The 113,381-nt window shown below is 73.7% G+C and carries 106 protein-coding genes (2 of these 106 running past the window's edge); 42 read left to right on the forward strand and 64 right to left on the reverse strand.

Going from position 1 to position 113,381, the window contains the following annotated elements; translation table 11 throughout:
- The 6 genes from adhE to ACZ5HG_RS14255 all read left to right on the forward strand — a co-directional run.
- Positions 1-1,926, forward strand: partial view of a bifunctional acetaldehyde-CoA/alcohol dehydrogenase gene (gene adhE / locus ACZ5HG_RS14230; RefSeq protein WP_464182168.1) — the 3' portion only. Its footprint begins 798 nt before the window's first position; 1,926 of the gene's 2,724 nt are visible here — the last part of the coding sequence; its start codon lies off the left edge, out of view; the stop codon is at positions 1,924-1,926.
- Between the two features lie 170 nt (positions 1,927-2,096).
- Complete coding sequence (locus ACZ5HG_RS14235) at positions 2,097-2,612, forward strand: hypothetical protein (protein WP_464177396.1); 516 nt, start codon at positions 2,097-2,099, stop codon at positions 2,610-2,612.
- 170 nt (positions 2,613-2,782) lie between these two features.
- The gene (locus tag ACZ5HG_RS14240) at positions 2,783-2,905 is read left to right on the forward strand and encodes a molybdopterin oxidoreductase (protein ID WP_464177398.1); all 123 of its coding nucleotides are present in this window, start codon (positions 2,783-2,785) and stop codon (positions 2,903-2,905) included.
- A gap of 45 nt (positions 2,906-2,950) precedes the next feature.
- Positions 2,951-3,202, forward strand: coding sequence for a type II toxin-antitoxin system Phd/YefM family antitoxin (locus ACZ5HG_RS14245; protein ID WP_464177401.1), 252 nt, complete (start codon positions 2,951-2,953; stop codon positions 3,200-3,202).
- Positions 3,187-3,585, forward strand: a complete 399-nt coding sequence (locus tag ACZ5HG_RS14250; protein WP_464177403.1) for a PIN domain-containing protein — start codon at positions 3,187-3,189, stop codon at positions 3,583-3,585. The genes ACZ5HG_RS14245 and ACZ5HG_RS14250 overlap by 16 nt, the downstream gene beginning before the upstream one ends.
- Positions 3,586-3,700: 115 nt before the next feature.
- Complete coding sequence (locus ACZ5HG_RS14255) at positions 3,701-5,008, forward strand: aminotransferase class I/II-fold pyridoxal phosphate-dependent enzyme (protein WP_464177405.1); 1,308 nt, start codon at positions 3,701-3,703, stop codon at positions 5,006-5,008.
- Positions 5,009-5,026: 18 nt separating this feature from the next.
- Here ACZ5HG_RS14255 and ACZ5HG_RS14260 read toward each other — a convergent pair whose 3' ends face one another.
- From ACZ5HG_RS14260 to ACZ5HG_RS14270, 3 genes are read right to left on the reverse strand one after another with little or no spacing between them, the layout of a single operon-like run.
- Positions 5,027-6,364, reverse strand: a complete 1,338-nt coding sequence (locus ACZ5HG_RS14260) for a multidrug effflux MFS transporter (protein ID WP_464177407.1) — start codon at positions 6,362-6,364, stop codon at positions 5,027-5,029.
- Between the two features lie 55 nt (positions 6,365-6,419).
- Positions 6,420-7,478 (reverse strand): adenylate/guanylate cyclase domain-containing protein, encoded by a 1,059-nt coding sequence (locus ACZ5HG_RS14265; protein WP_464177409.1) that lies wholly within the window; start codon positions 7,476-7,478, stop codon positions 6,420-6,422.
- Positions 7,475-8,398 (reverse strand): biotin--[acetyl-CoA-carboxylase] ligase, encoded by a 924-nt coding sequence (locus ACZ5HG_RS14270; protein ID WP_464177411.1) that lies wholly within the window; start codon positions 8,396-8,398, stop codon positions 7,475-7,477. The genes ACZ5HG_RS14265 and ACZ5HG_RS14270 overlap by 4 nt, the downstream gene beginning before the upstream one ends.
- Before the next feature lie 112 nt (positions 8,399-8,510).
- Here ACZ5HG_RS14270 and ACZ5HG_RS14275 point away from each other — a divergent pair, with 112 nt between their 5' ends.
- From ACZ5HG_RS14275 to ACZ5HG_RS14295, 5 genes are all read left to right on the forward strand, one after another.
- On the forward strand, positions 8,511-10,127 hold the full coding sequence (locus ACZ5HG_RS14275) for an acyl-CoA carboxylase subunit beta (protein WP_464177413.1): 1,617 nt from the start codon (positions 8,511-8,513) through the stop codon (positions 10,125-10,127).
- On the forward strand, positions 10,124-10,720 hold the full coding sequence (locus tag ACZ5HG_RS14280) for a hypothetical protein (RefSeq protein WP_464177415.1): 597 nt from the start codon (positions 10,124-10,126) through the stop codon (positions 10,718-10,720). The genes ACZ5HG_RS14275 and ACZ5HG_RS14280 overlap by 4 nt, the downstream gene beginning before the upstream one ends.
- A gap of 30 nt (positions 10,721-10,750) precedes the next feature.
- Entirely contained in the window at positions 10,751-10,993 is a 243-nt protein-coding gene (locus tag ACZ5HG_RS14285) for an acyl-CoA carboxylase subunit epsilon (protein WP_464177417.1), read from the forward strand.
- Between the two features lie 87 nt (positions 10,994-11,080).
- Positions 11,081-12,799, forward strand: a complete 1,719-nt coding sequence (locus ACZ5HG_RS14290) for a DUF885 domain-containing protein (RefSeq protein WP_464177420.1) — start codon at positions 11,081-11,083, stop codon at positions 12,797-12,799.
- 69 nt (positions 12,800-12,868) lie between these two features.
- Entirely contained in the window at positions 12,869-13,822 is a 954-nt protein-coding gene (locus tag ACZ5HG_RS14295; RefSeq protein WP_464177422.1) for a DUF1214 domain-containing protein, read from the forward strand.
- Between the two features lie 3 nt (positions 13,823-13,825).
- On the opposite strand, the gene ACZ5HG_RS14300 is transcribed toward ACZ5HG_RS14295, so the two are convergent.
- On the reverse strand, positions 13,826-14,602 hold the full coding sequence (locus tag ACZ5HG_RS14300) for an IclR family transcriptional regulator (protein WP_464177425.1): 777 nt from the start codon (positions 14,600-14,602) through the stop codon (positions 13,826-13,828).
- Between the two features lie 49 nt (positions 14,603-14,651).
- Positions 14,652-16,952: an FAD-dependent oxidoreductase gene (locus ACZ5HG_RS14305; protein WP_464177427.1), complete on the reverse strand. Its 2,301-nt coding sequence runs from the start codon at positions 16,950-16,952 to the stop codon at positions 14,652-14,654.
- A gap of 120 nt (positions 16,953-17,072) precedes the next feature.
- Here ACZ5HG_RS14305 and ACZ5HG_RS14310 point away from each other — a divergent pair, with 120 nt between their 5' ends.
- On the forward strand, positions 17,073-18,434 hold the full coding sequence (locus tag ACZ5HG_RS14310; RefSeq protein WP_464177429.1) for an MFS transporter: 1,362 nt from the start codon (positions 17,073-17,075) through the stop codon (positions 18,432-18,434).
- 87 nt (positions 18,435-18,521) lie between these two features.
- On the opposite strand, the gene ACZ5HG_RS14315 is transcribed toward ACZ5HG_RS14310, so the two are convergent.
- Positions 18,522-19,205: a vitamin K epoxide reductase family protein gene (locus ACZ5HG_RS14315; protein ID WP_464177432.1), complete on the reverse strand. Its 684-nt coding sequence runs from the start codon at positions 19,203-19,205 to the stop codon at positions 18,522-18,524.
- Between the two features lie 97 nt (positions 19,206-19,302).
- Here ACZ5HG_RS14315 and ACZ5HG_RS14320 point away from each other — a divergent pair, with 97 nt between their 5' ends.
- The 5 genes from ACZ5HG_RS14320 (at position 19,303) to ACZ5HG_RS14340 (ending at position 26,077) form a co-directional block, all read left to right on the forward strand.
- Entirely contained in the window at positions 19,303-19,929 is a 627-nt protein-coding gene (locus ACZ5HG_RS14320; protein WP_464177435.1) for a Maf family protein, read from the forward strand.
- A gap of 171 nt (positions 19,930-20,100) precedes the next feature.
- On the forward strand, positions 20,101-21,906 hold the full coding sequence (locus ACZ5HG_RS14325; RefSeq protein WP_464177437.1) for an ATP-binding protein: 1,806 nt from the start codon (positions 20,101-20,103) through the stop codon (positions 21,904-21,906).
- 4 nt (positions 21,907-21,910) lie between these two features.
- Positions 21,911-22,567, forward strand: a complete 657-nt coding sequence (locus ACZ5HG_RS14330) for an NUDIX hydrolase (RefSeq protein ID WP_464177439.1) — start codon at positions 21,911-21,913, stop codon at positions 22,565-22,567.
- A gap of 210 nt (positions 22,568-22,777) precedes the next feature.
- Complete coding sequence (gene efeB / locus ACZ5HG_RS14335) at positions 22,778-24,094, forward strand: iron uptake transporter deferrochelatase/peroxidase subunit (protein WP_464182169.1); 1,317 nt, start codon at positions 22,778-22,780, stop codon at positions 24,092-24,094.
- Positions 24,095-24,145: 51 nt separating this feature from the next.
- Complete coding sequence (locus ACZ5HG_RS14340; RefSeq protein ID WP_464177441.1) at positions 24,146-26,077, forward strand: endonuclease/exonuclease/phosphatase family protein; 1,932 nt, start codon at positions 24,146-24,148, stop codon at positions 26,075-26,077.
- Positions 26,078-26,098: 21 nt separating this feature from the next.
- Here the strand turns inward: ACZ5HG_RS14340 and ACZ5HG_RS14345 are convergent, their stop codons facing one another.
- A complete protein-coding gene (locus tag ACZ5HG_RS14345; protein ID WP_464182170.1) occupies positions 26,099-27,499 on the reverse strand; it encodes an NAD(P)H-quinone dehydrogenase in 1,401 nt (466 codons plus the stop codon).
- 378 nt (positions 27,500-27,877) lie between these two features.
- On the opposite strand from ACZ5HG_RS14345, the gene ACZ5HG_RS14350 reads away from it, so the two are divergent.
- Positions 27,878-28,708: a purine-nucleoside phosphorylase gene (locus ACZ5HG_RS14350; protein ID WP_464177443.1), complete on the forward strand. Its 831-nt coding sequence runs from the start codon at positions 27,878-27,880 to the stop codon at positions 28,706-28,708.
- Between the two features lie 96 nt (positions 28,709-28,804).
- Positions 28,805-30,670, forward strand: a complete 1,866-nt coding sequence (locus ACZ5HG_RS14355) for a phospho-sugar mutase (protein ID WP_464177445.1) — start codon at positions 28,805-28,807, stop codon at positions 30,668-30,670.
- 121 nt (positions 30,671-30,791) lie between these two features.
- Here ACZ5HG_RS14355 and deoC read toward each other — a convergent pair whose 3' ends face one another.
- The 13 genes from deoC to ACZ5HG_RS14420 all read right to left on the reverse strand — a co-directional run bounded on the left by deoC (position 30,792) and on the right by ACZ5HG_RS14420 (position 46,651).
- Positions 30,792-31,466: a deoxyribose-phosphate aldolase gene (deoC, locus tag ACZ5HG_RS14360; protein ID WP_464177447.1), complete on the reverse strand. Its 675-nt coding sequence runs from the start codon at positions 31,464-31,466 to the stop codon at positions 30,792-30,794.
- Between the two features lie 17 nt (positions 31,467-31,483).
- Complete coding sequence (locus ACZ5HG_RS14365; RefSeq protein ID WP_464177449.1) at positions 31,484-32,554, reverse strand: adenosine deaminase; 1,071 nt, start codon at positions 32,552-32,554, stop codon at positions 31,484-31,486.
- 266 nt (positions 32,555-32,820) lie between these two features.
- Positions 32,821-33,042, reverse strand: coding sequence for a hypothetical protein (locus ACZ5HG_RS14370; protein WP_464177451.1), 222 nt, complete (start codon positions 33,040-33,042; stop codon positions 32,821-32,823).
- 274 nt (positions 33,043-33,316) lie between these two features.
- Entirely contained in the window at positions 33,317-35,452 is a 2,136-nt protein-coding gene (locus tag ACZ5HG_RS14375) for an HNH endonuclease signature motif containing protein (RefSeq protein WP_464177453.1), read from the reverse strand.
- Between the two features lie 223 nt (positions 35,453-35,675).
- Entirely contained in the window at positions 35,676-36,710 is a 1,035-nt protein-coding gene (locus ACZ5HG_RS14380) for a hypothetical protein (RefSeq protein ID WP_464177456.1), read from the reverse strand.
- 91 nt (positions 36,711-36,801) lie between these two features.
- Positions 36,802-38,103: a thymidine phosphorylase gene (locus ACZ5HG_RS14385; protein ID WP_464177458.1), complete on the reverse strand. Its 1,302-nt coding sequence runs from the start codon at positions 38,101-38,103 to the stop codon at positions 36,802-36,804.
- Positions 38,100-38,507 (reverse strand): cytidine deaminase, encoded by a 408-nt coding sequence (locus ACZ5HG_RS14390; protein ID WP_464177460.1) that lies wholly within the window; start codon positions 38,505-38,507, stop codon positions 38,100-38,102. Before ACZ5HG_RS14390 ends, ACZ5HG_RS14385 begins: the two co-directional genes overlap by 4 nt.
- Before the next feature lie 71 nt (positions 38,508-38,578).
- The gene (locus ACZ5HG_RS14395) at positions 38,579-39,871 is read right to left on the reverse strand and encodes an ABC transporter permease (protein ID WP_464177462.1); all 1,293 of its coding nucleotides are present in this window, start codon (positions 39,869-39,871) and stop codon (positions 38,579-38,581) included.
- On the reverse strand, positions 39,868-41,130 hold the full coding sequence (locus ACZ5HG_RS14400; protein ID WP_464177464.1) for an ABC transporter permease: 1,263 nt from the start codon (positions 41,128-41,130) through the stop codon (positions 39,868-39,870). Before ACZ5HG_RS14400 ends, ACZ5HG_RS14395 begins: the two co-directional genes overlap by 4 nt.
- Positions 41,127-42,707, reverse strand: a complete 1,581-nt coding sequence (locus tag ACZ5HG_RS14405; RefSeq protein ID WP_464177466.1) for an ABC transporter ATP-binding protein — start codon at positions 42,705-42,707, stop codon at positions 41,127-41,129. Before ACZ5HG_RS14405 ends, ACZ5HG_RS14400 begins: the two co-directional genes overlap by 4 nt.
- A gap of 165 nt (positions 42,708-42,872) precedes the next feature.
- Positions 42,873-43,952 (reverse strand): BMP family lipoprotein, encoded by a 1,080-nt coding sequence (locus tag ACZ5HG_RS14410; protein ID WP_464177468.1) that lies wholly within the window; start codon positions 43,950-43,952, stop codon positions 42,873-42,875.
- A gap of 236 nt (positions 43,953-44,188) precedes the next feature.
- Complete coding sequence (locus ACZ5HG_RS14415) at positions 44,189-45,412, reverse strand: amidohydrolase (protein ID WP_464177470.1); 1,224 nt, start codon at positions 45,410-45,412, stop codon at positions 44,189-44,191.
- A gap of 102 nt (positions 45,413-45,514) precedes the next feature.
- Positions 45,515-46,651 carry a mannose-1-phosphate guanylyltransferase gene (locus ACZ5HG_RS14420; RefSeq protein ID WP_464177472.1) on the reverse strand — a complete coding sequence of 379 codons (1,137 nt, stop codon included), beginning with the start codon at positions 46,649-46,651 and terminating at the stop codon, positions 45,515-45,517.
- A 212-nt stretch (positions 46,652-46,863) separates the two neighbouring features.
- On the opposite strand from ACZ5HG_RS14420, the gene sdhC reads away from it, so the two are divergent.
- The 4 genes from sdhC (at position 46,864) to ACZ5HG_RS14440 (ending at position 50,486) form a co-directional block, all read left to right on the forward strand.
- Complete coding sequence (gene sdhC / locus ACZ5HG_RS14425; protein WP_464177474.1) at positions 46,864-47,286, forward strand: succinate dehydrogenase, cytochrome b556 subunit; 423 nt, start codon at positions 46,864-46,866, stop codon at positions 47,284-47,286.
- Positions 47,287-47,341: 55 nt separating this feature from the next.
- The gene (locus ACZ5HG_RS14430; RefSeq protein ID WP_464177476.1) at positions 47,342-47,797 is read left to right on the forward strand and encodes a succinate dehydrogenase hydrophobic membrane anchor subunit; all 456 of its coding nucleotides are present in this window, start codon (positions 47,342-47,344) and stop codon (positions 47,795-47,797) included.
- Positions 47,798-47,859: 62 nt separating this feature from the next.
- Complete coding sequence (gene sdhA / locus ACZ5HG_RS14435) at positions 47,860-49,698, forward strand: succinate dehydrogenase flavoprotein subunit (RefSeq protein ID WP_464177478.1); 1,839 nt, start codon at positions 47,860-47,862, stop codon at positions 49,696-49,698.
- Positions 49,698-50,486, forward strand: a complete 789-nt coding sequence (locus tag ACZ5HG_RS14440; protein ID WP_464177481.1) for a succinate dehydrogenase iron-sulfur subunit — start codon at positions 49,698-49,700, stop codon at positions 50,484-50,486. The genes sdhA and ACZ5HG_RS14440 overlap by 1 nt, the downstream gene beginning before the upstream one ends.
- An 18-nt stretch (positions 50,487-50,504) precedes the next feature.
- On the opposite strand, the gene ACZ5HG_RS14445 is transcribed toward ACZ5HG_RS14440, so the two are convergent.
- The 8 genes from ACZ5HG_RS14445 to sigE form a co-directional block, all read right to left on the reverse strand.
- A complete protein-coding gene (locus tag ACZ5HG_RS14445) occupies positions 50,505-50,750 on the reverse strand; it encodes a hypothetical protein (protein WP_464177483.1) in 246 nt (81 codons plus the stop codon).
- Between the two features lie 45 nt (positions 50,751-50,795).
- Positions 50,796-51,818, reverse strand: coding sequence for a YihY/virulence factor BrkB family protein (locus tag ACZ5HG_RS14450; RefSeq protein WP_464177485.1), 1,023 nt, complete (start codon positions 51,816-51,818; stop codon positions 50,796-50,798).
- A gap of 47 nt (positions 51,819-51,865) precedes the next feature.
- A complete protein-coding gene (locus ACZ5HG_RS14455; RefSeq protein WP_464177487.1) occupies positions 51,866-52,405 on the reverse strand; it encodes a 2'-5' RNA ligase family protein in 540 nt (179 codons plus the stop codon).
- Positions 52,402-53,424, reverse strand: coding sequence for a tryptophan--tRNA ligase (trpS, locus tag ACZ5HG_RS14460; RefSeq protein WP_464177489.1), 1,023 nt, complete (start codon positions 53,422-53,424; stop codon positions 52,402-52,404). Before trpS ends, ACZ5HG_RS14455 begins: the two co-directional genes overlap by 4 nt.
- Positions 53,425-53,498: 74 nt before the next feature.
- Positions 53,499-53,936, reverse strand: coding sequence for a twin-arginine translocase TatA/TatE family subunit (locus tag ACZ5HG_RS14465; protein WP_464177491.1), 438 nt, complete (start codon positions 53,934-53,936; stop codon positions 53,499-53,501).
- Positions 53,937-53,968: 32 nt separating this feature from the next.
- Positions 53,969-55,576: a S1C family serine protease gene (locus ACZ5HG_RS14470; protein WP_464177493.1), complete on the reverse strand. Its 1,608-nt coding sequence runs from the start codon at positions 55,574-55,576 to the stop codon at positions 53,969-53,971.
- Positions 55,573-56,649 carry a zf-HC2 domain-containing protein gene (locus tag ACZ5HG_RS14475; RefSeq protein WP_464177496.1) on the reverse strand — a complete coding sequence of 359 codons (1,077 nt, stop codon included), beginning with the start codon at positions 56,647-56,649 and terminating at the stop codon, positions 55,573-55,575. Before ACZ5HG_RS14475 ends, ACZ5HG_RS14470 begins: the two co-directional genes overlap by 4 nt.
- A complete protein-coding gene (gene sigE / locus ACZ5HG_RS14480) occupies positions 56,646-57,254 on the reverse strand; it encodes an RNA polymerase sigma factor SigE (protein ID WP_464177498.1) in 609 nt (202 codons plus the stop codon). The genes ACZ5HG_RS14475 and sigE overlap by 4 nt, the downstream gene beginning before the upstream one ends.
- A gap of 266 nt (positions 57,255-57,520) precedes the next feature.
- On the opposite strand from sigE, the gene ACZ5HG_RS14485 reads away from it, so the two are divergent.
- Entirely contained in the window at positions 57,521-58,153 is a 633-nt protein-coding gene (locus ACZ5HG_RS14485) for an O-methyltransferase (RefSeq protein ID WP_464182171.1), read from the forward strand.
- Between the two features lie 205 nt (positions 58,154-58,358).
- Here the strand turns inward: ACZ5HG_RS14485 and ACZ5HG_RS14490 are convergent, their stop codons facing one another.
- The 6 genes from ACZ5HG_RS14490 to dapE form a co-directional block, all read right to left on the reverse strand.
- On the reverse strand, positions 58,359-59,972 hold the full coding sequence (locus tag ACZ5HG_RS14490) for a leucyl aminopeptidase family protein (RefSeq protein ID WP_464177501.1): 1,614 nt from the start codon (positions 59,970-59,972) through the stop codon (positions 58,359-58,361).
- 6 nt (positions 59,973-59,978) lie between these two features.
- Positions 59,979-60,146 carry a DUF3117 domain-containing protein gene (locus tag ACZ5HG_RS14495; protein WP_464177503.1) on the reverse strand — a complete coding sequence of 56 codons (168 nt, stop codon included), beginning with the start codon at positions 60,144-60,146 and terminating at the stop codon, positions 59,979-59,981.
- A gap of 218 nt (positions 60,147-60,364) precedes the next feature.
- Positions 60,365-61,687, reverse strand: a complete 1,323-nt coding sequence (locus ACZ5HG_RS14500; RefSeq protein ID WP_464177505.1) for a hypothetical protein — start codon at positions 61,685-61,687, stop codon at positions 60,365-60,367.
- Positions 61,684-62,634 (reverse strand): dihydropteroate synthase, encoded by a 951-nt coding sequence (gene folP / locus ACZ5HG_RS14505; protein WP_464177507.1) that lies wholly within the window; start codon positions 62,632-62,634, stop codon positions 61,684-61,686. Before folP ends, ACZ5HG_RS14500 begins: the two co-directional genes overlap by 4 nt.
- A complete protein-coding gene (locus ACZ5HG_RS14510; protein WP_464177509.1) occupies positions 62,631-63,500 on the reverse strand; it encodes an LOG family protein in 870 nt (289 codons plus the stop codon). The genes folP and ACZ5HG_RS14510 overlap by 4 nt, the downstream gene beginning before the upstream one ends.
- 77 nt (positions 63,501-63,577) lie before the next feature.
- Positions 63,578-64,663, reverse strand: coding sequence for a succinyl-diaminopimelate desuccinylase (gene dapE / locus ACZ5HG_RS14515; protein WP_464177512.1), 1,086 nt, complete (start codon positions 64,661-64,663; stop codon positions 63,578-63,580).
- Positions 64,664-64,759: 96 nt separating this feature from the next.
- Here dapE and dapD point away from each other — a divergent pair, with 96 nt between their 5' ends.
- Together dapD and ACZ5HG_RS14525 are read left to right on the forward strand one after the other, a co-directional pair.
- The gene (dapD, locus tag ACZ5HG_RS14520) at positions 64,760-65,713 is read left to right on the forward strand and encodes a 2,3,4,5-tetrahydropyridine-2,6-dicarboxylate N-succinyltransferase (protein ID WP_464177514.1); all 954 of its coding nucleotides are present in this window, start codon (positions 64,760-64,762) and stop codon (positions 65,711-65,713) included.
- An 8-nt stretch (positions 65,714-65,721) separates the two neighbouring features.
- Positions 65,722-66,657: a hypothetical protein gene (locus tag ACZ5HG_RS14525; protein WP_464177517.1), complete on the forward strand. Its 936-nt coding sequence runs from the start codon at positions 65,722-65,724 to the stop codon at positions 66,655-66,657.
- Between the two features lie 21 nt (positions 66,658-66,678).
- On the opposite strand, the gene ACZ5HG_RS14530 is transcribed toward ACZ5HG_RS14525, so the two are convergent.
- The 5 genes from ACZ5HG_RS14530 to fdxA all read right to left on the reverse strand — a co-directional run bounded on the left by ACZ5HG_RS14530 (position 66,679) and on the right by fdxA (position 71,313).
- The gene (locus ACZ5HG_RS14530) at positions 66,679-67,593 is read right to left on the reverse strand and encodes a methyl-accepting chemotaxis protein (protein ID WP_464177519.1); all 915 of its coding nucleotides are present in this window, start codon (positions 67,591-67,593) and stop codon (positions 66,679-66,681) included.
- Positions 67,590-68,213, reverse strand: a complete 624-nt coding sequence (locus ACZ5HG_RS14535) for a PAS domain-containing protein (RefSeq protein ID WP_464177521.1) — start codon at positions 68,211-68,213, stop codon at positions 67,590-67,592. Before ACZ5HG_RS14535 ends, ACZ5HG_RS14530 begins: the two co-directional genes overlap by 4 nt.
- Before the next feature lie 87 nt (positions 68,214-68,300).
- Positions 68,301-69,599 carry a citrate synthase gene (locus tag ACZ5HG_RS14540; RefSeq protein WP_464177523.1) on the reverse strand — a complete coding sequence of 433 codons (1,299 nt, stop codon included), beginning with the start codon at positions 69,597-69,599 and terminating at the stop codon, positions 68,301-68,303.
- 215 nt (positions 69,600-69,814) lie between these two features.
- Positions 69,815-70,984 carry a succinyldiaminopimelate transaminase gene (gene dapC, locus ACZ5HG_RS14545; RefSeq protein WP_464177525.1) on the reverse strand — a complete coding sequence of 390 codons (1,170 nt, stop codon included), beginning with the start codon at positions 70,982-70,984 and terminating at the stop codon, positions 69,815-69,817.
- Positions 70,985-70,986: 2 nt separating this feature from the next.
- Positions 70,987-71,313, reverse strand: coding sequence for a ferredoxin (gene fdxA, locus ACZ5HG_RS14550; protein ID WP_464177527.1), 327 nt, complete (start codon positions 71,311-71,313; stop codon positions 70,987-70,989).
- 101 nt (positions 71,314-71,414) lie between these two features.
- Between fdxA and ACZ5HG_RS14555 the strand changes: the two genes are divergently transcribed.
- The gene (locus ACZ5HG_RS14555; protein ID WP_464177529.1) at positions 71,415-71,672 is read left to right on the forward strand and encodes a putative acetyltransferase; all 258 of its coding nucleotides are present in this window, start codon (positions 71,415-71,417) and stop codon (positions 71,670-71,672) included.
- A gap of 9 nt (positions 71,673-71,681) precedes the next feature.
- On the opposite strand, the gene ACZ5HG_RS14560 is transcribed toward ACZ5HG_RS14555, so the two are convergent.
- On the reverse strand, positions 71,682-72,173 hold the full coding sequence (locus ACZ5HG_RS14560; protein WP_464177531.1) for a MarR family winged helix-turn-helix transcriptional regulator: 492 nt from the start codon (positions 72,171-72,173) through the stop codon (positions 71,682-71,684).
- Positions 72,174-72,212: 39 nt separating this feature from the next.
- On the opposite strand from ACZ5HG_RS14560, the gene ACZ5HG_RS14565 reads away from it, so the two are divergent.
- The gene (locus tag ACZ5HG_RS14565) at positions 72,213-73,154 is read left to right on the forward strand and encodes a DMT family transporter (protein WP_464177533.1); all 942 of its coding nucleotides are present in this window, start codon (positions 72,213-72,215) and stop codon (positions 73,152-73,154) included.
- Here the strand turns inward: ACZ5HG_RS14565 and ACZ5HG_RS14570 are convergent.
- The 6 genes from ACZ5HG_RS14570 to ACZ5HG_RS14595 form a co-directional block, all read right to left on the reverse strand.
- Positions 73,111-74,904 carry a VanW family protein gene (locus ACZ5HG_RS14570; protein ID WP_464177535.1) on the reverse strand — a complete coding sequence of 598 codons (1,794 nt, stop codon included), beginning with the start codon at positions 74,902-74,904 and terminating at the stop codon, positions 73,111-73,113. The two genes, ACZ5HG_RS14565 and ACZ5HG_RS14570, sit on opposite strands and share 44 nt — an antisense overlap.
- A 129-nt stretch (positions 74,905-75,033) precedes the next feature.
- Positions 75,034-75,588 carry a flavin reductase family protein gene (locus tag ACZ5HG_RS14575; RefSeq protein ID WP_464177538.1) on the reverse strand — a complete coding sequence of 185 codons (555 nt, stop codon included), beginning with the start codon at positions 75,586-75,588 and terminating at the stop codon, positions 75,034-75,036.
- A 13-nt stretch (positions 75,589-75,601) separates the two neighbouring features.
- The gene (locus tag ACZ5HG_RS14580; RefSeq protein WP_464177540.1) at positions 75,602-76,006 is read right to left on the reverse strand and encodes a hypothetical protein; all 405 of its coding nucleotides are present in this window, start codon (positions 76,004-76,006) and stop codon (positions 75,602-75,604) included.
- 10 nt (positions 76,007-76,016) lie between these two features.
- On the reverse strand, positions 76,017-77,174 hold the full coding sequence (locus tag ACZ5HG_RS14585; protein WP_464177543.1) for a PIG-L family deacetylase: 1,158 nt from the start codon (positions 77,172-77,174) through the stop codon (positions 76,017-76,019).
- A gap of 10 nt (positions 77,175-77,184) precedes the next feature.
- Complete coding sequence (typA, locus tag ACZ5HG_RS14590) at positions 77,185-79,122, reverse strand: translational GTPase TypA (protein ID WP_464177545.1); 1,938 nt, start codon at positions 79,120-79,122, stop codon at positions 77,185-77,187.
- A gap of 149 nt (positions 79,123-79,271) precedes the next feature.
- Positions 79,272-81,185, reverse strand: a complete 1,914-nt coding sequence (locus ACZ5HG_RS14595) for an ABC transporter ATP-binding protein (protein WP_464177547.1) — start codon at positions 81,183-81,185, stop codon at positions 79,272-79,274.
- 102 nt (positions 81,186-81,287) lie between these two features.
- Here ACZ5HG_RS14595 and ACZ5HG_RS14600 point away from each other — a divergent pair, with 102 nt between their 5' ends.
- Positions 81,288-81,902 carry a PH domain-containing protein gene (locus ACZ5HG_RS14600; RefSeq protein WP_464177549.1) on the forward strand — a complete coding sequence of 205 codons (615 nt, stop codon included), beginning with the start codon at positions 81,288-81,290 and terminating at the stop codon, positions 81,900-81,902.
- A gap of 8 nt (positions 81,903-81,910) precedes the next feature.
- Here the strand turns inward: ACZ5HG_RS14600 and ACZ5HG_RS14605 are convergent, their stop codons facing one another.
- From ACZ5HG_RS14605 to ACZ5HG_RS14620, 4 genes are all read right to left on the reverse strand, one after another.
- Positions 81,911-82,969, reverse strand: a complete 1,059-nt coding sequence (locus ACZ5HG_RS14605) for an ABC transporter permease (RefSeq protein ID WP_464177551.1) — start codon at positions 82,967-82,969, stop codon at positions 81,911-81,913.
- Positions 82,966-84,597 (reverse strand): ABC transporter permease, encoded by a 1,632-nt coding sequence (locus ACZ5HG_RS14610; protein ID WP_464177553.1) that lies wholly within the window; start codon positions 84,595-84,597, stop codon positions 82,966-82,968. Before ACZ5HG_RS14610 ends, ACZ5HG_RS14605 begins: the two co-directional genes overlap by 4 nt.
- A gap of 196 nt (positions 84,598-84,793) precedes the next feature.
- Complete coding sequence (locus tag ACZ5HG_RS14615; RefSeq protein WP_464177555.1) at positions 84,794-86,590, reverse strand: ABC transporter family substrate-binding protein; 1,797 nt, start codon at positions 86,588-86,590, stop codon at positions 84,794-84,796.
- 289 nt (positions 86,591-86,879) lie between these two features.
- A complete protein-coding gene (locus ACZ5HG_RS14620) occupies positions 86,880-87,428 on the reverse strand; it encodes a GNAT family N-acetyltransferase (protein ID WP_464177557.1) in 549 nt (182 codons plus the stop codon).
- 144 nt (positions 87,429-87,572) lie between these two features.
- Here ACZ5HG_RS14620 and ACZ5HG_RS14625 point away from each other — a divergent pair, with 144 nt between their 5' ends.
- From ACZ5HG_RS14625 to ACZ5HG_RS14650, 6 genes are all read left to right on the forward strand, one after another.
- A complete protein-coding gene (locus tag ACZ5HG_RS14625) occupies positions 87,573-88,025 on the forward strand; it encodes an iron chaperone (protein WP_464177559.1) in 453 nt (150 codons plus the stop codon).
- Positions 88,026-88,126: 101 nt separating this feature from the next.
- Complete coding sequence (locus ACZ5HG_RS14630) at positions 88,127-89,302, forward strand: ROK family transcriptional regulator (RefSeq protein WP_464177561.1); 1,176 nt, start codon at positions 88,127-88,129, stop codon at positions 89,300-89,302.
- A 55-nt stretch (positions 89,303-89,357) separates the two neighbouring features.
- Positions 89,358-90,146 (forward strand): ATP-binding cassette domain-containing protein, encoded by a 789-nt coding sequence (locus ACZ5HG_RS14635; RefSeq protein ID WP_464182172.1) that lies wholly within the window; start codon positions 89,358-89,360, stop codon positions 90,144-90,146.
- A gap of 228 nt (positions 90,147-90,374) precedes the next feature.
- Positions 90,375-91,925, forward strand: a complete 1,551-nt coding sequence (mmsA, locus tag ACZ5HG_RS14640; protein WP_464177563.1) for a multiple monosaccharide ABC transporter ATP-binding protein — start codon at positions 90,375-90,377, stop codon at positions 91,923-91,925.
- A gap of 24 nt (positions 91,926-91,949) precedes the next feature.
- Positions 91,950-93,239 carry a multiple monosaccharide ABC transporter permease gene (mmsB, locus tag ACZ5HG_RS14645; RefSeq protein WP_464177565.1) on the forward strand — a complete coding sequence of 430 codons (1,290 nt, stop codon included), beginning with the start codon at positions 91,950-91,952 and terminating at the stop codon, positions 93,237-93,239.
- Positions 93,240-93,331: 92 nt separating this feature from the next.
- Entirely contained in the window at positions 93,332-94,444 is a 1,113-nt protein-coding gene (locus tag ACZ5HG_RS14650; protein WP_464177567.1) for a substrate-binding domain-containing protein, read from the forward strand.
- 53 nt (positions 94,445-94,497) lie between these two features.
- Here the strand turns inward: ACZ5HG_RS14650 and ACZ5HG_RS14655 are convergent, their stop codons facing one another.
- The 4 genes from ACZ5HG_RS14655 to ACZ5HG_RS14670 are packed head-to-tail and all read right to left on the reverse strand — an operon-like array spanning position 94,498 to position 96,662.
- Positions 94,498-94,884, reverse strand: coding sequence for a hypothetical protein (locus tag ACZ5HG_RS14655; protein WP_464177569.1), 387 nt, complete (start codon positions 94,882-94,884; stop codon positions 94,498-94,500).
- A gap of 4 nt (positions 94,885-94,888) precedes the next feature.
- Positions 94,889-96,016 (reverse strand): class I SAM-dependent methyltransferase, encoded by a 1,128-nt coding sequence (locus ACZ5HG_RS14660; RefSeq protein WP_464177572.1) that lies wholly within the window; start codon positions 96,014-96,016, stop codon positions 94,889-94,891.
- Entirely contained in the window at positions 96,013-96,432 is a 420-nt protein-coding gene (locus tag ACZ5HG_RS14665) for a PIN domain-containing protein (RefSeq protein ID WP_464177574.1), read from the reverse strand. The genes ACZ5HG_RS14660 and ACZ5HG_RS14665 overlap by 4 nt, the downstream gene beginning before the upstream one ends.
- On the reverse strand, positions 96,429-96,662 hold the full coding sequence (locus ACZ5HG_RS14670) for a FitA-like ribbon-helix-helix domain-containing protein (protein WP_464177576.1): 234 nt from the start codon (positions 96,660-96,662) through the stop codon (positions 96,429-96,431). Before ACZ5HG_RS14670 ends, ACZ5HG_RS14665 begins: the two co-directional genes overlap by 4 nt.
- A gap of 131 nt (positions 96,663-96,793) precedes the next feature.
- On the opposite strand from ACZ5HG_RS14670, the gene ACZ5HG_RS14675 reads away from it, so the two are divergent.
- From ACZ5HG_RS14675 to ACZ5HG_RS14685, 3 genes are all read left to right on the forward strand, one after another.
- Complete coding sequence (locus ACZ5HG_RS14675; RefSeq protein ID WP_464177578.1) at positions 96,794-97,219, forward strand: type IV toxin-antitoxin system AbiEi family antitoxin domain-containing protein; 426 nt, start codon at positions 96,794-96,796, stop codon at positions 97,217-97,219.
- Between the two features lie 179 nt (positions 97,220-97,398).
- A complete protein-coding gene (locus ACZ5HG_RS14680; RefSeq protein WP_464177580.1) occupies positions 97,399-98,067 on the forward strand; it encodes a hypothetical protein in 669 nt (222 codons plus the stop codon).
- 181 nt (positions 98,068-98,248) lie between these two features.
- Positions 98,249-98,380, forward strand: a complete 132-nt coding sequence (locus ACZ5HG_RS14685; protein WP_464177582.1) for a hypothetical protein — start codon at positions 98,249-98,251, stop codon at positions 98,378-98,380.
- A gap of 482 nt (positions 98,381-98,862) precedes the next feature.
- Here the strand turns inward: ACZ5HG_RS14685 and ACZ5HG_RS14690 are convergent, their stop codons facing one another.
- The 5 genes from ACZ5HG_RS14690 to ACZ5HG_RS14710 all read right to left on the reverse strand — a co-directional run bounded on the left by ACZ5HG_RS14690 (position 98,863) and on the right by ACZ5HG_RS14710 (position 103,555).
- Positions 98,863-99,816 carry an SDH family Clp fold serine proteinase gene (locus ACZ5HG_RS14690; RefSeq protein WP_464177584.1) on the reverse strand — a complete coding sequence of 318 codons (954 nt, stop codon included), beginning with the start codon at positions 99,814-99,816 and terminating at the stop codon, positions 98,863-98,865.
- 6 nt (positions 99,817-99,822) lie between these two features.
- The gene (locus tag ACZ5HG_RS14695; protein WP_464177587.1) at positions 99,823-99,981 is read right to left on the reverse strand and encodes a hypothetical protein; all 159 of its coding nucleotides are present in this window, start codon (positions 99,979-99,981) and stop codon (positions 99,823-99,825) included.
- A 121-nt stretch (positions 99,982-100,102) separates the two neighbouring features.
- Entirely contained in the window at positions 100,103-101,185 is a 1,083-nt protein-coding gene (ychF, locus tag ACZ5HG_RS14700; RefSeq protein ID WP_464177589.1) for a redox-regulated ATPase YchF, read from the reverse strand.
- Positions 101,186-101,222: 37 nt separating this feature from the next.
- Positions 101,223-102,785, reverse strand: a complete 1,563-nt coding sequence (locus tag ACZ5HG_RS14705) for a hypothetical protein (protein ID WP_464177592.1) — start codon at positions 102,783-102,785, stop codon at positions 101,223-101,225.
- Entirely contained in the window at positions 102,761-103,555 is a 795-nt protein-coding gene (locus tag ACZ5HG_RS14710; protein WP_464177594.1) for an ABC transporter ATP-binding protein, read from the reverse strand. Before ACZ5HG_RS14710 ends, ACZ5HG_RS14705 begins: the two co-directional genes overlap by 25 nt.
- Positions 103,556-103,618: 63 nt before the next feature.
- On the opposite strand from ACZ5HG_RS14710, the gene ACZ5HG_RS14715 reads away from it, so the two are divergent.
- The gene (locus ACZ5HG_RS14715; RefSeq protein ID WP_464177597.1) at positions 103,619-104,902 is read left to right on the forward strand and encodes a DNA recombination protein RmuC; all 1,284 of its coding nucleotides are present in this window, start codon (positions 103,619-103,621) and stop codon (positions 104,900-104,902) included.
- Between the two features lie 105 nt (positions 104,903-105,007).
- Here the strand turns inward: ACZ5HG_RS14715 and ACZ5HG_RS14720 are convergent, their stop codons facing one another.
- On the reverse strand, positions 105,008-106,030 hold the full coding sequence (locus ACZ5HG_RS14720) for a 4-hydroxy-3-methylbut-2-enyl diphosphate reductase (protein ID WP_464177599.1): 1,023 nt from the start codon (positions 106,028-106,030) through the stop codon (positions 105,008-105,010).
- A 51-nt stretch (positions 106,031-106,081) separates the two neighbouring features.
- Between ACZ5HG_RS14720 and xseA the strand changes: the two genes are divergently transcribed.
- The 3 genes from xseA (at position 106,082) to ACZ5HG_RS14735 (ending at position 108,799) form a co-directional block, all read left to right on the forward strand.
- A complete protein-coding gene (gene xseA, locus ACZ5HG_RS14725; RefSeq protein ID WP_464177602.1) occupies positions 106,082-107,458 on the forward strand; it encodes an exodeoxyribonuclease VII large subunit in 1,377 nt (458 codons plus the stop codon).
- Positions 107,459-107,716: an exodeoxyribonuclease VII small subunit gene (locus ACZ5HG_RS14730; protein WP_464177604.1), complete on the forward strand. Its 258-nt coding sequence runs from the start codon at positions 107,459-107,461 to the stop codon at positions 107,714-107,716.
- Positions 107,717-107,863: 147 nt separating this feature from the next.
- A complete protein-coding gene (locus ACZ5HG_RS14735) occupies positions 107,864-108,799 on the forward strand; it encodes a carbohydrate kinase family protein (protein WP_464177606.1) in 936 nt (311 codons plus the stop codon).
- A 149-nt stretch (positions 108,800-108,948) separates the two neighbouring features.
- Here the strand turns inward: ACZ5HG_RS14735 and ACZ5HG_RS14740 are convergent, their stop codons facing one another.
- The 4 genes in view from ACZ5HG_RS14740 to ACZ5HG_RS14755 are tightly spaced (at most 52 nt apart) and all read right to left on the reverse strand, a layout consistent with a single transcriptional unit that may run on beyond the window.
- Complete coding sequence (locus ACZ5HG_RS14740) at positions 108,949-110,202, reverse strand: ABC transporter ATP-binding protein (RefSeq protein WP_464177608.1); 1,254 nt, start codon at positions 110,200-110,202, stop codon at positions 108,949-108,951.
- A gap of 52 nt (positions 110,203-110,254) precedes the next feature.
- Positions 110,255-111,112, reverse strand: coding sequence for a carbohydrate ABC transporter permease (locus ACZ5HG_RS14745; protein ID WP_464177610.1), 858 nt, complete (start codon positions 111,110-111,112; stop codon positions 110,255-110,257).
- Positions 111,112-112,065 carry a carbohydrate ABC transporter permease gene (locus tag ACZ5HG_RS14750; protein ID WP_464182174.1) on the reverse strand — a complete coding sequence of 318 codons (954 nt, stop codon included), beginning with the start codon at positions 112,063-112,065 and terminating at the stop codon, positions 111,112-111,114. The genes ACZ5HG_RS14745 and ACZ5HG_RS14750 overlap by 1 nt, the downstream gene beginning before the upstream one ends.
- 14 nt (positions 112,066-112,079) lie before the next feature.
- Positions 112,080-113,381, reverse strand: partial view of a sugar ABC transporter substrate-binding protein gene (locus tag ACZ5HG_RS14755; protein WP_464177612.1) — the 3' portion only. 6 nt of this gene lie beyond the right edge of the window; only the last 1,302 of its 1,308 coding nucleotides appear in the window; its start codon lies beyond the right edge, outside the window — the gene reads right to left on this strand; the stop codon is at positions 112,080-112,082.

Genomic DNA, 113,381 nt, shown 5'->3' on the forward strand with positions numbered 1-113,381 from the left:
GCCGAGTTCGCCGTGCTGCACGCCTACAAGGTCACCAAGAAGGAGAAGGCGCTCCTCGAGAAGTTCATCTTCGGTGTCGAGGCCAAGGGCAAGAACTGCGCCGACGCCAAGCTGAACCCGACCGTCGTCGGCAAGTCCCCGCAGTGGATCGCCGAGCAGGCCGGCTTCTCCGTCCCCGCCGACACCTCGATCATCCTGGCCGAGGTCACCGGCGTCGGCCCGAACGAGCCGCTGACCCGCGAGAAGCTCTGCCCGGTCCTCGCCGTGCTGCGCGCCACCTCCACCGAGCAGGGCATCCAGCTCGCCGAGCAGATGGTCGAGTTCGACGGCCTGGGCCACTCCGCCGCGATCCACACCCAGGACGAGGCGCTGACCGAGGCCTACGGCGCCCGGGTCAAGGCCATCCGCGTGATCGCCAACGCCCCCTCCTCGCTCGGCGGCATCGGTGACATCTACAACGCCTTCATCCCGTCGCTCACCCTCGGCTGCGGCTCCTACGGCCACAACTCGGTGTCCAACAACGTGTCGGCGATCAACCTCGTCAACATCAAGCGCGTCGGCCGGAGGAACAACAACTTGCAGTGGTTCAAGGTCCCGGCCAAGACGTACTTCGAGCCGAACGCCATCCGCTACCTGTCCGACATGGCCGACGTCGAGCGCGTCACCATCGTCACCGACTCCACGATGACCACCCTCGGCTTCGTGGACCGCGTCCTCGACGTGCTGAACCGCCGCCCCAACAAGGTGTCGGTCCAGATCATCGACCAGGTCGAGCCGGAGCCCTCCGTCAAGACCGTCCAGGCCGGTGCCGCGCAGATGCGCCACTTCCGCCCCGACACGATCATCGCCCTCGGCGGTGGCTCGCCGATGGACGCCGCCAAGGTCATGTGGCTGCTGTACGAGCACCCGGAGATCGTCTTCTCCGACCTCAAGCAGAAGTTCTTCGACGTCCGCAAGCGCGCCTTCAAGTTCCCGGTGCTCGGCGACCTCGCCAAGCTGGTCTGCATCCCGACCACCTCGGGCACCGGCGCCGAGGTCACCCCCTTCGCGGTGATCTCCGACCCCGACGCCGGCAAGAAGTACCCGCTGGCCGACTACGCGCTGACGCCGACCGTCGCGATCATCGACCCGGTGCTCACCTCGAAGATGCCGCGCTCGCTCGCCGCCGACTCGGGCTTCGACGCCCTCACGCACGCCACCGAGGCGTTCGTGGCCGTCTACGCGAACGACTTCACCGACGGCATGGCCCTCCAGGCCATCCGCCTGATCTTCGACAACCTGGCCCAGTCCGTGAACGGCGACCCGGCCGACCCGGAGACCAAGGCCGCGCGGGAGAAGATGCACAACGCCGGCACCATCGCGGGCATGGCGTTCGGCAACGCCTTCCTCGGGATCGTGCACGCGATGGCGCACGTCATCGGCTCGACGTTCCACCTGGTCCACGGCCGGACGAACGCCACGCTGCTGCCGCACGTCGTCCGCTACAACGGCCAGATCCCGACCAAGCTCACCAGCTGGCCGAAGTACGAGCACTACGTCGCCCCGGAGCGCTTCCAGCAGATCGCCCAGATGCTGGGCCTGCCGGCCGAGACCCCGGAGCAGGGCGTCGAGTCCTACGCCCTGGCGCTCGAGGCCCTGCGTGCCAAGGTCGGCATCCCCGCGTCCTTCCAGGCGCAGGGCGTGGACGAGCAGGACTTCCTGTCCCGTCTCGACGAGGTCGCCATGGGTGCCTACGAGGACCAGTGCGCCCCGGCGAACCCGCGCATGCCGATGCGCGCCGACATGAAGGACATCATGACCGCGGCCTACTACGGCACCTCCGTCACCGAGGTGCGTGGCCGCCGCGAGCAGAAGGGTGCGACGAGTGACGCGCCCGCCGGGGCGGGGGCCCCGGCCGAGGAGAGCACCACGGTCGCCTCCTCCTGACCCTCGAGGTCACTGCTCGCCGGAGCCCCGCCCGCGATCACCCGCGGGCGGGGCTCCGCATCGTCGCCGGTCGGATCGGGGGATCCGGCCGGCGATGTGCGTCTACCGCCGCGTCGGGCCGCCGACAGGTCCGGCTGGCACACTGGGCTCCCGCCGACCTGGAGGACCCCATGACCCGCCGCACCCGCACCCGGCTCGTCCTGCCCCTCGCCGCCGTCACCCTGGCCGCCGCGACCGCGCTCGCCGGCTGCTCCGCCGAGGACATCGACCGCGCCACCTCCCAGGCGCAGTCCGCCGTGGACGGTGCGCGCGACGCCGCCGACCGGCTGAACGAGCTCGCCGACTCCGCCCGTGAGCGCGTCGACGCCGCCCGCACCACCGTGGACGACGTCCGCGAGCGCCTCTCCGAGCTGGACGCCACCAGCCGCGCCTCCGCGCAGGACGCCCTCGACCAGGCCACCGGTGCGCTGGACGAGGCGACCACCGCGCTGGACTCCGCCTCCGCCGACGGCTCCGCCGCCGCGCAGGACGCCCTGGACTCCGCCCGCACCCGCCTGGACGACGCCCGCAGCGCGCTCGACTCCGCCGCCGGCTCGGTGGACTCCGCCACCGCCGACGCCCTGTCGACGCTCGCCCAGCAGGTCGAGGACCTCAGCCGGCAGGTGGACGAGGCCGGCCAGGGCTGACGCCGCGGGCCGGAGGCACGGCGCAGCAGGCTCGACGCGACAGGTTCGGCGCGGCGATCTGCCCCGCTCCGTCCGGTCCGTCACCCGCCGACAGGGTGACCGGCGGGTGATCTGCCCCAGGATCACGCGGAAGTTCTCGCGTCCCCCGGTGTGCGGCCGATCACACAGGCATGAGCGGCCAGCAGACGCACCTGAGACGACGGCACCACGTGTCGTGGTGGGTGGCGTGCGCGTGGGGCTCGCTGGCCCTGCTGGTCCTCGGTGGCCTCGCCGCCGCCTCCGGCCTGCTCTGAGCCGCCCCCTATCTGATTCTCAGATCGCCGCGTAGTCTGAGTGGCATGCGCACCGTCACCGCCACGCACGCCTCGCGCGGATTCTCCGACCTGCTCGACGCGGTCGAGCGCGGCGAGATCGTCTCGATCACCCGTGCCGGCCGTGTCGTCGCCGAGATCCGCCCGGCCTCGCCCTCGACCGGTCGCCGGCTGTCCGCCGCACTCGACGCGCTGCCGCCGCTGGACGACGACCTCGAGGCGGACATCATGTCGGCCACCGCGCTGCTCACCGACGAGGACCCGTGGCACGCCGCCTGATCCTCGACACGGGCGCCCTGATCGCCTTCGAACGGAGCACGATCGACCGCGCGGACTTCGACGAGGACGACCTCGCCGTCGCCGCGGTCACGGTGGCCGAGTTCCGGACCGGGGTCGAGCTGGCCGACACCGTCGAGCGTGCCGCAGCCCGCGCCCGGGCGCTCGCGACGATCCTCGACGTCGTCACCGTCCTGGACTACACCGCCCGCACCGCCGTCGAGCACGCGCGGCTGCTCGCGCACGTGCGCCGTGCCGGCCGCCCGCGCGGCGCCCACGACCTGATCATCGCCGCGCACGCGGCCGAGCACGAAAGGGCCGTGGTCTCTCTCGCCGCACGCGCCCGGTTCGGCGACCTGCCGGGCGTCTCCGCAGTCGCCGTCTGACCCGCCCGCCGGCCCGCCCGCGCCGACACCCGCGCCCGCACCGTGGGCAGCGCCGCCGCGTGCCGTGCCCGCCGGTCTACCCTCCTGGCGTCCCCCCGGCGCGAAGGACCCCGCGATGAGCACTGACCCCACCCCGTCCACCGGCCCGGCCGTCGGCGGCCGCTGGCGCGACGTGGCCCGCGCGACCGGGCTGCTCGGCGCGGACGGCACCGCGCGCCCGACGATCTTCACCGAGATGTCCGCCCTCGCCGTGAGCACCGGGGCGCTCAACCTCGGGCAGGGCTTCCCGGACGTCGACGGCCCCGAGTCGGTCAAGCAGGCCGCCGCGGAGGCCATCGCCGCCGGGCACAACCAGTACCCGCCGGGCCCGGGGATCGCCGCGCTGCGCGAGGCCGTGGCGGCGCACCAGCACCGGCACTACGGGCTGGAGGTCGACCCGGGCAGCCAGGTGCTCGTCACCACCGGTGCCACCGAGGCGCTGGCGGCGACCGTCCTCGCGCTGACCGAGCCCGGCGACGAGGTGCTGACCCTGGAGCCGTTCTACGACTCCTACGCCGCGGTGATCGCCCTGGCCGGCGCCCGGCACACCACCGCCCCGCTGGTCCCGACGCCCGAGGGCTTCCGCCTCGACGTCGAGGCGCTGCGTGCGGCGGTCACCGACCGCACCCGGATCATCCTGCTCAACACCCCGCACAACCCGACCGGCGCCGTGCTCACCCGCGAGGAGCTGCTGGCGGTGGCGGAGGTCGCCGAGCGGCACGACGCGATCGTGGTGACCGACGAGGTCTACGAGCACCTGACCTACGACGGCGTGCGGCACGTGCCCTTCGCGACCCTGCCCGGGGTGGCGCACCGTGCGCTGACGATCTCCTCGGCGGGCAAGACGTTCTCCTTCACCGGCTGGAAGATCGGCTGGCTCACCGGCCCGGCGGCCCTGGTCGACGCGGTGCGCGCGGTCAAGCAGTTCCTCACCTTCACCACCGGGGCGCCGTTCCAGCCCGCGGTGGCGCACGCGCTGGCGCTGGAGACCCTGACCGGGCCGGACAGCGGCTGGATCGAGCACCTCGCCGGGTCGCTGGCGGCGCGCCGTGACCTGCTGCTGGACGGGCTGACCGCCGCCGGCTTCGCCGTGGTGCGCCCGCAGGGCACCTACTTCGTGGTGGCCGACGCCGCGCCGCTGCTGGCGGGGCCGCTGGCCGGGCTGGGGCTGGCCGACGGGGCGGACCTGTGCCGGCGGCTGCCGGAGATCGCGGGCGTGGTGGGCGTGCCGGTGAGCGCCTTCACCCACGACGGCTCGGCCGCCGATCGCGCGCTGCGCACCGCGGTGCGCTTCACCTTCGTCAAGCAGGAGGACGTGCTGCGCGAGGCCGTGACCCGGCTCGCCGCGCTGGGCCCGGGAACGCCGGGCACGCCCCCGCGCTGACCGCCCGGTCCGGCGCCGTCAGTGCGCGTCGGCGGCCGTCCACCCGCCGCGGCGGTACGCCGGTGTGGCCAGCGCGAGCACCAGCAGCGCCGCCCCCGCGGCGGAGCACATCACCGTCGCCATCGCCCCGGCGTCCTCGCCGAGCACGCCGACCAGCGGGCTGACCACGCCGGCCACCCCGGCCTGGAGGCAGCCGATGAACGCCGCCGCCGTGCCCGCGCGCTCCCCGTGCCGGGACAGCGCGATCGCGGAGGCGTTGGGCGGCGTGAAGTTCACCAGCGACAGGATGAGGAACAGCGCCACCAGCAGCGCCGGCAGCCCGCCGGCCTCGGTCAGCGCGAGCACCAGCAGCACCACGGTCAGCGCGAAGGACACCGGCAGGGCGGTGCGGATGATCTGGATCGGCGCGAACCGGCGGACCAGCGCCGCGTTGATCTGCGCCCCGACCACCAGGCCGACGCCGTTCACCGCGAACACCAGCGCGAACTGGTTCGCCGACAGCCCGAAGCCCTCGCGCAGCACGAACGGCGAGCCGACCACGTAGGACATCAGCACCGCCTGGCCCAGACCGGGCAGCACCGCGAGCGCGACGAAGTGCCGGTCGCGCAGCAGCACCAGGTACCCGCGCCAGGCACCGGCGGTGGAGCCGATCCGGCGCTCGACGGGCAGCGTCTCGGGCAGACGGCGCAGCACGACCACCCACAGCACCGCCCCGTACAGGGCGAGGGCCACGAACACCCCGCGCCAGCCGAAGTCCCCGGCGATCAGCCCGCCGACGCTCGGCGCGAACAGCGGGGCCACCCCGATCACCAGCATCAGCCGGGACAGCAGCCGGGAGGCGTCCGGGCCGACGAACCGGTCCCGGATCACCGCCATGGCGACCACCGAGGCGGAGGCGTTGAAGAAGCCCTGCACCGTGCGCAGCGCGATCAGCGGCACGATCGCCGGGGCCACCGCGCAGAGCAGCGAGGTCAGCACGTGCAGCGCGACGCCGATCAGCACCGGGCGGCGACGGCCGAACCGGTCGGACAGCGGGCCGATCACCAGCTGGCCGACGGCACCGCCGATCAGCATGGCGGTCATCGTCAGCTGGGCGGCGGCCGCGCTGGTGTGCAGGTCACGGGCGACGTCCGGCAGCGACGGCAGGTACATGTCGGTGGTGACCGCGGGCAGCGCCGTCATCACGCCGAGCAGCAGCACGTACTTCGCGTTCGGGCGGAACACGGGGGCTGCGGAGGCGGGGGCGACCGCGGCGGGCGTCGGCGCCGGGGTCGGCGGAGGCGTCACGGCACCGGCCGTGGGGTCGGCGCCGGCGGGGTTCAGGGGTGCGGGGCCGTTGCTCATCTCGTGCCCCATGGTCGCACGCGACCGGGGGTGCCGCGAAACGATTCGATCCCGGTGGACCCGGGGCTCAGGCGGTGCGCACCCGCACCGGGGCCATCGCCCCGATCCCCTCGAGCTCGCGCTCGGGCAGCGTCTCCAGCACCAGGCCCTCCTCGCGGGCGAGCAGCCGGGCGGTCGCGGGGTCGGTGAGCACCGTGCTCGGGTCGGCGATGTCGGTCAGCCGCGCGGCGACGTTCACCGAGGGGCCGAACACGTCGCCGAACCGGGACAGCACCCGCCCCCACACCACGCTCACCCGCACCGGCGTCACCCCGCGCGCGCCCTCGGCGATCCCGCCCGCGGCGTGCGCGCGCTCCACGTCGAGGTCGCCGCCGAGCACCCGCGCCAGGTCCAGCGCCACCCGCGCGCCGGTGCGCACGTCGTCGGCGACGAACAGCACCGCGTCGCCGATCGTCTTGACCACCCGCCCGCCGGCCTGGGTGACCACGTCGCGGGCCACCGTCTCGAAGCGCTGCACGAAGTCCGACAGGTCCGTCGAGCCGAGCCCGGCGGTGCGGCGGGTGAAGGAGACCATGTCCGCGAAGCCCACCGCGCGGGCCAGCGGCAGCGCCGCCGGGTCGTCGCCGGGAGCGCGGTCGCCGCCGAACTCCACCGCGTACCGGCCGGCGATGGCCGCGAGCTGCCGGCGGTAGGAGTGCAGCAGCTGCGCCTCCAGCACCGGCGCCAGGTCGGCCAGCTCGTCCAGCACCGCGCGCCGCGCCGCCGGGTCGTCCAGGTCGTGCCGGGTGGCCATGTCCTCGACCAGCGCCTCCACCTGCCACAGGGCCAGGCGGTCGCTGGTGTGCCCGAGGGCGCGGGTCAGCGAGATCATCGTGTGCCGGTCCACCCGGCCGTCGCGCAGCAGCGCCATGGTGCGCTCCACCGCCTCAGCGTCCCGGCAGGTGAAGGCCACGTCGTCGGCGTCCGGGTGCGGCAGGCCGAGCGTCCGCCAGTACAGCCGGACCAGGTCGAGGTCCACGCCGGAGCGGGTGGCGAGGTCGCGCAGGGTCAGCGTGCGCGGACCGCCGAGCAGCGCGGCGTCCAGGGCCGCGGCCCCTACGGGGTGGTCCTGCGTCGCGTCGGTCACTTCGACGACCCTAGTTCACCGACCGGGCGCACGTGGCGCACGTCACCCGCCAGCACCGTCCGCTCCTCGCCGGTCACGGTGCGCACCACCAGCCCGCCGTCCGGCGCGATCCGCACCGCCGTCCCGCGCAGCTCCTCGCCGCCGGGCAGCTCCGCGCGCACCGGCGTGCCGAGCGTCCGGCACACCTCCGCCACCGCACGGTCCAGGCCCGCGGCAGCGGGGTCGCCCTCCGCCGCCCGCCAGGAGCCCAGCAGACCGGCCAGCGCCCGGACCACCGCGACCAGCAGAGCGGCGCGGTCCACCGGCGCGCCCCGGGCCACCCGCAGCGACGTCGCGCTCGGCACCGGCAGGTCCGCCGGCCCCTGCGCGACGTTGATCCCGATCCCCAGCACCACCGTGCGGCCGTCGGCGGTCGGCGCGACCTCCGCGAGGATCCCCGCGACCTTGCGGTGCCGGCCCCAGCCGTCCACCGGCTCCCCGTCCGGCGCGGGCACCAGCACGTCGTTCGGCCACTTCACCTCGGCGGCCAGCCCGGTCGTCGCCCGCACCCCGCGCACCACCGCGAGCCCGGTCAGCAGCGGCAGCCAGCCCCAGAACCGCTCCGGCACCCCGGGCCGCACCGCCAGCGAGAAGGTCAGCGCCGTCCCCGGCGGGGTCTGCCAGGTGTGCCCGGCGCGGCCGCGTCCCGCGTCCTGGTGGTCGGCGGCGAGCAGCCCGCCCGCGCCCCAGCCGTCGGGGTCGGTGCGCAGCAGGTCCACCAGGTCGGTGCTGGTCGACCCGGTGCGCGCCCGCACCTCCAGCCGGCTCAGCGGCCCGGCCGGGACGACCAGCTGGGCGCGCAGCGCGTCGGCGTCCAGCGGGTCGGGCACCACCGCCCCCGGCCCCGTCGCCGTCTCGATCCCGCTGGTCTGGTCCACCACGCCCCCATCCTGGCCCGTGCGCGCCGGTTGTCGCATTCGCACGAGACTCGCCGTCGAAGCACGTGCGCTCGCCCTGATGAGCCGCGGCCCCGCGCGCACTAGCCTTCTGCGGGTGAACGAGAGCCCCGCCAGCCCGACCCCCGACACCGCGGTCGCCGGCCCGAGCACCGCCGCCAAGGTCGCCGACCTCGCCGACCGGTACCGCACCGCGGTCACCGACGCCGAGGCCGCCGCCGCCGCCAAGCAGCACAAGAGGGGCAAGCGCACCGCTCGCGAGCGGGTCGAGGCCCTGCTGGACGAGGGCTCCTTCACCGAGATCGACGCCTTCGTGCGGCACCGGTCGGCGAACTTCGGCCTGGACCGCAAGCGCGTCCCCGGCGACGGCGTGGTGGTCGGCCACGGCACCGTCGACGGCCGCCCGGTGGCGGTCTACTCGCAGGACTTCACCGTCTTCGGCGGCAGCCTGGGCGAGGTGCACGGAGAGAAGATCACCAAGGTGATGGACCTCGCGCTGCGCACCGGCGTCCCGCTGATCGGCATCAGCGACGGCGGCGGCGCGCGCATCCAGGAGGGCGTCGCCGGCCTGACCCAGTTCGCCGAGATCTTCCGGCGCAACGTCGCGGCCTCCGGCGTGATCCCGCAGATCAGCCTGATCCTCGGCCCCTCGGCCGGCGGCGCGGTGTACTCCCCCGCGCTGACCGACTTCATCGTGATGGCGGACGGCACCTCGCACATGTTCATCACCGGGCCGGACGTGATCCGCGCGGTGACCGGCGAGGACGTCGGCTTCGAGGAGCTCGGCGGCGCCACCACGCACAACACCCGCTCCGGCGTCGCGCACTACCTGGCCTCCGACGAGGACGACGCGCTGGACTACGTGCGCTCGCTGCTGTCGTACCTGCCGCAGAACAACCTCAGCGACGCACCGGCGTTCCCGCACGACGCCGACCTGGAGATCACCGACGAGGACGTCGAGCTCGACGCCCTCGTGCCGGACTCGGACAACCAGCCCTACGACATGCGCACCGTGGTCGAGCACGTGCTGGACGACGGCGAGCTGCTCGAGGTGCAGCCGCTGTTCGCCCGCAACGTGCTGATCGGCTTCGGCCGCGTCGAGGGCCACCCGGTCGGGATCGTGGCGAACCAGCCGCTCACCATGGCCGGCACGCTGGACATCGACGCCGCCGAGAAGGCCGCGCGCTTCGTGCGGACCTGCGACGCCTTCAACATCCCCGTGCTGACCTTCGTGGACGTGCCCGGCTTCCTGCCCGGCACCGACCAGGAGTGGAACGGCATCATCCGGCGCGGCGCCAAGCTGATCTACGCCTACGCCGAGGCGACCGTGCCGCTGGTCACCGTGATCACCCGCAAGGCGTACGGTGGCGCCTACATCGTCATGGGGTCCAAGCAGCTCGGCGCGGACGTGAACCTCGCGTGGCCGACGGCGCAGATCGCGGTGATGGGTGCCTCGGGAGCGGTCAACATCCTGCAGCGCGGCGCCCTGGCCGCGGTGGCCGAGGCCGGCGGGGACGTCGACGCCGAGCGGGCCCGCCTGACGCGCGAGTACGAGGAGGCCATCGTGAACCCGTGGGACGCCGCCGACCGGGGCTACGTGGACGCGGTGATCGCGCCCGCGCAGACCCGCACCGAGATCGTCAAGGCGCTGCGGCTGCTGCGCACCAAGCGCGCCTCGCTGCCCCCCAAGAAGCACGGGAACATCCCGCTGTGACCGGCGACCAGCACGCCGGCACCGGCGACGGCCCGCACGACGAGCACGGCACGCACGCCCACGGCGGCGGTGCGCACGGCCCCGAGCCGCTGCCCGGGGTGCCGACCGACGCCATGCACGCCAGCGTGGACCAGCTCGCGGCAGCCCTGCACGAGTACGTGGACACCGCCGCCGGCGTGCGCGCGGAGTTCGGCTCCTCCGAGGCCGACGAGGACCCGCGCGTGCTCGCGCTGGAGGCGAAGGTCTCCGGCCTGAACGCCCGGCTGTACGACCTGCTGCACGACTCCCTCGGCATGCACTCCGAGCTGACCGGCATGGTGTGGGAGGACGCCGAGGACGCCCCCGCCGAGCCCGGCGAGGACGAGGACACCGACGAGTTCCACCTCGGCTTCGTGGTGAGCCTGCCCGCCGGCCCGACCGACCAGTCGATCGACGCCGTGCTCGGGATCGTGGACGACGGCGGCGCGCAGATCGTGGAGAAGCTGCTCGACCAGGGCTTCGCCGTCGAGGGCTGGGGCGCCTCGCGCGGCGCACCGGTCGGCTTCGACGACGAGGATGACGAGGACGGGCACGACCACGGGGACCACGCGTGAGCGGGGCCGTTCGATGAGCGGGGCCGTTCGATGAGCGAGAGCGCTCCGCTCGCGCACGTGCAGGTGGTCCGCGGCACCCCGGACGAGGTCGAGCTCGCGGCCCTGGTCGCCGGGATCGTCGCGGCGGTCAGCGACGGGGTCGCCGAGGACGAGGACGCGGGTGCCGTCGGCGCCGCACGTCCGGCCTGGGCCGACCCCGCGCGCGACCGTGCCCGCACCGCCGGCACCTGGCGCACCGGCCAGGACGCCTGGCGCTGGTCGCTGCGCGGCTGAGGGGCTGCGCGGCCGAGGCGCTGCGCTCGGCTGAACCCTGCGCTCGGCCGGGCCCGACCCACGCGGCGCCCCCGGTAGGGTCGAACGGTGACCACTGCCCAGAACGGGACGCCGACCCGTCCCTCCTCCCCGATCGACGCGATCGCCGACGCCTACGTCGAGACGATCGCCACCCTCGACCCGCTGACCGCCACGTCCCTCGGCATCACCGGGCACGACCACGAGATGACCGACCTGTCCCCCGCGGGCCACGACGCCCGCGCGGAGGCCGCCCGCAGCACGCTGGCCGCCCTGGACGGGCACGCCCCGACCGACGCGGTGGACGAGGTCACCCTCGCCGCCATGCGCGAGCGGCTCGGCCTGGACGTCGAGCTGCACGAGGCCGGCGAGACCCTGGCCGACCTGAACAACATCGCCTCGCCCGTGCAGGGCCTGCGCGACGTCTTCGACGTGATGGCCACCGACGGCCCGGACGCGTGGGCGACGATCGCCGCCCGCCTGAACGCCCTGCCCGGCGCCGAGGCCGGCTACGTCGAGTCGCTGCGCGAGGCCGCGTCGCACGGTCGCGTGCCGGCGATCCGCCAGGTGCGCGAGGCGCTGGCCCAGGCCGCCGAGCTGGCCGACCCGGACGCGTCGTTCTTCACGTCCTTCGTGAACGGCCCCGAGGCGCAGGCCGCCATCGCCGCCGCGTCCGACGGTGCCGCGCTGCGCCGCGACCTGGAGAAGGGTGCCGAGGTCGCCCGCCGCGCCTACGGCGAGCTGGCCGTCTTCCTGCAGGACGAGCTCGCCCCGCAGGCCCCCGAGGCCGACGCCGCGGGCCGCGAGCGCTACGCCCTGTGGTCCCGGTACTTCCTCGGCGCCACCGTCGACCTCGACGAGACCTACCAGTGGGGCCTGGAGGAGCTGGCCCGCGTGGTCGCCGAGCAGGAGGCCGTCGCCGCCGAGATCGCCGGCCCGGGCGCCACGGTCGAGCAGGCCGTCGCAGCCCTCGACGCCGACCCGTCCCGACGGCTGGAGGGCACCGAGGCGCTGCGCGCCTGGATGCAGGAGACCTCCGACGCCGCGGTCGCCGCCCTGGACGGCACCCACTTCACGATCCCCGGTCCGGTGCGCACCCTGGAGTGCCGGATCGCGCCGACGCAGAACGGCGGGATCTACTACACCGGCCCCAGCGACGACTTCAGCCGTCCCGGCCGCATGTGGTGGTCGGTGCCGCCGGAGGTCACCACCTTCAACACCTGGCGCGAGAAGACCACCGTCTTCCACGAGGGCGTCCCGGGCCACCACCTCCAGATCGGGCAGGCCGTCTACCAGCGCGCCACGCTCAACTCCTGGCGCCGGCTGGCCTGCTGGGTGTCCGGCCACGGCGAGGGCTGGGCCCTGTACGCCGAGCGCCTGATGGCCGACCTCGGCTTCCTGGACGACCCGGGCGACCGCCTCGGCATGCTGGACGGCCAGCGGATGCGCGCCGCCCGCGTCGTGCTCGACCTGGGCGTGCACCTGGGCCTGCCCGCCCCGGAGCAGTGGGGCGGCGGGATCTGGGACGCCGACAAGGCGTGGGAGTTCCTCAAGGCCAACGTCAACATGCCCGAGGGCTTCATCCGGTTCGAGCTGAACCGCTACCTCGGCTGGCCGGGCCAGGCGCCGTCCTACAAGATCGGCCAGCGCATCTGGGAGCAGACCCGCGACGCCTCCGCCGAGGCCGCCCGCGCCCGCGGCGAGGCCTTCGACCTGCGCGAGTTCCACGCCCGCGCGCTCGGCATGGGCGCCCTGCCGCTCGACGTGCTGCGCACCGCGCTCGCCTGACGCGTCCCGCGCAGACCCGACCCGGTCACCCCCTCCCCGGGGGCGGCCGGGTCGGTCTACTCTCGGGCCATGGGGGCGACCACGGTCGATGCAGACAGCTTCGTGCGTGCCGAGACGGACCGGATGTTCGCGGACATCCAGCGGGACGCCGGCGGGATCAACCGGTTCCGGCACAACCGCGCACCGGCGCCGATCGACCAGCAGACCGTCATCCGGCTCAACCGGGACACGCTCTACAGCTTCGCCGTCGTCGACATCTCCTCCGGCGCGACGCTCACGATCCCCGATGCGGGCGGGCGCTACCTGTCGGTGATGGTGGTCGACCAGGACCACTACATCACTGCCGTCCTGCACGATCCCGGCGCCTACCCGCTGACGGTCGCCGAGCACGGCACCGAGCACGTCGTCGTCGCCGCGCGCACGCTGGTCGACCCGCGCGACCCGGACGACCTGGCGGTGGTCGCCGCGATCCAGGACGGCCTCGCCCTGACGGCCGGCTCGGACCGCCCCTTCGTCATGCCCGACTACGACACGGCGAGCCTGGACCGGACCCGCTCCGCGCTGCTGACGCTCGCCGCCGGCCTGGGGTCGTTCGCGGGCAGCTTCGGACGGCGGGAGGACGTCGACCCGGTGCACCACCTGGTGAGCACCGCGGCGGGCTGGGGCGGCCTGCCCGACGCCGAGGCCACCTACCTCGGGGTCGCACCCGGGCTGCCGGTCGGCGAGTACGAGCTGCGGGTCCCGCGCGACGTCCCGGTCGACGGGTTCTGGTCGATCTCGGTGTACGACGCGCAGGGGTTCTTCGTCCCGAACCCCGCCGGTGCCTACAGCGTCAACAGCATCACCGCCGCACGGGACGCCGACGGCGGGGTGACCGTGCGGTTCGGCGGGGACGGGGATCCCGCCCGGAACTCGATCCCGCTGCCCGAGGGCTGGAACTACCTCGTGCGGCTGTACCGCCCACGGCCGGAGGTGCTCGACGGGACCTGGCGGTTCCCCGGGATCACCGGCACCCCGGCCTGACCGTCAGCGCTCGACGGCGCCGAGCAGGCCGAGGCCGACGCTGATCCGGTCGCCCACCTCGATCAGGTCCTCGGCGAGCGCGTCCAGGTCGCGGGTGCGCAGCACGCTGAGCGCTCCGGAGATCGAGAGGGCGGCGGCGATCTGACCCGAGGCCGAGCGCACCGGCACCGCCAGGCACAGGCGGCCCAGCGCGAGCTCCTGGTCCTCCGTGCACCAGCCGCGCGTCCGGCCGGCCTCCAGGTCGGCGGTGAGCGCGTCGTGGTCGACGATCGTGTGCTCGGTGTACCGGGGCAGCGCGCCGAGCAGCGCCTCGCGCTCGTCCTGCGTCAGGTCGAGCAGCAGGCACTTGCCCAGCGCCGAGGCGTGCAGCGGCTGGCTCATGCCGACCATGGTGTGCGACTTGCGGGCCAGCGCCCCCTCGAAGTGGCACAGGTAGACCGCGTGATCGTCCTCGCGCACCGCGACGTTCGCGGTCAGGCCGGTGCGCTGCGCCAGGTCCTGCGCCGCGGCGCGGGCCTCCCGGTGCACCGGGTGGTGGTTGAGGCCCTGGCTGGCCAGCCGCATCACGGCGGTGCCGATCACCCAGCCCTGCCCGCGCGGCTCGCGCCGCACGAAGCCGAGCTGCTCCAGCGTCGCCAGCAGCCGCCCGGTGGTCGAGGTGCCGAGGCCGATCGCCCGGGCGATGTCGGAGGCGCGCGCGGCCCCGTGCTCGGCGGACCCGATCGCGTGCAGCACCGCCGCCGCCCGCTCGACGCTCTGGTTGGACGGCGTGGTGGTCATGTCCGCATTCTGCTGCACGTCGCGGCCCGGTCGTGCGGCGCGGCCCACCTCAGAACACCTTCACCGCGCAGACCGTCACGGCGGGCGACCCGTTCGTCGCGGTGACCCGCAGCCGCAGCGCGTCCGTGCGCACCGGTGCGTCCAGCGGGTGCACCCGGTGCCGGTGCCGGTTGCCCTCGACCCGGGCCAGCACCCGCCAGCCGTCGCCGTCCGGCACCTCCAGCGTGTAGTCGCGCACCAGGTCGGGCACCGCGTCCCAGTGCGTGCGGTGGTGGTGCAGGTTGATCAGGTCGGCGTCCACGTCGTCGTTCAGCACCAGCCGCACCTCGCGCACCTCGACCGGCGCGTCCCAGGTCAGCGTGAGGTCCACCGGTCCGTCCGCGAGCGCTCCCGGCTCGCTCGACCACAGGTGCGGCCCGCCGAACGGCCGCTGGTAGCCGTCCACCACCCGGGCGGCGCGCCAGGCGTCCGAGGCCGGCGTGGCGGTGAGCGCCAGCGACCGTCCGCGCAGCGGCCGCACCTCCCAGTCCGTCACCGCCTGGTCGTCCTCGTCCGGGATGTGCGCGTCGAAGGCCGCGTCGCCGGCCACCTTGGCCCGCATGAGCTGCACGCCGTACGGGTGCCCCGCGGTGAGCGGCAGCACCACCCCCGGCGTCGCGCGCAGCACCAGCACGACGTTCCCCGGCTCCGGCGGCTGCCACCCGAGCGTGAGGACGATCTCCCCCCCGCCGGCGGGCACCTCGGCGGTGACCGTGCGCTCGTGCCGCAGCGGCACGTAGTTCTGCGGCTTGCCGGTGGTCCACAGCTCGGCGGTCAGCGTGGCGGCACCCTCGGCACGGGTGCGCAGCCGCACCTCGTCCAGCCGCGGGTCCACCGGCAGCAAGATCGCGACGTCCCGGTCGAGCACCAGCACCTCGGGCTCCGTGCCGGGGTCGGGCCGGGCGCCCGGGTCGTGCTCCGCGCCCAGGTACGGCAGCGTGCTGAGCGTGCGCGCCTCGCTGCTCGCCGTCACGGTCGCCCGGGGCGCCAGGTCCGCGTCGTCCTCCGCGCGCACTCCGATCAGCGGGGCGTCCTGGCGCAGCAGCGTCTGCTGGAGCAGCCGCGTGTGCTCGGGCACGGTGCCGAGCTGCCGCGGCGTCAGCCCCCGGGCCGCGACCAGGTGGGCGGCGGTGCCGGCGGCCTGCCCCTGGGTGGCGCAGGTCGCCATCACGCGGGTGGATCCGAAGGCGACGTGGGAGGCGGAGATGTCCCGCCCGGCCATCAGCAGGTTGCCGACGTTGCGCGAGTAGAGCGAGCGGAACGGGATCTCGTACGTCCCGTCGGTGTACCGCTGCTGGGCTCCGGCCCGCTCCGCGTACACGCCCTCCACCGGGTGCAGGTCGATCGACCACCCGCCGAAGGCGACCGTGTCCGGGAAGGAGCGCTGCTCCAGCAGGTCGTGCTGCGTCAGGGTGTGGTCGCCGACGAACCGCCGGTACTCGCGCTTGCCGGGGATCGCGCCGACCCAGTCCAGCGTGAGGGTGTCCGCGTCGAACTGCCCGGAGTTCTTGATGTGGTCCCAGATCCCGTAGACCACGCTCCACAGCTCGTCGCGGATCCGCTCGTTGTCGGTGACGGTGTCCAGCTCGCCGCCCCACTCGATCCACCAGTACGCGCAGCCCCGGTCGCCGGTGCGGATCGACCGGTTCGCCAGGATCGGCGTGCGGGAGATGTCCCGTGCGATGCTCGGCGGGACGAAGCGCTCCGGCTTCCCGGTGTCGTGCGTCGAGAAGAAGATCGAGGAGCCGAGCAGCTCGTCGTCCGGCTCGTCCGGCGCCCAGGGCTCGCCGTGCTCGGCGCGTCCCTCACGACCGATCCGGTGCTCGGCACCGGCGAGCGCGCCGATCAGCCCGTCGCCGGTGCAGTCGAGGAACACCGGGGCCGAGAACACCGTCTCGATCTCCGACCCCATCGTCCAGCCGGTGACCGAGGCGATCCGCGCCGGGTCCGCCTGGTCCATGGCGATCGTGCGCACGTCGGTGCTCAGGTGCAGCGAGACGTTCGGCTCGGCCCGGACCAGGTCGAGCACCACCTGGTCCCAGTAGATCGCGTTGCCCTGCGGGTTGCGGAACTGGTTCTCCAGGAACAGCTCGCCCATGATCCCGGTCTCGCGCGCGAACCGCTGGGTGCCGTGCGCGGTGGCGCCGACCACCCACACCCGGATCTCGCTGGACGAGTTGCCGCCGAGCACCGGACGGTTCGTGATCAGCGCGACCCGCGACCCCAGGCGGGCGGCGGCCACCGCGGCGGTCGTGCCGGCCAGACCTCCTCCGACGACGACGACATCGAACGCTGCGTTGCGAGATTCCATGTGCGGGAACGTACCACTCTGTGCATATTGCGTCCCATCTAGTGGCATGCTGCTCCCATCAGTTGCTCAGAACGAGTCACTGCACCCCGAACGCTCGACGACGAAGTGCGAGGATCTGCCATGACCGACCCGACCCCCTCCCGGCCGGAGGGCGCTGCCGTCACCACGGCCGAGCCGCCGACCAGCAGCCCCGTGGCGAGCGACGACGCCCGCCGCCGGCAGATGCGCAAGGTGATCCTCACCGCGGGCGCCGGTCACTTCGTCGAGTGGTTCGACTTCGGCCTCTACGGCACGCTCGCGACCGTCATCTCCCTGCACTTCTTCCGGCAGGGCGACTCGCAGGCGGCCCTGCTGTCCGCCTTCGCCGTCTTCGGCGCCGGCTTCGTGGTCCGCCCGCTCGGCGGCCTGTTCTGGGGGTCGATGGGCGACCGGATCGGGCGCAAGACCACGCTGGCCGCCGTCATCCTGGTCACCAGCGGCGCCACCGCCGTGATGGGCGTGCTGCCCACCTACTCGCAGGTCGGCCTGCTCGCCCCCGCGCTGCTCGTGGTCGTCCGCCTGGTGCAGGGCTTCGCCGCCGGCGGCGAGAGCTCCGGCGCCACCACCCTGCTCGCCGAGTACGCCCCGTCCAACCGGCGCGGCTTCGTCACCAGCTTCATCGACGTCTTCGGCTTCGCGGCCTTCGTGGTCGGCGGCGGCCTGGTCTTCCTGTTCACGGCGCTCGCCGGGGAGGACGCGCTGAACTCCTGGGGCTGGCGGGTGCTGTTCCTGGTCGCCGTGCCGCTCGGACTGGTCGGCCTCTACCTGCGGCGCAAGCTCGAGGACACCCCCGAGTTCCAGGCGGTCCAGGCCAGCGGCGAGGTGGCGCACAACCCGCTGCGCCGCTCGCTGACCACCTCCGGCAAGGCGCTGCTGTTCTGCGTCGGCTTCGTGGTCATCAAGGCCGTCGGGCACTGGAGCCTCCAGGCGTTCATGCCCTCGTACCTCAAGTCCGAGCTCGGCTACAGCGCGCAGGTCGCCTACGGCGTCACCGTGGTCGGCTTCCTGGTGATCGCCGCGCTGGTGCCCGTGTTCGGCCTGCTCAGCGACCACGTCGGCCGCAAGCCGGTGATGATCGCCGGCTGCGCGGGCTTCGTCGTCCTCACCTACCCCGCGTTCCTGGTGATGGACACCGGCAACATGTGGGCCGCCGGCGGCGCGCTCGTGCTGCTCGGCGTGTTCATGGCCGCCTTCGACGGGGCGATGAACGCCGCGATGGCCGAGCTGTTCCCGACCAACATCCGCTACGGCGCCATGTCGATCGCGTACAACCTCGCCGTCGCGGTCTTCGGCGGCATCACGCCCTACTTCGCGACCTTCCTGATCACCCGGACCGGCAACACCTTCGCCCCGGCGTTCTACATCATGGCCGCCGCCGTGATCACCCTGGTCACCGTCCTGCGCTCCCGCGAGACCTTCCGCGACGCGCTCCGCAAGGGCTGACCGCGGCGTCCGCCCGTGGCACGACGACGGCCCCGGACCCCCGCCTGGTGCGGGTGGGTCCGGGGCCGTCGGTGCGTCTGCGCCGGTTCAGCCCAGCAGCGCGTTGCCGTACTTCAGCAGGATCATCGCGCCGAGCACGACGATCACCGCGATCGTGATGAACCAGTCGTTCCCGGAGGACACGAACTCGCGCGCCCAGCGCTTCACCCCGGCGGGCAGCGGCAGGTACCCCTCGCGGACGTTCAGCCGGGTCAGCCCCGCCCACACCAGCGTCGTGGTCACCGTGATCAGCAGGCACCACGGGCACAGCGCACCGATCACGAAGTACGACTGCGAGAAGAGCCACCACGCGAACACCAGGGCGATCGTGTAGAGCGCCTCGGTGCCGAGCATGAACCAGCGCGGGAACCGCACCCCGCCGATCACCGCCACCGACAGCGTGATCACCACGACCTCGAAGGCGATGCCGAGGAAGGCGTTCGGGAACCCCAGCAGCTGCGCCTGGGACGACTCGGCCACCGTCTTGCAGGACAGCACCGCGCTGATGTCGCAGCCCAGGTCGACGTTCGGGTTCTTGGCGATCTGCCACGCCTCGATCGACAGCACGAACGAGGTGAACAGGCCGATCACGCCGGAGACGACCATCTCGATCGCGGTGCGGCGGCGCCAGGCGGTGGTGGCCGGCGCGGCGGGGTCGTGGCGGTCGACTGCGAACTCGTCGTCGGGCAGCTCGTCCGCGGGGGCGAAGTCGTCGTCGGTCACGGTCGTCATCGTCGCATCCTCACCTGGGAGTTCTCCGGACATCGTGGCGGAACCACCCCTGCGGCTCCCAGGGACGTACGTCCTCGGCGCACGTAGGCTCGCCGGCGTGACCTCGCTCGTGCTCGCCTCCGCCTCCCCCGCCCGTCTGACCACCCTGCGTTCCGCCGGTGTCGAGCCGACCGTCGCGGTCTCCGCCGTCGACGAGCCCGCGGTGCTGGCCCAGGCCGGCGAGGTGCGCCCGGAGGACGCGGTGCTCCTGCTCGCCCGCGCCAAGGCCCGCGACGTCGCCCCGGCGCACCCGGGCGCGCTGGTGCTCGGCTGCGACTCCATGCTCGAGCTCGACGGCGCGGTGCTCGGCAAGCCCACCGACGCCGCCGACGCCGCCGCCCGGTGGCGGGCCATGCGCGGGCGCTCCGGCCGGCTGCACAGCGGGCACTGGCTGGTGGACGGCCGCACCCGCTCCGGCGGCGGGGCCGTGGAGGTCGGCGCGACCTCGACCACGGTGGTGCACTTCGCCGAGGTGACCGACGCCGAGATCGCCGCCTACGTCGGCACCGGCGAGCCGCTGCACGTGGCGGGGGCCTTCACGATCGACGGGCTGGGCGGACCGTTCGTCACCGGGATCGAGGGCGACCACCACGGCGTCGTCGGGCTCAGCCTGCCGCTGCTGCGCACGCTGCTCGCCGACCTCGGCGTGACGTTCCCCGACCTCTGGGGCCCCGCGGCGCGCTGAGCACCGTTTGTCCCCACCGGACAACGCCCGCCCCGCCACCCGGCGGCATCCGCGGCTCGCCGTTGTCGATTCCTCCAAGAGCGCTCCGGGAGCCGTTGGCCGGTTCCACGATCTTCCCCGGCAGGCCCGTCCGGGGCGTGTCCGACGGGCGGCCCCGCGTTACGGTGAGCCGTGCCCCGCATCTCCAAGGTCCTCGTCGCCAACCGCGGTGAGATCGCCGTCCGTGTCGCCCGTGCCTGCCGTGACGCCGGGATCGGCTCCGTCGCCGTCTACGCCGACCCCGACCGGGAGGCCCTGCACGTCCGGACCGCCGACGAGGCGTTCGCCCTGGACGGCAGCCGCGCGGCCGAGACCTACCTCGACATCGCCAAGCTGCTCGACGTCGCCCGGCGCTCCGGCGCGGACGCCGTGCACCCCGGCTACGGCTTCCTGTCCGAGAACGCCGAGTTCGCCCAGGCGGTGATCGACGCCGGCCTGGTGTGGATCGGCCCGCCGCCCTCGGCGATCGAGTCCCTCGGCGACAAGGTCAGCGCGCGCCACCTCGCGCAGCGCGCCGGTGCGCCGCTGGTCGCCGGCACCCCCGACCCGGTCTCCGGCGCGGCCGAGGTGCACGCCTTCGTCGCCGAGCACGGCCTGCCGGTCGCGATCAAGGCGGCCTTCGGCGGCGGCGGGCGCGGGCTCAAGGTCGCGCGCACCGAGGACGAGATCGACGAGCTGTACGAGTCCGCCGTCCGTGAGGCCACCGCCGCCTTCGGCCGCGGCGAGTGCTTCGTCGAGCGCTACCTCGACCGCCCCCGGCACGTCGAGACCCAGTGCCTCGCCGACGAGCACGGCGGCGTGGTCGTCGTCTCCACCCGCGACTGCTCCCTGCAGCGCCGGCACCAGAAGCTCGTGGAGGAGGCGCCCGCGCCCTTCCTCACCGACGAGCAGCGCCGCCTGCTGGTCGACTCCTCGATCGCGATCCTGCGCGAGGCCGGCTACGTCGGCGCCGGCACCTGCGAGTTCCTGGTCGCCGCCGACGGCACCGTGTCCTTCCTCGAGGTGAACACCCGCCTGCAGGTCGAGCACCCGGTCTCCGAGGAGATCAGCGGCATCGACCTGGTCCGCGAGCAGCTGCGGATCGCCGCCGGCGAGCCCCTCGGCTACGACCACGTCGAGACCCGTGGGCACTCGCTGGAGTTCCGGATCAACGGCGAGGACCCCGCCGCGGGCTTCCTGCCGGCGCCCGGCAAGATCACCACCCTGCGCCTGCCCGCCGGCCCCGGCGTGCGCGTCGACTCCGGCGTCGTCGAGGGCGACTCGGTCTCCGGCATGTTCGACTCGATGATCGCCAAGCTCGTCGTCACCGGTGCCACCCGCACCCAGGCGATCGAGCGGGCCCGGCGCGCGCTGACCGAGATGGAGGTCGTCGGCATCCCCACCGTCGTGCCGTTCCACCGCGCCGTGCTCCAGGAGGAGGCCTTCGCCCCCGCCGACCCCGCCCAGCCGTTCTCGGTGCACACCCGCTGGATCGAGACCGAGTTCGCCGAGCGCCTGCCCGCCCTCGTCGGCGGCACCCCCGCCGCCACCACGCCCGCCGCCCCCGCCGAGGAGGCGCCCGCCACCGAGCGCGTCGTGGTCGAGGTCGACGGCAAGCGCCTGGAGGTCGTGCTGCCCGCCGCGCTCGCGCTGCGCGTCGGCGGTCGCGTCCGGGCCGCCGCCGGTCCGCGCCGCGCACCCCGCCGCTCCGGCGGTGCCCGTGCCGGTCAGCCCGCCTCCTCGGGGAACAGCCTGACCTCGCCGATGCAGGGCACCATCGTCAAGGTCGCCGTCGAGGAGGGCGCGCAGGTGGCCGAGGGCGACCTGGTCGTCGTGCTCGAGGCGATGAAGATGGAGCAGCCGCTGGTCGCGCACCGCGCCGGCACCGTCGCCTCGCTCACCGCCGGCGTCGGCGCCACGGTCGGGGCCGGTGCGGTGATCTGCGAGATCGTCGACTGACCGCATGACGCATGACGCGGCTGCCGCGCCCACGCCCGGGCCCGACGCGGCTGCGCCCGACGCGCCCCCGGTCGAGGCCGCGCGCGCCCCGCACCGGCCGCGCCACCCCGGCGACGGCTGGGTCGACTGCCGCTGCGGCCACCGGCACTGGGGGCTGTGCGGCGCCGCCGGCCTGCTGCTCGCCCGCCCCGCCGCGGACGGCCGGCCCGTGACCGTGCTGCTCCAGCACCGCGTGCCGTGGAGCCACCACGGCGGCACCTGGGGTGTGCCCGGCGGCGCCCGGCACCCCGACGAGACCGCCGTGCAGGCCGCCCTGCGCGAGACCGCCGAGGAGGCCGGCGTCGACCCCGCCGCCGTGCGGGTGGTCGGGGAGCACGTGCTCGACCACGTCGACTGGTCGTACACCACCGTGCTCGCCGTGGCCGTGCGCGACGAGGGCACCCTGGACGCCCGCCCCACCGACGACGAGAGCCTGGCGATCGTCTGGGTGCCGCTGGACGAGGTGCCGGACCGCCCGCTGCTGCCCGCCTTCGCCGACGCCTGGCCGGGTCTGCGCGAGACGCTGCTCGCGGCGCTGGCCGAGGCAGGCACCGAGCCGGAGCCCGGGCCGCTCCCCGTCGAGGGACGGACGGCCCCCGAGGCACCCCGCGAGCGCGAGTAAGGTTCGCCTCACCTTCATCGTCCGTCCCGCCGTGAACCGCGCCGGGACCCGTCCCGCCGAGGACACATGAGCACGACCCACGACGACTCGACCGACCCCCGCGACCCCGGGACCGGCACCGCCGGGACCGCCGAGACCGAGACCCCCGAGGCCGGTACCGCCGCGGAGGTCAGCACCACCACCGGGACCGAGACCTCCGCCCGGCGCGGCATGACCCGGCGCGGGCTGCTCGGCCTGGCCGGCGGGGGCGCCGCCGCCGTCGCGGTGGCCGCCACCGGCTTCGGCGTGGGCCGCGCCACCGCCCCCGCACCGGCCACCGGCAGCGGCGCCGAGGTCTACGCCTTCACCGGCGAGCACCAGGCGGGGATCGTCACCCCGGCGCAGGACCGGATGTACACCGCCGCCTTCGACGTCACCGCCACCACCCGCGAGGACCTGGTCGCCCTGCTCCAGGCGTGGACCACCATGGCGGCCCGGCTCACGCAGGGGCTGTCCGCCGGTCCGCTCGGCTACGCCTCCGGCCCCTACGACGCACCCCCGGACGACACCGGCGAGGCCGCCGACCTGCCGCCCGCCGGGCTGACGCTGACCTTCGGCCTCGGCCGCAGCCTGTTCGTCGGCGGTGCCACGGATAGCACCGTCGAGGACCGGTTCGGGATCGCCGACCGGCTGCCCGCCGCCCTGGTCGACCTGCCGCACTTCCCCGGCGACGCCCTGGAGGACGCCCGCTGCGGCGGCGACCTGGTCGTGCAGGCCTGCGCCGACGACCCGCAGGTGGCCGTGCACGCGATCCGCAACCTGTCCCGGGTCGCCTTCGGCTCCGCGCGGATCCGGTGGACCCAGCTCGGCTACGGCCGCACGTCCTCCACGTCGACCGCGCAGCAGACCCCGCGCAACCTGTTCGGCTTCAAGGACGGCACCGCCAACATCAAGGCGGAGGAGCCCGAGGCGCTGGACGACCACGTCTGGGTGCAGTCCGGCGACGGCACCGACGCCGAGGCGTGGCTGGCCGGCGGCACCTACCTGGTGGCGCGGCGGATCCGGATGACCATCGAGACCTGGGACCGCTCCGCCCTGCGCGAGCAGGAGGCCGTGATCGGGCGGTCGAAGGCCGAGGGCGCCCCGCTGTCCGGCGGCACCGAGTTCACCGAGCCGGACTTCGCCCGTGCCGGTCGCGACGACGTCCCGCTGATCCCGGTCGACTCGCACGTCCGGATGGCCCACCCCACCCAGAACGACGGCGTGCGGATGCTGCGGCGCGGGTACAACTTCACCGACGGCAACGACGAGCTCGGCCGGCTGGACGCCGGGCTGTTCTTCCTCGCCTTCGTGCGCGACCCCTGCACCCAGTACATCCCGATGCAGACCGCGCTGGCGCGCTCGGACGCCCTGAGCGAGTACCTGCGGCACACCGGCTCCGGGCTGTGGGCGGTGCCCGCGGGCGTGCCCACCGGGGCGCTGGACGCCGCCGGGGCACCGGTCGCCGGGCGGTCGGACACCTACGTCGGGTCGGCGCTGCTCGCGTAGCGCCACCCGCGCACGGGCCCCCGCGCCCTCGCGCGCCGGTAGGTTGGCCGGATGACCGACGCGTCCCCCCAGCCCGGCTCCCCCACGCCGCCGGACGCCGGCACCGCCACCCGCGTCACGCTGGCCGCCCTGGTCACCGTGCTCGCCGTGGACGCCGTGCGTGCCTCCGGCCCGGCGCTCGACCGGGCGTTCACCGCGGGCACCGGCATCGTCGCGGGGACCGCGCTGGCCACCTACGTCGGCGCCGGCCTGCTCGCCGCGCTCCTGCTGCTGGTCACCGGTCGGCGCGAGGGCACCGCCGGCGGGCGGACCGTGCTGGTCGCGGTCGCCGTGCTCGGTGCCGCCCGGCTCGCCGCGCAGGGGCTGCACGACCTGCCGCGCTTCGTGCTCGTGCTGGTCACCGCGTCGCTCGCCGTCGCCGCGCTGGTGCTGGCCACCACCCTGGTCGCCGGCCGGCCCGGCGGCGGGCGGCAGGCCGCGATCGGCACCGTGCTCGGCGCCGGGATCTCCACCGCGCTCCAGCTCACCCTGGGGACCTGGGACCCGCTGTGGCACGGCGGGGTCGTCGGCACCCTGGTCGCCGTCGGCCTGGTCGCCGCCACCCTCGCCGTCGCCGCGGTCGCCGTGCGCCAGCGGCCCACCGGGCGCGCCCGCCGCACCTGGACGCTCGGGCCGACGCTCGCGCTGGTCCTGATGGCGCTCGCCAACCCCGCCTTCGCCGCCTCGCAGTCCGGCCTGCCGCTGCTGGTCGCCGGCACCGTGCTCGTGGTCGCCGCCGCGGGAACCGTCTGGCTGCTGCTGGTGCCCCGGGTGCTCGTGCCGGGGGTGCGGGTGCTCGCCTCCGTCGTGCTGCCGGTCGCCGTCGCCGCCGCGTTCCTGCTGCCCGACGCCGGATCGCTGGTCGCCCTGGCCGTCGCCCTGCCCGCCACCGGCGTCGTGCTGGCCGGCGCGCTCAGCACCCACCGTCCGGCGCCGCCCGGGATCCCCCGCACCGCCGTCGCCACCGCCGGCGTCGGTCTCGGCCTGGTGCTCGTGCTGCTGGTCTACCTGCTCGACTACGACGTGCCGCTCGGGATCGACAACGCCTGGGTCGTCGTCGCCGCGAGCGTGCTGCTCGCCCTCGGCGGCCTGCGCCGGACCACCCCGGACGCCCCGGTCACCACCGAGCCCGCCCCGCCGCTGCGCGCGAACGCCCTGCGCCTGCTGGTGCTGCCCTCGGTGGTGCTGCTCGCGATCGGCTGGTGGGCCGCGCCGCCCGCCCCCGCCGCCACCGACTCGGCCGCCGACAGCCTGGTCGTGCTGGACTGGAACCTGCACTACGGCGTCGCCGCCGACACCGCCGTCGACCTGGAGCAGATCGCCCGCACCATCGAGCAGCAGCGCCCCGACGTGGTGCTGCTGCAGGAGGTGGCGCGCGGCTGGGTGCTCGGCGGCGGCGTCGACATGGCCACCTGGCTCGGCGACCGGCTCGGCATGCACGTCGAGTTCGCCCCGGCGGCCGACCGGCAGTTCGGCAACGTCCTGCTGTCCCGCACCCCGCTGCGCGACGTCGAGATCATCGACCTGCCCTACGGCGACGGCCCGCAGGCGCGCTCCGCGATCACCGCCGTGGTCGACGGCCCCGGCGGGACGCCGGTGCGTGTGACCTCCGTGCACCTCCAGCACCGGGACGACAACACCGCGACCCGGCTGGAGCAGATCGCCGCGCTGACCGCCGCGCTGCCGGACGACGGCCCCGCGGTGCTCACCGGCGACCTCAACGCCGAGCCCGGCTCCCCCGAGGTCGAGGCGCTCACCGCCGCCGGCTGGGTCAGCGCGATCGACACCGCCGGCGACCCCGACGCGCTCACCCACCCCAGCGACGACCCGGACGTGCGGATCGACTGGGTGTTCGGCCGTGGCGTCGACCTGACCGACGCCCGGGTGCTCACCGACGAGTCCTCCGACCACCTCGCGGTGGTCACGACGGTGCGCGTGCCCTGATCGATCCTGGAGCGCCCCGCGCTACTCGTCCAGGTGGTGCAGCACCCGGGCCACCTCGGCGATGCTGCCGGACAGCGACGGGTACACCGTGAACGCCTTCGCCACGTCGTCCACCGTCAGGCCGTGCGACACCGCCAGCGTGATCGGGAAGATCAGCTCGCTCGCCCGCGGCGCCACCACCACCCCGCCGAGCACCGTGCCCGCCGTCGGGTGCGCGAACAGCTTCACGAACCCGTCCCGGACGCCCAGCATCTTCGCGCGCGGGTTGCGGGCCAGCGGCAGCGTGTTCGTCACGAAGTGCGCCCCGCGCTCGCGCAGCGCCGCCTCGCTCGACCCCACCGTGGCGATCTCCGGCGCGGTGAAGATGTTCGCCGCCACCCCGCGCAGCGCCAGCGGGGACACCGCGTCGCCCAGCGCGTGCGCCATCGCGATCCGCCCCTGCATCGCCGCCACCGACGCCAGCGGCAGCACCCCCGTCACGTCGCCCGCCGCGTAGACCCCGCGCACCGACGTCCGCGACACCCGGTCCACCTCGATGTGCCCGGAGGCCGTGGTGCGCACCCCGGACCCCTCCAGGCCCAGCCCCCGCGTGCTCGGCACCGAGCCCACCGCCAGCAGGACGTGCGAACCGGTGATCTCCCGCCCGTCCGCGAGCGTGACCACCACACCGTCGGCGGTCCGCCGAGCGGCGGTCGCCCGGGCTCGCGGCACCACCTGCATCCCGCGCGAGCGGAACACCTCCTCCAGCATCGCCGCGGCGTCCGCGTCCTCCCCCGGCAGCACCCGGTCACGGCTGGAGACCAGCACCACCTGCGATCCCAGCGAGACGTACGCCCCGGCGAACTCCGCACCGGTCACGCCCGAGCCGACCACCACCAGCCGCTCCGGCAGCTGCTCCAGGCGGTACAGCTGCGTCCAGGTGAGGATCCGCTGCCCGTCCGGCTGCGCGTCCGGCAGCGTGCGCGGCGTCGCCCCGGTCGCCAGCAGCACCGCGTCCGCCGCCAGCGTCTCGACCACCTCGCCGCCCGGCGACCGCTCCACCACCACCCGCTCCGGGCCGTCCAGCCGGCCGTGGCCCGCCAGCACCCGCACCCCCTCGCGCTCCATCCGGGTGAGGATGTCGTGCGACTGGGCCAGCGCCAGCTCGCGCACCCGCGCGTTCACCGCCGCCATGTCGATGCTGTGGCGTCGCGCCGGACCCGGGTCGCCCGCCGGCAGGTCCAGCCGGATCCCGAGCTCCCCCGCGCGCTCCGCGATCGTCATCCACTCCGCCGTCGCGATCAGCGTCTTCGACGGCACCACGTCCGTCAGCACCGCCGACCCGCCCAGTCCCGCGCGCTCCACCACCGTCACGTCCGCACCGAGCCGCCGCGCCACCAGCGCCGCCTCGTAGCCACCCGGGCCGCCGCCGACCACCACCACGTGCGGCGCAGTCCGCCCCGGGGCTGCCGGGCGCGCGGGCTGGTCCGCCGACGCGGGCGCGGGCTGGTCCGCCGACTCGGGTGCGGGCGCGGCTGCCGGGACGGGGACGTCTGCCGGCGCGGGCGCAGGCGCGTCTGCGGGCACCGGGGGCGGCGTCGGCGCGGACTCCGGTGCGAGGTTCGGGATCGCGGGGTCGGACGGGGGCTGCGTCACGGCTGCCATCCTGCCGGTTCCCGCCGCACGCGCGAGTGGAACGCAGGCACGATCCCCCGGGCACGTGCCCGGGCCGCCCGCACGCCGGTAGGCTCGACCGTCGCGGCCGACGCCGCACGACCCACCCGCCGGACGCGCTCCGGCCGCCCGGCAGAAGGAGCACCCATGGCCGACGACGCCCGTCTCGACGACCTCACCGCCGACCCGCTGGAGGTCGCCGCCGACGCCGCCGCGTACCTCGCGCAGGCCACCGGCGTGGCGAAGCACGACATCGCCCTGGTTCTCGGCTCGGGCTGGGGCGGCGCCGCCGACCTGCTGGGCGAGACCGTCGCCGAGATCGCTGCCCCCGAGGTCCCCGGCTTCGCCGCCCCCGCGGTCGTCGGCCACGTCGGCACCATCCGCTCGATCCGGATCGCGGGCACCGACAAGCACGCGCTGGTCCTCGGCTCGCGCACCCACCTGTACGAGGGCAAGGGCGTGCGACGCGTCGTGCACGGCGTGCGCACCGCCGCCGCGGCCGGCTGCTCCACCATCGTGCTCACCAACGGCTGCGGCGGCCTCGACCCGTCGTGGAAGCCGGGCACCCCCGTGCTCATCCGCGACCACATCAACCTCACCACGGTCTCCCCGCTCGAGGGCGCGACCTTCGTCGATCTCACCGACCTGTACTCCGGCCGGCTGCGCGACCTCGCCCGGACCGTGGACAGCACCCTCGACGAGGGCGTCTACGTGCAGTTCCGCGGCCCGCACTACGAGACCCCGGCCGAGGTGAAGATGGCCGGCGTGCTCGGCGGCAGCCTGGTCGGCATGTCCACCACCATCGAGGCCATCGCCGCCCGCCACGTCGGCATGGAGGTGCTCGGCATCTCCCTGGTCACCAACCTCGCCGCCGGCATCAGCGACGAGCCGCTGTCGCACGCCGAGGTCATCGAGGCCGGTCAGGCCGCCGGCCCGCGGATCAGCCGCCTGCTCGCGGAGATCGTCGCCGCGATCTGACACCGCGCACCACGCACCACCCCCGCCTGCGGCACCCGCCGCCCGGGGTACAGCACGCAGCGGGGCCGGACGCCCCGAGGGAGAAGGACGACAGGCATGAGCGAGCCGCTCAGCACCGCGACGCACGACGAGACCTGGCAGGCGCTGGCCGCCGAGGTCCGCGAGTGGATCGCCGACGACCCCGACCCCGCCACCGTCGACGAGCTCACCGCCCTGCTCGAGCGGGCGACCGCCGACACCGGCACGGCGTCCGGCACCGAGCGCACCGCCGCCGACCTGGACGTCGAGCGGGCCCGCGCCGACCTCGCCGACAGGTTCACCGGCCTGCTCCAGTTCGGCACCGCCGGCCTGCGCGGCGAGATCGCCGGCGGCCCCGCCCGGATGAACCGCGCCGTCGTCATCCGGGCGGCCTCCGGCCTCGGCGCCTACCTGCTCGGCGAGCTCGACGGCGTCGGGCGTCCGCGCGTCGTCGTCGGCCACGACGCACGGCACCGCTCCGTCGACTTCGCCCACGACACCGCCGCCGTGCTCACCGCCGTCGGGATCGACGTGCTCATGCTGCCGCCGCAGCTGCCCACCCCCGTGCTCGCCTTCGCCGTGCGCCACCTCGGTGCCGACGCCGGCGTCATGGTCACCGCCAGCCACAACCCCCCGCGGGACAACGGCTACAAGGTCTACCTCGGCGGTCGCGTCGTCGGCGGCTCCGGCCAGGGCGCGCAGATCGTCCCCCCGATGGACGGTGCCATCGCCGCCGAGATCGGTCGCGTGCCCTCCGTCGCCTCCGTGCCACGCGCCGCCGACGGCTGGACCACCCTCGGTCCCGAGATCGTCGACGCCTACACCGCCGCCGTCGGGGCGCTGGCCGCCGACGACGCCGAGACCCGGGCCCGTGCCGCCGCCCTGCGCGTCGTGCTCACCCCCATGCACGGCGTCGGCGGGGAGACCGCCCAGCGCGTGCTGCGCGCCGCGGGCTTCACCGACCTGCACGTCGTCGCCGAGCAGGCCGAGCCCGACCCCGACTTCCCCACCGTCGCCTTCCCGAACCCCGAAGAGCCCGGCGCCATCGACCTCGCCGTCGCGCTGGCCGCCGCGGTGGACGCCGACCTGGTGATCGCGCTCGACCCCGACGCCGACCGCTGCGGCGCCGCCATCCGTGACCCGCGCGCCCGTACCCACACCGGCACCGAGAGCGCCGCCGCCGACGGCTGGCGCATGCTGCACGGTGACGAGGTCGGCGCCCTCCTCGGCTCCGTCGCCGCCGGTCGCTTCGGCACCGACGGGGCCGAGGTGGTCGAGGACGCCCCCGTGCTCGCCAACTCCATCGTGTCGTCCCGGCTGCTCTCCCGGATCGCCGGTGCCGCCGGGCTGCGTCACGCCCAGACCCTCACCGGCTTCAAGTGGATCTCCCGCGTCGACGGCCTCGCCTTCGGCTACGAGGAGGCCCTCGGCTACTGCGTCGACCCCGCCGACGTCCGCGACAAGGACGGCATCTCCGCCGCCCTCGTGCTCTGCGGGCTCGCCGCCGGGCTCAAGGCCGCCGGCCGCACGCCGGTCGACGTCCTCGACGATCTCGCCCGCCGGCACGGCCTACACCTCACCGACCAGCTGTCGGCCCGGTTCACCGACCTGTCGAAGATCCCCGCCGCCATGGCCCGCCTGCGCGAGCAGCCGCCGACGCACCTCGGCGGGTCCCCCGTCGTCTCCGTCGTCGACCTCGCCGCCGGCACCGACGCCGAGCGCGGCGGCCTGCCGCCCACCGACGGCATCCGCCTGCTCGCCGCCGACGACACCCGCGTCATCGTGCGCCCCTCCGGCACCGAGCCCAAGGTCAAGTGCTACCTCGAGGTCGTCCTGCCCGTCGAGGCCGAGGCACCCTTCGAGACCGTCGGCCAGGCGCGGGTCGCCGCCCGGCAGCGGCTCGACGCCGTGCGCGCCGACGTCGCGGCCGCGCTGGGGCTCTGACACCGCTCAGCGCTCGCACCACGCACACTCTGCACGACGCCGCGAGCCCGGCCCGAGATCGCTCTCGGACCGGGCTCGCGGTCTGCCTGCCCGCGGGTGCTCCCGCGCGCGATGCGTCGGGTCAGTACCCGCCGTCGGCCTCGAAGCCGGAGATCACTGCCGCCGTGCCCGACAGGCCCAGACGCGTCGCACCCGCCTCGATCATCGCCAGCGCGTCCGCCGCCGTGCGCACCCCGCCCGAGGCCTTCACGCCGAGGCGTCCGCCGACCGTCGCCGCCATGATCTCCACCGCGTGCACCGTCGCCCCGCCCGCCGGGTGGAAGCCCGTCGACGTCTTGACGAAGTCCGCGCCCGCCGCCTCCGCGGCCTTGCAGACCTCCACGATCTCGTGGTCCGTCAGCGCCGCCGACTCGATGATCACCTTGAGCACCGTCGGTGCCGGGGCCGCCGCACGCACCGCCGCGATGTCCGCCTGCACCGCCGCGAAGTCGCCCGACTTCGCCACGCCGACGTCGATCACCATGTCGACCTCGTCCGCGCCGTCCGCGACCGAGCGCGCCGCCTCCGCGGCCTTCACGTCGCTGTGGTGCTTGCCCGAGGGGAAACCGCAGACCGTCGCGATCTTCAGGCCCTTCGCGTCCAGCGGCAGGAACGACGGCGAGACGCAGACCGAGTAGACGCCCAGGCGGACGCCCTCCTCGACCAGCGCCGCCACGTCGGCGGCCGTGGCCTCCGGCTTCAGCAGCGTGTGATCGACGAACTTCGCGAGCCCAGCGGCGTCGAGAGTGGCGCTCATCGGTGGTGCCTTCCTTGTCAGTGCGATGCGTAGCCGGGCAGGATCACCCGGTCGATGAGATCTCGGCGCACGTCCTGGTGGCAGAACGCGTGCCGTGCGGCGGTGACCGTGACGTCCCGCAGGTCGTCGAGCGTCCACCCCGCGTCCGCCACCAGCCGGGACATCTCGCCCGACATGCTCGTGGCCGACTGGAGACGGTTGTCGGTGTTCAGCGTGACCGCGAAGCCGAGGCGCAGCAGCGTCGTCACCGGGTGCTCCGCCACCGAGGGGGCGCCGCCCGTCTGCACGTTCGACGTCGGGCACACCTCCAGCGCGATCCGGCGGTCCCGCACCCAGTGCGCCAACCGACCCAGACGTGGGGCGCCGTCCGGCTCCGTCGCGAGCGTCACGTCCTCCATCAGACGGATCCCATGGCCGATCCGCAGCGCGCCCACGTCCACCGCGTCGTCCACCGACTCGTGGCCGGCAGCCTCGCCCGCGTGCACCGTCACCGGGAAGCGCGCCGCCCGCAGGCTCGCGAACGCCGCGCCCATCGCCTGCGCCGGGTACCCGTGCTCCGGGCCGGCGATGTCGAAGCCCACCACCCCGCGGTCCCGGTTCGCCAGCGCCAGCGCCGCGATCTCGTCCGCGCGGTCCGAGTCCCGCATCGCGCACAGCAGCAGCCCGACCCGGATCTCCCTCCCCTGCGCGGCGGCGGCCTCGATCCCCTCGTCCGCGCCCGCCCGCACCGCGTCGACCACCTGCTGCAACGACAGACCGCCGGCCTGGTGCAGCTCCGGAGCGAACCGCTCCTCGACGTAGACCACGCCGTCCGCCGCCAGATCCAGCACCGCCTCGCGCGCCACCCGGCGCAGCGCGGGGGCCGTCTGCATCACGGCGATCGTGTGCACGAACGTCGCGATGTACACCTCGAGACTGCCTGCATCCGCCTGCGCGAAGAACCAACGCCCCAGCTCGTCGGGATCGGTGGTCGGCAGCTCGTGACCGATCTCCGCGGCCAGCTCCACCACCGTCGCGGGGCGCACACCGCCGTCCAGGTGATCGTGGAGCAGGACCTTCGGCAGGGCGAGGATCTGCTCCGGTGTCATGCGCTCACGGTACTGGCCGGGGTGCCCCCGCGTCGCATCGCCCTCCGGAGTCGGGGGGTGGCCGCCGCGTCACGGATAGTCGCCCCGTCGGGAGCGGTCGCCAGCTCAGCAGTGGCCGCCCCGTCGGGAGCGGTCGCCAGCTCAGCAGTGGCCGCCCCGTCGGGAGCGGTCGCCAGCTCAGCAGTGGCCGCCCCGCTGGGGTACTCGCCCCGCCAGCCGTGGCCGCCCAGCCCGGGGTGCTCGCCCCATCGACCGTCGACGCCCCGTCAGGGGTAGTCGTCGCGCTCATCCTCCGGAACCCGCGCGCGCTGCTCCGCGACGTCCCCCGCATCCGCCTCGTCCACCAGGTCCGGGCGTGCGTCCTCGGGCACGTAGGCACCGTCCTCCGACGAACGTCGGTCGTCGGAGGCGACCTCGGGAAGATCCGTCAGCTCGGGCTCCACCAGACCGGCGTCCTCCCAGGACCGGTCACCGGGCACGGTGCTCATCGCAGCCTCCTCGCGTCGGTCCTTCCATCGTGCCCCCGGAGAGGCACGAGCGCCATGCAAGGGCGCCGGGGACGACGCACGAGCGGCAGCGAGCACAAGGAGCAAGCGAGCAGCGAGGACAAGGAGCAAGCGAGCAGCGAGCACAAGGAGCAAGCGAGCAGCGAGCACAAGGAGCAGGTGGGCAGCGAGCGCGAGGGACGGGCGGGGGACGACGGAGACCCGCGAGCGGCAGCGAGGACGCAGCAGGGCGCGCCCGCAACGCGACCCACGCCGGCTAGAACGGTGGAGGCGGCGGCGGTCCGGCCTCGGCGCCGAGCGCGGCTCCCGGTGGAACGGGGGTGCCGAGGTGGCGGTGGTGCCCGTCCTGGCCGGGCACGACGTGGTGCTGGTGCCCGGCGGGGGTGGTCCACACGTAGGTGCCGGGCGCGGTCTGTCGCAGCCTGAACCCGCCGTCGGTCTTCAGGCGGTGATCGCGTCGGCACAGCGGTCCGAGGTTGTCGTGCGTGGTCGTGCCGGGAGCGTGCCCGTCGGGCGGGTCGTGGAACTCGATGGTGTGGTCGAGGTCGCAGGTCTCCGCCGGCGCGGAGCACCCCGAACGGGCGCAGACCTGGTCGCGAGCGCGCACGTGCCGGGCCAGTCCCTGCGGAGGGCGGTAGGTCGTGCGTCCGACGTCCAGGACGGTGCCGGACAGCGCGTCGGTGACGATCCGGCGCCAGACGCCGCCCTCGGCCATGGCCAGCGACCGGGCGGTCGAGGCGTCGACGGCACCGATGCCGGCGAGGTCGGCGGGGTGCTCGTCCAGGCCGAGCAGGGTGGACAGCGCCACGGTGACGCGGACCTCGGTGCGGTGGTGCGCCGCGGTCCCGCACCCGGTGCGGCCGACGCTCTCGGACCCGTCGGTGGTGCCATCGGTCGTGAACGCGTCGGGGCGGTCGTCGGTCCCGGACCCATCGGCGCGTCTGTCGGTTCCTGACCCATCGGCGCAGCCCTCGATGCCGGACCGATCGGCACGGCCGCCGGTCTCCTCCTCGGCCGAGCGGTCATCGGCTCGGCGCTCATCGACAGGCCGGCGCGCGCCGGTGCGATCGGGCGCCCGCAGGTCGTGCTCGCGGTCGTGGTCGGGCGTCGCTGGTGCTCGCGAGCGGTCCCGTGCCCCGTCCCACGACTCCGTGCGGCGAGAACCGGCGGCGCTGCCCGAGGAGCGAGCATCGGCATCCACCGTGCCACCGGCCGCGGCACCGAATCCCTCGGTGCCGCCCGTCACGGCATCAGCCGTCGCCGCACCCCTGCGCACCGCTCCAGCATCACCCAGCGCAGCACCGCCGAGCGCCGCACCGTCGAACGCTGCACCGCCAGACGCGGGGCCCGTGCAGGTGGTGTGCAGGACCAGGTCGCTCAGGCCGTCGGCGCGGAGCTGGTCGAGGGTGCGAGGGTCGCCCGCGGACCGCGCGGTGCGTGCGGCGGCGTCCAGCGTGGCGTCGATCCGTGCGGCGGTGACCGCGGGAAGCACGGCAGTCACGGAGGCCATGCCGTCGGGCAGCACGCGGGGACGGTGCACGCACCTGCGGGCACGGGCGCGCTCGGCGCGGTGGGCGGCGTCGTGCGGGTCGACGATCAGCAGGGCTTTGCCGAGGTCCCGGTCGATCTGGGTCGGTGTGCGGTTCCCGGCGTCGACCAGCACCCGCTCCTCGGCGTCCAGGGCGACCTGCACGTGCTGGTCGGCGAGGCGGTCGACGATCTTGCCTGCGACGACCGGGCTGATCATCCCCGTGGCGAGCGCGTGCCCGGTCGCGGTCAGGGTGCCGGCGAACGCCTGCCCGTGCCGCACCAGACGCGCCGCCGACCGCCGGGACCACGACAGGCGCATCGCGAGCTCGTCGCCGGCGACGCACTCCTGCGCGGGCGGGCGACCGGCAGCGCGGTTCCACGACGGGTTCATCGACGCCCGACCCGCGAGCTCGGCGGCGGCCCGCGCGCCCTGGGCATGCACCCATGACTGCATGCGCTGCCACGCCGCCACCACCTCGACCAGGTCGCCGTCCCCGACCCGCCCCAGGTCGGTCGAGTCGAGCAGCGCGGCCAGCGCCACACCCGGCCGCACCGGACTCACGTGCTCGACGCCCGGGAGCGTCGACAGCAGCAGCGCGAGCCCCGCGGCGCGGTCCTGCTCGACGTGGATCGCCCGCACCCAGGTCGGGACGCTCTCGGGCTCGTCGTCCGGCACGGGCGTCGAGGGGTCCGCAGGCACCTCCGCGGCTTCGAGCCCGGGCACCTCCGCGAGTCCGAGCCCGAGGACGTCCGTCGAGCCGCTGTCGGACGGCGTGGCGACGCCCACGGAAGCACCGGCACGCACGACGCCGGCACCGGCGAGATCGCCGGTCGCGGGGTGTCTATGCAGGTCAGGTGCCATGCCGTCACACTAGGCTCCACCACCCACACGCCGCCGCACCCGATCGCCCCGCCTGGGGACGACGAACGCCGCTCGCGCCTGTGGACGGCTCGACGCCCGCTCGTGGAGCGGATCAGGCCGTGGAGCGGATCAGGCGATAGAGCGGATCAGGCCGTCGACGGATCCGCGACGAGCCCGCCGCGGAGGCTGCGGCCGCTCAGCGCTCCCCTCTCGCCACGGGCCCTCAACGCCCCAGCGCCGCCACGGGCAGCAGCGCCCAGCACAGGTGCGTCCAGCCGCCGAGCGCCGCCACGGGACCGGTGGGCCGCTCCACCTCGCCACGGGTCAGCGGGAGCAGCCGCCCCGTCCCGGGCTCGTACACCAGGTACCCGTCGTCGGTGCGGGCGGCGGCGAGGACGACGTGCCGGGGCACGGCCGCGGCCACGCCGTCGCCGAGGTCGCCGCCGCTGTAGAGGGGCACGGGCACGCCGTGGTCGAGGGCGGCGTCGATCCGCGCGAGCAGGTCCTGCACCTCGGCGGGCCGCCGGTCGTCGACGGGGACGGCGCGGTAGCGGACGCCGGGGAACCGGGCGAGGCGCTCGGCGCCCCACGGGGGTGTGCCGAGGGCGCGCGGCCAGGGCAGGAGGCCGAGCACCGCACGCCGGGTGGAGGCGCGGTGCAGGGCGTGCTGGAGGGCGCCCCAGCGGGCGGCGGTGGCGGCCTCGGGGGTGGCGTCGGCGTGCACGGTGCGGCCGTCGGGGGTGCGGAACCACGTCGGGGCGTCGGGGTGGTGGCCGACGGCGGTGCGGTGCTCGGCGAGCGGGAGGTCCTCGGCGTCGATCAGCCGCAGCTCGGGCGGCACGGACCCGCCGGCGGGGGTGCGACCGGTGACGAGCCACGCGGCGAGCCGAGGGTCGCCGGCGGCGGCGAGCATGCCGAGCACAGCGGCGCCGCAGGTGGTGCCGTCGACCTGCTGCGCGGCGGCGCTCCCCCACCGCACGACCCGCCCGGGACGACTCGCGCCCGCGGCAGCCGCCACGGCGCCCGCGGCACCACCCCCGCCGAGCGGGGCGAGCACCTGCCGTCGGCGCACGGGGTCGAGGTCGTCGAGGAGGGTGTCGAGGGCGCGGTCGTCGGCGGTGGGCGCGCTGCGCCGGGCCCGCGGGGCCGACGGTCCGCCGATCGGTGCGGGTGGCACCCGGCGGCCCTGCACGGCGCGCAGCAGCGTGCTCAGCTGCCAGCCTCGCCAGTCCATGGTGCCCTCCTGATCGCTCGCCACGGGTCCATCCTCCCCCGTCACGCAGCACGGCCCCGACCAGCACCCCGAGCGGGGCGGCGGCCGGGGCCGTGCGGTGCGTCCGCGCGCAGGCTCAGCGCGTGGCGTCGATCCGGTCGAGGATCAGCGACCCACGTCCCGCGGGGGCGGTGGCGCTGACCTCGATCGCCCCGTCGAGTGCGGCGACGGCGCGCTCGAAGCGCTCGGGGGTGTCGGTGTGCAGGGTGAGGATCGGCTGCCCGGCGCGGACGGTGTCGCCCGGCTTGGCGTGGATCTCGACACCGGCACCGGCCTGCACCGGGTCCTCCTTGCGGGCGCGTCCTGCCCCGAGCCGCCAGGCGGCGATGCCGACGCCGTACGCGTCCAGGGTGGTGAGGACGCCGTCGGCGGGGGCGAGCACCTGCTCGGTGTGCCGCGCGACGGGCAGGGGCGCGTCGGCGTCGCCGCCCTGCGCCTGGATCATCCGGCGCCACACGTCCATGGCACGGCCGTCGGACAGGGCGGCGGCGACGTCGAGGCCGGGGCGGCCGGCGGCGGCGAGCATCTCCTGCGCGAGGGCGACGGTGAGCTCGACGACGTCGGCGGGGCCCCCACCGGCGAGCACCTCGAGGGACTCGCGCACCTCGAGGGCGTTGCCGGCGGTGAGGCCGAGCGGGGTGGACATGTCGGTGAGCAGGGCGACGGTGGTGACGCCCGCGTCGGTGCCGAGGTCGACCATGGTGCGGGCGAGCTCGCGGGCCTTGCCGAGGTCCTTCATGAAGGCGCCGGAGCCGACCTTGACGTCGAGGACGAGCGCCCCGGTGCCCTCGGCGATCTTCTTGCTCATGATCGAGGAGGCGATCAGCGGGATGGCCTCGACGGTGCCGGTGACGTCGCGCAGGGCGTAGAGCTTGCGGTCGGCGGGGGCGAGCCCGGAGCCGGCCTGGCAGATGACGGCGCCGACCTCCTCGAGCTGGGTCATCATCTCCTCGTTGCTCAGCGCGGCGCGCCAGCCGGGGATGGACTCGAGCTTGTCGAGGGTGCCGCCGGTGTGGCCGAGGCCGCGCCCGGACAGCTGCGGCACGGCGACGCCGAACACGGCGACGAGCGGGGCGAGCGGCAGGGTGATCTTGTCGCCGACGCCGCCGGTGGAGTGCTTGTCGGAGGTCGGCCGGGACAGCGCCGAGAAGTCCATCCGCTCGCCGGAGGCGATCATGGCGGCGGTCCAGCGGGCGATCTCGGACCGGTCCATCCCGTTGAGCAGCACCGCCATGTTGAGGGCGGACATCTGCTCCTCGGCGACGACGCCGCGGGTGTACGCGTCGATCACCCAGTCGATCTGGGCGTCGGACAGCCGGTGCCCGTCGCGCTTGGTGATGATGACGTCGACGGCGTCGAACGGCTCGGTGACGCTCATGCGTCGGCCTTCCTCTCCACGAGGTCGCTGGGCCCGAACGCGTCGGGCAGCACCTCGGTCATGGGCTTGATCCCGCTCACCGTGTCGACGAGCAGGTCGGGTCCCCCGTGCTCCCACAGGAGCTGGCGGCAGCGGCCGCACGGCATGAGGGCGTTGCCGTGGGCGTCCACGCAGGCGAAGGCGACGAGGCGCCCGCCGCCGGACACGTGCAGCCCGGACACCAGCGCGCACTCGGCGCACAGGGTCAGGCCGTACGAGGCGTTCTCCACGTTGCAGCCGACGACCACGCGGCCGTCGTCGACGAGGGCGGCGACGCCCACGGGGAACTTCGAGTACGGGACGTAGGCCTTCTTCATGACCTCGGTCGCGGCGGCACGCAGCGCGTCCCAGTCGATCTCCGGCACAGCCGGCTCCTCTCCTCACGCACGCACTGCCGCCACCCGTGCGGGCGACGGCAGTGCGTGACGGACGGTTCTCACTTCACGTACGCGACGCCCTCGGCTGCGGGGGCCCGCACGCGGCCGACCAGGCCGGCGACGGCGAAGATCGTCACGATGTACGGCGTCATGAGCATGATCTGGCTCGGGATCGGCGTCCCGATGATGCCGAGCACCACCTGGAGGTTGTCGGCGAAGCCGAACAGCAGGGCGGCGGCCAGCGCGCCCTTCGGGCTCCACCGGCCGAGGATCATCGCGGCGAGGGCGATGTAGCCCTTGCCACCGGTCATCTCCTTGCCGAAGGCGAGGCCGTTGGCGACGGTGAAGAACGCGCCGCCGAGGCCGGCCACCGCGCCGCCGAGCAGGGTGTTGCGCACGCGGGTGCGGTTGACCTTGATGCCGACGGTGTCGGCGGCCTTGGGGTGCTCGCCGACGGCCCGCAGGCGCAGTCCCCACCTGCTCTTGAACACCAGGATCTGCAGCGCGACCACGACGACGTACATCAGGTAGACCAGGATGGTCTGCTTGAAGAGCACGGGGCCGATCACCGGGATCTGCGACAGGCCCGGGATGCTGATCGTGTCGAGGCGCGGCGGGGTGTTGAGGGTGGCGGCGTCGTTCTTGAGCACCGTGGAGAACAGGTAGCTCGTGACGCCGACGACCAGCACGTTGAGCACGACGCCGACGATGATCTGGTCCACGACGTACCGGATGGCGAAGGCCACCAGCAGGGCGGAGACCAGCGCACCGGCGATCGGCGCGGCGATCAGGCCGAGGTAGGCGTTGTGCGTGATCGAGGCGACCACCGCGGCGAGGAACGCGCCGGCGAGCAGCTGGCCCTCGATCGCGATGTTGATGATGCCGGACCGCTCGCACAGCACGCCGGCCAGCGCACCGAACACCAGCGGCACCGCGAGGAACAGCGAGCCCTGGAGCAGGCTGGTCAGCGGCAGCGACTGGGACTTGCCGGCGACCGCCCAGGTGAGCAGCGCGAGGATCAGCGCGACGGCGTAGACCGCGGGCACCCACAGGCGGATCTTGCGGCGGGTGCGGGTGGCCTGCCAGGCCCAGCCGGAGACGGCCAGGGCGATCAGGCAGAGCACGATCGCGGTGATCTTCGACGGGACGCTGAACGCCTCGATGTGGAAGAAGTCGGTGCTGGTGGAGACGGTGAAACCGGTGCGGCGACCGCTCTGGGGCAGGATCCCGAAGATCAGCAGGGCGACGGCGGCGACCGCGGTGTAGGCGATCGGGGCCCGGTAGCGGATCGGCGGCAGCGGCTTGGCGGCCTCCGGCGCGACCGGTGCGGGGGTGGCGAGGGTGGCGCTCACGCGGCGGCCTCCTTGACGACAGGGGCGGCGAGCGCGGCCGGAGCCTTGTCCCGTCCACCCGGCTTCGGCAGCCGGAACACCGAGCGCACCAGCGGGGGCGCGGCGATGAACAGCACGACGAGGGACTGCACGACGAGCACGATGTCGATCGGCGTGCCGGTGCGGGCCTGCATGAAGACGCCTCCGGCGCGCAGCGCGCCGAACAGCAGACCGGCGAGGAACGTGCCCAGCGGCTTGGACCGGCCGAGCAGCGCCACGGTGATCGCGTCGAAGCCGAAGGACGCGGCGACGCCGGCGGTGAGCACCTTCTCGGTGCCGAGCACCTGCGCGGCACCGGCGAGGCCGGCCAGCGCGCCCGCGACGACCATGACCCACAGGTACACGGAGTTCACGTTGATGCCGGCGGTCTTGGCGGCGCTGGCGTTGGAGCCGACGGCGCGGAACTGGAAGCCGATCGTCGACCGGTTCATCAGCCACCACACGAAGATCGCGGCGAGGATCGCCACGACGAACCCGAGGTGCAGGCGGAACTGCGAGCCCAGCAGCGCCGGGAACAGCGCGGAGTCCTTGATCGGCGGGGAGATCGGGTTGTTGCTGCCCTCGCGCTTGAACGCCGAGGTGGTCAGCAGGTACCCGACCAGGTACACCGCCACGTTGTTGAGCATGATCGTGACGATCACCTCGTTGGCGCCGGTGCGGGCCTTGAGGAAGCCGGCGATCCCGGCCCAGATGCCACCGCCGAGCGCGGCGCCGATCATCGCGAGCAGCAGGTGCAGGCCCGGGGGCAGCGACAGCGCGAAGCCGAGGTACCCGCCGAAGACGCCGCCGAGGATGATCTGGCCCTGCGCACCGATGTTGAACATGCCGGCGCGGAAGCCGACGCCCAGGCCGAGACCGGCCAGGATCAGCGGCACCGACACGGTCATGGTCTCGGTGATCGGGCGGATGGACCGGGCGAAGGTCGCCGCGGTCGGGTCGAAGACGGCGCCCTGGAACAGCGCGAGGTAGGCACCCCACACGGAGTTCCACACGGCGGAGATGAAGTCCATCGGCCGGGCGAAGAAGTACCCGGCGGCGTCCTGGACGTCGGAGTCCGCGGCGGCGATCAGCACGCCGGAGATCACCAGCGCGAGCAGCACGGCGCAGACGGAGACGAGCCAGGAGCTGTCGAGCATGTCGCGCAGCGCGGACTGCAGCCGGCTGGGCTCGCGCGGCGCCTCGTCCTGCGCGGCGGTCGGGGCGGGGTTGGCCGAGCTCACTTGCTGCCCTCCTCGGAGGCGTCGATGTCGGCCTCGCCGAGCACCGTGTGGTGGGTGGCCGCCTGCTGGACGGCCTCCGCCTGCGGGACGCCGGCCATCATCAGGCCGAGCACGTCGCGGTCGGTGCCGCCGGGGACCGTGCCGACGATCCGGCCGCGGTACATGACGACGATCCGGTCGGCCAGCGCGAGCACCTCGTCGAGCTCGGTGGACACGATGATCACGGGGGTGCCGTTGTCGCGCTCGGCGACGACGCGCTTGTGCACGAACTCGATCGAGCCGACGTCGAGGCCGCGGGTGGGCTGCGAGGCGATGAACAGGCGCAGCGGCCGGGACATCTCGCGGGCCAGCACGACCTTCTGCTGGTTGCCGCCGGACAGCTTGCCGGCGGGGTGCTCGACCGAGGGGGTGCGCACGTCGAACTCGACGGTGCGCTGCTCGGCGTTGTCCCGGACCTTCGCCGGGTCCAGGGCGACGCCCTTCGCGAACGGCGCCTGGTCGTACAGGTCGAGGATCAGGTTCTCCGCGACCGAGAAGTCGGCGACGATGCCGTCCTCGGTGCGGTCCTCGGGCACGAAGCCGACGCCGGCGTGCAGCACCTGCTTGACGGTGCGCCCGACCAGCTCGGTGCCGTCGAGCACGACGGAGCCGGCGACCGGCTTCTCCAGGCCGAGGATGACCTCGGTCAGCTCGGTCTGGCCGTTGCCCTGCACACCGGCGATGGCGACGATCTCGCCGCGCGCGACGTCGAAGGACACGTCGTCGAGCTGGCGGACGCCGGCGGCGTCGATGACGGTGAGGTCGCGGACGGTCAGGGCGACCTCGCCGGGCTGCGCGGGTGCGCGGTCCACGCCGAGGGACACCGAGCGGCCGACCATGAGCGAGGCGAGCTCGGTCTCGGCGGCGGCGGGGTCGGCGCTGCCGACGACCTGGCCGCGGCGGATCACGGTGATCCGGTCGGCGACCGCGCGGACCTCGCGCAGCTTGTGCGTGATGAAGACGATCGAGGTGCCCGCGGCCTTGAGCTGCCGCATGATCTCGATCAGCTCGTCGGTCTCCTGCGGGGTCAGCACCGCGGTCGGCTCGTCGAGGATCAGCACCTTGGCCTCGCGGGACAGGGCCTTGATGATCTCGACGCGCTGCTGGGCGCCGACGGGGAGGTCCTCGACCAGGGCGTCGGGATCCACGTCGAACCCGAAGCGGTCGGAGATCTCGCGCACGCGGCGACGCGCCTCGGCGAGGTCGATCAGGCCGCCGCCCTTGACGGGCTCGTAGCCCAGCACGACGTTCTCGGCGACGGTGAACACCGGGACGAGCATGAAGTGCTGGTGCACCATGCCGATGCCGGCGGCCATGGCGTCGCCGGGGCCCACGAAGGTGACCGGGGACCCGTCGACGAGGATCTCGCCCTCGTCCGGGTCGTAGAACCCGTAGAGCACGTTCATCAGGGTGCTCTTGCCTGCGCCGTTCTCGCCGAGGAGGGCGTGGATCTCCCCCGGCTCGACCACCAGGTCGATGTGGTCGTTCGCCACCAGGGCGCCGAAGCGCTTGGTGATGCCCCGCAGTTCCAGCTTCACGTGGGCGTGCTCCTCACAAAAGGTCGTCCGTGCTCACCGTCGAGCGGTCCCGGGCCGTGGCCCAGGGACGATCGTCGGCGATGGAGCACCGGTCGCACAACACCACGACGGTGGCCCGGGCAGGTGCTCTGCCCGGGCCACCGTCGGTGATGTGCTGCTAGCGCGTCAGTTCTGGCTCGGCGACTCGACGGTCAGCGTGCCGTCGATGATCTGCTGCTTGAGCTCCTCGATCTTCGTGGTGAGCTCGGCCGGGACCGTGGACTCGAAGTCGTGGAACGGCGCGATGCCGATGCCGCCGTTGTCCAGCGTGCCGACGTACGGCTCGGCGGAGAAGTTGCCCTCCGAGGCCTCGGACACGGTGTCGAAGACGGCCTGGCCGATCTCCTTCATGACGGAGGTCAGCACGATGCTGGAGTAGTCGGGAGCGGTGAGGTACCAGTCGGCGTCCACACCGATGATCTCGACGTTGCCGGCCTCCTTCGCGGCGGCGGCGGCACCGAGGCCGACCGGGCCGGCGACGGGCATGATGATGTCGGCGCCCTGGTCGATGAAGCCCTTGGCCATGTTCTGGCCGTTGGCCTGGTTCTCGAAGTCACCGGTGAAGGAACCCGTCTGGGCCTCCTTGTCCCAGCCGAGGACCTTGACGTCCGCACCGTTGTCGGTGTTGTACTGCGCGACGCCGTCGGCGAAGCCGTCCATGAAGATCGAGACGGAGGGCAGCTGGATGCCGCCGAAGGTCGCGACGGTGCCGGTCTCGGACGTGCCCGCGGCGGCGTAGCCGGCGAGGAACGCGGCCTCCTGCGTGTTGAACAGCAGGGGCTTGGCGTTGTCGAGCTCGGAGTTGAAGCCGGAGTCGACCAGCGCGAACTCGATGTCCGGGTTCGCCTCGGCGGCGGTGGTCATCGCGTCGGCGAGGAGGAAGCCGACGCCGATGATCATGTTGCAGTTCTGGGAGACCAGCGACTCGACGTTCGGGGTGAAGTCGGTGTCGGCGGTGGACTCGACGGTGATCGTCTTGATCCCGAGCTCGTCCTTGGCGCGCTCCAGGCCCTCGGCGCCGGACTGGTTGAAGGACTTGTCCTCGAAACCACCCGAGTCCGAGACCATGCAGGCCACGAAGTCGGAGGACGCGGCCTCGGTGCCACCGGTCGAGCCCGACTCGGACTCCTCCGGCGCGGAACCACACGCGGCCAGGGCGAGCGCGACGGCCCCGCTGAGGGCGGCCACCCGGATGATCTTCTTCACGCGACACTCCTGCTTCTCGTCGTCGACCGGCTACGAGGTGGCCGCCCGTGCTGCCCGCGTCGTTGCGCGCAGCACCGGCGGACCCGTCCGGTGTTCGACACGCACCCTAGCGACGCTGATGTGACGGCAGTGTTTCAGATGCTGGACTGCGGCCCCTTCGTTACTGACTTGGAACATTCGGGCACGGCGTCACCCACCCGTCCGGAGCAACGCGGGAGCGCCCGACCGGGACCGGTTCAGCGCGAACCGGGCTGCGCGCCCTCGCCGGGCCGCAGGTCAGCGGCCCGCAGCACCGCCCGCGCGAGCAGCGCGGCACCGGCGGTGATCGCCCGCTCGTCCACCACGAGGTCGCCCTGGTGGATGTCGTAGGTGCGGCCGCCCGGGGTGCGGGTGCCGAGCCGGGCCATCGCACCGGGGACCTTGGTGAGGTACCAGGCGAAGTCCTCGCCGCCGAGGGACTGCTCGGTCAGCAGCACCGACTCCTCGCCGAGCACGTCGCGGGCGGCGTTCTCCAGCAGGCCGACGGTGCGCTCCTCGTTCTCGACCGGCGGCACGCCGCGCTGGTGGCGCACCTCGACCTCGACGCCGTAGGGGGCGACGACCTGCTCGACGGCGTCGTGGAACACCTGCGAGGCGCGCTCCCAGGCGCGCACGTCCAGGCAGCGCAGCGTGCCGCGCACGGAGCCGGCGGCCGGGATCGCGTTGTGCGCCTGCCCGGCCTGCACGGCGCCCCAGGTGAGGTTGACGCCGGACCGCGGGTCGAGCCGGCGGCCGAGCACGGCGGGCACCTGGGTGATCACCTGGCCGAGGGCGTAGACGACGTCGCCGGTGAGGTGCGGGCGCGAGGTGTGCCCGCCCGGTCCGGTGAGCACGACGGTGACCTCGTCGGAGGCCGAGGTGATCGGGCCGATCCGGGTGCCGACCCGGCCGACGTCGACCTTGGGGTCGCAGTGCACGGCGAAGATCCGCTCGACCCCGTCCAGCCCGCCGGCGGCGATCACGTCCAGCGCCCCGCCGGGCTGCACCTCCTCGGCGGGCTGGAAGACCAGGCGCACGCCGACCGGCAGCTCGCCGGCCTCGTGCAGCGCGACCAGCGCGAGCCCGGCGCCGAGCACGGCGGTGGTGTGCACGTCGTGGCCGCAGGCGTGCGCGACCCCGTGCACGGTCGAGGCGAAGGGCAGGCCGGTGGTCTCCTGCACCGGGAGCGCGTCGATGTCGGCGCGCAGGGCGACCCGGCGGCGGCCGGTCTCGACGGAGGAGGGCCCGAGGTCGCAGACCAGGCCGGTGCCGGGCAGCAGGCGCGGGTGCAGCCCGGCGGCACGCAGCCGCTCGGCGATCACGCCGGTGGTGCGCTGCTCGGTGCGGCCGAGCTCGGGGTGCGCGTGGATGTCGCGCCGGATCGTCACCAGCTCGGCCTCCAGAGCACCGACCAGCGTTGTCATCCGGGACGCGTCGATCATCACCCGACCGACCCTACCCACCTGCGCAGGGACCGGCCCTCCGGTGTCCACGGCCGCGACGCACCGACCAGAGGGCGCGGCCCCGGGGCACCGCCGCCGACGTCAGAGCAGGTCGTCGCGCCCGCGAGCGCGCCAGCCGTCCACCGCCGCCTTGACCTGCTGGGCGTGCGCGCGGGTGGTGACCAGCAGCGCGTCCGGGGTGTCCACCACGACCGCGTCCGGCAGGCCGAGCACGGTGACGGTGCGCCCGTCGGCGGCGACCACGAGGGAGTCGGGGGCGTCGATCCGCTGCACCAGCGTGTCGTCCCCGAGGGTGCGCCCGCCGCCCCCGGCCGGCGGCAGCAGCTCGCCGAGCGAGGCGAAGTCGCCCACGTCGTCCCAGGTGAAGTCGCCCGGCACCACGGCGACGCCGCCGGCGGCGGCCACCGGCTCGGCGATGGCGTGGTCGATGGCGATCTTGGTCAGGCCGGGCCAGATCTCGGTGAGCGCCCGCTCGCGCGCGGCGGTGTCGGACCAGGCGGCGGCGATCTCGCGCAGCCCGGCGGCGAGCGCCGGCAGCTGGGTCGCGAGGTGGTCGAGCAGCACCCCGGCGGAGACGAGGAACATGCCGGCGTTCCACCGGTAGTCGCCGGTGGCGAGGTAGGCGGCGGCGGTCTCGGCGTCGGGCTTCTCGGTGAAGCCGGCGACGTGGCGCGCGCTGGGGGCGCCGTCCAGGCCGAGGCTGTCGGCGGAGCGGACGTAGCCGAAGGCCGTCGAGGGGCCGGTGGCGGTGATGCCGATGGTGACGACGTAGCCGGCGCGGGCCGCCTCGACGCCCTCACGCACCGCGGACCAGAACGTCGGCAGGTCGTCGATCACCTGGTCGGCGGCGAAGGAGCCGAGCACCACGTCGGGCCCGTGCCGCTCGGCGAGGATCGCGGCGGCCAGGCCGATCGCCGCCATCGAGTCGCGCGGGGACGGCTCGGCGATGACCTGGTCCGGCCCGAGCTCGGGCAGCTGACCGGCGACAGCCTCGGCGTGCCGCGCCCCGGTCACCACGAGCACGCCCTCGGGCCCGGTGAGCGGGAGCAGCCGGTCCACGGTGCCCTGGAGCAGGGTGCGGCCGGTGCCGGTGAGGTCGTGCAGGAACTTCGGCACCCCCTGCCGGGACAGCGGCCACAGCCGGGTGCCGGCACCGCCGGCGGGCACGACGGCGTGGAAGCCGGGGATCGGGGTCGGGGCGGGGGTCGCGCTGGACATGCCGGTCAGGGTATCCGGGACGGGACGGCGTGCGCTGGGGATCGACGCCCCGCGCGGACCTGCGGGACCACCAGGGACGAGGGTCCCACGTGAGGTGTGCGCTTGGTCACACTGGCCCCGTTCGGTCGCCGTCCGGGGGCGGAACGCCGCACCATCACTACAGTGAAATGAACGGACACCGCAGTCCCGTCGAACTCGCCAGGAGGCCATCCGTGCCCACTGCGCCAGCAGCCCCCACCGCTGGACGTCGCCCCGCCCGTCGCAAGCCTGCCGGAACGCTCTACCGCGGACGCGAGGGCATGTGGTCCTGGGTGGCGCACCGCGTGACCGGGGTGCTGATCTTCTTCTTCCTGCTCGTGCACGTGCTCGACACCTCGCTGGTCCGGGTCTCCCCCGAGGCCTACGACGCGGTGATCGGCACGTACAAGAACCCGGTGATGGGCCTCGGCGAGGCCGGGCTGGTCGCCGCGATCGTGTTCCACGCCTTCAACGGCATCCGGATCATGCTGGTCGACTTCTGGGCCAAGGGGCCGAGGTACCAGCGCGTGATGCTCTGGGTGGTGCTCGGCCTGTTCGTCGTGACGATGGCGGGCTTCCTGCCGCGGCACCTGATGCACGTCTTCGGGGGCGAGTGATGTCACCCCACGAAATCGCTCGCTACGCTCCCGATTCCGCGAGGACCCCGAAAAGATGACCACCACGATCCCCGCACCCCGGGCGCGCGGCGCCGGCGGCCCCGGACGACGCACCTCCCGCGGCAACTGGGAGCTGTACGGCTGGGTGTTCATGCGCGCCTCGGGCGTGGTGCTGCTGGTGCTGATCTTCGGGCACCTGTTCGTCAACCTGGTCGCCGGCGACGGCATCTCCGCGATCGACTTCGGCTTCGTGGCCGGCAAGTGGGCCTCGCCGCTGTGGCAGGTCTGGGACCTGCTGATGCTCTGGCTCGCGATGATCCACGGCACCAACGGCGTGCGGACGATCATCAACGACTACGCCGAGCGCGACACCACCCGCCTGGTGCTCAAGCTCGCGCTGTACTCCGCGTTCGTCGTGGTGGTGGTGCTGGGCACGCTGGTGATCTTCACCTTCGACCCGTGCCCGCCGGACGCCGCCGCGCACCTGCTGCCCTCGTTCTGCACCGCCTGAGCACGTCGCCCCCACGACAGCCCGCTCACCCGCTCCACCCTCGTCAGGAGGCATCGACCCCGATGCAGACCCACCAGTACGACGTCGTGATCGTCGGCGCCGGCGGCGCCGGCATGCGGGCCGCCCTCGAAGCGTCCTCCCGCACCCGCACGGCGGTGATCTCCAAGCTCTACCCCACCCGCTCGCACACCGGGGCGGCCCAGGGCGGAATGTGCGCCGCGCTCGGCAACGTCGAGGACGACAACCCCGAGTGGCACACCTTCGACACCGTCAAGGGCGGCGACTACCTGGTCGACCAGGACGCCGCCGAGATCATGGCGCACGAGGCCGTGGACGCCGTGCTCGACCTGGAGCGGATGGGCCTGCCGTTCAACCGCACCCCCGAGGGGCGGATCGACCAGCGCCGGTTCGGCGGGCACACCCGCAACCACGGCGAGGCCCCGGTGCGCCGGGCCTGCTACGCCGCGGACCGCACCGGCCACATGATCCTGCAGACGCTCTACCAGCAGTGCGTGAAGCAGGAGGTGGCGTTCTTCAACGAGTTCTACTGCCTGGACCTGCTGCTCGACCACGACCTGGCCACCGGCGAGGTGCCGGACGGCGAGACGGTGAACGTCGCGGGCGTGGTCGCCTACGAGCTGGCCACCGGCGAGATCCACGTGTTCCGCGCCAAGTCGGTGGTGCTCGCCACCGGCGGCGCCGGGAAGATCTACAAGACCACCTCCAACGCGCACACCCTCACCGGCGACGGCATGGCGCTGGCCTACCGGCGCGGGCTCCCGCTGGAGGACATGGAGTTCTTCCAGTTCCACCCCACCGGCCTGGCCGGGCTGGGGATCCTGCTGTCCGAGGCCGCGCGCGGCGAGGGCGGGATCCTGCGCAACAGCGAGGGCGAGCGCTTCATGGAGCGGTACGCCCCGACGATCAAGGACCTCGCCCCCCGCGACATCGTGGCGCGGTCGATGGCCAACGAGGTGCGCGAGGGCCGCGGCGCGGGGCCGAACAAGGACTACGTGCTGCTCGACCTCACGCACCTGGACCCGGCGCACATCGACGCCAAGCTGCCGGACATCACCGAGTTCGCCCGCACCTACCTCGGCATCGAGCCGTACACCGAGCCCGTGCCGGTCTACCCGACCGCGCACTACGCGATGGGCGGCGTGCCGACGAACGTCCAGGCCGAGGTGCTGCGCAACACCACCGACGTGGTGCGCGGGCTGTACGCCGCCGGCGAGGTCGCCTGCGTCTCCGTGCACGGCTCCAACCGGCTGGGCACCAACTCCCTGCTCGACATCAACGTCTTCGGCAAGCGCGCGGGGATCTCCGCCGCCGAGTACGCCGCCAGTGCGTCCTGGGTCGACCTGCCGGAGGGCGCGCAGGACGCCACCGTCGAGGAGCTGGAGGAGATGCGCTCCCGGCCGGACGGCGAGCGGGTGGCGGACATCCGGCGCGCGCTCCAGCAGACCATGGACACCAACGCCCAGGTGTTCCGCACCGCCGAGTCGCTGCGCACCGCGCTGGACGACGTCCGGGCGCTCCAGGAGCGGTACTCCCGCGCCTCGGTGCAGGACAAGGCCCGCGCCTTCAACACCGACCTGCTGGAGGCGATCGAGCTCGGCTTCCTGCTCGACGTGGCCGAGGTCGTGGTGGTCGGGGCGCTCAACCGGCGCGAGTCGCGCGGCGGGCACTTCCGTGAGGACTACCCGAAGCGCGACGACGCCGGGTTCATGGAGCACACCATGGCCTACCGCCGCCCGCACGGTGCCGCCGTCGACCACCCGGTCGCCGCCGCCCCCGCGGGCGAGGAGGTGCCCGAGCCGGCGGCCGGGCGCCCGGCGGTGGTGCTCGGCACCAAGCCCGTCGTGACCACCGTGTACCAGCCGATGGAGCGGAAGTACTGATGACTGCCACCCTCGACCGCGACGCCGCGCCCGCCCCGACCCCGAAGGCCGGTGAGGTGCCGAGCTTCGACGTCACGCTGCGCATCCGGCGGTTCTCCCCCGAGCAGGCCGCCGACGGCCCGCACGGCGACGAGCCGTACTGGGAGGAGTTCACGGTCACCGCCCACGGCACCGACCGGCTGCTCGACGCGCTGCACACGATCAAGTGGGAGCACGACGGCTCGCTGACCTTCCGCCGCTCCTGCGCCCACGGGGTGTGCGGCTCGGACGCCATGCGGATCAACGGCCGCAACCGGCTGGCGTGCAAGGCCCTGCTCAAGGACCTCAACCCGGACAAGCCGATCACCGTCGAGCCGATCAAGGGCCTGCCGGTGATCAAGGACCTCGTGGTCGACATGGACCCGTTCTTCGCGTCCTACCGCGAGATCATGCCGTTCCTGATCACCTCCGGGCACGAGCCGTCCCGCGAGCGCTTGCAGTCCCCCGAGCAGCGCGCCCGCTTCGACGACACCACCAAGTGCATCCTGTGCGCGGCGTGCACCTCGTCCTGCCCGGTCTTCTGGACCGACGGCCAGTACTTCGGCCCGGCGGCGATCGTCAACGCGCACCGGTTCATCTTCGACAGCCGCGACGAGGGCGGTGCGCAGCGTCTGGAGATCCTCAACGACAAGGAGGGCGTCTGGCGCTGCCGGACCACCTTCAACTGCACCGAGGCCTGCCCGCGCGGCATCGAGGTGACCAAGGCGATCCAGGAGGTCAAGCGGGCGATGATCACCCGCGCGTTCTGACGGCTCAGCCGCGCCGATTCAGCCGCGACGGAGCAGGCGCCGCCGCAGCAGCTCCAACGAGCCGGTGAGCACGGCCACCGTCCAGGCGAGGCCGATCATCACCACCGCGGCCACCACGCCGACGATCGCGCCGGTGGTGCCCCGGATCTCGTGACCGGTCCACCCGGCGGCCAGCACCACGGCGAGCACGAGCACGGTGGCGACCGTGCGCATGGTCCGGTCCACCGCTGCCTCGCGCGCCGCCCGCGCCGTCGTCTCCTGCACGGGAGTCGACCGTACTCCGGGCGTGACCAGGGCGGGAGGTGTTTCTCAGGCGGGATCGCCGCCGTCGGCTGCCGGCTCCGGCTGCGGGTCCGCGGTCCACGCCGCCGCCAGCAGCACGATCCGCGCCACCAGGTTGAGCCAGAGCAGCAGGACCACGATCACCGCGAAGGACGCCAGCACCGGGTTGGACCCCACCGAGCCGGACACCACGGAGGTGCCGAGCACCCGGACGACGCCCAGGCCCACCCCGGCGATCAGCGCGCCCTGCCGCAGGTCGCGCCACGGCGGGCGGATCCCGGCGAGCACCACCACGATCAGCAGGAAGGTCGCCGCGTCCACGACGAAGGCCACCAGGACGCCGACCGCCCGCGCCACCACGGAGGCCAGCGTCGACCCGTCCAGGCCGGTGATCCCGAGCAGCCAGTCGGCGGCGGTGGAGGCGGCGATGCCGAGCACCGCCGACAGCAGCACCGCGAGCGCCATCCCGGCGAAGCCGCCGAGCTCGCGCAGCTTGCCCACCACGGCGTTGCCGCCGGCCCCCTCGGCCTGGAACATCGCGCGGGTGGCGGTGCGCAGGGCGGCCATCGCGGAGATCGCGCTGATCAGCAGCACCACCACGGCCACCGCCCCGGCGATCCCGACGCCACGGCTGAGCGTGAGGTCGTCCGGGTCGATGATGCCCGTGGTGCCGTCCGTGGTCACCAGCCCAGGCAGCGAGGCGTTCACCGAGTCGAGCACGCTGGCGCGCAGGTCGGCGTTCCCGCCCAGCACCGCCATGAAGACCGTGTAGCCGATCGTCAGGCCGGCGAAGAGCGAGAACATCGTCGCGTAGGCGATGCCACCGGTGAGCACCCCGCCCCCGGCGGCGCCGAAGCGCGCGTTCGCCCGCGCGGCACGGGTGCCCTGCCACCACGCCAGCAGCGCCTTCGCCCGCGAGACCACCCCCGCCCAGCCGCCGGGGTGCACGCGCCGGCCGATGTCTCGGCGGTTGCCCGCGGCGACGTCGTCGCGGGTGCTCGCGGCGACGTGCGCACGCCCCGCACCTGGTGGTTCGGCCGGTGCTCCCATGCCCTCGACCCTAGGAGCGCCACGCGCGCTCGGCATCCGCAGACGCGTCAGGCCGCGCCCAGCACGAAGGCCCCGATCGTCCGCCACACGCCGTCGTCGCCGTGCTCGTACAGCTCGATCTCCCCGACCACGAACCGTGCCTCGAAGCCGGCCAGGTCCGCGAACGCCCGGTCCAGGGCGTCGTCGTCGACCTCGTGGGCGATCGTCACGTGCGGGTGGTAGTGGAACCGCAGGTCCTGGTCGAGCACGCCGGTGCGGATCTCCCGCTCCAGCTGCTCGCAGGTGGCGATGCCCTCCACCACCTCGACGAACACCACCGGCGACACCGGCCGGAAGGTCGCGGTCCCGCGCAGGTGCACCGCGAACGGCGTGTGCCGCCCGGCGATCCCGCGCAGGTGCCGCTCGACCTCGTCCAGCACGTCCAGCCCGACCTCGGTCGGCCCGAGCAGGGTGATGTGCGGCTGGATCAGCCCGGCGGCCGGGTCCCCCACCCGCGAGCGGGCCGCCCGGAGCGCGGAGCGGTACGGCTCCGGCACCGTGACGGCCACCCCGATCCGGATCGTCCCGGGCCGGTCCTCGACGGTCATGCCGTCCGGCGGCGCGGCAGCAGGCCGAAGCGGTCGTTCACCCGCTCCAGCGTCCCGCGCGCGATCGTCCGGGCCCGCTCGGCACCGTCCTCGAGCACGGCGTCCAGCGTGTCCGGCTCGGAGAGGTAGCCCTGCACGCGCTCCTGGAACGGGGTGAGGAAGTCCACCACGACCTCGGCCAGGTCGACCTTGAGGTGTCCGTAGCCCTTGCCCGCGTAGTCGGCGACGATCGACTCGACGTCCCGGCCGGTCAGCGCCGAGAAGATCGTCAGCAGGTTCGCGACACCGGGCTGCTGCTCCGGGTCGAAGGCGACCACGCCGAGGTTGTCCGTCATCGCGCTCTTGATCCGCTTGGCGACGGTCTTCGGCGGGTCCAGCAGCTCGATGATCCCGTTCGGGCTCGCCGCCGACTTGCTCATCTTGGCGGTCGGGTCCTGGAGGTCGTAGATCTTCGCCGTGGCCTTGACGATGTGCGCGTCCGGCACCACCGCCGTGCCCTCGCCGAACCGCGAGTTCAGCCGCTGCGCCAGGTCGCGGGTGAGCTCCAGGTGCTGACGCTGGTCCTCGCCGACCGGCACCAGCGCCGTGTCGTACAGCAGGATGTCCGCCGCCATGAGGATCGGGTACGTGAACAGGCCGACCGTGGTGCCCTCGGCGCCGTAGCGGCCGGACTTGTCCTTGAACTGCGTCATCCGGCCCGCCTCGCCGAAGCCGGTGTGGCAGGACAGCAGCCAGGCCAGCTCGGCGTGCTCGGCGACGTGCGACTGCACGAACAGGATCGAGCGCTCCGGGTCCACCCCCGCCGCCAGGTACTGCGCGGCGGTGCGGCGGGTGCGCTCGCGCAGCAGCGCCGGGTCGGGCGCCACCGTGAGCGCGTGCAGGTCCACGACGCAGTACAGCGCGTCGTACGAGTCCTGCAGGGCCACCCACTGCGTCAGCGCGCCGAGGTAGTTGCCGAGGTGGAGGGAGTCGGACGTGGGCTGCATCCCGGAGAAGATGCGCGGCGTCGCAGAAGCCATGGGTCCATTCTGACGGTTCGTGGACGACGCTCGTGCGCCGCCCGGTGCGGAGGGTGGAGGGAGGGGCGGTGCTGCTAGGTGGCCTCGTCGTCGAACGGGGCGGGGGGTGCTGGGGAGTCGGCGGCTGCGGTGGCCGCTGCCGTGCTCCCGGCCGCTGCAGCGGCGGTGCCGGCTGCGGCGGCGCTCGTGCGGTACGTGGACGCACTGACCGCAGGGCCGGTGGCCCGGGACGCGGCGGGGCCGGCCGGGGAACCGGTGGCGGTGTCCATCAGGGCGTCCCGCACGATCCGGCGCGGGTCGTACCGGCGCGGGTCGAGGGCTTCCCAGTCGATGTCCTGGGCGTCCTCGCCGAGCTCCTCCCCGACCCGCTCGCGCGCCTCGGTCAGGTAGCGGCGGGCCTGCCGGGTCAGCCGGCCGAGCTGCTCGGCGTAGTGCGGCAGCCGGGTGGGCCCGACCACGATCACGGCGACGAGCAGGATGACGAGGAACTCGCCGCCGTTGATGTCGAACACCGGCCCAGGCTACCGCCGGTCACCGCGCGCGGTCAGCCCGTGCCCGACTCCTCGAGCACCACCCGCACGTCGCGCTCCACGCCGTCGGTCCGCACCCGCAGCAGCACGGCCTCTCCCGGCGTCCGCGCGCGGATCGCCACCACCAGCTCGTCGGACTCGGTGACCGGCCGGCCGTCGATCGACAGGATCACGTCACCCGCCCGGATCCCGGCCCGGTCGGCGGGCCCACCGGGGGTCACCGGCACGGCGCCGTCCTGGCCCGCGGCCAGCACCTGCACGCCCTCGCCGGTGTACGTGCTGTCCAGCAGCACCCCGATCACCGGGTACGTCGCGCGGCCGGTCTCGATCAGCTGCTCCGCGGTGCGGCGGGCCTGGTTCGACGGGATCGCGAAGCCGAGGCCGATGCTGCCGCCCGCCGAGCTGGTGACGCCCGGCGGCTGCGCGATGGCCGAGTTGATCCCGATCACCTCGCCCGTCGCGTTCACCAGCGGACCGCCGGAGTTGCCCGGGTTGATCGCGGCATCGGTCTGGATCGCGTTGATGAACGCCGGGGTGTCCGTGCCCTCGCCCGCAGCCACCGGCCGGTTGAGCGCGCTGACGATCCCCGAGGTCACCGTGCCGGCCAGCCCGAGCGGGGCGCCGACCGCCACCACCGGGTCACCGACCTGCACCTCGTCCGAGTCGCCCAGCACCAGCGGGGTCAGCCCGGTCACCTCGACCTTGATCACCGCGAGGTCGTAGTCCGCCGTCGACCCGACGATGGTCGCGACCTCCTGCGAGCCGTCGGCGAACAGCGCCGTCACGGTCGCCCCCGGGCCCGCGGCGTCGGCGACGACGTGGTGGTTCGTGAGGATGTAGCCGTCCTGGCGCAGCACCACGCCCGAGCCGGTGGACGACCCCTGCGCCGAGGTGACCTCGATCGACACCACCGAGGGCAGCACCTGCGCGGCGATCCCGGCCACGCTGTCCGGCGCGCGGTCCCCCGCGCCCGTGCCCACCGCGGCGGGCAGGCCGGCGTCGGCGATCCGGTCGTCGCCCAGCAGCCGCTCCCCGAGCACGCCGCCCACGGCACCGGCCACCAGCGCGAGCACCAGGCCGGTCGCGGCCAGCGCGACCGGCACCCGCCGGCGGCGGCGCGGGCGGCGGGTGGTGGGGTCGGTGGGGGCGTCGGCGAAGGGGTCGGCGGCGGGACCCGCGGGGTCGGCGCCGAGGTCGAGGTCGAGGCCGTCCAGGGTGCCGACGAGGTGCTCGGGGGCCGGCTGCGCCGGCGGCGTGGTGGGCGAGGCGAACAGCGGGCTCGTGGGGGCGCGGTCGGCGACCGGCACGGCGAGCACGTCCGCGGGGGTGAGCGCGGGTGCGGGCGCGGTGGCGGGGGCGTGGGCGGTGGCGGGCGGCGCGAAGGAGCCGCGCGGGGCGTCCGCCGGCAGGGGTGCTCCGGCGATCGGCGGCGCGAACGGGCTGCGCGGGGCGTCCTCGACGGGCAGCGCGCGCTCGCGGGCGGGATCCGCGGCGGGCGCGCCCGTGCGCGGGGTCGATTCCTGCGAGGCCGATTCCTGCGGGGGGCGCGCGGCCCACGGCGCGGCGAACAGGCCGTCGTCCTGCGAGCGATCCTGCCCCGGGCCGGCGCCGGGAGCGGTCACGGCAGGTGCACCGCGGCGGAGAGGGTGTCCCAGCCCCGCGTCAGCCGCGCGGAGAACCCGGAGTCGAAGCCGTGCTCGGGGAACTGCGCGACCACGGTGGCGACGTCCGCGGAGACGTCGGAGGACACCAGCTCGACGACGGTGTCCCCGGACTGCCAGGCGACGTGCCACGGGGTCGTGGAGAGCAGGTAGACCGTGCGGTCCGCGACGGTGACCCGGTCGGCGGCGGTGAGCGCGTCGGTGTCCAGGCGACCCTGCTGCTCGGTGACGACGAGGTCGCCGGCCGGGCCGCTGAGCGCGACCTCCAGGGTGCTGCCGCCGTCCCGCAGCCGCACGGAGGACACCGACCACCCCTCGGGCACCTCGCTCGGGCAGGTCCAGCCCTGCGTGCGCATCCAGGACAGGTACTCCTCCGAGGAGGAGGCGACGTCCGGACCGGCGGAGGAGGCGGTGCTCACCACCGGCACGGCGGCGGTGCTCGCGGACCCGAGGGTGGCGAGGGCCTGCGCCGACGCGGCGGCCGGGGCGACGTCGGGGCGGTCGCCGAGCACGAACAGGCCGGCGGCCACCACACCCAGGCCGGTCACCGAGCCCACGACGGCGCGCAGGCCGCGTCGGCCGGGGGTCACCGCGCCGGCGATCACGCCGCCACGGTCCGGTCCTTCGGGGGTGCCCGGCGCGTGCTGCCCGCCGAGCCCGGCGAGCGCCGCCACCGGGAAGCCGCGCCCGCCGAGGAAGGACGTGCGGGGCGTGGCGGTGATCGGGGTGTCGGTGAAGGTCGCGGGGCGGCCGGACGGCGGCGCGAACGGCGTCATCGGGCGCGCGGCGGCCGGCTCGGCGGGACCGGTGCCCGCGCGGGGGACGCCGCCGAGGGCGAGCAGCCGGGCGGTGAGGTCACCGGCGGGCATCACGTCGTCGACGCCGGACAGCACCCGGCGGGCGGCCCGCGCGGAGGCGAGCTCGGCGGCGCACCGGGTGCAGCAGGCCACGTGGGACAGCGCGCGCTCGGTGGCGGCCGGGGTGAGCTGACCGTCGACCAGCGCGCTGACCCGCGAGCCCAGGTGCTGGCTCATCGGGCACCCGCCGGTGCGGTCACCCGCTCGTCGGCGTCCGTCGCCGCGGGCAGCGTCCGCGGGGCGGCGCCGGGCGCCCGGTGCTCCAGGGACTCGCGCAGCCGCGCACGGGCCCGGTGGATCCGGGAGCGGACCGTGCCGAGCTTGATGCCGAGGGTGACCGCGATCTCCTCGTAGGACAGGCCCTCGATGTCGCACAGCACCACGGCGGCGCGGTACTCCGGCGGCAGCGCGTCCAGCGCCGCCTGCACGTCCACGTCGAGGTTGCCGTGCTCGAACGCCCGCTCCGGGGCCTCGCGCCCGTCGGCGGCGGCGTAGCGGTCGCCCTCCTCGCCCATGGCGTCCATCCGGATGCGCTGCTTGCGCCGGGCCTGGTCCAGGAACAGGTTCGTGGTGATGCGGTGCAGCCAGCCCTCGAAGGTGCCGGGGGTGTAGGTCGACAGCGACCGGAACACCCGGACGAACACCTCCTGCGTGAGGTCCTCGGCGTCGTACCGGTTGCCCGTCAGGCGGTAGGCGAGCCGGTACACGCGCGCGGAGTGCTCCCGGACGATCTCCTCCCAGGTGGGAGGCTGCCAGTCCGGGTCGGGCGCCGAGGTGGCCATCCACGTCCTTCACGTCGGGGGCGTCCGCGGTCGGACGCCGTGCTCCAGTGTCCCGGGCGGGACGCCGGTACGCCAATCCCGGCGGCTGCCAGGCGGGCACCGGCGCGCTCGCGCGCGACCTGTCGTGCTGGGGACAACGCACGGGCACCCGTCCGCGTTCCCGGCGCCACCGGGGTCGCCGCGATCTCACCCTCCCGCGCCCCGCCTGCCCGGGCCACTAGGCTGGACCGCGCGGTTCCCGCCGCGACCCCACCGAGGAGGACACCATCGCCAGCGACAAGGCCGCGAGCTGGGTCTACGCCGAGGGCTTCGTGCCCGAGGACGAGACGCTGCTGCGCGCGAGGGACCGCGCCGCCGAGCTGGGCTGCGCCGCCGTGCAGCCCGGGACCGGCGCCGCGCTGCGCGTGCTCGCCGCGGCGACCCAGGCCCGCGCGGTGGTCGAGGTCGGCACCGGCGCCGGCGTCGGCTCGCTCTGCCTGCTGCGCGGCATGCCCGCGGACGGCGTGCTGACCACCATCGACGTCGAGGTCGAGCACCAGCGCGCCGCGAAGGCCGCCTACGCCGAGGAGGGCGTCCGCCCCGCCCGCACCCGCACGATCGCCGGCCGCGCGCTGGACGTGCTGCCCCGGCTGACCGACGGCGCCTACGACCTGGTGTTCGTCGACGCCGACATCGAGAGCTACCCCGCCTACGTCGAGCAGGCCGTGCGCCTGCTGCGCCCCGGCGGCGTGCTGGCCGTCGACGGCGCCCTCTGGCACGACCGTGTGCCGGACCCCGCCCGCCGCGACGAGGCCACCACGATCGTGCGCGAGACCGGCCGTCTGGTCCGCGACGACGAGCGGCTGATGCCCGCGCTGCTCCCCGTCGGCGACGGCCTCCTGGTCGCCGTCCGCCGCTGACGCGCACGAGCCCGCTGCTCACGCACGTCCTGCGCTCCTGCCCCCCCGCCGAGGTTGCACGAAAGCAGGCTTCACGCGCGTCGAAGGCTGCATTCGTGGAACCTCGGCGCCTGCTCCGCCCGCGCACGCAGCTCGCGCCACGCACGACGGCGCCCGCCGGGCGCGCGGGGCGTCGGGCGGGCGTCGTGAGGTGCGGCGCGCGGGGTCAGCGCAGGGCGGCGAGGTAGCGCAGCAGCAGCCGCGCCCCGTAGCCGGTGGCTCCCTCGGTGATCTCGTGCTTGTCGGCGGTGGACCGCGCCGGGCCGGCGATGTCGAGGTGGGCCCAGGTGCGGCTGCCGACGAGCTCGCGCAGGAACAGAGCGGCCGTGATCGACCCGCCGCCGTAGCCGAGGTCCTGCGGGACGTGCCGCAGGTCGGCCACCCGGGAGCGGACGGCGTCGGTGTAGTCCTCGACCAGAGGCATCGGCCAGACGGGCTCGCCGGACTCGACGGCGGCCTCCTGGATCGCCTGCACGAGGCGGGCGTCGGTGCCGTAGAGCGCGGCGTGCTGCTTGCCGAGACCGAGGCTGGCCGCACCGGTGAGGGTGGCGACGTCGATCAGCACGTCCGGGTCGAGCACCGCGTCGGCGTAGGCCAGGGCGTCGCCCAGGACGATCCGCCCCTCGGCGTCGGTGTTGGCGATCTCCACCGAGCGGCCCCCGTAGAGCCGGAGCACGTCGCCCGGCCGGTAGGAGGCGGCGCCGAAGTGGTTCTCGGCGAGCGGCAGCACGGCGGTGACCCGGTGGGCGACCTGCGCGGCGGCGGCACCGAGCACGGTGGCGAGCGCGACGGCCGCACCGGCCATGTCGGTCTTCATCGGGACCATGGCCTCGCGAGGCTTGATCGAGATGCCGCCGGTGTCGTAGGTGATGCCCTTGCCGACGACGACCACGTGCCGGGGACGCCGGGCGGCGTCCGCGGCGGCGGGCTCGTAGCTGACCGTGACCAGGCGCGGCGCGGAGGCCGACCCGGCGCCGACGGCGAGGATGCCGCCGAAGCCCTCGGCGGCCAGCTCCGCGGGGCCACGGACCTCGACGCGCAGCCCGGCCTCACGGGCGAGCTCCGCGGCGCGGTCGGCCATCCAGGCCGGGTCCTTGATGCTGGACGGGGTGTTAGCGAGGTCGCGCACCAGCCAGGTGGCGGTGGCGCCGCGCACGGCCTCGTCGACGGCGGCCTGCGCCCGGACGCCCTCGCGCCCGATGACGACGAGCTCGCGGGCGGGACGCTGCGCGGCGGGGGCCTCGGCACCGATCCGCTGCACCCGGTAGGCCGCGAGCAGGTAGCCCTCGGCGAAGGCGCGCAGCACGCGCGGCGCCTGCCCGGGCTCGGTGGCGACCGTGGTCACCACGCGGTCGAGCCCGCGGGTGGCCCGGGCGAGTGCTGCACCGGAGCGACGCAGGTCGTCCGCGGTGCCCTCGCCGACACCGACCAGCACCAGGCGCCGGGGCAGCCCGGACCAGGGCAGGTCGCCGGCGGCGGAGCCGACCGGACGCGGCAGGAGCAGGGTCCACGCCTCGCCGGCGGCACCGGTCAGGCCGGCCCGCTCGGCGAGCTCGGCGAGGTCGATGCCGTACCGGGCGGCGGCGTCGGCCGTGCCCTGACGGGGCTGGAGCTCGGTCTCCTCGGGGTCACCGGGGACGGCCGGCGCGACGGGCACGGCGACCGCGTCCACGTCCTGCTCGAGGAGCAGGTCCGAGGACGCGAGTGAGCCCGCCACCAGGCCGATCGCGGGGACGGTCCGGCCGATCCGCACGGCCGGGGGCGTCGTAGGACGAGCCACGCGGCGTCAGCCGACGACGGAGGTGAGGGCCTCGCCCAGCTCCTGCGCCTCGGTGGCGTTCAGCTCGACGACCAGGCGGCCACCGCCCTCCAGCGGGACGCGCATGACGATGCCGCGGCCTTCCTTGGTCACCTCGAGCGGACCGTCACCAGTCCTCGGCTTCATCGCGGCCATGCGGGGCTCTCCTTCGCGTCGTAGCTGGGCGATCAGGGGTCCGAACGTGCTGGTCCAGCCGGGGCTGGGACCGACCCGTGCGGGCACCCGGCGCCCGGATGTCCGTCGGTCAGTCTAGTTCACCGGGCCGACAGGGCGGGCCCGGTCGGTTGTGACCTGATCGGGGGAAGCGCTTGCCCGACCCCGTCGCGTCCCCGGTCGACCCCGTGGCGCACGAGTCACGGCGGCCAGCCCGACGGCGGCACCAGCCGCCAGATCCGCCACACCCACACGATCTGGAGCACGATCATGGTCGCGGCCACCAGGCACCACCACGCACGCCGGGCCCCGACCGGGCGGAGCACCACGCCGGCGGTGGCCGCACCCAGCGGGAACGCGAGGATCAGGAACCGCGCCAGGCTGCTGCCCGGCTCCACCGCCGCCGCCAGGTACACCAGGTACGCCGCCGACCAGGCGTGCAGCTCGCGCCCGAGCCGCCAGGTGGCCGGGGCCAGCAGCGCCACCCCGACCACGAGGGCCGCCGCCGCCAGCACCAGCGGCGCCGCGCCGCCGAACCAGAAGGTCGAGATGTAGCCCCAGGCGCCGAAGGGGGCGATCTCCCGCACGCCGCGCCAGGCGCCCTGGGTGAGCAGGTAGCCGTCCGGCACGCCGGTGACCCAGCCGCAGATCAGCGGCCACGCCACGCCGGAGACCGCCGCGGCGACCGCGAGCGCGCCGATGCCGACCGCGTCCCGGCGCGCGAGCAGCCCGGCGGTCCCGGGCTCGGCACCCGGCTCGAGCGCCGCACGCGCGGCGCGGTGCTCCCGCCACCGCACCCACCCGTGCACCAGCACCACCGCCGCCATCGGCAGCGCGACGGCGCGGGTGAAGCCCAGCGCCACCACCGCCACGCAGGCCCAGGCGTAGCGCCGGGTCACGATCAGCAGCAGCGAGGTCGCCACCAGCAGCAGCGCCAGGGACTCGGTGTAGCCGACCTGGAGCACCACCGAGGTCGGGAAGACGGCGACCAGACTGACCGTCGCCAGCGGCAGCCCCGGGCGGGCGGCCACCGCGCGCGGCGCCCCGCGCTCGATCAGCCGGTGGATCACCACCATCGCGGCACCGCCGAGCACCAGGGCGGTGGTGGGGGCGAGCAGCGCCCACGAGCCGCCGGTCAGGGTCATCAACGCGCCGACCAGCATCGGGAACAGGGGGAAGAACGCCCACGCGTTCTGCTGCACCAGCCCGTCGGCGCCGACCGGCAGCGTGGCCGGGTAGCCGTGCTCGGCGATCGACCGGTACCAGGACGCGTCCCACATCAGGCCGGTGTAGTCGACGTAGCCCGGGGAGGCGCCGGTCCACCCGTTCGCGGCCTGCGCGCGGGCGACCACCAGCAGCACGACCGCGGACAGCAGCCGCGCGGCGGCGTAGACGGCCAGGGTCTGCACCCACCACGGCCAGGTGCGCGGATCGAGGTGCACGCTCCCGCGGGCCGCACGGCCGGCGCGGTCCACGTCCGCCACGCCCGCGCCGACCCCGTTCCCGCCGGGCCCGCCGCTCACGCCAGGCCCCGCACCGCGCGCGCCGGCGGGGTGCCGCCACGCAGCACGGCCACCATGTCCACGGTGCGCCGGGTGGCGCGGACGTCGTGCGCCCGGAACACGCGCGCGCCGTGCCACGCCGCCAGGGTGGTGGCGGCGAGGGTGCCCTCCAGCCGCTCCTCGGGCGGCAGGTCCAGCGCCTCGCCGACGAAGTCCTTGCGGGACAGCGCGACCAGCACCGGGTGGCCGAGGGCCGCGAGCGCCGCGGTGCGCCGCACCAGGTGCAGCGAGTGCCAGGTGTTCTTGCCGAAGTCGTGGGTGGGATCGACCAGCACGCTCGCCGGGTGCACGCCGACCTCGACCGCGCGCGCCGCCGCCGTCCGCAGGGTGCGCAGCACGTCGTCGAGCACCCCGTCCAGCGGATCGGCAGCGGGGTCGGCGCCGGGATCGTCCGGCCCCGGGTACGTCACGCGCAGCGGGTCGGTGCGCGGCGGCAGCCCGCCGGTGTGCGAGCAGACCACGCCGAGCCCGCGCTCCCCCGCGACCTCCACGAGCGCAGGGTCGTGCCCGGCCCAGGTGTCGTTGAGCAGGTCGGCACCGGCGTCGGCGGCGGCGCGGGCGACCTCGGCGCGCCAGGTGTCCACGCTGACCAGCAGGTCGGGGTGGCGGTGGCGCACGCGCTCGACCAGGGGCACCACGCGGGCGATCTCCTCGGCGACGTCCACCTGCGGGCCGCGCCCGGCACGCACGCCGCCGAGGTCCACCAGGTCGGCGCCCTCCTCCTCGGCACGCGCGACAGCGGCGTCGGCACCGGCCGCGTCGTACCGGGCCGCGGCGTAGAACGAGTCCGGCGTGCGGTTGACCACGGCCATCACCACCGGGCGCTCCGGTCCGAACCAGCGCCCGCGCAGCAGCAGCGGGGCGCCGGCCGTCGGCACACCGGGCACGGGCGCTGCCTCCTCGGTCACCCCTGCGTGCCGCCCTCGGCCGCGGCACCCTCGGCAGCCGCGTCCTCGACCGCCTCGGTCTCGGCCTCCTGCTGCGCCTGCTCGGTCCCGACGGCGGCCGCACGCTCGGCGGCGCGCAGCTCGGCGCCCCGCTGCTCGACGATCTGCACCGCCTCGTCGGCGTCGTCCACCAGCCGGAGCAGCTCCAGGTCGGCCTCGCGGATCATGCCGCGCTCCAGCACCGGCCCGCGGGCCCAGTCGAGCAGCCCCTGCCAGTACGCGGAGCCGACCAGCACGATCGGGAACTCGGTGACCTTGTGCGTCTGCACCAGGGTCAGCGCCTCGAACAGCTCGTCGAAGGTGCCGAAGCCGCCGGGCAGCACGATGAAGCCCTCGGCGTACTTGACGAACATCGTCTTGCGGGCGAAGAAGTAGCGGAAGTTGACGCCGAGGTCGACCCACGGGTTCATGCCCTGCTCGAAGGGCAGCTCGATCCCCAGGCCGACCGAGACCCCGCCGGCCTCGCTGGCCCCCTTGTTGGCGGCGGACATGATGCCGGGGCCGCCGCCGGTGATCACGGCGTAGCCGGCCTCGACCAGCCGGCGTCCGACGGCCTCGCCGAGCGCGTAGTCGGGGTGGTCCGGCGAGGTGCGGGCGGAGCCGAAGACGCTGACCGCGGGGCCGAGCTCGGCCAGCGCACCGAAGCCCTCGACGAACTCGCTCTGGATCCGCATGACGCGCCACGGGTCGCCGTGCAGCCAGTCGGCGCCGTCGCCGCCGGAGAGCAGGCGCTGGTCGGTGGTGGTCGCCGGGATCTGCGAGCGTCGCAGCAGCACCGGGCCCTTGCGGTACCCCTGGCCGGGGGCGGGAACGCCGTCGTCAGTCATGCCGCCGACTCTACGGTCCGCCCCTGTCCGCGCAGGTCGCCGCGCGCCGGGTCGGCCTGTGAACAGCAGGTGGACGTTCAGGCGGTGAGCCAGGCGCGCAGCGCGTCGTGGCAGAGCGTGAGCTGGGCGACGGGCAGGTGCTCGTCGTCCTTGTGCGCGAGCAGCGGGTCGCCGGGGCCGAAGTTCACCGCGGGGATGCCGAGGGCGGAGAACCGCGCGACGTCGGTCCAGCCGTACTTGGGGGCGGGCGCGCCGCCGGTGACCGCGAGCACGGCGGCGGCGAACTCGGCGGCGGCCGGGTCGTCCAGGCCGGGGCGGGCGCCGGCGGCGGAGTCGGCGACCACGACCTCGTAGCCCGCGAACAGGTCGCGGACGTGCGCGGCGGCCTCCTCCACGCTGCGGGAGGGGGCGAAGCGGTAGTTGACCGTGACCACGCAGGAGTCCGGCACGACGTTGGTGGCGATGCCGCCGTTGATCAGCACGGCGTTCAGCCCCTCGCGGTACACCAGGCCGTCGACCTCCACCGAGGCGGGCTCGTAGGCGGCGAGCCGGGCCAGCACGGGGGCGGTGGCGTGGATCGCGTTGTGCCCGGTCCAGGCGCGGGCGGAGTGCGCCGCGACGCCGGGCACCCGCACCTCGGCGCGCAGGGTGCCGTTGCAGCCGCCCTCCAGGCCGGCGTCGGTCGGCTCGCAGAGCACGGCGAAGTCGGCGGTCAGCCACTCCGGGTGCTCGCGGGCCACCCGGCCGAGACCGTTGAGCGAGGCGTCGACCTCCTCGTGGTCGTAGAACACCCAGGTGATGTCGCGGGTCGGCTCGGCCAGCGAGGCGGCGAGCGCGAGCTGCACCGCGACCCCGCCCTTCATGTCCACGGTGCCGCGCCCCCAGAGCACGGCGTCGGCGCCCTCGCCCTCCAGCCAGGTCGGCAGGTTGTCGGCGACCGGCACGGTGTCGAGGTGACCGGCGACCACCACACGGGTCGGCCGGCCGAGGTGGGTGCGGGCGACCACGGTGTCGCCGTCGCGCAGCACCTCCAGGTGCGGCACCGCGCCGAGCGCCTCGGCCACGGCGTCGGCCAGCGCCCGCTCCTCGCCGCTCACCGAGCGCAGGTCGCAGATCGCGGTGGTCAGGGTGGTCAGGTCGGCGCTCAGGTCCAGGGTGGTCACGGCCCCAACGTACCCACCCGCCGGGCCGGCACCCCCCGCCGTCCGACCCGCAGACCGGCCCGAGGAGCACCCCGCGCGCCGACTACGCTGGCCGCCATGACCGACCGCACCGCCTGGGGCTGGGGCCTCGCCACGATCGCCGCCGACGGCTCGACCCTCGACACCTGGTACCCGCAGCCCGCGCTGGGCTCCCCCGCCGCCGGGGACGAGACCGCACCGGCCACGCTGCTGGCGGCCGAGGGCGAGGACCCGCTGCGCGGCGTGCGTCTGGAGGCCGTGCGCACGGTGGTCGACCTGGACGCCGCCCCGGCGAGCACCGCCGACGCCTACCTGCGGCTGCACCTGCTCTCGCACCGGCTGGTGGCCCCGCACGGGCAGAACCTGGACGGGGTCTTCGGCGTGCTGCCGAACGTGGTGTGGACCGATCGCGGACCGTGCGCCGTCGAGGGCTTCGAGGACGTGCGCGGCCGTCACGTCGCCGCGGGCCTGCGGATCTCGGTCTTCGGCGTGGACAAGTTCCCGCGGATGGTCGACTACGTGCTGCCGACCGGCGTGCGGATCGCCGACGCCGACCGGGTGCGCCTCGGCGCGCACCTGGCCCCCGGCACCACGGTCATGCACGAGGGCTTCGTGAACTTCAACGCCGGCACGCTCGGCACCTCCATGGTCGAGGGGCGGATCTCCGCCGGCGTCGTGGTCGGAGAGGGCTCGGACATCGGCGGCGGCGCCTCGATCATGGGCACGCTGTCCGGCGGCGGCCGCGAGGTGGTGCGGATCGGCGAGCGCTCGCTGCTCGGCGCCAACGCCGGCCTGGGGATCGTGCTCGGCGACGACTGCGTGGTCGAGGCGGGGCTGTACGTGACCGCCGGCACCAAGGTCACCGTGGTCGGCCGCACCGGCGAGGACGGCTCCCCGGTGGTGGTCAAGGCCCGCGAGCTGTCCGGCCAGGACGGCATCCTGTTCCGCCGCAACTCGCTGACCGGCGGTGTCGAGGCGGTCGGCCGCACCGGCACCGGCATCACGCTCAACGCGGCCCTGCACGCGAACTGACACGGGCCGTGGCACAGGGGCGCGACCGGCGCCGACGGCGGGGCCCCGGCACCGCCTCGCGCGTCGGCTGCGCCGCCGTGACCAGCCTGGCGCTGCTGGTCGGGGCGGTGGGCGGCGTGGTGTGGTTCCTCGACTCCCGCGAGCCCGCGGCGGCCTCCCGACGCTGCACGGCCGATCTGGACGGCACCGCCTGGGGGCTGTCCAGCGACCAGGCGGACAACGCGGCGCTGATCACGGCGATGTCGGTGCAGCGCGGGCTCCCGGCGCGGGCCGCGACGATCGGGCTGGCCACCGCGTTGCAGGAGTCGCGGATGATCAACATCGACTACGGCGACCGCGACTCGGTGGGCCTGTTCCAGCAGCGCCCCTCGCAGGGCTGGGGCACCGTCGAGCAGATCATGGACCCGGTGTACTCGACCGGGAAGTTCTACGACGGCCTGGTGCGGGTGCCCGGCTACACCGACCTACCGGTGACCGAGGCAGCGCAGGCGGTGCAGCGCTCGGGGTTCCCGGACGCCTACGCCCAGCACGAGGTGCGCGCGCGGGCCTGGGCCTCGGCGCTCACCGGTTGGACGCCCGCCACGCTCACCTGCGACCTGGACGCGCCGGAGACCGCCGGCACCGTGGAGGAGGTCGTCGCCCGGGTGAACCGGGACTTCGCGGGGAGCGTGCTCGCCGCCGCCGACGCGGGCCGGTCCTCCGAGGAGGTCGTCGCCGTGCGCCTGGAGGCGGACCGGCTGGCGGCCGACGGCGACACCCTGCGAGCGGGCTGGGCGGTGGCGCAGTGGGCGGTGGCCGTCGCCGAGCCGCTGCGCCTGGTCGCGGTGGACGTGGGCGACAGCCGCTGGGAGCGCGCGGACGACGAGGCCGGCTGGAAGGCGGGCGTGCTGGACGACCCGCTGCCCGACGGTGCGGTGGTCGTGCTGCTCGCCCCCGCGCCCTGAGACCTCCCGCCGCGCGATCCCTCAGCGCAGCTCGGCGAAGGCGGTGATCTCCGCGCGCAGCTGCTCGGCCATCTCCGCCAGGCCCGTCCCGTCCCGACCGCCGGCCGCCGAGGCGACCACCTGCACCTGCGCGGTCATGCCGCCGATGATCTCGTCGATCCGCCCGATCGCCCGGCCCGCCTCCTCGGCGGCGGCCTGCGCGGCCACCACCTGCAGGGCGATGTCGTCCGACCGCCCGGAGGAGTCGTCCGCGAGGGTGCGGACCTCGCCGGCGACCACCGCGAACCCGCGACCGGACTCCCCGGCGCGCGCGGCCTCGATCGTCGCGTTGAGGGCCAGCAGGCGGGTACGGCTCGCGATGGCCTTGACCAGGCTCGCGGCCTCGTGGATCTGCCCGGAGGTGTCGGTGAGGCTCTGCACGGTCGCCCGCGAGTCCTGGGCGGCGACGGCGGCGGACTCGGCGGCCGAGGCCAGCGACGCCGCGGACGACGCCAGGCCCTGCGCGGAGTCCGCGACCCGCGCGGCGACCAGCACCATCCGCTCGGCCAGCTCGGCACGCTCGCGCTGGTCCCGCTCGGAGCGCAGCGCGGCCGACTCCAGGGCGGCGCGCGCCCCGTCGATCCGCCTGGCGCCCTCGCGGAACGCCCCCGGCATGCCGCGGCGCAGGAACCGGCGGTGGAACCGGCCCTCGCCGGCGGCCGTCAGGGACGCCTGCGACTCGCGGACGTAGGCGTCCACCAGGTCGGCCAGCCGGTTGAGCGCGGTGCGCGCCCGGACCACGGCGGGATCACCGTCGAGCGGAGCCAGTCGACCCTCCAGGTCGCCCTCGGCGATCCGCTCGCAGAACTCGGCGATGGCGTCCAGCGACCGGCGGGTGGCCTCGTCGGCGTCCACCACCGGGGTCTCGGCGGGGCGGCGCCGCCCCCAGGCGCTCATCGGGCACCCTCGGCGGCCAGCTCGTCGGCGGCCGCGAGGGACCAGACGAACTCGTCGTAGGTGGCGCCGGCGGCGTCCAGGGCGCCCATCAGCGCGGCGGTGCCGGCGGCGATGGCGTCCTTGGTGCGGGTCTGCTTGTTCTCCTCGGCGAGGATCGCCGCGTACAGGTCGCCCACTGTGCGTCGCGTCGCGGGCGGCACCCAGCGCCGGTTCGAGTGGTAGCCGATGATCTGCCCGCCCGGCCCGAACGACGGCGTGACGTGCGCGAGCACCCAGTAGTGCCCGCCGTCCTTCGCCAGGTTCACCACGTACGCGAACAGCTCCTTGCCGGTGGGGATCACGTCCCACATCAGCTGGAACACCGCGCGCGGCATGGCCGGGTGGCGGATCAGGTTGTGCGGCTTGCCGAGGATCTCGTCCTCGGTGTAGCCCGCGACGCGCACGAACACGTCGTTGGCGTAGGTGATGACCCCCTTGGGGTCCGTCTTGGAGACGATGATCTCCTCGGGCCCGAAGGTCCGCTCATGACCGGTCGGGGCCACGGCACGCCCCCCGCGCGCCGCACCACGACCACCCCGGTCGGCACCACGCTGCGGCAGCGCGGTCTCGGTAGGCGACATGCCCAGTCGATCGGCCGTCCCACCAGCGATCTGACCGGTTTGCCCGGACTCTTTCGCCAGCAGATCAGGAAAGCGCGTACCGGTGCGTCAGCGGCGCTCGGCGGGCACGTAGTCCCGCTCCGGCGAGCCGGAGTACACCTGGCGCGGCCGGCCGATCTTGGTCTGCGGGTCGCGCATCATCTCCCGCCACTGCGCGATCCAGCCGGGCATCCGACCCAGGGCGAACAGCGGCGTGAACATCGAGGAGTCGAAGCCCATCGCCTTGTAGATCAGGCCCGTGTAGAAGTCGACGTTCGGGTAGAGCTTGCGCGAGATGAAGTACTCGTCCGACAGCGCGATCTCCTCGAGCGTCCGGGCGATGTCCAGCAGCTCGTCGTTGGCGCCGAGGGCGGTGAGCACCGCGTCGGCGCTCTCCTTGACGATCGCGGCGCGCGGGTCGTAGTTCTTGTACACCCGGTGGCCGAAGCCCATCAGGCGGACGCCCTGCTCCTTGTTCTTGACCCGGCGCATGAAGTCGCTGGCATCGCCGCCGTTGTCCCGGATCTCGCCGAGCATCCGCAGCACGGCCTCGTTGGCGCCGCCGTGCAGGGGGCCGGAGAGCGCGTTGATCCCGGCGGCCACCGAGGCGTAGAGGTTGGCGTGGCTGGACCCGACGATCCGCACGGTCGAGGTGGAGCAGTTCTGCTCGTGGTCGGCGTGCAGGATCAGCAGCTTGTCCAGCGCCTTCACGATCGTGGGGTCCACGTCGTACTGCTGGTACGGCACCGCGAAGGTCATCCGCAGGAAGTCCTCGATGTACCCGCGCGAGTAGTCGGGGTACAGCAGCGGCTCGCCGCGCGAGGTGCGGTGCAGGTAGGAGGTGATCGTGCGGGTCTTCGCCAGGATCAGCACGGTGGCGAGCTCGACGGTCTCCGGGTCGAAGGGGTCGAGCGACTCCGGGTAGAACGTGGCCAGCGCGTTGATCGCCGAGGACATCACCGCCATCGGGTGCGCCCCCGACGGGAAGGTCCCCATGAAGGTGCGGAAGTTCTCGTGCACGAAGGTGTGCCGGTTGACCCGCTCGACGAAGGCGTCGAGCTGCGTCGGGCTGGGCAGCTCGCCGTTGAACAGCAGGTACGCGACCTCCAGGAAGGAGGAGTGCTCGGCGAGCTGGTCGATCGGGTAGCCGCGGTAGCGCAGGATCCCGGCGTCGCCGTCGATGTAGGTGATCTGCGACTCGCAGGACGCGGTGTTCATGAACCCGGGGTCGACGGTGACCAGGCCGGTGTCGCGCAGCAGCGAGGACACCACGACGCCGTCGTTGCCCTGGGTGGCGCGGACCACCGGCAGGTCGTGCGACGAGCCGTTCACCAGGAGCCGGACGGGTTCGGTGGCGACGTCGGTCATGGCGTTCCTCCTCGGACGGGTGCGGTGGGACGGGATCGGGCTCCCCCGCGCCCTGAGATCTGGGGACGGCTGCGGCTCCGGTGCTGCGCGCCGTCCTGCGGCCGGTTGCGGCCTGGACCGACGCTACTTCGGGTCGGAGGGTCCGACCATCCCGACGACGACCCCGGACCGTGTGATGCGGGTCACATCAGGGTCAGGCAGAGTTCAGCAGCAGGTCATGCCCGGGTCAGCGGACGGTCCGCTGCTGCCAGCCGGGCGACCGCCGCCGCGATGCGTTCGTCGGTGGCCGTGAGCGCCACCCGCACGTGCTGCGGGGCACCGTAGAACGCACCCGGCGCGACCAGGATCCCCAGGTCTGCCAGCCAGGACACCGTCGCCCAGCAGTCACCCGCGCCCGCGGCGGGCCGCACCCAGAGGTACAGCCCCGCCTGCGAGCCGTCGACCACCAGGCCGGCCGCCTCCAGCGCCGCGCGCAGCGTGTCGCGCCGGTGCCGGTAGCGCTCACGCTGCTCGGCCACGTGCGCGTCGTCCCCGAGCGCGACGGCCATCGCCGCCTGCACCGGCCCGGGCAGGATCATGCCGACGTGCTTGCGGGTGGCCAGCAGCGCACCGACCAGGGCGGGGTCCCCGGCGACGAAGGCCGCCCGGTAGCCGGCGAGGTTGGACTGCTTGGACAGCGAGTACAGCGCGAGCAGGCCGGAGCGGTCGCCCTCGGTCACCCGCGGGTCCAGCACGCTCGGCACGCCCTCGCTCGCCCACGGCTGCTCCCAGGGCAGCTCGGCGTAGCACTCGTCCGAGGCGATCACGACGGCGCGACCGGTGCGGGCCTGCACGGCGCGGGCGGCCCGGACCACGGCGCGCAGCGCGTCGACGCCCAGCACCCGACCGTCCGGGTTGCCCGGCGAGTTCAGCCAGACCAGACGCACCCGGTCCGCGTCGGGCCCCTCGAGCAACGCCACCGGGTCGTCGGTGGGCACCGGGGTCGCCCCGGCCAGCCGCGCGCCGACGTCGTAGGTCGGGTAGGCCGCCGCGGGGTGCGCCACCAGGTCGCCCTCGCCCAGCCCGAGCAGGGAGGGCAGCAGCGCCACCATCTCCTTGGAGCCGATCGTCGGCAGCACGCCCGCCGGGTCCAGGTCCGGCACGCCACGACGCCGGGCGAACCAGGCGACCACGGCCGCGCGCAGCGCGGGGGTGCCGGCGGTCAGCGGGTAGCCCGGGGAGTCGGCGGCCTCGGCGAGCGCGCGCCGCACGATCTCGGGGGTCGGGTCCACCGGCGTCCCGACGGACAGGTCGACGATGCCGTCGGCGTGCGCCCGGGCACGGTCGCCGTCGGGGACGAGGGTGTCCCAGGGGAAGTCCGGCAGCGCGCCGGTCGCCAGTCCCACGCTCAGTCGCCGTGGACCTGCAGCGGCAGGGTCGCGATCACCGGGTGGTCCTTCTCGATCCGGCCCATCTTGGCGGCGCCGCCCGGGGAGCCGAGGTCGTCGAAGAACTCGACGTTGGCCTTGTAGTACTCGGACCACTGCTCGGGGACGTCGTCCTCGTAGTAGATCGCCTCGACCGGGCACACCGGCTCGCAGGCGCCGCAGTCCACGCACTCGTCGGGGTGGATGTACAGCGTCCTCTTGCCCTCGTAGATGCAGTCGACCGGGCACTCCTCGATGCACGCCTTGTCCTTGACGTCCACGCAGGGCTGGGCGATCACGTAGGTCATGCGGTGCCTCCACGCTCGGTGCTCGGATCTGCTCCTAGTATCTCCCACACCGCCGGTCGCACCGCCCGGACCACCCGCCCAGCGCAGGAGACACCCGCCACATGACCGCGTCGACACCCGCCGCCGAGCCGTGGCGCTCCTGGACGGCCGGTCAGCGCGTGGTGGTGCGGCGACGGCTGCCGGAGGGATCGCCGCAGCCGTACACCGACGTGCTCGGCGACCTGCTGGTGGTGGACGACGGGGGCGTGACGGTGCGGACCCGTCGGCAGGGCGACGTGCGGGTGCCGGGCGAGGAGATCGCGATCGGCAAGGTCGTGCCGCCCGCGCCGGTGCGTCGACGGCCGCGCGCGGAAGACTGAGCGGCGGGCTCAGCCGCGCCCGTCGAACGCCTCCAGCCAGCGCCGCAGCAGCGCCTCCAGCGCGTCGGCCTCCTCGGCGGTGAGCACGCTCATCAGCCGGTGCTCGTTCGCCATGTGCGCGGTGAACGCGCCGTCGACGACCTCCAGCCCGCGCGGGGTCAGCGCGACGACCCGGCCGCGGGCGTCGTCCTCACTGGTCCGGCGGGTGACCAGCCCGGCGGCCTCCAGCCGGTCGAGCCGCTTGGAGATCGCGCCGGTGGTGACCATCGTGTGCGCGGCCAGGGTGCCGGCGGCGCGCTCGTAGGGCTCCCCCGCGCGGCGCAGCGTGGCGAGCACGTCGAACTCGCCCTCAGTCAGGCCGTGCTCGCGGTAGACCGCGACGATCTCCTCGGTGAGCGCCGCACCGAGCCGGTGCAGCCGCCCGATCACTCCCTGCGGGCGGGTGTCGAGGTCCGGGCGCTCCCGCGCCCACTCCTGCCGGATCCGGTCGACGTGGTCCATCTCTCGATCATATCTTCCGCGGAAGGTACTGTGTCTTCCATGGAAGACATCCGCCGCTGGCTGCCGGTCGCCGCCGTCGCGCCGGTGCTCTGGGGCACCACCTACTACGTCACCCGGCACACGCTGCCCGCCGACAGCCCGCTCTGGGGCGGCGTGCTGCGCGCGCTCCCCGCCGGGCTGGTCCTGCTCGCGCTCGCCCGTCAGCGCCCGCACGGCGCCTGGTGGTGGCGCTCGGCGGTGCTCGGCACGCTCACCACCGGGGCGTTCTTCGCGCTGGTCTACGTCGCGGCGCAGCGGCTGCCGACGTCCATCGCCTCCACGGTGATGGCGGTCGGCCCGGTGGTGATGATGCTCGCCGGCTGGCTGCTGCTCGGCCAGCGCCCGCGGCTGCTCGCCGCCCTGGGCGGGGCGCTCGGCGTGCTCGGGGTGGCGGTGATGCTCCTCGGCGGCGGGGACGGTGCCGCGATCGACCCCTGGGGCGTGGCCGCCTCGGTGGCGGCGATGGTGCTGTCCTCGGTCGGCTACGTGCTGGCGACCCGGTGGCGCGACGACGTCGAGGTGCTGCCCTCGACCGCCTGGCAGCTGATCGCGGGCGCACTCGTGCTGCTGCCGTTCGCGGTCGCGGTCGAGGGCGCTCCCCCGGCGCTGGACGGCCGGGCCCTGCTCGGCTTCGCGCACGTCTCGCTGGTCGCCACGGCGGTCGCCTACGTCGCCTGGTACGCGGCGCTGCGCCGGCTCGGCCCGGCCACCGTCGGCCTGGTCGGCCTGCTCAACCCGGTGACCGGCGTGCTGCTCGGCACCCTGGTCGCGGCCGAGCCGCTCACCGCCCGGCAGCTCGTCGGCATCGCCGTGGTGCTCGGCGCGATGGCGCTGGGCTCATCGAGGCGCGGCACCGGCCGACCCGCGCGGAGCGACCGGCCCGCGAACGACGTGCTGGTCAGCCCGCCGGTGCCGCCGTCGCCGGGTCCGGCCCGCAGATGACCTTGTTCTGCGCCTTGTAGCGCCAGGTGAACGGCTCGACCGCGACCACCTCGCCGTTGAGCGAGAGCGTGCGCGTGTTGGTGATCGAGAAGCCCGGGTTGCCGGCCGACTGCGGCGAGCAGGTCGCCGACTGGGAGTAGACCGTGGTCGGCTGCACGACGTTCGACTTGCCGCTCGCCTCGGTGGTCACCGTCCAGTACGGGGTGCCCCACAGCCGGACCCAGGTCTTGCCGTCGGCCACCCACGCCTGCACCAGCGCGCCGTAGGGCGTGGTGTTCTTCCACTTCATGTCGAGGGTGCCGGTGAACAGCGTCGCCTCGCGGCCTGCCGGGTACCGGGTGAACCACTCGGAGTGCGGCTTGTGCTCGACGTCCTCCATGCCCGCCAGGTACGCGGCGTTGAAGGTCGTGGTGGACAGCTGCGACAGGCCGCCGCCCCAGGCGTCGGTGTGCTCGCCGCTGACGATCGCGCCCGCGGTGGTGAAGCCGTGGGCGGCGTCGATCGGGCCGAGCGCGTCGGTCAGGCTGAAGGTCTCGCCGGGGCGGACCAGCGTCCCGTTGATCGCGGCGGCACCGGCGGCGATGTTCTGGGTGCGGCGCGGCTCGCTGGTCAGCGGGGTGGAGAACTCCGCGACGACCTGCGTGACGCCCAGCGCCTCCAGGGCCGCCGTGCTCTCCGCCGGGTCGCTGGCGACCAGCTCGACGCTCGCGGTGCGCGCGTCCGCCGAGGACGCCGCCGTCGCGACCGCGCTCGCCAGCGCCGCCGGGTCGAGGGTGGTGCCCGGGGTGCCCGCGACGATCACCGGGGCGTCGTTCTGGAACTCGAAGTACGCGTCCGCCGAGACGGTCAGCAGGTCGGTGGTGCGGTCCACCACGGCCTGCACCAGCGCGGCGCCGTCCATCTGCAGCGCGAGCGAGCCGTCCTGCGGCACGAAGGACGCGGCGGAGACCAGCACGTCACCGGGGAGCTCCGGGGCCTGCCCCGCGACCTGCACGGTCACCGGGGCGGCGCCGACGTTCACCGCGACGTCCTGCATCACCTCGTCGGTCTCGGCCTGGGTGATCTCCGGCTCGACCACCTCGGTGGCCAGCTCGAGCGGGCGGGCGGCCGTCAGCCAGTCCTGCTCCAGCGTCTCGCGGGCGGCGTCGGTGTCCACCTGCCAGCCGTCCACCGCGTCCACGGCGTGCGGGGTGCCGTCGGCGAAGAGGATCGACCCGTCCACCGGCGCCAGGGTCAGCGTGCCGGCCAGGTCCTCCACCGCGCCGTCGAGCTTGTCCTCGTCGACCTCGGTGACCGGCGGCTCGGCGTCGCCGCCCACCACGTGCCGCCACAGCCGACCCGGGCTCAGGTCGACGCCGGTCAGACCCTCGACCGTGGCCGGGACGTCCAGCGAGAGGCCGGCGGTCGCCGGGTCGACCGTGCCGCTCAGGTCCTCGGCGGACACCGGCACGGGCTCGGTGGACAGGTCGCCCAGCGCGTCGGTCAGCGCCTTCTCGGCGTCCGCGGTGGTCTTGCCACCGATCTCCACGCCGGCCACGGTGGTGCCGCGCGGCACCCGGTCGGCCAGGGCGTAGGCGGCACCCACGTAGGCGCCGCCGAGGGCGACCACCACACCCGCGACGATCAGGGTCGGACGCAGCCAGCGACGACGGCGTCCGTCCTCCTCGAACTCGTCCAGCGGAGACCAGGGCTCCTCGGGTCCGGCACCGTCGACAGCGGGCTCGGTGCCCTCCGTGCTGCCCTGGGTCATGCGGTCTCCCCCTCGTGGGACGGCGGTCCGTCGCAGGCGGGCGGACCTCCCACGATTCTACGGGCGCACGTCGCCCGGACCCCACGCGGAGGGTGCTCGCCGGGTCACGATCCGGTCCCGATCACCCGGTCAGCGCAGGCCGCGGGTCCGCCGCCGCAGGTGCACCAGGCCGCCGCGGTCCGCCGCACCCTCCCGGGCGTCCAGCACGTGCCCGAGCACCACGTCGTGATCACCGGCCGGCACGATCTGCGCGGTCCGGCACTCCAGCCACGCCGCGGCACCGGTCACCCAGGCCGCCCCGGACAGCGGCGCGCGCTCGTGCGGCACCCGGTCGAGCTGTCCCACCGCCGGTCGCCCCGGGGAGGCCAGCCAGTCCGCCACCGGCGCCTGGTCGTCGGCCAGCACGCTCACCGCCCAGGTGTCCACGTCGTCGAGCGCCTCCCGGAACCGGGCGTCGGCGTGCACGCAGAACAGCAGCATCGGCGGCTCCAGCGAGACCGAGGCGACCGCGCTGGCGGTCATCGCGTGGTCCTGGCCGCGCCAGCGCAGGGCCAGCACGGCGACACCGGCCGGCAGGCGTCCGACGGCGGCGCGGTAGGCGTCGGTCGGCGCGAGGGCGGGCCGGTCGGCCGGGTTCCCGGCGGCCGCAGGCGTCCCGGCGGGTGCGGCGCCGCCGTCCGTCATCGGGCGGTCCCGGTCACGGAGCCGCGGTGCCGTCGGGGGTGGGCGTGCCCCGGCGCAGCGGGGTCTCCGCGAACCAGGACCGTGGCAGCGCGGCGACCACCACCGGCAGCAGCACCGCACCACCGGCCCACAGCCAGCCGTAGGCGTCCGAGGCGGGCATCATCACGTCCCCGCCGGGGCCGGTCGAGGCGAGCACCTGCACCACCGCGAACAGCCCGACCACCAGGCCGAGCAGCGCGACCGCGCCCGACCAGGCGCGCACGGCGACCGCGGCGGCGATCACGAGCAGCAGCGCGAGCACCAGGCCCCACGGGCGGGTGGAGCGGTGCACGACGGTGCCCACGGCACCGATCAGCGCCCCGAGGACGAGCGCGCCGAGGGCGTGCAGCAGCAGGCGGGGCTGGAAGGTGAACGGCACGGTGGTCAGGCTACGACGCCCGCACGCCGCCGGGCCACACGGTGCGCGCCGCCGGCTCGCGCGGTGCGTGACCGGGCGCCCAGGCGTAGGTCTCGTGCGCGAGCACCGGCGCCAGCACCAGGTTCGACAGCGCCAGCGCGGCCACCACCCCGGAGGCCGGGTCGGTCGGCGTCACCGCCTGCACCTGCGTCGCGTGCGCGCGCAGCGCGGCCAGCACCCGGTCGAGCACCGGCGCCACCGGCACGGACAGCCCGGGGCCGGCGGCGAGCGTCGCGTCCGCCACCGAGGGCAGCGGGCCGTCGGCGTCGGGGAGCGCCAGCGGCCCCTCGCGGGTGGGGCGCCGGTCGTCGGAGCGCGCGGCGAGCAGCGCCCGCACGGCGGGGTCGGTCGCGAGGGCGGCGTACCCGGCGCGCAGGGCGTCGGGGGCGGTCACCGCCCACAGCACGGGCGGGGCGACCGGCGCGGGCGGGGCCGACGCGGTCGAGCCGCCGTCGCGCTCGGCCGGAGGGGTCGGGGCGCCCGGCGTCCATGCGGGATCGGCGGCGAGATCCACCGCGCGCATCGTGATCGCGTGCGCGCGCACGTGGTCGGGGTGGCCGTAGCCGCCGCCCGGCTCGTACGTGACCACGACGTCCGGACGCCGCACCCGCAGCAGCAGCGCGAGCCGTCCGGCGGCCTCGTCCAGGCCCGCCGCGACCAGCGCGTGCGCGGGCACCTCCCCCGCCGACCCGGCCTGCCCGGTCCCCACCCAGGCCATCCCCGAGTCCTCGTACCGCGCGCCTCCGTGCGCATCCTGCGTCGAGAGGACAGCAGCTGTCGCTTCAGCACCCCGGGAAGCAGCATCTGCTGTCCTCTCGGCGGGCGCAGGCACGAGCGCGGGCACGGGCAGGCGGTCGAGGAAGACCTGGTCGGCACCGAGGGCCGTGCAGGCGGCGGCGATCTCGTGCTCGCGGTGGGCGGCGAGCGCGGGGCCGTCACCCTCCAGGTGCGCCAGCGCGGCGCCGATCACCTCGCCGCGCTCGCCGCGGGTGCAGGTGACGACGAGCGCCGGCAGCCCGGCCGCGGCCCAGGTCGCCAGCAGCGCGCCGGTGCTCAGGGTCTCGTCGTCCGGGTGCGCATGCACCGCGAGCACGCCACCCGTGCGGGTCGGCGTGCTCGCGGTGGTCATGAGCGGTGCGTCAGGAGCGCTTGCTGCGCGCGACCTGCCGGGCGCGCTCGGTCTGGTCCAGGATCACCTTGCGGATCCGCACCACCTCGGGGGTCACCTCGACGCACTCGTCCTCGCGGGCGAACTCCAGCGACTCCTCGAGGGTGAGGTGCCGCGGCGGCACCAGGTTCTCGAAGTTGTCGGCGGTGGAGGAGCGCATGTTGGTGAGCTTCTTCTCCTTGGTGATGTTGACGTCCATGTCCTCGGCGCGGGAGTTCTCGCCGACGATCATGCCCTCGTAGACCTCCTGCGTCGGGTCGACGAAGAACGAGCCGCGCTCCTGGAGGTTGATCATCGCGAACGGCGTCACCGCACCGGCACGGTCGGCCACCAGCGAGCCGGCGATCCGGGTCTCGATCGGGCCGGCCCACGGCTCGTAGCCCTCGGCGATGGAGGACGCGATGCCGGTGCCGCGGGTGTCGGTGAGGAACCGGGTGCGGAAGCCGATCAGGCCGCGCGAGGGCACCAGGAACTCCATGCGGACCCAGCCGGTGCCGTGGTTCGACATGGTCTCCATGCGGCCCTTGCGCTGCGCGAGCAGCTGGGTCACGGCGCCGAGGTACTCCTCGGGGACGTCGATGGTCATGCGCTCGACCGGCTCGTGCACGTGGCCGTCGATCTTCTTGGTGACCACCTGCGGCTTGCCGACGGTCAGCTCGAAGCCCTCGCGGCGCATCTGCTCGACCAGGATCGCCAGCGCCAGCTCGCCGCGGCCCTGCACCTCCCAGGCGTCCGGGCGGTCGGTCGGGACGACGCGCAGCGAGACGTTGCCGATGAGCTCGGAGTCCAGGCGGTCCTTCACCTGGCGGGCGGTGACCTTGTGGTTCTTGCCGCCCTTGCCGGCCAGCGGCGAGGTGTTGATGCCGATGGTCATGGAGATCGCCGGGTCATCGACCGTGATCAGCGGCAGGGGCTGCGGGTTCTCCGGGTCGGTCAGGGTCTCGCCGATCGTGATGTCGGCGATGCCCGCGACGGCCACGATGTCGCCGGGGCCGGCCTTCTCGGTGGGGACGCGGGTGAGCGCCTTGGTCTCCAGCAGCTCGGTGATCCGCACGTTCTGCATGGTGCCGTCGGCCCGCGCCCACGCGACGGTCTGGCCCTTGGTCAGCTCGCCGTTGAAGATGCGCAGCAGCGCCAGGCGGCCGAGGAACGGCGAGGCGTCGAGGTTGGTGACGTGTGCCTGGAGCGGCGCGCCCTCGGTGTAGGTCGGGGCCGGGATCTTCTCGAGGATCGTCGCGAACAGCGGCTCGAGGGTCTCGGAGTCCGGCAGGCCGCCGTCGGCGGGCTGGTTCAGCGAGGCGCGGCCGGCCTTCGCGGCGGCGTAGACCACCGGCACGTCCAGGATCGCGTCCAGGTCCAGGTCCTCGACCTCGTCGTGCAGGTCGGAGGCCAGACCGAGCAGCAGGTCGGTCGCCTCGGCGACGACCTCGGTGATCCGGGAGTCCGGACGGTCGACCTTGTTGACCACGAGGATCACCGGCAGCTTGGCGGCCAGCGCCTTGCGCAGCACGAAGCGGGTCTGCGGCAGCGGGCCCTCGGAGGCGTCCACCAGCAGCACGACGCCGTCGACCATGGACAGGCCGCGCTCGACCTCACCACCGAAGTCGGCGTGGCCCGGGGTGTCGATCACGTTGATCGTGATGCCGCCGGGCTCGCCCACCGCGGCCGCCGCGGGGCCGGAGTACCGGACCGCGGTGTTCTTCGCGAGGATGGTGATGCCCTTCTCGCGCTCCAGGTCGCCGGAGTCCATCGCGCGCTCGTCGACGTGCGCGTGCTCGCCGAAGGCGCCGGACTGCCAGAGCATGGCGTCGACGAGCGTGGTCTTGCCGTGGTCGACGTGGGCGACGATCGCGACGTTGCGCAGATCGCCACGCACACGGGTTCCCGTGGGCGTCGAGGGCACAGACATATGAGGACTCATTCCGCGAGGGTGGGAGATCAGAGGGCGCGACGACGTCGAGCGCCGGTCGATTGTACGCGCACGCACGACGCGGCGGCACGATGCGTGATCGTGCCGCCGCGCGGCGTGCGGGGTGCCGGCCGGGGCCGGCGGGTGGATCAGGCGCCGCCGCGGGGGCGAATGTTGCCCTCGAACTTGCCCTTGTTGGTGGTCTCGGTGTCCTCGAAGTCCTGGACAGCCGTCGCGTCCGCGCCGTGCGCGAGGGCCGCGTCACGCGCGGCGGCCTCGGCAGCGGCCTGCTCCAGCAGCCGGTCGCGCTCCTCGCGACGCAGCTTCTGCTCCGCGGGGTTCGGCACCGGGACCGCGGCGAGCAGGCGGCGGGTGTAGTCCTGCTGCGGGTCGTGCAGGATCTGCGCGCGCGGGCCGACCTCGACCAGCTTGCCCTTGTTCATCACGGCGATCCGGTTGGACAGGATCTCCACGACCGCGAGGTCGTGGCTGATGAACAGGCAGGCGAAGCCGTACTCGCGCTGGAGCTCCTGGAACAGCTCGAGCACCCGGGCCTGCACCGACACGTCGAGGGCCGAGGTCGGCTCGTCGGCGATCAGCAGCTTGGGCGACAGGGCGAGCGCACGGGCGATGCCGACGCGCTGGCGCTGGCCGCCGGACAGCTCGTGCGGGTAGCGGTTCCGCATGGCCCGGGGCAGGTGCACCCGGTCCAGCAGCGCCTCGACGCGCTTGTTCAGCTCGGCACCGGCGGCGACCTTGTGCAGGCGCATCGGCTCGCCGATGGACTCGCCGATCGGCAGGCGCGGGTTCAGCGAGGAGCCCGGGTCCTGGAAGACGATCGAGACGTCCTGGCGCACGGCACGCAGGTCCTTGGGCTTGATGCCCGCGAGCTCGACGCCGTTCACCGACAGCGAGCCGCCGGCCACGGGCAGCAGGCCCACGGCGGCGCGGCCGACGGTGGTCTTGCCGGAGCCGGACTCGCCCACCAGGCCGACGACCTCGCCGCGGCCGATGGTGAGGTCCACGCCGTCGATCGCCCGGAACGCCGGCACGCGGCCGCGGCCCGGGTACTCGATGATCAGGTCCTTCGCCTCGAGGGCGAAGCCGGACGGGGACGCGGTCGCGCCGGCGGGGGCCTCGCGCTCGGAGACGTGCAGCGCCGCGGTGCCCTCCTCGACGGCCACCGGGTGCTCGCCGTGCAGACCCTGCGCCGCGAGCGTCTCGGAGCCGAGGTGCGGCACCGCGTCGAGCAGCTGACGGGTGTAGGGGTGCTGCGGGCGGTTGAAGATCTCGTCGGCGGAGCCGCCCTCGACCACGCGACCGTTCTTCATCACCATGACGCGGTCGGACAGGTCCGCGACCACGCCCATGTCGTGCGTGATCAGGATGATGCCGGCGTCCACGCGGTGACGCAGGTCGCGCATGAGCTTGAGGATCTCGGCCTGCACGGTGACGTCGAGGGCCGTGGTCGGCTCGTCGGCGATCAGCAGCTTGGGGTCGCAGGCGAGCGCCTGGGCGATCATCGCGCGCTGGCGCTGGCCGCCGGACAGCTGGTGCGGGTACTTGTCGACCGAGGCCTCGGGGTCGGGGATGTCGACCATCTTCAGCAGCTCGATCGCGCGCGACCGGGCCTCCTTGGGGCCGATGTCGAAGTGCACGCGCAGGGTCTCGATGATCTGGAAGCCCACGGTGTACACCGGGTTCAGGGCCGTCATCGGCTCCTGGAAGATCACCGAGACGTCCTTGCCGCGCACGGAGGACAGCTGCTTGTGGGTCAGGCCCAGCAGCTCCTTGCCGCCGAGGCGCGCCGAGCCGCTCGCGCGGCCGTTCGGGGGCAGCAGGCCGATCAGCGACATCGAGGACTGCGTCTTGCCGGAGCCGGACTCGCCGACGATCGCCAGGACCTCGCCCGGACGGACGTCGTAGCTGACGTCCACGGCGGCGGGGAACCACTCGCCGTCCACGAAGAACTCGACCGTGAGGTCGCGGACCTCGAGGATCGGGGTCTTGGTGGCGATGTCGCCCGTGCCGGGGTCGCCGGCGGCGTTGAACTCAGTGCTCACGGTTCACGAGGTCCTTCCGTGGTGCGCGACGACCTGCAGGTCAGCGGGTCGCGGGCGATCGGTGCGTCGAGTGCCTGCGGCGTTCTCTGCGACGATGGCCGCATGGTCTCGGCAGACGTGGTGGAGTACAGACCGGCCTTCGGCCGGGGACTTGCAGTGGTGATGGCGGCGCTCGGCGGGGGCGGTCTGCTGACCGGCCTCGTCAGCGACTGGGAGGTGACGCTGCCCTTCGTCGCCCCGGTGCTGCTGGTGGTGACCGCGATCTGGGCCGCCTACTGGCGTCCCGCGGTGATCGTGAGCCCCGCCGGCGTGGAGCTGCGGAACGTCACCCGCACGATCGAGCTGCCGTGGCCGAGCATCCAGCGGGTCGAGACCCGCTACGCGCTGACCCTGCACACCGCCTGGGGCGACTACGCCGCCTGGGCGGCACCGGCCCCGAGCCGGGCCCGCGTCACGAGCTCCGGCTCCGAGGACGTCCGCAACCTGCCCGAGTCCACGTACGGACCCGGCGGCTCGGTGCGCCCCGGCGACCTGGCGTCCAGCGGATCGGGCCAGGCGGCCATGATCGTGCGGACGCGCTGGCAGGAGATGCGCGACGCGGGCGTGCTCGAGAACGCGCGCCTGGAGCGTGACCGCCCCCGCGTGCGCTGGCACGTGACCACGCTGGCGACGATCGGCGTGCTCCTCGTCGCCAGCGTGCTCCCGCTCGTGCTCTGACACGGGTCTCAGGCCCTCGCCTCGGCCCGCGCCTGCGACTTCGCGCGACGGGCGTCCGCCTTGGCGAGGGCCCGGTTGGTCGGGATCCGCCGCTGACGCGGGTCGAAGGCGTCGCGCAGGCCGTCACCGATGAAGTTGACGCAGAGCGCGATGGCCACGATGAACAGACCCGGCCACCAGAACAGCCACGGCCGCGTCGCGAACGCCGACTGGTACTCGTTGATCAGCTGACCCAGCGAGACCTCGGGGTTCGAGATGCCGAAGCCGAGGTAGCTCAGCGCGGTCTCCAGCAGGATCGCCGAGGCCATGAGCAGCGTCGCGTTGACGATGATCACGCCGACGGCGTTCGGCAGGATGTGCTTGAACATGATCCGGCCGTTGCTGGCGCCGGCGACGCGGGCCGCATCCACGAACTCCCGCTCGCGCAGGGTGAGGAACTGGCCGCGCACCAGACGCGCCATGTTGGTCCAGGAGACCAGGGACAGCGCGACGGCGAGGGTCCACGGGTTCGCCCCGCCGACCAGCACACCGAGGATCGCGCCGATCATGATCACCGGGATGGTGATGATCATGTCGGTGAACCGCATGAGCAGGTTGTCCAGGCGACCGCGGAAGAAGCCGGCCATCGCACCGATCACGACACCGATGGTCGTGGACAGCAGACCGATCACGAGCATGATCGTCAGCGACTGCTGGGTGCCGCGCATGACCATCGCGAAGCCGTCACGGCCGATGTTGTCCTGGCCGAACGGGTGGTCCCCGATGTGGAACCCGCCGGAGAAGCCCATGGTGGGCGCGCCGCCGGCGTTCTGGATGGCGTCCGTGTCGCGGTAGCCCCACTTCCACCAGCCGGGGATGGGTCCCCAGCCGATCGACGTGGTGACCAGCAGGACGATCGCGATCAGCACGATCGCCGAGATCATCGCACCGCGGTGCCGGAGGAACCGACGCAGGACGATGCGGCCCTGCGAGAGGCCCTCGACCTCCTTCAGCTCGATCGCGTTCTCGACGTTCTCGACGGGGTCGTGGTGGCCGTCGTCGGGCGTCAGCGGAGGTGTGAGGCTCATGCGTTGACTCGGATCCGGGGGTCGAGCGCCGCGTACACGAAGTCCACGACGATGTTGGCGAGGACGAGCAGGGTGCCGGTCACGAGGAAGTACCCCATGATCGGGTCCGCGTCCTTGTCGGTCAGCGACTTGATGAACAGCGCGCCCATGCCGGACCAGCTGAAGATCCGCTCGGTGATGATCGCGCCGCCGAACAGGGCCGCGATGTCGAGCGGGACCACGGTCGCGAGCGGGATCAGCGCGTTGCGGAACGCGTGCCGCATGGTGACGACCCGCTCCGGCAGGCCCTTGGCGCGCGCGGTGCGGATGTAGTCCTGGTTCATGACCTCGAGCAGGCTGGACCGGGAGTACCGGGTGTAGCTCGCGAAGGAGATCAGGATCAGCGCGATCGTCGGCAGGATCAGGTGGGTGAACTTGTCCAGGGACTGCACCCAGAAGTCGCCGCCGAGGCCGGGCGTCTGCGAACCGATGGTCGCGATCGGCCGGTGGTTGATCTTGCTGGCGTTCGTGTAGGGCAGCCAGACCTGCATCACCCGGTCGATGAAGATCAGCACGCCGACGAAGACGCCGGTGATCATGGCGCCGCGCATCGAGACCTTGCGGTCCGGTCCGCCGAACAGGTAGCCGACGACCGCGCCGACGACGAGCGTCGCGGCGGCCAGGCCGGCGATCAGGCCCCAGGAGGCGCTCACGAAGGCGAACTGCAGCGGCCACCACAGGGCGACGCCGATCACGACGACCGTGAGGGACGAGTACAGCGCGCGCTTGTCGCGCAGGCCGGCCGACAGGGCGGTGACCGCGTAGGCGATGCCCGCGCCGAGCACGGCGATGGTCACCGGGCCGAGCGAGGGGTCGAGCAGCCAGTCCGTCGTGGAGATGAAGATCAGCGCGCCACCGGTGGCGGCGGTGCCGACCCCGAAGGAGAACCATCGGGTGCGGGTGGCTCCGCCGACCGCCGAGGAGATCAGCCCACCTCCCAGCAACCCGATGATGACGATCCAGTGCACGGGCACGTGCGGGTCCGCGAGGAAGTCGTTGAAGCCGATGGCGCCCCAGAGCTTGAGGAGCACGGCGACCCAGAACGACGGCAGCGAGTACAGGACGAACGAGAGGAACGTCACGCCGTAGTCGAAGCGGGTGTACTGGCGCAGCGCGGAGACGATGCCGACCAGGACGCCGAGACCGATCGCGAGGAACGTCGAGGCAGCGACCAGCTGCACGGTCGACGGGATCGCGGAGCTCAGCAGGCTCGGCACCGACTGCCCGGTGCGCCAGCTCGACCCGAAGTCGCACTGACCGATCACGCAGCCGCCGATGCCACCGAGCCACTTGAGGTAGCGGATGACGGGCGGGGTGTTCAGGTCGAGCGCCTCGATGCGCGCAGCGATCAACGCCTCTTTGTTGGGCGTGGTCAGCGTGCGCAGCTCCTCGAGGGGGTCGAGGGAGTACGCCAGGAGCATGTAGACGATGAACGTCGCTCCGAGCAGCACGATCGCGGACGACAGCAGGCGCCGACCGAGGAACGTCAGGGTCGGTGCGCTGCTGCGCAACCAGGAACGGCGTGCCTGGACCGGTGCGCCGGGCGCCGAGGGCGCGCCGGAGGCACGGGTCGTGACAGAGGTGGCCATAGGGTCCTTGACCTCACGGGAAGGGGATTGCTCGCGATGGGCGATTCTACGCGTACCGGGTGCGGCCGCTGCGCCCTCGGCCCTCGTGGGGCCCACGAGCAGTGTGCTAAAGGAGGGGGCGCACGCGAACGGGGGTACTGCGGCAGGTGGCGCCGCAGTACCCCCGTCGTGCGTTGCTCAGGTGAGCGTCAGGACGTCAGTTCGTGGACGTCGCGCTGGGGGCACCCAGGCTGTCGTCCGCGGAGATCTCCCAGTCCCAGTAGTTCCAGAAGATCGTCGGGGAGAGCGCGATGGTCGAGACGCCCTGGAGGACGTCACGGTGTGCGACCACACCCGGGAACTGGAAGATGTTGACACCGAAGGCGTCCGCGTTGAGCTGCTTCTCGATCGAGATGGTCAGCTCGGTCTCGGTGTCGGGGTCGGTGTTCGTCGACATCTGCGAGTACAGGTCGTCGATCGCCGGGTTGGAGTAGCCACCGAAGTTGTTGACGCCGTCGGTGATGTAGTTCGCCTCGGAGTTCAGGGCGAAGGTGTTCGTCGACTGCCAGCCGAACAGCGAGGCGTCGTAGGTGCCGCCGCCGAGCAGCGAGGACCACTTGTCGTCGCCGCCGTCGATGACGTTGAAGCCGGCCTGGGCGGCGGAGGCCGCGATCAGCTGGTACTCGTTCGCACGACGGACGTTGGACTTGCCGTAGAGGAAGCGCACGTCCACCGGGGTGGTGACGCCGGCCTCGGCGAGCAGGGCCTGGGCGCCGGCGATGTCGACGTCGGTCCACTGGGCCGAGTCGTTGGCCGCGACGACCTCGTCGTAGGTCGGGGAGCCCGGGACCACCGTGAAGGAGTCACGCGTGGTGGCGTCCTCCTTGAGCGGCTGGATGAGCTTCTCGATGATCTCCTGGCGCGGGATCGTCTTGAGGAACGCCTGGCGCACCTTGAGGGCCTTCTCGGCGTCGCCGCCGTAGGTGGCCGGGTCGAACGGACCGCCGTTGTTGAAGGTCAGGTCGACGTGCTCGTAGGTGCCCTCGTCGCCGGTGGTGTAGGTGACGCCGTCGATGCCCTCGAGGGTCGCCAGCACGTCCACGGAGGACTGCGGGGCGATGAGGTCGACCTCACCGTTCTGGAGCGCGGTCACCGCGGCCAGCGGGTCCTCGGTGTAGCGGATCGTGATGGAGTCCACCTTGGGCTCCGGGCCCCAGGTGTAGTCCTCGTTGCGCTCGAGGGTGATGTACTGGTTCTCGACGAAGTCGGTGATGACGTAGGCACCGTACGAGAGGTACAGGCGCTCGTCGTCCGGCAGCGACGTGAAGTTGAAGCCGTTGTTCCAGGTCTCCGAGATCGGGCCCAGGGCGGCGACGTCGTCGTTCTTGAACGCGTCGATGACGGCCTGCTTGGCCTCGGCCGGGTCGTCGATGCCGAGGGCGATCTCACCCAGCGCGTGCGCCGCGATCGGCGACGGCTGGCTCATGGAGACCTCCCAGTCGGAGCGGGGCTCCGTGTAGGTGAAGGTCACCGAGCGGTTGTCGTCGCTGATCTCCGGGAAGTCCGTGATCAGGTTCATCGCCGGGGAGGAGCTGTCGAAGTAGACCGTGCCCTCGGGCGCCGTGACGGAGCCGTCGTCGCCGGACTCGACCTGGTCGCCGGTGGCGGTGTCGAACATGTCGTTCTGCGCGCCCCACCACAGGATCATGTCCGCGGCGTCGACGGGCTGACCGTCGGACCACTGCACGCCCTCGTTGATCGTGTACTTGACCGTCAGCGGGTCCTCGGACACGACCTCGTAGGTGCCGAAGTCCTCGTTCTTGGCGAGGTTCAGGTCACCGTCGTAGTAGTTGAAGAACGAGGTCATCAGGTAGATGACGTTCGCGTTCGCGGTCGCGTTGCCGTTCGACGTGAGGTTGTTCGTCGAGAACATCGGCTGGTTCCAGCTGACGTTCACCGAGGTGGTCTCGTCGATCTCGGTCTCCGTGGCCGGCGAGGAGCACGCGGTGAGCACGAGGGCTCCCGCAGCCGCGACGGCCAGGACGGCGCTAGTTCGCCTGATCTTCAATGTTCCTCCTGAGAAGGGGGGCGCCCGCCGACCGTCTCGCCCTGCGGATCGGCACGGGGCCGATCGGGACGAGGCGGACGCACGGTCCCGCCATGGATGGGCCCACGCTAGTGACCTCCACCGGGGCAAATCGGACACAGTCGACGCTGGGGATCGATCGTTACCGGATCGATACTGAGCGGTAGTGTCCAGTATTCAAGACGCCACATGGCTGAAACATGCCGGAAACACGGGCTCACCGATCGGGTGATGTCGCCGAGGGCGCCACGGGGCGGGATCGCCCAGCACGTTCACGCCGGTCTGTGGTATGGAACCGGATCCCGTCCGGCGGCGCCTCCTGCACCACCCGGTCCCCCACGCGCACGAAGCCGGCCCGGCGGAACAGGGTCGCGGCCGGCTCGCGGTCCGCCGGCAGCTCGTCCACCAGCCGCCGCACGCTCGGGTGCGCCCACGCCCGCGCCATCAGCGCCGCCAGCGCCGCCGCGCCCAGCCCGCTCCCCCGCGCACCCGCCAGCACCAGCAGGTGCAGCAGCGCCTCGCCGTCCTCCACGCGGAACGCGACCTCGCCGACCACCGCGCCCTCGTGCTCCAGCACCGCGTGGAACCGCTCGTCCGGGTGCTGCTGCCAGTGCCGCAACCACGCCTGGTGCACCTCGGCCGGGAACGCCAGGCAGCCCTTCGCGGCGTCGGCGCCGGTCGGGGCGTTGTAGGCCATCGTCTCCGGGTCGGCCATCCACCGCTCGCGCAGCAGCAGGTCCGAGCGGGTCGCGGGTCGCAGCAGCACGCCGCCACCCTGGTCCGCCCGCGCACGCCGTGACCAGGGGATTTCCGCACCGATCACGTTCGGAGAAGCCGCCGGGGCCCGCGCCGTCCTAGCGTGGTCGCCGCCGATCCCGCCCGATCACCGACCGACCGAGGAGCACCTGCCATGTCCCCCACCGCGAAGAGCACCCGCCCCGCCGACCAGGAGGCCGAGGGCTTCACCGCCGAGGAGCGCGCCGCCATGAAGGAGCGCGCGCAGGAGATGCGCAAGGCGAAGAAGGGCAAGTCCGACCCCACCGCCGACCTGCTCGCCAAGATCGCCGAGATGCCCGCCGACGAACGCGCGATGGCCGAGGCGATCCACGCGATCGTGCAGGAGGTCGCCCCCGGCCTGAGCCCGAAGACCTGGTACGGCATGCCGGCGTGGGCGCGGGACGGCAAGGTCGTCTGCTTCTTCCAGCCCGCGTCGAAGTTCACGGCCCGCTACTCGACGCTCGGGTTCAACGACGACGCGCACCTGGACGAGGGGGCGATGTGGCCCACCGGCTTCGCGCTGACCTCGGTGGGTGACGCCGAGCAGGCACGGATCCGCGAGCTCGTCACCCGCGCCGCCGGCTGACGCGCCACCCCGGGCCGCCGGACCGCCCGGGGGTACCCTGCGTCCAGCGCACCGGAGCCGTGGTGCCGGACGCAGGCACGGGAGATGGGAGGCAGCCGACGATGGCTGGCTCGCAGACCGCCCTGCGCGAGGCGAACCGCGCGACCGTGGTGGACACCGTGCGCCGGTACGGCGGGCTGACCCAGGTCGAGTTCGCGGCGGCGACCGGGCTGTCCCCCGCGACGGTGTCGAACATCGTGCGCGAGCTGCAGGCGGTGGGCGCGGTCGAGGTGCGCGCCACGGTGCACAACGGCCGGCGCGCCATGCGGGTGACGATGGTGCACCGCACGGGCGTCGCGGCCGGCATCCGGATCGGCACCCGGCACCTGGCGGTCGCGCTGGCCGACTCCGGGCACGAGGTGCTGGTCGAGCAGACCCTGCCGCTGCCGCACGAGCACCGCGCCGACACCAGCCTGGACCGCGCCGCGCTGCTGGTGGTCGAGCTGCTGGAGCGGGTGGGGTCCTCGCTGGACGAGCTGCTGGGCATCGGCCTCGGGGTACCGGCGCCGGTGGACGCCGCGACCGGCACGATCTCGGTGCCGGGCATCCTGCGCGGCTGGGACGACGCCCCGGTGGCGCAGGTGATGTCCAAGCGGCTGGGCGTGCCGGTGTTCGTGGACAACGACGCCAACCTCGGCGCGCTGGCGGAGAGCCGGCTGGGCGCCGCGCGCGGCTACCAGGACTCGGTCTACGTGCGGGCGTCCCACGGCACCGGCGCCGGGATCGTGCTCGCCGGCCGGGTGCACCAGGGCTTCGCCGGGACCGCCGGCGAGATCGGCCACGTGCAGGTGGACCCGGGCGGGGTGGTGTGCCTGTGCGGCAGCCGGGGCTGCCTGAACACGGTGGCCGGTGCGCCCGCGCTGATCGAGGCGCTGCGGGTGAGCCGCGGGCCGCTGACCCTGCGCGACATCGTGGCGCTGGCCGGTGCGGGCGACCCGGGGTGCACCCAGGTGGTGCAGGACGCGGGGGCCGCGATCGGCGCGGCGGTGGCGGGGCTCGCCATCGCGGTGAACCCGCAGTGCGTGGTGATCGGCGGGGAGCTGGCCGAGACCGGCGAGATCCTGATCGGTCCGATGCGCGAGGCGATCCGGCGGCGGGTGCCGCTGAACCACATCGCCCCGCTGGAGGTGGTGGGCGCCGAGCTGGGCCCGCAGGCCGAGGTGATGGGTGCGGTGCTGCTGGTGCTGGAGAGCACCCACGCCCCGACGCACTGGTTCGACATCCAGGACGGAGACTGAGCACGTGGACGAGGCGATGTCGGCACTGGCGCCGACGGCGCCGGAGCTCGAGGCCATGACGGACCTCGGCACCGGTCGGCCGCGGCAGCCCGTGCTGTCCCTGAGGCAGGTGACCAAGCGGTTCGGCGCGGTGGAGGCCCTGGTCGGCGTCGACCTGGACCTGTTCCCGCACGAGGTGGTGGCCCTGGTGGGCGACAACGGCGCGGGCAAGTCCACGCTGGCCAAGGTGGTGTCCGGGGTGGTCCAGCCGGACGGCGGGCTGGTGGAGATCGCCGGGGAGCCGGTGAGCATCCCGAACCCGGCCGCCGCGCATGCGCTGGGCATCTCGACGGTGTTCCAGGACCTCGCGCTGTGCGAGAACCTCAGCGTGGCGGCGAACATCTTCCTCGGGCGCGAGCTGCGCCACGAGCACGGCCGGTCGATGGACATCGAGGGCATGGAGGTCGCCGCCGCACGGCTGCTGCGCGAGCTGACCATCTCGGTGCCCTCGGTGCGGGTGCCGGTGCGCGAGCTGTCCGGGGGCCAGCGGCAGGCGGTGGCCATCGCGCGGACGCTGACCACGCAGCCGCGGATCCTGGTGCTGGACGAACCGACGGCGGCGCTGTCGGTGGTGCAGACCGCCGAGGTGCTGACCCTGATCGAGGGGCTGCGGGCGATGGGGCTGGGCGTGGTGATCATCAGCCACAACCTGGCCGACCTGCGCGCGGTGGCGGACCGGATCGAGGTGCTGCGGCACGGCCGGAACAACGGCTCCTTCGACGCGGGCACCTCGGCGCCGGAGGAGGTCATCGCCGCCATCGCGGGGGCGACGACCCCGGCCCGACCGCGCTGGGCCGACGCCTGACGCGTCCGGCTTGCCTTCATTAGTTGCGGTCAACCCCCGGTCGGCTCCACGAGCTGCGGTCCGACGTGCCCGAATCGCTCCGATCTCCCCCCGCGTCACGTTGCGAATTGATAACACCCCGGTCGCATTGCGTTCAGAGGTTGACGCGAAGGATCGGGGCTCCTAGTGTCCGACGCGAACCAGCCGGCAGCGACGCCGGCACGTGCAACGCCGCACAAGGAGCAGGGCATGCCGACGGACTCCCCCGTCGTCCTCGAGATGAGGTCGATCACCAAGGTCTTCCCGGGCGTCCGCGCCCTGGACGCCGTGTCGATGACCGTGCGCGCCGGTGAGATCCACGCGATCTGCGGCGAGAACGGCGCCGGCAAGTCCACGCTGATGAAGGTCCTGTCCGGCGTGTACCCGCACGGCACCTACGAGGGCGCGATCGTCTACCAGGGCGAGGAGGTGCGCTTCAAGGACATCAAGTCCAGCGAGCGCGCCGGGATCGTGATCATCCACCAGGAGCTCGCGCTGATCCCCGAGCTGTCGATCACCGAGAACATCTTCCTCGGCAACGAGGTCAGCGGATCCTTCGGCATCGACTGGGAGACCGCCCGGCAGCGCGCCGTCGAGCTGATGGCCCGCGTCGGCCTGGTCGCCTCCCCCGACGAGCAGATCAAGAACCTCGGCGTCGGCAAGCAGCAGCTCGTCGAGATCGCCCGGGCGCTGTCCAAGGACGTGCGGCTGCTGATCCTGGACGAGCCCACCTCCGCGCTGAACGAGGAGGACTCCGAGCATCTGCTCGACCTGCTGCGCGGGCTGCGTGCCAAGGGCCTGACCAGCATCATGATCTCGCACAAGCTCGGCGAGATCGCCGCGGTGGCCGACTCGATCACGATCATCCGCGACGGCCGCACCGTCGAGACCCTGAGCGCCGCCGCCGGCGAGGTCGACGAGGACCGGATCATCCGCGGGATGGTCGGCCGCTCCCTGGACCACCGGTTCCCCGACCACACCCCGCAGATCGGCGACACCTTCTTCGAGGTGGACGGCTGGACCGTCGAGCACCCGCAGGTGCCCGGCCGGCTGGTGTGCAAGGGATCGACCTTCCACGTCCGGCACGGCGAGATCGTCGGCTTCGCCGGGATCATGGGCGCCGGCCGCACCGAGCTCGCCCGTTCGCTGTTCGGCCGGTCCTACGGGCGCTGGCTCGGCGGCCGGATCACCATCGACGGCCGCCCGGTCGAGCTCACCACCGTGCAGCAGGCGATCGACCACAAGATCGCCTACGTCCCCGAGGACCGCAAGACGCAGGGCCTCAACCTGCTGGACACCATCGCCGACACCATCGTGTCCTCCGACCTGCACCGGATCACCCGCTACGGCGTGCTCGACCCGGACTCGGCCGTGCTGGAGGCCGAGAAGTACCGCCGCTCGCTCAACATCAAGGCGCCCTCGGTCCGCGAGGGGGTGGTCAAGCTGTCCGGCGGCAACCAGCAGAAGGTGCTGATCGGCAAGTGGATGTTCCCCGACCCCGACCTGCTGATCCTGGACGAGCCCACCCGCGGCGTCGACGTCGGCGCCAAGTACGAGATCTACGGGCTGGTGCACCGGCTCGCCGACGCCGGCAAGGGGGTCGTCGTCATCTCCTCCGAGCTGCCCGAGCTGCTCGGGCTGTGCGACCGGATCTACACGATCTTCGAGGGCCGGATCACCGGCGTCCTCGACCGGTCGCAGGCCGACCAGGAGAGCCTGATGCGCCTGATGACCGGTTCCAGCCCGGCACTCACCAACTGATCGAACCCGAAGGACGACCTGACGATGACGTCACTCAAGCAGCTGTTCGGCGGCGGTGCCCGCCAGTTCGGCATGGTGTTCGCGCTGATCGCACTGGTGCTGATCTTCCACGTCGCCACCGGCGGGAAGGTGCTCACGCCGACCAACGCGCAGAACATCATCAACGGCAACTCCTACGTGCTGATCCTCGCGATCGGCATGGTGCTGGTGATCATCGCCGGGCACATCGACCTCTCCGTCGGCTCGGTGGCCGCCGTGGTCGGCATCATCGTGGCGCTGGCGATCCGGGACTGGGGCATCCCGTGGTGGCTCGGCGTGCTGCTCGGGCTGGCCGTCGGCGCGCTGATCGGCGCCTGGCAGGGGTTCTGGGTCGCGTACATCGGGATCCCCGGGTTCATCACGACGCTGGCCGGCATGATGTTCTTCCGCGGCGCCAACCAGTACATCGGCAAGTCGAACACCATCCCGGTGCCCAAGGAGATCCAGTACCTCGGCGCCGGCTACCTGCCCGAGTGGGGGCCCAGCACCGGCATCAACAACTCGACCCTGGTGCTCGGCGTGCTCGCCGTCGCCGGTGTGGTCTGGGCCGAGACCCGCCGCCGCCGCTCCGCCCGCCGCCTCGGCGTCGCCCCCGCACCGGTGTGGGTGTCCGTGGTGCGCACCGGTGCGCTGATCGCCGTGATCGTCTACGCGACCATCCTGTTCGGCACCGGCCGGGTCGGCACGTCCTTCCCGGTGTCCGGCGTGATCCTCGCCGCGCTGGTGCTGCTCTACGGCTTTATCTCCAGCCGCACGATCACCGGCCGGCACGTGTACGCCGTGGGCGGCAACAAGGTCGCGGCCTCGCTGTCCGGCGTGAACATCCGGCGGACCAACTTCTTCGTCATGATGAACATGTCGGTGCTCGCCGCGCTGGCCGGCATCGTCTTCATCGGCCGGTCCACCGCCTCCGGCCCCTTCGACGGCACCAGCTGGGAGCTCGACGCCATCGCCGCCGTGTTCATCGGCGGGGCGGCCGTGTCCGGCGGCGTCGGCACCGTCGTCGGCTCCCTGATCGGCGGCCTGGTCATGGCCGTGCTCAACAACGGCCTGCAGCTCATGGGCGTCGGCTCGGACTCCACCCAGATGATCAAGGGCCTGGTGCTGCTCGCCGCCGTCGCCTTCGACGTCTACAACAAGATCCAGGGCAAGCCCTCGATCATCGGCCTGCTCACCCGGCGCCGCGGCTCGCAGATCCCCGGCGGGCCCGAGAACGGCCCCGGCGGTGCACCGGTCGCGGCCTCGCAGCCCGAGACCCTCGCCCAGCGGCCCTGAACCATCCCCCATCCCCTGCCCGACGGGTCCACCCGGAGGGTCGGTCATCGCACCCGACGACGGGTGCCCGACAGAGGAAGAGTGGCACACCCATGAAGAAGCTGACAGCGGCGCTCGTCGCCGTCGGGGCTGCCGGAGCGATGCTGCTCACGGCGTGCTCCTCGTCCGAGCGCGGCGGCTCCAGCGAGGAGTCCTCCGGCTCGTCCACCGAGGCCACCGGCGGCTTCGACGCCGGCGCGACCATCGGCGTCGCGCTCCCCCAGAAGACCTCGGAGAACTGGGTCCTCGCCGAGGGCCTGTTCAACGACGGCCTCAAGGACGCCGGGTTCGACCCGATCGTGCAGTTCGCCAACGGCGGCGTCACCGAGCAGCAGAACCAGATCCAGGCCATGGTCGAGCAGGGCGCCAAGGTCATCGTCGTCGGCGCGATCGACGGCTCCCAGCTCGGCACCCAGCTCGAGGCCGCCAAGGAGGCCGGCGCCTACGTCATCGCCTACGACCGCCTGGTGAAGAACACCGACGCCGTGGACATGTACGTCGCCTTCGACAACTTCCAGGTCGGCGTGCTCCAGGGCCAGGCGCTCCTCCAGGGCCTCGCCGAGCGCAAGGGCGACGGCCCGTACAACATCGAGCTGATCGCCGGATCCCCCGACGACGCCAACTCCACGCCGTTCTTCGAGGGCGCCATGAGCATCCTCCAGCCGAAGATCGACGACGGGACCCTCGTGGTGCTGTCCGGGCAGACGTCCTTCGAGCAGGTCGCCACCCAGGGCTGGAAGGCCGAGAACGCGCAGAAGCGCATGGACACCATCCTGTCCGGCACCTACGGCAGCGCCGAGCTCGACGGCGTCCTGTCCCCGAACGACACCCTCGGCCGTGCCGCCCTCACCTCCGTGGCGCAGGCCGGCAAGGAGACCCCGGTCGTCACCGGCCAGGACTCCGAGGTCGAGTCGGTGAAGTCGATCATGGCGGGCGAGCAGTACTCCACGATCGACAAGGACACCCGTGAGCTGGTGGCCCAGACGATCAAGGAGATCACCCTCCTCCAGCAGGGCGAGGACCCGGAGATCAACGACACCGAGTCCTACGACAACGGCGTCAAGGTCGTGCCGTCGTTCCTGCTCACGCCGGTGATCGTGACCAAGGAGAACGCGGCCGAGGTCTACAAGAACGACGAGACGCTGTTCCCGCTGACGCAGGGCTGAGCGCCTGACGCGAGGGCCCCGGGCCGGGTGGCGGTCCGGGGCCCTCGTGCGCGTCAGAAGTCGGACAGCCGGATGCCGAGACGTTCCCGCTCGTCAGCGGCCCGATCCCGCGGGACCCACTCGATCGCGTACCAGCCGTCGCGTCGGGGGTCCGCGCTGCCCATCCAGTCGAGGTGGCCCGCACGCATCTCCGTCACGTACGTCCACGGCGGGTAGTCCTCCTGCGCGTACTCCTTCGTGCCGTCGGACCAGCGGACCACCAGCCACACCCACGGCTGCGGCGTGCGGGGCGCGAACGGGGTGCGGAAGCTGCCGAGCGTCGTGGCGACGTGCCCGACGGGCTCGCCGTCGCGCAGCAGCACCGCGAGGCCGTCGCGGAAGGGCTCCAGCTCCGGGTCAGGCTCCGGCGCGGGGCGCGGGGCACGCCGACGGAAGATCACGTGCTCAGCCCCGCACCGAGGCGGTGATCGTGAACTTGTCGTTCCGTGCGATCTGCCGGGTCGGTCCGACCGTCGCCCGCAGCCGGGGCCGGTACAGCAGCCCGGAGTTCCACACGCACCACAGCTCGCCGCCGGGTCGAAGCACCCGCGCCGCCTCGGCGAACAGGCCGTGCGCCACCCCGTCGAGCACGGCCGCACCGACGTGGAACGGCGGGTTGAGCAGCACCAGGTCGACGCTCGCGTCCGCGATCCCGGCGGTGCCGCGCGCCCGCTGCACCCGCACCCGGTCACCGAGCCCGTTGGCCTCGACGGTGGCCCGTGCCGAGGCGACCGCGGCGGCCGACTCGTCCGTGGCGACCACCGCGATCCCCGGCCGGGCGGCGGCGAGGGCCGAGGCCAGCACACCGGTGCCGCACCCGAGGTCGACGGCCTCGCGGGCGTCCGGCACGGCCTGCGCCAGGTGCTCCACCAGGAACCGGGTGCCGATGTCGATCCGCGCCCCGGCGAACGCGGCACCGTGCGCGCAGACCGTCAGCCCGAGGTCGTCGTGGCGGGTGCTCGCGGGCCAGCGCCCGTCCGCGGCGTCGGGTCGCGGCCCGGCGGCGTGCAGCACGCGGGCCTTCTGCCGACCCCGGCTGGCGTGCACGTCGGTGAAGGACCGCGCCAGCACCTCGTTCATCGACCGGCTCAGGTGCTTCTCCCGCCCGCCCGCGACCACCACCACCTCGGGGTCGGCGTGCTTCGCGACCAGCGCGGCGATCTCGTCCAGCGCGTCCAGCGAACGCGGCAGCGCCAGCAGCACCACCCGCGCCCCGCGCACCAGGTCGGGCCCCAGGTCGCACACCCGGTACGCGTCTGCGCCGCCGACCCGTGCCGCGTTGGCCGCCAGCGCCTGCTCGCCGGTCAGGCGGTCGGTGTGCGTGCGGACGTCGCGCAGGCCGAAGCGGTCGATCGCACCGAGCGTCAGCGCGCCGTAGCGGTCGCCGATCACCACCACCGAGCCGGGGGCCGCGCCGTCGAGCACGGTGGCGGCCTCGTCCAGGACCAGGCGGTCGGCGGCGTCCACCGCGGCGAGGTCGGGGCTGGGCAGGTCGGGGTCGACGCGCAGGTCGGCGAGGAGGTCGGTGGTCATGCTGCCCACGGGTCGATCACGGCGATGCCGGTGTCGGCGAAGTCCTTGCCGTTGCGCGTCGCACAGGTGGCGGCGTGCACCCGGCAGATCGCGGCGATCTGCGCGTCGGCCGCGTGGATCGGCCGCCCTGCGGCGCTGCGGGTCGCGAGGACCTCGGCGTAGTGCTCGGCCGCCGGGGCATCGAAGGGCAGGATCGCCCGGGTCTCGCGGTACGGCTCCAGCGCGGCGTCGATCCGTTCGGCGAGCACGGACCGCCGGCGACCGTCAGGCAGGCGACGCACCCCCGCCAACAGCTCCGCGAGCGTGACGGCGGTGATCGCCACGTCGCTGGTCAGGTCCTCCAACCACGCGAGGACGTGCGGATCGGGCTCGGGCCGGAAGATCTCGGAGATGACGTTGGTGTCGAGGACGATCACCCGAAGTCCACCGCCCGCGCCTCGTCGGTGCGCTCGGGCACGGCGAGGTCCTCGACCCCGCCGACCTCCTGCGCGGCACGCAGCAGCGCCAGCCCGATGTGGGGTCGCCGCGTCGCGCGGGTCAGGATGTCCCGCGCCTCGGCCTCCATGGACCGGCCGTGCTCCTTGGCCTGGGCGGCAAGCTGCTGCTTGACGGACTCGTCGAGCCCGCGGACGACGATCGTGGTCATGGTGGACCTCCTCGGGGATTGCTAGCGACGATGCTAGCAGCCGGGTCGCGTCCGCGTTCAAGGCCCTCGTGGACGACCCGGTGCACCCGGGGGCCACGCTCGTGGTTGTCCACCACGACAGGAAGGCGAGCGTGGACGACTTCGTCGACTCCATCTCCGGGACCCACGGGCTCGCTGGGGCGGCCGACTTCGTGCTGATCCTCGACCGCCCCCGAACGGCGGCAGCCGCCACTCTGCGGGTCACCGGCCGCGACGTGGAGCAAGGCGAGTACCTGCTGAACCTGCACGCTGGCCGGTCGTGGCAGCTACACGACGGTTCCATCGCAGACGCCGCTGCCGCCGCTCGACGTGCCCGATCCGTGGCTGGCCTCGGGGACGTCGCGGCCGGGCTGGTGGAGTACCTGGCCCTGCACCCGGACGGCGTTCGGGCCGCGGACGTGTCCTCCTCGCTCGGGCTCAGTTCGAAGGACGCGGGCGCGTACCTCGCCCGGCTGATGCGCGCGGGGAGGGCCGTCCGGGTAGGTCGAGGCCTCTACGCCCCTGCTGTACCCCTGTAGGTAGCATAGGAACTGTAGGAACACGAGCCGTACGACATCCCACACTTCCTACGCTTCCTACATCCCTGCGGGACACCACTCGTGACCACTGACGAACGCTGGAACGGGATGGGGCCGGATGGCTGAATCCGCTGTTGAACGCGCACGCGACGCGCACACGCGCTGGATACTCCCAGATCGTGGAAGACGTGATCAGGAACATCGGAGCGGTGGTCGCCGTCGTCGCGTCGCTGTTCGGCATCGTAGTTGGGCTCGACCAGCTCACGCTCCGCACGCGGATGCGCCGGGTCGCGGAGTGGTCGCGAGACTTGGCCAAAGACGAGGACGACGAGGGCCGACGGCACGTGCTTGCGACCGTTCGTCGCACGGCTACCGCTCAGATGGTCGCGAGCACCCTGGTCCCTGCCCGCATGTACCTCGAAGCCGGGGTCGTTACGGTGGGAGTGCCCGCCTACATGTTCATCTCGTCCGAGACCTCCGGACAGACGTGGATCGCCGCCATCCTCGGCCTGAATGTCACGGTTCTCGCGTACCGGCGTGCGATCCGCGTGCACCTGGAGCGCTACCGCATCGCGTCGGAGTACATGCGCGGCGGGGAGATCAGACTCCCCGGTCTATCGATGCTGCACCTCATGGAAGGTGGAACCCGCGTCGAGTTCCTGTGGGCGACCGCCCTCGGCGTAGGGGTCACTGGCCTCGGCTACAGCGTTGCGGCGATCGTCCACGGGGACAGGGACACGGTCCCGGTCCTCGTGCTGACGGCCGCCATCGGATCCATCGCGCTCGCCGTCACGGCCATCACGAGACGCGCGCCCTCGCTGATCAACCGGGCCACGTTCGGTCAGTAGTCTCACTGCCACCCCGGAACGGCGATAGCACGTCGACCACACGCGGGACCCCGGATGGCGCGCCCGGACCGCCCCCGCCCAGTCGCGGGAACCGCAGGCGACCACGGGCGCGCCACGCGCCGCGACGGCCCCGGTTCGCGCGCCTGGCAGCGGAGTCCTCGCCGAACGCGGGCGGATGGACGTGAGCTGGTCCGATGGAGGAGACCTGTTCGAGACCAACACGGTCCGGTTCCGCACCGAGTCCCGGGTGGGGTTCAACATCCCCGAACCGTCCGCGTTCGTCGTCGCGCACGTCACCATCGCCGGCGGCTGACCGCCCTGTCGCTCGCACCTGCCGCGGCTCGCTCGCACTCAGCGCATCGAGCGCCGCCGCACCAGCCCGGGGGCGGCACGGGAGGCCTCACTCTCCTTCCACCGTGCCGCCCCGGCCCCGCATCACCTAGAAGGCGAGCCGCCCCCGATGCTCGATGACACGACCCGCACCACCCGGCCCGCGGACGCCGACGAACTCGCCACCCTGCTGTAGGTCCGCACCACCACGCAGCACCTCAGCCCGGCCGCACGGATGCTTGCCCGACTCCTGGACGACGAAGCCCGCGCCCTGCACGGCGTGCCGTTCCTCGCCTGCGACCACGTCCGGCGTGACACCGCCCTGGTCCGCCTCCTCGTGCGCGCCGAGCGCACCGGCATCCGCGCCACCCGCAACCCACACCCCGCCAGCGCGCGACCGACCACACCAGCCGGAAGGCCGGAATCACCCACCAGCACCCTCGCCGGGCCTTAGCCGCACCGGGACTACGCCTGCGGCTGGGCCCCGGTCCAACTCTTCATCCAGGTGCGCCCCTCGCTAGACCACAAGAGTTTCGTGACGGGACTCTGCTCGAACATGATCGTCATGAGGTGGTACGCCGTCAGCACCGCCTCTTGCAGAGCCTGGTCATCTTCCAGGTCCTCGACCTTGACCTTCTGGCCACGAGCCTCGTCGCGGTCAATACGGCGCCCATGGCTCTTGTGTGTCGTCGCGTCGTTGAAGTGATGGGCGACTGCCTGACCTGCCGCGGCCGGGTCGGCATCGTCGCTGAGCATCCACTGCGCTACCCACCGAGCCACCATCGACTCCGAGTAGTCGAGGTTGTTCTGCGCCTCTTGGAGAAGCGACGGCCCCAGGCTGGCAACGACAGGAGCCCAGACGTGAGCCGCGCGCTGATCGGCCAGCACTTCCCTCTTGGCTCGATTGAACTGTTCCACGACGGCGCGAGCGGACACGGCCCGGCCAGGCGGGATCGTCAACTGGGGATCGATCGGCCCGAGTTGACTCTGCCGACCCATGATTATCCGGTCCGAACTCAGCGCGATCATCGTCCCGGCCGACATGGCGAGCGCGGGAACGATGACCTCGACGTCTGAGAACTTGGAGCGAACGTACGCCACGAGCGACTCGGCCGCGTTGGTCATGCCGCCGGGGGTGTGAAGTAGGAGAGTCAGACCCCGTGAGCAGTCCATGCCGTAGATCACGCTCATGAGGCCGTTGAGGTCCTCGTAGGTGATCATCAAGCGGTCCTGGGGCACACCGCCCTTCTGCAGGAACGCCGAGCCGAACAGGATCACGTTGCGGTCTTGACCGCTCGCTCCAACGCGGAGCGCGCCGATCTTCTTGAGAGCGGCCGTGGTGCTGTCCTGGAGCCACTGACCGCGCGTGACCTCATCGTGCTGGAGTGCCTCCTCCAGCAGATCGTTCCAGGACGGCACGGCGGCTCACCCCTGGGTGATCGTGAGCGTCAGAGGCGCTGGCAAGGGCTCGTAGAACGAAACCTCGCCATCGAAGCGAGGAATTTCTGTGAGCCCGGCAAGTTCCAGGTACGTCTCGTACTGTGCCGACACCAACGAGAGCGAGTCTGCGGGTTCGAGGATCATCGTCGAAGCTTCTCTCGGGTCCATGGGTCGCATACTGCCCTATCGACGGTCGCCGCGGGCGATTTAGCCATCGTGGCGACCGTTCGAGGCATCCACCACCCCGACGGGGCGCGGGTGATGTTCAACTGTGGCGGAACTCCACCACGTCGCCGTCGGCCATCACGTACTCCTTGCCCTCGATCCGGGCCTTGCCCGCGGAGCGCGCCGCGGCGACGGAGCCGGACTCGACCAGGTCCTCGAAGGAGATGACCTCGGCCTTGATGAAGCCCTTCTGGAAGTCCGTGTGGATGACACCCGCGGCCTGCGGGGCGGTCCAGCCCTGGCGGATCGTCCAGGCGCGGGACTCCTTGGGGCCGGCGGTGAGGTAGGTCTGCAGGCCGAGGGTGTGGAAGCCGACGCGGGCGAGCTGGTCGAGGCCGGCCTCGTCCTGGCCGTTCTCGGCGAGCATCTCGCGGGCCTCGTCGGGCTCGAGCTCGACGAGCTCGGACTCGAACTTGGCGTCCAGGAAGATCGCGTCGGCGGGGGCGACCATCGCGCGCAGCTCGTCCTGCATGGCGATGTCGGCGAGGCCGGCGTCGTCGGTGTTGAAGACGTAGATGAACGGCTTGGCCGTCATGAGCTGGAAGGACGCGAGGTCGGCGAGGTCCAGGCCGGCGGCCTTGGCCCCGGCGAACAGGGTCTGGCCGGACTCGAGGATCGTCAGGGCGGTCTGCGCGGCAGCGAGCTGCGACGGGTCGCCCTTCTTGATCTTGACCTCCTTCTCCAGACGCGGCACGGCCTTCTCGAGGGTCTGGAGGTCGGCGAGGACGAGCTCGGTGTTGATGGTCTCGATGTCGTCGCGCGGGGAGACCTTGCCGTCGACGTGCACGACGTCGGGGTCGGCGAAGGCACGGGTGACCTGGCAGATCGCGTCGGCCTCGCGGATGTTGGCGAGGAACTTGTTGCCGAGGCCCTCGCCCTCGCTGGCGCCCTTGACGATGCCGGCGATGTCGACGAACGACACGGTGGCGGGCAGGATCCGCTCGCTGCCGAAGATCTCGGCGAGCTGCTCCAGGCGCGGGTCGGGCAGCGGCACGACCCCCACGTTGGGCTCGATCGTCGCGAACGGGTAGTTCGCCGCGAGGACCTGCGCGCGGGTGAGGGCGTTGAAGAGCGTGGACTTGCCGACGTTGGGCAGGCCGACGATGCCGATGGTGAGTGCCACGGGCGACCATCTTACGGGTCGGCTCGCGCCACGGGGCTCAGCCGAAGGCGCGCATCTGCTGCAACAGCTCGGGAGCACGCCGGTCGTAGACCCGCGCACCGATCCGCACCCCGGCGACCAGCAGCGCGGCACCGGCCCCGGGACCGAGCAGCACGGCCGCGAGCAGCGCTGCCGGGTGCCCGGTGATCACCGCGACGACGGCGGGCGCGACGATCGGGATGAGCAGCACCAGCAGCACCAGCACCCCGGCGACCTGCGACACGATCACCGAGAACGAGGTGCCCTGCGGGGTGGAGAACGGGCTCTCCCCCGGCTTGGTGGTGGGGAACGCGAACAGCGCGGAGTACACGCTGGCGGCGCCGACGGTGGTGGCGAGCACGCCGACGGACATGGCGGCCATCGGCAGCAGCCGGTCCCACAGGCCGGTGATCGCGAGCGAGATCACCAGCGTGGCCACCACGACGACACCGCCGACGACCAGACCGGCGACGGCGCGGCCCCACCGGTCCACCCGGCCGTCGATCGGCGCGGCGACGTGCGTCCAGAACGCGGTGCCGTCGTACGCGACGTCGGAGGACACCACCCAGCCCATGACGAAGGCGACCACGGGAGCGGCAGCGAGGAGGACCTGGTTCCCGCCGTCGAGGAACCACAGCAGGATGATCTGCAACGGCACCACGGCCACGGCGGCGGCGTAGCGCGAGTCGCGCACCCACGAGGTGAGGCAGCGGGCGGCCACCGCGCCGACGGGCGTGGCGGGCAGGCGGTCGAAGAACCCGAGGCCGGCGGATCGGGAGGAGTGCGCGCCGCCCTCCGGACGGACCAGCGCCCGGGCGAGCGCGCGGTCCCACACCCGGAGCCCGACCAGCAGGGTGAGCGCGGCGACGACGAGCTTGCCGAGGGCGGCGAGCCACGCTCCCTCCGACACGTCGGCGGCCATCGCCCATGGGGCGCCGAGCGGGCTCCAGCCGATCCAGACGGCGACGGTCGGCAGCAGGTCGGCCACCGCGGCGAGACCGGCGCCGGCGGCCAGCGCGATCGGGCCGATCAGCACCAGCGGCACCAGCATGAGCACGGCGGCGACCTCGCGGAACCGTCGCCCGGTGACCAGCGGCGCGAGCAGGGTGGTGATCGCCCGCGAGCCGACCATGCAGATCGCGACCGCGAGCGCCGCCCCCACCAGCGCGGTCACGACGGCGGCCGGCGAGCGCCACCACGCCGCAGCGCTGGCGGCCGAGATGACCACGGTGGACACCCCGGGCAGGCCGACGAGCCCGGCGACCCCGAGGGCGAGCAGCAGGCGCGGGCGGGCGATCGGGAACAGGCGGAAGCGCTCCGGGTCGAGGGTGCCGTCCACGCCGAACGCGACCAGCGGCACCAGCCACCACCCGGCGACCAGCACCGTGCCGGCCAGGGTGAGCACGGTGCGGGTGAGCTCGGCGTCGTCCTGGTGCCCGAGCATCAGCAGGCCGATCACCGCGAGCCCGATCAGCGTGACCGTGTACAGCACGCCGAGCAGGAAGCCGAGCAGCCGCCACCCGCTGCGCCGCAGCCCGTTGCCGAGCATCGCGAGCTTCAGTCGGACGAGGTGCGCAACCACGCGAGGGCCCCCTCCGTGCGACGGCCGCCGACGAGGTCCACGAACCGGTCCTCCAGGCTCTGCGACCCGCGCACCTCGTCCACGGTGCCCTGGGCGAGCACGTGCCCGCCGGCGATCACCGCGACGTGGTCGCACATGCGCTGCACCAGGTCCATCACGTGCGAGGAGACGACGACCGTGCCGCCCTCGTGCACGTAGGCGGTGAGGATGTCCCGGATGTTCGCGGCGGACACCGGGTCGACCGCCTCGAAGGGCTCGTCCAGCAGCAGGACGCGCGGGGCGTGGATCAGCGCGCAGGCCAGGGCGATCTTCTTGGTCATGCCCGCCGAGTAGTCCACGACCAGCGTGTCCGCGTCGGCGACCAGGTCGAAGGTCGCGAGCAGGTCGGCGGTCCGCTCGCGCACGGTGTCCCGGTCCAGCCCGCGCAGCAGCCCCGAGTAGGTGACGAGCTGGGCGCCGCTCAGCCGGTCGAACAGCCGCACGCCGTCGGGCAGCACGCCGATGCCGGCCTTCACGTGCAGCGGGTCCGCCCACAGGTCGTGCCCGCGCACCAGCACCCGCCCGAAGTCGGGGCGCAGCATGCCGGTGGCCATCGACAGGGTGGTGGTCTTGCCGGCGCCGTTCGGCCCGACCAGCCCGTAGAACGACCCGGTCGGCACGGTGAGGTCGATGCCGGCGACCGCGATCTTCTCGCCGAACCTCTTCCACAGTCCCTCGACGCGCAGCGCCGGCGGCTGGTCGGGGACGTCCGTGCTGGTGGGCGGGGCCATCGGCCCAGCATAGGAAGGTTCGGCGCCCGGGGCGTGTCGGTGGCGGGTGGCAGTCTCGGGCGCATGACGGATCTCGCGCTGGTGCTCGCCCTCGCCGGGACGCTGCTGGTCGGCGCCCTGATCGGCTGGCTGGCGGCCTCGGGACGTGGTGCCGCCCGGCTGCGCGCCGCCGAGGTGGACGCCGCGCGCTGGCGGGCCACCGCCGAGAACGCCGGGTCCGCCGACGCCGACCGGTTCCGCGCGCTGGCCTCCGACGCCCTGGCGCAGAGCTCGGAGCAGTTCCTCGCGCTGGCGCACCAGAGCCTGGCCGCCCGGCACCAGGAGCAGCACGGCGACCTGGCCCAGCGCGAGCAGGCGGTGCGATCGATGGTGGAGCCGCTGGCCCGCACGCTGGACGCCGTCCGCACGGAGCTGCGCGAGGCCGAGCAGGCCCGGGTGGCCGGCGGGAGCGCGCTGGGCGAGCAGGTGCGGGCGATGCGCGAGGAGGCGGCGCACCTGCGCGAGCAGACCACCCGCCTGGCGACGTCGCTGCGCGCCTCGCAGGTGCGCGGCCGCTGGGGCGAGGTGCAGCTGCGGCGGGTGGTGGAGGCCGCCGGGATGCTGCCGCACGTCGACTTCGTGGAGCAGGACCAGGTGCGCACCGACGACGGCCTGCTGCGCCCGGACATGGTGGTGCGGCTCGCCGGCGGCAAGAACGTCGTCGTGGACGCCAAGGTCGCGTTCCTCGGCTTCCTCGAGGCGAGCGAGGCCACCGATCCGGCGGTGCGCGAGCAGCGGCTCGCCGCGCACGCCCGGCACCTGCGCACGCACGTCGACCAGCTGGCTGCCAAGCGCTACTGGGACCAGTTCGCCCCCGCGCCGGAGTTCGTGGTGATGTTCGTGCCCGCGGAGGCGTTCCTGCACGCGGCGCTGGACGTGGACCCGGGGATCGTGGAGCGGGCCTTCGAGCAGAACGTCGTGATCGCGACCCCGATGACCCTGCTCGCGCTGCTGCGCACCGTGTCCTACGCCTGGCGGCAGGAGGCGCTGGCCGGGAACGCGCAGGCGGTGCTCGACCTCGGCAAGGAGCTGCACGGGCGGATCGCCACCCTCGGCGGCCACCTGTCCCGGCTCGGGCGCAGCCTCGACGGGGCGACCACGGCGTACAACCAGTCGATCGCCTCGCTGGAGTCCCGCGTGCTGGTGAGCGCGCGCCGGTTCGCCGACCTGCGGGTGGTGGACACCGACCTGCCGACGCCGCAGCAGGTGGACCGGCGGCTCACCGTCGTGTCGGCGCCGGAGCTGGTGGCGTCCGAGCAGGAGCGGTTCGTCGGCCTCGACGAGGTGGACGGAGCGACCGGGCGCTGACGCACGTCCCGGATCGCGCGCGAGCGCATCGAGAGTGCACGGATGCAGGCTTCGTGACGGATGAAGGCGGCGTTCGTGCAATCTCGACGTGCGACGTGCGACGCGTCAGGCCGAGGCTCCGCGGGCAGGCGCGCGGCGCGGGCGGGGGTCGTCGCCGCCGGCGGCGCGCAGGTCGGCCCGCAGCTCGCGGGGCAGCGAGAACATCAGGTCCTCGGTGGCGGTGCGCACCTCCTCGACGTCCGCGAAGCCGTGCGCGGCCAGCAGGTCCAGCACGTCGCGCACCAGGATCTCCGGCACCGACGCCCCCGAGGTCACCCCCACGGTGCGCGCGTCGGCCAGCCACGCCGGGTCGACCTGCGCGGCGGTGTCCACCCGGTAGGACGCACGGGCCCCCGCGTCCAGGGCCACCTCGACCAGCCGCACCGAGTTGGACGAGTTCGCCGATCCGACGGTGATCACCACGTCGCACTCCGGCGCGAGCTTCTTCACCGCGACCTGCCGGTTCTGCGTGGCGTAGCAGATGTCGTCGCTCGGCGGGTCCATCAGGTGCGGGAACCGCTCGCGCAGCCGCCGGACGGTCTCCATGGTCTCGTCCACCGAGAGGGTCGTCTGCGAGATCCACACCACCCGGCGCCCGTCGCGCACCACCACGTCGTCCACCGCGTCCGGCGACCCGACCACCTGCACGTGCTCCGGGGCCTCGCCCTGGGTGCCCTCGACCTCCTCGTGCCCGACGTGCCCGATCAGCAGCACGTCCAGGTCGTCGGCGGCGAAGCGCACGGCCTCCTTGTGCACCTTGGTGACCAGCGGGCAGGTGGCGTCGATCGTGCGGAGCGACCGGGCCTGCGCGGCGGCGCGCACCGCCGGGGAGACGCCGTGCGCGGAGAACACCACGCGGGCGCCCTCGGGCACCTCGTCGGTCTCCTCGACGAAGACCGCACCGCGCGCGGCCAGCGTCTCGACCACGTGCCGGTTGTGCACGATCTCCTTGCGCACGTACACCGGGGCGCCGTAGTGCTCCAGCGCCTGCTCGACCGCCACCACCGCCCGGTCGACGCCCGCGCAGTAGCCACGCGGGGCGGCGAGCAGCACCCGGCGGGCGGGCTGCTCGGCTGCGGCGGCGGTCACCGCGTCAGTGTAGGTCGCGGGGGTGTCCCCGGGCCGTGGCAGGGTGGGGGCGTGACGCAGCAGCCCACCGAGCGACCCGGCCCCGCCGCGGCCCCGTCCGGCGCCCGACGCCCCGACGACCCCGCCCCGCAGGCGGGTGACGGCGCCCCGCAGGCGCTACCCACCCGGGCGATCGAGACCACCGCCGAGCGGCCCTGGCCGGTCCGGCTGCTGTCGGCCAAGATCGCCGACTACGTCGCCAAGATGTCCCCGCTGTGGGTGGAGGGGCAGGTCGTCCAGCTCAACCGCCGCCCCGGGGCGGGCATCGCCTTCCTCACGCTGCGGGACACCGACACGGACATGTCGCTGCCGGTGTCGATGCCGGCCGGGGTGCTGGCGGGTGCCGCCACGCCGCTGGCCGAGGGCGCGCACGTGGTGGTGCACGCCCGGCCGACGTTCTGGACCAAGCGCGGGACGCTCCAGCTCAGCGCGGACGAGGTGCGCGCCGTCGGCGTGGGCGAGCTGCTGGCCCGGATCGAGCACCTCAAGCGGGTGCTGGCCGCCGAGGGGCTGTTCGACGCCGAGCGCAAGGTGCCGTTGCCGTTCCTGCCCCGGGTGGTCGGGCTGGTCTGCGGCCGGGAGTCCAAGGCCGAGCACGACGTGGTGGTGAACGCCCGGGCGCGCTGGCCGCAGGTGCAGTTCGAGATCCGCGAGGTCGCGGTGCAGGGCGTCGGCGCGGTGCCGCAGGTCAGCAAGGCCATCGCCGAGCTGGACGCCGACCCGCGCGTGGAGGTCGTGGTGGTCGCGCGCGGCGGCGGCTCGGTGGAGGACCTACTGCCGTTCAGCAACGAGGCGCTGGTGCGCGCGGCGGCGGCGTGCCGCACCCCGCTGGTCTCGGCGATCGGCCACGAGACCGACACCCCGCTGCTCGACCTGGTCGCCGACTACCGCGCGTCCACGCCGACCGACGCGGCGAAGCGGATCGTGCCGGACGTCGGCGAGGAGCGGGCACGCGTGACGCAGGCGCGCTCCCGCATGCGCGGGGCGGTGACCCAGCGGGTCTCCCGCGAGGAGGCCGGCCTGGCGTCGCTCCGCAGCCGCCCGGTGCTGGCGCGACCGCTGACGATGGTCGAGGGCCGCGAGGCCGAGGTGCACCGGCTGCGCGACGTGGCCCGCCGCACGATCGACCACGCGCTGACCGCCGCCGCCGGGTCCACCCGCGCACTGGCCGCGCAGGTGCGGGCGCTGTCCCCCGCCGCCACCCTGGACCGCGGGTACGCCGTGGTGCAGACCACCGACGGCGCCGTGGTCCGCCAGGCGACCGCCGTGAAGGCCGGGGAGTCGCTGAAGATCCGGGTGGCGGAGGGATCGCTGCTCGCCTCGGCGCTGGCGGCGGTCCCGGAGACGAAGCGGCCGGCGCGGACCGCGACCCCCGGAGAGGTTGGTTAGATGGACCCCGTGAGCAGCAGCCCCAGCACCGACGACGTCGCCGACCTGTCCTACGAGCAGGCGCGGGACGAGCTGGTCTCCGTGGTGTCCCGGCTGGAGGCCGGCGGCGCGACCCTCGAGGAGTCGTTGACGCTCTGGGAGCGGGGCGAGGCGCTCGCCGCCCGCTGCCAGGAGTGGCTGGACGGCGCTCGGGTGCGCCTGGACGCGGCGCGCGAGGCCGACGGGGACGGGACCGATCGTCAGGGCGACGCCGGCTGACGTCGCCCGCCCCGCGTCGATCCCGCCCGATCGCGGCGACGACCGACCACCCCTGATCGACCCCGCACCGATCCCCCGATCCCCGCACCCGGTGACCGCCCGGCGACGACGCCGGCCCCACGCGTCACCCCGGACCCAGGAGTCCCCATGAGCACCCAGCCCCAGCCCCGTGCCCTCGTCGTCGGCGAGGCGCTGGTCGACGCCGTCCGCCGCCCCGACGGCGAGACCGCCGAGCACCCGGGCGGCAGCCCCGCCAACGTCGCGATCGGCCTGGGCCGGCTCGGCCGCCGCGTCGACCTGCTGACCTGGCTCGGCGACGACGCCCACGGCGACCTGGTCCGCGCGCACCTGACCGGCTCCGACGTGCACGTGCTGACCGGCGACCGCGCCCCCGAGCGCACCGCCGTCGCCACCGCCCACCTGGACGCCGAGGGCGTCGCCACCTACGACTTCGACCTCACCTGGGACATCCCGGCGACGTTCGCCGAGGACGCGGGCGACCCGCTGGTCGTGCACACCGGGTCGATCGCGGCGGTGCTGGAGCCGGGCGGCCCGGCGGTGGCCCGGCTGGTCGAGGAGCGCCGCGCGGTCGCCACGATCACCTACGACCCCAATCTGCGCCCGGCGCTGATGGGCTCCCCCGCGGTGGCCGGACCGGTGGTCGAGCACCTGGTCGGGCTGTCGGACGTGGTGAAGGTCTCCGACGAGGACCTGGCCTGGCTGAACCCCGGGGTCGCGCCGGTGCAGGTCGCCCGCGACTGGGTGGCCCGCGGGGCGGCGCTGGTCGTGGTGACCCTCGGCGGCGAGGGCGCGCTGGCGGTGACTGCGGGCGGCGCGGAGCTGACCGTGCAGGCGCCGCGCGTGACGGTGGCGGACACCGTGGGCGCCGGCGACTCGTTCATGTCCGGGCTGATCGACGGGCTGTGGACCGCCGGGCTGCTCGGTGCGGACGCCCGCGCGCGGCTGCACGCGATCGACGCGGCGACGGTGGAGCACGTGCTGGCCCGCTGCGTGCGGATCGCGGCGATCACCGTCTCCCGCCCCGGCGCGAACCCGCCCACGTCCGCCGAGCTGGGCGAGTAGCTGCCCCACGAGGTCGGTGGTTCCTGCGTGATCATCAGGCGCAGAACCACCGACCTCGTGCGCAACCACCGACCTCGTCGGGTGCGGGTGCGGGTGCGGGTGGGGTGCGGGTGCGGGTGGGGTGCGGGTGGGGTGCGGGTGAGCGGGGGTCAGGCGGAGGCGTGCTCCCGCTGGGCGCGCTCGAGGGCGGACCGTCGGTCCTCCTCGCTCTCGGCGTCGATCCGGGCCGCCTCGTCGGCGTCGTGCGTGAGGTTCTCGCCGGACTCGGGGTCGAACACGAGCAGCCGGGCAGGGTCGAACCACAGCTCGGCGTGGCTGCCGTCCCGGACCCGGCTCTCCGAGCCGAGCGCGACGACCACCTGCGTGCGCATGCCCTCGCCGTCGAGGTCGCGATCCAGCTCGGCGAGCTTGTCGGCGACGTCCGGGTGGGTGTCGAAGGGGATGTAGGCGTAGAGCTCGGCGCCGAGCCACTCGACCACGTCCACGTCCGCCTCGAAGACCACGCCCGTGCCGCGCTTGCTGTCGTCCAGCACCTTCGCGTCCTCGACGTGCTCGGGGCGCAGGCCGACGATCACCAGGTCGCGCCCCTCCAGCCGCGGGCGCAGCCCCTCCGGCACCGGCACCTCGGCGAAGGGCAGCCGCAGGGTGTCGCCCTGCACCTCGCCGGGCACGAAGTTCATCGGCGGTGACCCGATGAACCCGGCGACGAACAGGTTGACCGGCTGCTCGTAGAGCGCGCGGGGGCTGGCGACCTGCTGCAGCTCGCCCTTGCGCAGCACGGCCACGCGGTCGCCGAGGGTCATCGCCTCGGTCTGGTCGTGGGTGACGTAGACGGTGGTGGTGCCGAGGCGGCGCTGCATCCGGGCGATCTCGGTGCGCATCTGCCCGCGCAGCTTGGCGTCCAGGTTGGACAGCGGCTCGTCGAACAGGAACGCCTGCGCGTCGCGCACGATCGCCCGCCCCATCGCGACGCGCTGCCGCTGGCCGCCGGACAGGTTCGCCGGCTTGCGGTCCAGGTGGTCGCGCAGCTCGAGGGTGTCGGCGGCGAACTCGACCTGCTCGCGGATCTGCTCCTCGGTGAACTGGCCCTTGCGCAGCCGCAGCGGGAACGCGATGTTCTCGAACACCGTCAGGTGCGGGTAGAGGGCGTAGTTCTGGAACACCATCGCGAGGTGCCGGTCGCGCGGGGCCTTGTCGTTGACCACCTCGTCGCCGATCTTCAGCTCGCCGGAGGTGATGTCCTCCAGGCCGACGATCATCCGCAGCAGCGTGGACTTCCCGCAGCCGGACGGGCCGACCAGGATGACGAACTCGCCGTCGGCGATGTCCAGGCTCACCCCGTTCACCGCGGGGTACCCGTCCCCGTACTCCTTGACGATGTCGGTGAGGGTGATCGATGCCATGGGGTCCTCCTGGGTCGGGCGAGCGGGCGGTGCGCGGCGGGGCGGCGGGCGGTCAGCCCTTCACGGCGCCCTGGGTCAGGCCGGAGACGATCTGGCGCTGGAACAGCAGCACCAGCACGACGACCGGGATCGTGACGACCACGGCGGCGGCGGAGATCGCACCGGTCGGGTCCTCGAACTGGGACGCCCCGGAGAAGAACGCCAGGGCGGCGGGCACCGGGCGCGCGACCTCGGTGGAGGTCAGCGAGATGCCGTAGACGAAGTCGTTCCAGGCGATGAAGAACGCGATCAGGGCGGTGGTGAACACCCCGGGGGCGGCCAGCGGCACGATCGCCTTGCGGAACGCCTGCCAGGTGGTGGCCCCGTCGACCTGCGCCGCCTGCTCCAGCTCCCAGGGGATCTGCCGGAAGAACGCGGTCAGGGTCCAGATCGAGATCGGCAGCGTGAGCGACAGGTACGGGATCACCAGGCCGGGCCAGGTGTCGTAGAGGCCGATGCTGCGCCAGAGGTTGAACAGCGGGGTCACGATCGAGATCACCGGGAAGATCGACACCGCGAGCGCCGTGGTCAGCACCAGCTTGCGTCCGGGGAAGTCCAGCCGGGCGATCGCGTAGGCGGCCAGCGTGGACAGCACCACGGCGACGGCGGTGGCGATCAGCGAGATGCCGATCGAGTTGCGCAGCGAGGACAGGAACAGCTCCTGCGCGGAGCCGTCCGGCCCGAGGATCTGCTCGTAGTTGCTGAGGGTCCAGGTGCTGGGCAGGAAGCTGCCGGAGGTCAGGTCGCTGGGCAGCTTGAACGAGGTGGCGAGGATCGAGGCCACCGGGAACAGCGCGTACACCAGGACCGCCACGGTGATCGCGGCCCAGGCGAGCTTCTGCCGGCCGGTCAGGGCCGTCGTGGCGCCCATCAGCGCTCCCCCCTCGCGCCGGCCAGGTCGACCTTGAAGATCTTGATGGCGATGACGCAGATGATGATCACGCAGACGAACAGCAGCACCGAGATCGCCGAGCCGAGGCCGATCTCGAGGCGACCGATCGAGGTGCGGTAGGCCAGCAGCGACAGCACGGTGGTGCCGTTGGCGCCGTTGGTCATGACGAAGACGTTGTCGAAGATCCGGAAGGCGTCCAGCGCCCGGAACAGCACCGCGACCATGATCGCGGCCTTCATGTTCGGCATCACGACCCGGCGCAGCCGCTGCCACCAGGTGGCGCCGTCGACGGCGGCGGCCTCCTCCAGGTCGCCGGGCACCTGCGCGAGGCCGGCGAGCAGCAGCAGCGAGATGAACGGCGTGGTCTTCCACACCTCGGAGGCGATGATCACGAACAGGCTGGTGCCGGTCTGCGCGAACCAGTTGAGGTCGGGGCCGATGCCCGGCACCCAGTCGAACCAGGTGTTGACGAAGCCGGAGTCGATGCTGAACGCGTACAGCCAGGCGAAGGCGGAGACGACGGTGATGATCCCGTAGGGCACCAGGATCGCGGTGCGCAGCAGCCCGCGCAGCCGGGTGATCGCCCGGTGCATGATCAGCGCGAGCCCGAATCCGAGCACGAGCTCGACCAGCACCGTGACGAGCATGATCCCGGTGGTGACCAGCAGCGATCCCCAGAACGTGCCGTCGGTGAGGATCACCGCGTAGTTGCCGAGCCCGACGAACGCCCGGTCGTCCGGCGCGGTCAGGCGGTAGCGGAACAGGGACTCGTAGATCGCCTGCGCGATCGGGTACGCGGTGACGGCGAGCATCACCACGAAGGCGGGGCCGGCGAGCAGCCAGCCGAGCCGGGCCTCGGCCCGTGCCCGGTCGCTCCGGCGACGCTTGCCCGCCGGGGTGGCGGACCGACGGCCCGTACCGCTGCGGGTCACGCTCTGGACCTGGCTCACAGCAGGCGCTCCCCTCGCAGCACGGCGGTGATGAAGTCGGTGGACTCCTTCGGGGTCGAGTCCGGGTCGACGGAGGCCGGCGGGTGCCAGGTCTCCTGCAGACCCTGGGAGACCTCGTTGTAGTACGGGGTCTGCGGTCGCGGAGCGGCCTGCTCCAGCGACTGGCGGATGACGTCGGCCATCGGGAAGGTCTCCTGCACCTGCGGGTCGTCGTAGGCGACCGTGCTGGCCGGCGGGTTGCCGTCGGAGACGAAGTACGCGGCCTGGTGCTCGGGCCGGACGATGCACGCGGCGGCCTGGTAGGCCTCGTCCACGTGCTCGCTGAACGCGCCGACGCCGAGGTTGATGCCACCGTAGGGCGGTGCGGCGTCCTCGCCCTCGACCACCTGCGGGTAGACGGCCCAGCCGACGTCGTCCAGCACCGACCGGTCCAGCGTGCCGTCCTCGACGGCGGCCTGCATCGCCGGCCAGACGAACGGCCAGTTGACCATGAACGAGCCGCTGTCCCCCTGGAACTGGGACAGCGACGCGTTCTCGTCCTGGGTGGGCAGCCCGGCGCCGCCGAGCCGCTCGGAGCCGATCTCGCCGATGATCCGGGCGGCCTCGCGTCCGGCGTCGGTGTCCAGGCCGAGCTCGACGTCCTCGGCGGCGGCCTCCGGCGTCTCGACGATGTGGCCGCCGGCGGACTCGATCAGCGCGTTGATCCACACCGTGTAGGCCTCGGCCTTGATGCCCTGCACGCCGAGGGTCTTGTCCTGGCTCTTCGCCGCGTCGATGACCTGGTCCCAGGTCACCGGCTGCGTCAGGTCGAGACCGGCCGCCTCGGCCACCGAGGTCCGGTACCAGAGCAGCTGGGTGTTGGCCCAGAACGGGATCGTCACCAGCTCGTCGCCCCAGGAGGCACCGGTGAGCGCGCCCTGCGCGACGTCCTGGGTGACCTCGGCCTCGATCTCGTCGGGCACGGGGGCGAGGAACCCGGCGTTCGCCAGCTCGGCGATGTAGGGCGGGTCCAGGCTCATCAGGTCGATCGAGGAGTCCTGCGCCGCGAGGCGGCGGGCCAGCTGCTCGCGCTGGGAGGAGGCCTCGCGCGGGAGCACCGACACCTCGATCCGGTAGGCGCCGTCGGCCTCCTCGGTGCACTGCTGCGCGAGGGTGGCCTGCCCGCCGGCGTCGGGGTTGGTGTACCAGGTGAGCACCGGGGTGGCGTCGGTGGGCGAGCACGCGGCCAGCCCGCCGAGCAGCGTCAGCGCGGCCGTGGCCGCGACCCCCCGGGCGATCGTCGTCGATCGTCGTCTGCT

Source organism: Cellulomonas sp. GTC20042 (assembly GCF_055389595.1).

Bases quoted from the DNA above. Each gene is read 5' to 3' on its own strand.
- efeB (WP_464182169.1), top strand. From the start codon at position 22,778: ATGACCCGGCGCGGGCTGCTCGGCCTGGCCGGCGGGGGCGCCGCCGCC.
- ACZ5HG_RS14630 (WP_464177561.1), top strand. From the start codon at position 88,127: ATGGCTGGCTCGCAGACCGCCCTGCGCGAGGCGAACCGCGCGACCGTG.
- ACZ5HG_RS14495 (WP_464177503.1), bottom strand. From the start codon at position 60,146: ATGGCCGCGATGAAGCCGAGGACTGGTGACGGTCCGCTCGAGGTGACC.
- deoC (WP_464177447.1), bottom strand. From the start codon at position 31,466: ATGAGCGCCACTCTCGACGCCGCTGGGCTCGCGAAGTTCGTCGATCAC.
- ACZ5HG_RS14555 (WP_464177529.1), top strand. From the start codon at position 71,415: ATGACCGCGTCGACACCCGCCGCCGAGCCGTGGCGCTCCTGGACGGCC.
- ACZ5HG_RS14450 (WP_464177485.1), bottom strand. From the start codon at position 51,818: ATGGGAGCACCGGCCGAACCACCAGGTGCGGGGCGTGCGCACGTCGCC.
- ACZ5HG_RS14300 (WP_464177425.1), bottom strand. From the start codon at position 14,602: ATGACCACCACGCCGTCCAACCAGAGCGTCGAGCGGGCGGCGGCGGTG.
- ACZ5HG_RS14510 (WP_464177509.1), bottom strand. From the start codon at position 63,500: ATGACTGACGACGGCGTTCCCGCCCCCGGCCAGGGGTACCGCAAGGGC.
- ACZ5HG_RS14585 (WP_464177543.1), bottom strand. From the start codon at position 77,174: ATGACCACCGCGAGCACGCCGACCCGCACGGGTGGCGTGCTCGCGGTG.
- ACZ5HG_RS14440 (WP_464177481.1), top strand. From the start codon at position 49,698: ATGACTGCCACCCTCGACCGCGACGCCGCGCCCGCCCCGACCCCGAAG.
- ACZ5HG_RS14735 (WP_464177606.1), top strand. From the start codon at position 107,864: ATGAGCACCCAGCCCCAGCCCCGTGCCCTCGTCGTCGGCGAGGCGCTG.
- ACZ5HG_RS14340 (WP_464177441.1), top strand. From the start codon at position 24,146: ATGACCGACGCGTCCCCCCAGCCCGGCTCCCCCACGCCGCCGGACGCC.
- sdhA (WP_464177478.1), top strand. From the start codon at position 47,860: ATGCAGACCCACCAGTACGACGTCGTGATCGTCGGCGCCGGCGGCGCC.
- ACZ5HG_RS14235 (WP_464177396.1), top strand. From the start codon at position 2,097: ATGACCCGCCGCACCCGCACCCGGCTCGTCCTGCCCCTCGCCGCCGTC.
- ACZ5HG_RS14350 (WP_464177443.1), top strand. From the start codon at position 27,878: ATGGCCGACGACGCCCGTCTCGACGACCTCACCGCCGACCCGCTGGAG.
- ACZ5HG_RS14385 (WP_464177458.1), bottom strand. From the start codon at position 38,103: ATGAGCGTCACCGAGCCGTTCGACGCCGTCGACGTCATCATCACCAAG.
- ACZ5HG_RS14745 (WP_464177610.1), bottom strand. From the start codon at position 111,112: ATGGGCGCCACGACGGCCCTGACCGGCCGGCAGAAGCTCGCCTGGGCC.
- typA (WP_464177545.1), bottom strand. From the start codon at position 79,122: ATGTCTGTGCCCTCGACGCCCACGGGAACCCGTGTGCGTGGCGATCTG.
- ACZ5HG_RS14285 (WP_464177417.1), top strand. From the start codon at position 10,751: ATGAGCGAGAGCGCTCCGCTCGCGCACGTGCAGGTGGTCCGCGGCACC.
- ACZ5HG_RS14260 (WP_464177407.1), bottom strand. From the start codon at position 6,364: ATGGGGCACGAGATGAGCAACGGCCCCGCACCCCTGAACCCCGCCGGC.
- ACZ5HG_RS14310 (WP_464177429.1), top strand. From the start codon at position 17,073: ATGACCGACCCGACCCCCTCCCGGCCGGAGGGCGCTGCCGTCACCACG.
- ACZ5HG_RS14660 (WP_464177572.1), bottom strand. From the start codon at position 96,016: ATGACCACCGACCTCCTCGCCGACCTGCGCGTCGACCCCGACCTGCCC.
- ACZ5HG_RS14370 (WP_464177451.1), bottom strand. From the start codon at position 33,042: ATGAGCACCGTGCCCGGTGACCGGTCCTGGGAGGACGCCGGTCTGGTG.
- ACZ5HG_RS14365 (WP_464177449.1), bottom strand. From the start codon at position 32,554: ATGACACCGGAGCAGATCCTCGCCCTGCCGAAGGTCCTGCTCCACGAT.
- mmsA (WP_464177563.1), top strand. From the start codon at position 90,375: ATGCCGACGGACTCCCCCGTCGTCCTCGAGATGAGGTCGATCACCAAG.
- mmsB (WP_464177565.1), top strand. From the start codon at position 91,950: ATGACGTCACTCAAGCAGCTGTTCGGCGGCGGTGCCCGCCAGTTCGGC.
- ACZ5HG_RS14255 (WP_464177405.1), top strand. From the start codon at position 3,701: ATGAGCACTGACCCCACCCCGTCCACCGGCCCGGCCGTCGGCGGCCGC.
- trpS (WP_464177489.1), bottom strand. From the start codon at position 53,424: ATGGCTTCTGCGACGCCGCGCATCTTCTCCGGGATGCAGCCCACGTCC.
- ACZ5HG_RS14420 (WP_464177472.1), bottom strand. From the start codon at position 46,651: ATGTCCAGCGCGACCCCCGCCCCGACCCCGATCCCCGGCTTCCACGCC.
- ACZ5HG_RS14240 (WP_464177398.1), top strand. From the start codon at position 2,783: ATGAGCGGCCAGCAGACGCACCTGAGACGACGGCACCACGTGTCGTGG.
- ACZ5HG_RS14530 (WP_464177519.1), bottom strand. From the start codon at position 67,593: ATGAGCGCCTGGGGGCGGCGCCGCCCCGCCGAGACCCCGGTGGTGGAC.
- ACZ5HG_RS14695 (WP_464177587.1), bottom strand. From the start codon at position 99,981: ATGATCCTCGAACCCGCAGACTCGCTCTCGTTGGTGTCGGCACAGTAC.
- ACZ5HG_RS14570 (WP_464177535.1), bottom strand. From the start codon at position 74,904: ATGACCCAGGGCAGCACGGAGGGCACCGAGCCCGCTGTCGACGGTGCC.
- ACZ5HG_RS14475 (WP_464177496.1), bottom strand. From the start codon at position 56,649: ATGAGCCAGCACCTGGGCTCGCGGGTCAGCGCGCTGGTCGACGGTCAG.
- ACZ5HG_RS14605 (WP_464177551.1), bottom strand. From the start codon at position 82,969: ATGAGCCTCACACCTCCGCTGACGCCCGACGACGGCCACCACGACCCC.
- ACZ5HG_RS14330 (WP_464177439.1), top strand. From the start codon at position 21,911: ATGACGCATGACGCGGCTGCCGCGCCCACGCCCGGGCCCGACGCGGCT.
- ACZ5HG_RS14295 (WP_464177422.1), top strand. From the start codon at position 12,869: ATGGGGGCGACCACGGTCGATGCAGACAGCTTCGTGCGTGCCGAGACG.
- ACZ5HG_RS14305 (WP_464177427.1), bottom strand. From the start codon at position 16,952: ATGGAATCTCGCAACGCAGCGTTCGATGTCGTCGTCGTCGGAGGAGGT.
- ACZ5HG_RS14730 (WP_464177604.1), top strand. From the start codon at position 107,459: ATGGACCCCGTGAGCAGCAGCCCCAGCACCGACGACGTCGCCGACCTG.
- ACZ5HG_RS14625 (WP_464177559.1), top strand. From the start codon at position 87,573: ATGTCCCCCACCGCGAAGAGCACCCGCCCCGCCGACCAGGAGGCCGAG.
- ACZ5HG_RS14575 (WP_464177538.1), bottom strand. From the start codon at position 75,588: ATGACGGACGGCGGCGCCGCACCCGCCGGGACGCCTGCGGCCGCCGGG.
- sigE (WP_464177498.1), bottom strand. From the start codon at position 57,254: ATGGCCACCTCGGCGCCCGACCCGGACTGGCAGCCTCCCACCTGGGAG.
- ACZ5HG_RS14670 (WP_464177576.1), bottom strand. From the start codon at position 96,662: ATGACCACGATCGTCGTCCGCGGGCTCGACGAGTCCGTCAAGCAGCAG.
- dapD (WP_464177514.1), top strand. From the start codon at position 64,760: ATGACCGACCGCACCGCCTGGGGCTGGGGCCTCGCCACGATCGCCGCC.
- ACZ5HG_RS14710 (WP_464177594.1), bottom strand. From the start codon at position 103,555: ATGGCCCCGCCCACCAGCACGGACGTCCCCGACCAGCCGCCGGCGCTG.
- ACZ5HG_RS14560 (WP_464177531.1), bottom strand. From the start codon at position 72,173: ATGGACCACGTCGACCGGATCCGGCAGGAGTGGGCGCGGGAGCGCCCG.
- ACZ5HG_RS14635 (WP_464182172.1), top strand. From the start codon at position 89,358: ATGACGGACCTCGGCACCGGTCGGCCGCGGCAGCCCGTGCTGTCCCTG.
- ACZ5HG_RS14315 (WP_464177432.1), bottom strand. From the start codon at position 19,205: ATGACGACCGTGACCGACGACGACTTCGCCCCCGCGGACGAGCTGCCC.
- ACZ5HG_RS14610 (WP_464177553.1), bottom strand. From the start codon at position 84,597: ATGGCCACCTCTGTCACGACCCGTGCCTCCGGCGCGCCCTCGGCGCCC.
- ACZ5HG_RS14600 (WP_464177549.1), top strand. From the start codon at position 81,288: ATGGTCTCGGCAGACGTGGTGGAGTACAGACCGGCCTTCGGCCGGGGA.
- ACZ5HG_RS14565 (WP_464177533.1), top strand. From the start codon at position 72,213: ATGGAAGACATCCGCCGCTGGCTGCCGGTCGCCGCCGTCGCGCCGGTG.
- fdxA (WP_464177527.1), bottom strand. From the start codon at position 71,313: ATGACCTACGTGATCGCCCAGCCCTGCGTGGACGTCAAGGACAAGGCG.
- ACZ5HG_RS14650 (WP_464177567.1), top strand. From the start codon at position 93,332: ATGAAGAAGCTGACAGCGGCGCTCGTCGCCGTCGGGGCTGCCGGAGCG.
- ACZ5HG_RS14415 (WP_464177470.1), bottom strand. From the start codon at position 45,412: ATGATCGACGCGTCCCGGATGACAACGCTGGTCGGTGCTCTGGAGGCC.
- ACZ5HG_RS14535 (WP_464177521.1), bottom strand. From the start codon at position 68,213: ATGTCGCCTACCGAGACCGCGCTGCCGCAGCGTGGTGCCGACCGGGGT.
- ACZ5HG_RS14455 (WP_464177487.1), bottom strand. From the start codon at position 52,405: ATGACCGTCGAGGACCGGCCCGGGACGATCCGGATCGGGGTGGCCGTC.
- ACZ5HG_RS14540 (WP_464177523.1), bottom strand. From the start codon at position 69,599: ATGACCGACGTCGCCACCGAACCCGTCCGGCTCCTGGTGAACGGCTCG.
- ACZ5HG_RS14740 (WP_464177608.1), bottom strand. From the start codon at position 110,202: ATGGCATCGATCACCCTCACCGACATCGTCAAGGAGTACGGGGACGGG.
- ACZ5HG_RS14245 (WP_464177401.1), top strand. From the start codon at position 2,951: ATGCGCACCGTCACCGCCACGCACGCCTCGCGCGGATTCTCCGACCTG.
- ACZ5HG_RS14430 (WP_464177476.1), top strand. From the start codon at position 47,342: ATGACCACCACGATCCCCGCACCCCGGGCGCGCGGCGCCGGCGGCCCC.
- ACZ5HG_RS14355 (WP_464177445.1), top strand. From the start codon at position 28,805: ATGAGCGAGCCGCTCAGCACCGCGACGCACGACGAGACCTGGCAGGCG.
- ACZ5HG_RS14715 (WP_464177597.1), top strand. From the start codon at position 103,619: ATGACGGATCTCGCGCTGGTGCTCGCCCTCGCCGGGACGCTGCTGGTC.
- ACZ5HG_RS14375 (WP_464177453.1), bottom strand. From the start codon at position 35,452: ATGGCACCTGACCTGCATAGACACCCCGCGACCGGCGATCTCGCCGGT.